At 38.6% G+C, this 111,767-nt stretch carries 92 protein-coding genes; 39 read left to right on the top strand and 53 right to left on the bottom strand.

Translation table 11 applies throughout. The features are described from left to right. Positions 1-247, bottom strand: a 247-nt coding sequence (locus CRJ00_RS16705) for an ISAon1 family transposase N-terminal region protein (protein ID WP_099367877.1), incomplete at its 3' end; no start/stop codon positions are given. Between the two features lie 37 nt (positions 248-284). Next, positions 285-998 (bottom strand): hypothetical protein, encoded by a 714-nt coding sequence (locus CRJ00_RS16710; protein ID WP_099367878.1) that lies wholly within the window; start codon positions 996-998, stop codon positions 285-287. A 368-nt stretch (positions 999-1,366) separates the two neighbouring features. Between CRJ00_RS16710 and CRJ00_RS16715 the strand changes: the two genes are divergently transcribed. The 3 genes from CRJ00_RS16715 to CRJ00_RS16725 all read left to right on the top strand — a co-directional run bounded on the left by CRJ00_RS16715 (position 1,367) and on the right by CRJ00_RS16725 (position 3,267). After that, positions 1,367-2,089 (top strand): hypothetical protein, encoded by a 723-nt coding sequence (locus tag CRJ00_RS16715; RefSeq protein WP_144038189.1) that lies wholly within the window; start codon positions 1,367-1,369, stop codon positions 2,087-2,089. A 63-nt stretch (positions 2,090-2,152) separates the two neighbouring features. Beyond that, complete coding sequence (locus CRJ00_RS16720; RefSeq protein WP_099367880.1) at positions 2,153-2,596, top strand: DinB family protein; 444 nt, start codon at positions 2,153-2,155, stop codon at positions 2,594-2,596. Positions 2,597-2,643: 47 nt separating this feature from the next. Further along, entirely contained in the window at positions 2,644-3,267 is a 624-nt protein-coding gene (locus CRJ00_RS16725; RefSeq protein ID WP_099367881.1) for an HD domain-containing protein, read from the top strand. A 31-nt stretch (positions 3,268-3,298) separates the two neighbouring features. Here the strand turns inward: CRJ00_RS16725 and CRJ00_RS16730 are convergent, their stop codons facing one another. Continuing rightward, positions 3,299-4,123 carry a hypothetical protein gene (locus tag CRJ00_RS16730; RefSeq protein WP_099367882.1) on the bottom strand — a complete coding sequence of 275 codons (825 nt, stop codon included), beginning with the start codon at positions 4,121-4,123 and terminating at the stop codon, positions 3,299-3,301. 189 nt (positions 4,124-4,312) lie between these two features. On the opposite strand from CRJ00_RS16730, the gene CRJ00_RS16735 reads away from it, so the two are divergent. Beyond that, entirely contained in the window at positions 4,313-5,065 is a 753-nt protein-coding gene (locus tag CRJ00_RS16735; protein ID WP_099367883.1) for a class I SAM-dependent methyltransferase, read from the top strand. Between the two features lie 295 nt (positions 5,066-5,360). Next, complete coding sequence (locus CRJ00_RS16740) at positions 5,361-6,029, top strand: hypothetical protein (RefSeq protein ID WP_099367884.1); 669 nt, start codon at positions 5,361-5,363, stop codon at positions 6,027-6,029. Positions 6,030-6,045: 16 nt separating this feature from the next. Here the strand turns inward: CRJ00_RS16740 and CRJ00_RS16745 are convergent, their stop codons facing one another. Together CRJ00_RS16745 and CRJ00_RS16750 are read right to left on the bottom strand one after the other, a co-directional pair. Beyond that, a complete protein-coding gene (locus CRJ00_RS16745; RefSeq protein ID WP_099367885.1) occupies positions 6,046-6,570 on the bottom strand; it encodes a hypothetical protein in 525 nt (174 codons plus the stop codon). 51 nt (positions 6,571-6,621) lie between these two features. Then, entirely contained in the window at positions 6,622-7,038 is a 417-nt protein-coding gene (locus tag CRJ00_RS16750) for a VOC family protein (protein ID WP_099367886.1), read from the bottom strand. A gap of 180 nt (positions 7,039-7,218) precedes the next feature. Here CRJ00_RS16750 and CRJ00_RS16755 point away from each other — a divergent pair, with 180 nt between their 5' ends. The 5 genes from CRJ00_RS16755 (at position 7,219) to CRJ00_RS16775 (ending at position 14,681) form a co-directional block, all read left to right on the top strand. Continuing rightward, a complete protein-coding gene (locus CRJ00_RS16755; RefSeq protein WP_099367887.1) occupies positions 7,219-8,133 on the top strand; it encodes an NADP-dependent oxidoreductase in 915 nt (304 codons plus the stop codon). Between the two features lie 227 nt (positions 8,134-8,360). After that, entirely contained in the window at positions 8,361-11,513 is a 3,153-nt protein-coding gene (locus CRJ00_RS16760) for a SusC/RagA family TonB-linked outer membrane protein (RefSeq protein ID WP_099367888.1), read from the top strand. Positions 11,514-11,525: 12 nt separating this feature from the next. Next, complete coding sequence (locus CRJ00_RS16765; protein WP_099367889.1) at positions 11,526-12,992, top strand: RagB/SusD family nutrient uptake outer membrane protein; 1,467 nt, start codon at positions 11,526-11,528, stop codon at positions 12,990-12,992. A gap of 4 nt (positions 12,993-12,996) precedes the next feature. Continuing rightward, positions 12,997-13,686: a fasciclin domain-containing protein gene (locus CRJ00_RS16770; RefSeq protein ID WP_099367890.1), complete on the top strand. Its 690-nt coding sequence runs from the start codon at positions 12,997-12,999 to the stop codon at positions 13,684-13,686. A 2-nt stretch (positions 13,687-13,688) separates the two neighbouring features. Beyond that, entirely contained in the window at positions 13,689-14,681 is a 993-nt protein-coding gene (locus tag CRJ00_RS16775) for a DUF5007 domain-containing protein (protein ID WP_099367891.1), read from the top strand. Positions 14,682-14,765: 84 nt separating this feature from the next. Here the strand turns inward: CRJ00_RS16775 and CRJ00_RS16780 are convergent, their stop codons facing one another. Continuing rightward, positions 14,766-15,647 carry a macrolide 2'-phosphotransferase gene (locus CRJ00_RS16780; RefSeq protein ID WP_099367892.1) on the bottom strand — a complete coding sequence of 294 codons (882 nt, stop codon included), beginning with the start codon at positions 15,645-15,647 and terminating at the stop codon, positions 14,766-14,768. Between the two features lie 448 nt (positions 15,648-16,095). On the opposite strand from CRJ00_RS16780, the gene CRJ00_RS16785 reads away from it, so the two are divergent. The 4 genes from CRJ00_RS16785 to CRJ00_RS16800 all read left to right on the top strand — a co-directional run bounded on the left by CRJ00_RS16785 (position 16,096) and on the right by CRJ00_RS16800 (position 19,264). Continuing rightward, entirely contained in the window at positions 16,096-16,752 is a 657-nt protein-coding gene (locus CRJ00_RS16785; protein ID WP_180268518.1) for a hypothetical protein, read from the top strand. 67 nt (positions 16,753-16,819) lie between these two features. Beyond that, entirely contained in the window at positions 16,820-17,803 is a 984-nt protein-coding gene (locus tag CRJ00_RS16790; RefSeq protein ID WP_099367894.1) for an alpha/beta hydrolase, read from the top strand. A 163-nt stretch (positions 17,804-17,966) separates the two neighbouring features. Next, positions 17,967-19,022 carry a 3-oxoacyl-ACP synthase III family protein gene (locus tag CRJ00_RS16795; RefSeq protein WP_099367895.1) on the top strand — a complete coding sequence of 352 codons (1,056 nt, stop codon included), beginning with the start codon at positions 17,967-17,969 and terminating at the stop codon, positions 19,020-19,022. 38 nt (positions 19,023-19,060) lie between these two features. Continuing rightward, positions 19,061-19,264 carry a YwbE family protein gene (locus tag CRJ00_RS16800; RefSeq protein WP_099367896.1) on the top strand — a complete coding sequence of 68 codons (204 nt, stop codon included), beginning with the start codon at positions 19,061-19,063 and terminating at the stop codon, positions 19,262-19,264. Between the two features lie 230 nt (positions 19,265-19,494). On the opposite strand, the gene CRJ00_RS16805 is transcribed toward CRJ00_RS16800, so the two are convergent. The 5 genes from CRJ00_RS16805 to CRJ00_RS16825 all read right to left on the bottom strand — a co-directional run bounded on the left by CRJ00_RS16805 (position 19,495) and on the right by CRJ00_RS16825 (position 26,614). Further along, positions 19,495-20,088, bottom strand: coding sequence for an HD domain-containing protein (locus CRJ00_RS16805; RefSeq protein ID WP_099367897.1), 594 nt, complete (start codon positions 20,086-20,088; stop codon positions 19,495-19,497). A gap of 47 nt (positions 20,089-20,135) precedes the next feature. Next, complete coding sequence (locus tag CRJ00_RS16810; protein WP_180268519.1) at positions 20,136-22,997, bottom strand: outer membrane beta-barrel protein; 2,862 nt, start codon at positions 22,995-22,997, stop codon at positions 20,136-20,138. A gap of 171 nt (positions 22,998-23,168) precedes the next feature. Beyond that, entirely contained in the window at positions 23,169-23,768 is a 600-nt protein-coding gene (locus CRJ00_RS16815; RefSeq protein WP_099367899.1) for a response regulator, read from the bottom strand. Further along, on the bottom strand, positions 23,761-25,650 hold the full coding sequence (locus CRJ00_RS16820) for an ATP-binding protein (RefSeq protein ID WP_099367900.1): 1,890 nt from the start codon (positions 25,648-25,650) through the stop codon (positions 23,761-23,763). Before CRJ00_RS16820 ends, CRJ00_RS16815 begins: the two co-directional genes overlap by 8 nt. A 67-nt stretch (positions 25,651-25,717) precedes the next feature. Beyond that, the gene (locus CRJ00_RS16825; RefSeq protein ID WP_099367901.1) at positions 25,718-26,614 is read right to left on the bottom strand and encodes a helix-turn-helix domain-containing protein; all 897 of its coding nucleotides are present in this window, start codon (positions 26,612-26,614) and stop codon (positions 25,718-25,720) included. Positions 26,615-26,761: 147 nt separating this feature from the next. Here CRJ00_RS16825 and CRJ00_RS16830 point away from each other — a divergent pair, with 147 nt between their 5' ends. Then, positions 26,762-27,163, top strand: coding sequence for a GlcG/HbpS family heme-binding protein (locus CRJ00_RS16830; RefSeq protein WP_099367902.1), 402 nt, complete (start codon positions 26,762-26,764; stop codon positions 27,161-27,163). Between the two features lie 104 nt (positions 27,164-27,267). Here CRJ00_RS16830 and CRJ00_RS16835 read toward each other — a convergent pair whose 3' ends face one another. Continuing rightward, complete coding sequence (locus tag CRJ00_RS16835; RefSeq protein WP_099367903.1) at positions 27,268-28,767, bottom strand: TlpA disulfide reductase family protein; 1,500 nt, start codon at positions 28,765-28,767, stop codon at positions 27,268-27,270. A 516-nt stretch (positions 28,768-29,283) separates the two neighbouring features. On the opposite strand from CRJ00_RS16835, the gene CRJ00_RS16840 reads away from it, so the two are divergent. Then, positions 29,284-31,320: an FUSC family protein gene (locus tag CRJ00_RS16840; protein ID WP_099367904.1), complete on the top strand. Its 2,037-nt coding sequence runs from the start codon at positions 29,284-29,286 to the stop codon at positions 31,318-31,320. Between the two features lie 2 nt (positions 31,321-31,322). On the opposite strand, the gene CRJ00_RS16845 is transcribed toward CRJ00_RS16840, so the two are convergent. From CRJ00_RS16845 to CRJ00_RS16925, 17 genes are all read right to left on the bottom strand, one after another. Continuing rightward, entirely contained in the window at positions 31,323-33,590 is a 2,268-nt protein-coding gene (locus CRJ00_RS16845) for a Gldg family protein (protein ID WP_180268520.1), read from the bottom strand. Position 33,591: 1 nt separating this feature from the next. After that, positions 33,592-34,527 carry an ABC transporter ATP-binding protein gene (locus tag CRJ00_RS16850; RefSeq protein WP_099367906.1) on the bottom strand — a complete coding sequence of 312 codons (936 nt, stop codon included), beginning with the start codon at positions 34,525-34,527 and terminating at the stop codon, positions 33,592-33,594. Positions 34,528-34,530: 3 nt separating this feature from the next. After that, positions 34,531-36,777 carry a Gldg family protein gene (locus CRJ00_RS16855; RefSeq protein WP_099367907.1) on the bottom strand — a complete coding sequence of 749 codons (2,247 nt, stop codon included), beginning with the start codon at positions 36,775-36,777 and terminating at the stop codon, positions 34,531-34,533. Between the two features lie 50 nt (positions 36,778-36,827). Further along, positions 36,828-38,366, bottom strand: coding sequence for a PKD-like family lipoprotein (locus tag CRJ00_RS16860; protein ID WP_099367908.1), 1,539 nt, complete (start codon positions 38,364-38,366; stop codon positions 36,828-36,830). A 31-nt stretch (positions 38,367-38,397) separates the two neighbouring features. Beyond that, complete coding sequence (locus CRJ00_RS16865) at positions 38,398-39,132, bottom strand: DUF4843 domain-containing protein (RefSeq protein ID WP_099367909.1); 735 nt, start codon at positions 39,130-39,132, stop codon at positions 38,398-38,400. A gap of 23 nt (positions 39,133-39,155) precedes the next feature. Further along, positions 39,156-40,628: a RagB/SusD family nutrient uptake outer membrane protein gene (locus CRJ00_RS16870; protein ID WP_099367964.1), complete on the bottom strand. Its 1,473-nt coding sequence runs from the start codon at positions 40,626-40,628 to the stop codon at positions 39,156-39,158. A 4-nt stretch (positions 40,629-40,632) separates the two neighbouring features. Further along, entirely contained in the window at positions 40,633-44,043 is a 3,411-nt protein-coding gene (locus CRJ00_RS16875; RefSeq protein ID WP_099367910.1) for a SusC/RagA family TonB-linked outer membrane protein, read from the bottom strand. A gap of 54 nt (positions 44,044-44,097) precedes the next feature. After that, positions 44,098-45,243, bottom strand: a complete 1,146-nt coding sequence (locus CRJ00_RS16880) for a FecR family protein (protein ID WP_144038191.1) — start codon at positions 45,241-45,243, stop codon at positions 44,098-44,100. Between the two features lie 78 nt (positions 45,244-45,321). Then, positions 45,322-45,900: an RNA polymerase sigma factor gene (locus CRJ00_RS16885; RefSeq protein WP_099367912.1), complete on the bottom strand. Its 579-nt coding sequence runs from the start codon at positions 45,898-45,900 to the stop codon at positions 45,322-45,324. 359 nt (positions 45,901-46,259) lie between these two features. Next, positions 46,260-47,372, bottom strand: a complete 1,113-nt coding sequence (locus tag CRJ00_RS16890; RefSeq protein WP_144038192.1) for a hypothetical protein — start codon at positions 47,370-47,372, stop codon at positions 46,260-46,262. Further along, positions 47,369-48,946 carry a TonB-dependent receptor gene (locus tag CRJ00_RS16895; protein WP_099367914.1) on the bottom strand — a complete coding sequence of 526 codons (1,578 nt, stop codon included), beginning with the start codon at positions 48,944-48,946 and terminating at the stop codon, positions 47,369-47,371. The genes CRJ00_RS16890 and CRJ00_RS16895 overlap by 4 nt, the downstream gene beginning before the upstream one ends. Positions 48,947-49,095: 149 nt before the next feature. Continuing rightward, on the bottom strand, positions 49,096-49,716 hold the full coding sequence (gene msrA, locus CRJ00_RS16900) for a peptide-methionine (S)-S-oxide reductase MsrA (RefSeq protein WP_099367915.1): 621 nt from the start codon (positions 49,714-49,716) through the stop codon (positions 49,096-49,098). A 58-nt stretch (positions 49,717-49,774) separates the two neighbouring features. Continuing rightward, positions 49,775-52,288, bottom strand: a complete 2,514-nt coding sequence (locus CRJ00_RS16905; protein WP_257213832.1) for a BamA/TamA family outer membrane protein — start codon at positions 52,286-52,288, stop codon at positions 49,775-49,777. Positions 52,289-52,352: 64 nt separating this feature from the next. Next, positions 52,353-54,674 carry a GAF domain-containing protein gene (locus tag CRJ00_RS16910; protein ID WP_099367917.1) on the bottom strand — a complete coding sequence of 774 codons (2,322 nt, stop codon included), beginning with the start codon at positions 54,672-54,674 and terminating at the stop codon, positions 52,353-52,355. A gap of 22 nt (positions 54,675-54,696) precedes the next feature. Beyond that, a complete protein-coding gene (locus tag CRJ00_RS16915; RefSeq protein WP_099367918.1) occupies positions 54,697-55,776 on the bottom strand; it encodes a metallophosphoesterase in 1,080 nt (359 codons plus the stop codon). A 3-nt stretch (positions 55,777-55,779) separates the two neighbouring features. After that, positions 55,780-56,646, bottom strand: coding sequence for an SdiA-regulated domain-containing protein (locus tag CRJ00_RS16920; RefSeq protein ID WP_099367919.1), 867 nt, complete (start codon positions 56,644-56,646; stop codon positions 55,780-55,782). Between the two features lie 7 nt (positions 56,647-56,653). After that, positions 56,654-57,820, bottom strand: a complete 1,167-nt coding sequence (locus tag CRJ00_RS16925; RefSeq protein ID WP_099367920.1) for a Pycsar system effector family protein — start codon at positions 57,818-57,820, stop codon at positions 56,654-56,656. A gap of 189 nt (positions 57,821-58,009) precedes the next feature. Here CRJ00_RS16925 and CRJ00_RS16930 point away from each other — a divergent pair, with 189 nt between their 5' ends. Next, entirely contained in the window at positions 58,010-60,367 is a 2,358-nt protein-coding gene (locus CRJ00_RS16930) for a hypothetical protein (protein ID WP_099367921.1), read from the top strand. Positions 60,368-60,436: 69 nt separating this feature from the next. Here the strand turns inward: CRJ00_RS16930 and CRJ00_RS16935 are convergent, their stop codons facing one another. Beyond that, positions 60,437-60,859, bottom strand: a complete 423-nt coding sequence (locus tag CRJ00_RS16935; protein ID WP_099367922.1) for a hypothetical protein — start codon at positions 60,857-60,859, stop codon at positions 60,437-60,439. 313 nt (positions 60,860-61,172) lie between these two features. On the opposite strand from CRJ00_RS16935, the gene CRJ00_RS16940 reads away from it, so the two are divergent. The 5 genes from CRJ00_RS16940 to CRJ00_RS16960 all read left to right on the top strand — a co-directional run bounded on the left by CRJ00_RS16940 (position 61,173) and on the right by CRJ00_RS16960 (position 65,486). Next, complete coding sequence (locus CRJ00_RS16940; protein WP_099367923.1) at positions 61,173-62,033, top strand: AraC family transcriptional regulator; 861 nt, start codon at positions 61,173-61,175, stop codon at positions 62,031-62,033. Between the two features lie 86 nt (positions 62,034-62,119). After that, positions 62,120-62,368: a DUF7218 family protein gene (locus CRJ00_RS16945; protein ID WP_099367924.1), complete on the top strand. Its 249-nt coding sequence runs from the start codon at positions 62,120-62,122 to the stop codon at positions 62,366-62,368. A 6-nt stretch (positions 62,369-62,374) separates the two neighbouring features. Next, on the top strand, positions 62,375-63,421 hold the full coding sequence (locus CRJ00_RS16950; RefSeq protein WP_099367925.1) for a DNA topoisomerase IB: 1,047 nt from the start codon (positions 62,375-62,377) through the stop codon (positions 63,419-63,421). 61 nt (positions 63,422-63,482) lie between these two features. Beyond that, entirely contained in the window at positions 63,483-63,941 is a 459-nt protein-coding gene (locus CRJ00_RS16955) for a PA2169 family four-helix-bundle protein (protein ID WP_099367926.1), read from the top strand. A 453-nt stretch (positions 63,942-64,394) separates the two neighbouring features. Beyond that, positions 64,395-65,486, top strand: a complete 1,092-nt coding sequence (locus tag CRJ00_RS16960) for a sensor histidine kinase (RefSeq protein ID WP_099367927.1) — start codon at positions 64,395-64,397, stop codon at positions 65,484-65,486. A gap of 15 nt (positions 65,487-65,501) precedes the next feature. Here CRJ00_RS16960 and CRJ00_RS16965 read toward each other — a convergent pair whose 3' ends face one another. Further along, positions 65,502-66,185, bottom strand: a complete 684-nt coding sequence (locus tag CRJ00_RS16965) for a DUF421 domain-containing protein (protein ID WP_099367928.1) — start codon at positions 66,183-66,185, stop codon at positions 65,502-65,504. Positions 66,186-66,334: 149 nt separating this feature from the next. Here CRJ00_RS16965 and CRJ00_RS16970 point away from each other — a divergent pair, with 149 nt between their 5' ends. Further along, on the top strand, positions 66,335-67,225 hold the full coding sequence (locus CRJ00_RS16970; protein ID WP_099367929.1) for an SDR family oxidoreductase: 891 nt from the start codon (positions 66,335-66,337) through the stop codon (positions 67,223-67,225). Here CRJ00_RS16970 and CRJ00_RS16975 read toward each other — a convergent pair. After that, positions 67,181-67,711, bottom strand: coding sequence for a CinA family protein (locus CRJ00_RS16975; protein ID WP_099367930.1), 531 nt, complete (start codon positions 67,709-67,711; stop codon positions 67,181-67,183). The two genes, CRJ00_RS16970 and CRJ00_RS16975, sit on opposite strands and share 45 nt — an antisense overlap. 64 nt (positions 67,712-67,775) lie before the next feature. Here CRJ00_RS16975 and ku point away from each other — a divergent pair, with 64 nt between their 5' ends. Beyond that, a complete protein-coding gene (gene ku, locus CRJ00_RS16980; protein ID WP_099367931.1) occupies positions 67,776-68,531 on the top strand; it encodes a non-homologous end joining protein Ku in 756 nt (251 codons plus the stop codon). A gap of 2 nt (positions 68,532-68,533) precedes the next feature. On the opposite strand, the gene ligD is transcribed toward ku, so the two are convergent. From ligD to CRJ00_RS16995, 3 genes are read right to left on the bottom strand one after another with little or no spacing between them, the layout of a single operon-like run. Next, positions 68,534-71,065, bottom strand: coding sequence for a DNA ligase D (ligD, locus tag CRJ00_RS16985; protein WP_099367932.1), 2,532 nt, complete (start codon positions 71,063-71,065; stop codon positions 68,534-68,536). Between the two features lie 46 nt (positions 71,066-71,111). Next, positions 71,112-71,771: a response regulator gene (locus tag CRJ00_RS16990; RefSeq protein ID WP_099367933.1), complete on the bottom strand. Its 660-nt coding sequence runs from the start codon at positions 71,769-71,771 to the stop codon at positions 71,112-71,114. A 2-nt stretch (positions 71,772-71,773) separates the two neighbouring features. Further along, positions 71,774-72,856: a sensor histidine kinase gene (locus CRJ00_RS16995; protein ID WP_099367934.1), complete on the bottom strand. Its 1,083-nt coding sequence runs from the start codon at positions 72,854-72,856 to the stop codon at positions 71,774-71,776. A gap of 380 nt (positions 72,857-73,236) precedes the next feature. Here CRJ00_RS16995 and CRJ00_RS17000 point away from each other — a divergent pair, with 380 nt between their 5' ends. The 3 genes from CRJ00_RS17000 to CRJ00_RS17010 all read left to right on the top strand — a co-directional run bounded on the left by CRJ00_RS17000 (position 73,237) and on the right by CRJ00_RS17010 (position 74,437). Next, on the top strand, positions 73,237-73,731 hold the full coding sequence (locus CRJ00_RS17000; protein WP_099367935.1) for an RNA polymerase sigma factor: 495 nt from the start codon (positions 73,237-73,239) through the stop codon (positions 73,729-73,731). A gap of 83 nt (positions 73,732-73,814) precedes the next feature. Next, positions 73,815-74,033, top strand: a complete 219-nt coding sequence (locus tag CRJ00_RS17005; RefSeq protein WP_099367936.1) for a hypothetical protein — start codon at positions 73,815-73,817, stop codon at positions 74,031-74,033. Between the two features lie 68 nt (positions 74,034-74,101). Beyond that, the gene (locus CRJ00_RS17010; protein WP_099367937.1) at positions 74,102-74,437 is read left to right on the top strand and encodes a HopJ type III effector protein; all 336 of its coding nucleotides are present in this window, start codon (positions 74,102-74,104) and stop codon (positions 74,435-74,437) included. 6 nt (positions 74,438-74,443) lie between these two features. On the opposite strand, the gene CRJ00_RS17015 is transcribed toward CRJ00_RS17010, so the two are convergent. From CRJ00_RS17015 to CRJ00_RS17030, 4 genes are all read right to left on the bottom strand, one after another. Beyond that, positions 74,444-75,751, bottom strand: a complete 1,308-nt coding sequence (locus CRJ00_RS17015) for a cryptochrome/photolyase family protein (RefSeq protein WP_099367938.1) — start codon at positions 75,749-75,751, stop codon at positions 74,444-74,446. Positions 75,752-75,765: 14 nt separating this feature from the next. Then, the gene (locus CRJ00_RS17020; RefSeq protein ID WP_099367939.1) at positions 75,766-76,719 is read right to left on the bottom strand and encodes a Dyp-type peroxidase; all 954 of its coding nucleotides are present in this window, start codon (positions 76,717-76,719) and stop codon (positions 75,766-75,768) included. 36 nt (positions 76,720-76,755) lie between these two features. After that, positions 76,756-77,547, bottom strand: a complete 792-nt coding sequence (locus tag CRJ00_RS17025) for a phosphatase PAP2 family protein (RefSeq protein WP_099367940.1) — start codon at positions 77,545-77,547, stop codon at positions 76,756-76,758. Between the two features lie 295 nt (positions 77,548-77,842). Beyond that, positions 77,843-79,015 (bottom strand): metallophosphoesterase, encoded by a 1,173-nt coding sequence (locus CRJ00_RS17030; protein WP_099367941.1) that lies wholly within the window; start codon positions 79,013-79,015, stop codon positions 77,843-77,845. Between the two features lie 174 nt (positions 79,016-79,189). On the opposite strand from CRJ00_RS17030, the gene CRJ00_RS17035 reads away from it, so the two are divergent. The 3 genes from CRJ00_RS17035 to CRJ00_RS18680 all read left to right on the top strand — a co-directional run bounded on the left by CRJ00_RS17035 (position 79,190) and on the right by CRJ00_RS18680 (position 80,943). Next, positions 79,190-80,002 carry a hypothetical protein gene (locus CRJ00_RS17035; protein WP_099367942.1) on the top strand — a complete coding sequence of 271 codons (813 nt, stop codon included), beginning with the start codon at positions 79,190-79,192 and terminating at the stop codon, positions 80,000-80,002. A gap of 54 nt (positions 80,003-80,056) precedes the next feature. Further along, positions 80,057-80,524, top strand: coding sequence for a hypothetical protein (locus CRJ00_RS17040; protein WP_099367943.1), 468 nt, complete (start codon positions 80,057-80,059; stop codon positions 80,522-80,524). 164 nt (positions 80,525-80,688) lie between these two features. Then, positions 80,689-80,943 (top strand): RagB/SusD family nutrient uptake outer membrane protein, encoded by a 255-nt coding sequence (locus CRJ00_RS18680; RefSeq protein WP_257213834.1) that lies wholly within the window; start codon positions 80,689-80,691, stop codon positions 80,941-80,943. An 84-nt stretch (positions 80,944-81,027) separates the two neighbouring features. Here CRJ00_RS18680 and CRJ00_RS17050 read toward each other — a convergent pair whose 3' ends face one another. From CRJ00_RS17050 to CRJ00_RS17080, 7 genes are all read right to left on the bottom strand, one after another. Beyond that, positions 81,028-83,331, bottom strand: a complete 2,304-nt coding sequence (locus CRJ00_RS17050; protein WP_099367945.1) for a GH92 family glycosyl hydrolase — start codon at positions 83,329-83,331, stop codon at positions 81,028-81,030. An 11-nt stretch (positions 83,332-83,342) separates the two neighbouring features. Then, the gene (locus CRJ00_RS17055) at positions 83,343-84,068 is read right to left on the bottom strand and encodes a basic secretory protein-like protein (protein WP_099367946.1); all 726 of its coding nucleotides are present in this window, start codon (positions 84,066-84,068) and stop codon (positions 83,343-83,345) included. A 158-nt stretch (positions 84,069-84,226) separates the two neighbouring features. Continuing rightward, positions 84,227-86,008: a DUF4091 domain-containing protein gene (locus CRJ00_RS17060; protein WP_099367947.1), complete on the bottom strand. Its 1,782-nt coding sequence runs from the start codon at positions 86,006-86,008 to the stop codon at positions 84,227-84,229. Between the two features lie 85 nt (positions 86,009-86,093). Continuing rightward, complete coding sequence (locus tag CRJ00_RS17065) at positions 86,094-86,897, bottom strand: sulfite exporter TauE/SafE family protein (RefSeq protein WP_218962242.1); 804 nt, start codon at positions 86,895-86,897, stop codon at positions 86,094-86,096. A gap of 89 nt (positions 86,898-86,986) precedes the next feature. Next, positions 86,987-88,216, bottom strand: a complete 1,230-nt coding sequence (locus CRJ00_RS17070; RefSeq protein ID WP_099367948.1) for a carboxypeptidase-like regulatory domain-containing protein — start codon at positions 88,214-88,216, stop codon at positions 86,987-86,989. Positions 88,217-88,305: 89 nt separating this feature from the next. Beyond that, the gene (locus CRJ00_RS17075) at positions 88,306-88,524 is read right to left on the bottom strand and encodes a hypothetical protein (RefSeq protein WP_099367949.1); all 219 of its coding nucleotides are present in this window, start codon (positions 88,522-88,524) and stop codon (positions 88,306-88,308) included. A gap of 124 nt (positions 88,525-88,648) precedes the next feature. Further along, entirely contained in the window at positions 88,649-89,968 is a 1,320-nt protein-coding gene (locus CRJ00_RS17080) for an ammonium transporter (protein ID WP_099367950.1), read from the bottom strand. A gap of 277 nt (positions 89,969-90,245) precedes the next feature. Between CRJ00_RS17080 and CRJ00_RS17085 the strand changes: the two genes are divergently transcribed. From CRJ00_RS17085 to CRJ00_RS17110, 6 genes are all read left to right on the top strand, one after another. Then, positions 90,246-91,076 (top strand): helix-turn-helix domain-containing protein, encoded by an 831-nt coding sequence (locus CRJ00_RS17085; RefSeq protein WP_099367951.1) that lies wholly within the window; start codon positions 90,246-90,248, stop codon positions 91,074-91,076. A 96-nt stretch (positions 91,077-91,172) separates the two neighbouring features. Further along, positions 91,173-92,057 (top strand): 4,5-DOPA dioxygenase extradiol, encoded by an 885-nt coding sequence (gene ygiD, locus CRJ00_RS17090; protein WP_099367966.1) that lies wholly within the window; start codon positions 91,173-91,175, stop codon positions 92,055-92,057. A gap of 174 nt (positions 92,058-92,231) precedes the next feature. After that, positions 92,232-92,669 carry a nuclear transport factor 2 family protein gene (locus CRJ00_RS17095; RefSeq protein WP_099367952.1) on the top strand — a complete coding sequence of 146 codons (438 nt, stop codon included), beginning with the start codon at positions 92,232-92,234 and terminating at the stop codon, positions 92,667-92,669. 135 nt (positions 92,670-92,804) lie between these two features. Continuing rightward, the gene (locus CRJ00_RS17100) at positions 92,805-93,764 is read left to right on the top strand and encodes a glycoside hydrolase family 43 protein (RefSeq protein WP_099367953.1); all 960 of its coding nucleotides are present in this window, start codon (positions 92,805-92,807) and stop codon (positions 93,762-93,764) included. Between the two features lie 115 nt (positions 93,765-93,879). Next, on the top strand, positions 93,880-96,054 hold the full coding sequence (locus CRJ00_RS17105; protein WP_180268521.1) for a S41 family peptidase: 2,175 nt from the start codon (positions 93,880-93,882) through the stop codon (positions 96,052-96,054). Positions 96,055-96,093: 39 nt separating this feature from the next. Beyond that, positions 96,094-96,984, top strand: a complete 891-nt coding sequence (locus tag CRJ00_RS17110) for a DUF72 domain-containing protein (RefSeq protein WP_099367955.1) — start codon at positions 96,094-96,096, stop codon at positions 96,982-96,984. On the opposite strand, the gene CRJ00_RS17115 is transcribed toward CRJ00_RS17110, so the two are convergent. The 5 genes from CRJ00_RS17115 to CRJ00_RS17135 all read right to left on the bottom strand — a co-directional run bounded on the left by CRJ00_RS17115 (position 96,968) and on the right by CRJ00_RS17135 (position 103,807). Then, the gene (locus tag CRJ00_RS17115) at positions 96,968-98,011 is read right to left on the bottom strand and encodes a ferredoxin--NADP reductase (RefSeq protein WP_099367956.1); all 1,044 of its coding nucleotides are present in this window, start codon (positions 98,009-98,011) and stop codon (positions 96,968-96,970) included. The genes CRJ00_RS17110 and CRJ00_RS17115 overlap by 17 nt on opposite strands. 68 nt (positions 98,012-98,079) lie before the next feature. After that, positions 98,080-101,139 (bottom strand): translation initiation factor IF-2, encoded by a 3,060-nt coding sequence (gene infB / locus CRJ00_RS17120; protein ID WP_099367957.1) that lies wholly within the window; start codon positions 101,137-101,139, stop codon positions 98,080-98,082. Positions 101,140-101,237: 98 nt separating this feature from the next. Continuing rightward, positions 101,238-102,476, bottom strand: coding sequence for a transcription termination factor NusA (nusA, locus tag CRJ00_RS17125; RefSeq protein ID WP_099367958.1), 1,239 nt, complete (start codon positions 102,474-102,476; stop codon positions 101,238-101,240). Positions 102,477-102,478: 2 nt separating this feature from the next. Further along, complete coding sequence (rimP, locus tag CRJ00_RS17130) at positions 102,479-102,943, bottom strand: ribosome assembly cofactor RimP (protein ID WP_099367959.1); 465 nt, start codon at positions 102,941-102,943, stop codon at positions 102,479-102,481. Between the two features lie 90 nt (positions 102,944-103,033). Further along, a complete protein-coding gene (locus CRJ00_RS17135) occupies positions 103,034-103,807 on the bottom strand; it encodes an XRE family transcriptional regulator (protein ID WP_099367960.1) in 774 nt (257 codons plus the stop codon). A gap of 106 nt (positions 103,808-103,913) precedes the next feature. On the opposite strand from CRJ00_RS17135, the gene CRJ00_RS17140 reads away from it, so the two are divergent. Beyond that, positions 103,914-104,186: a hypothetical protein gene (locus CRJ00_RS17140; protein ID WP_099367961.1), complete on the top strand. Its 273-nt coding sequence runs from the start codon at positions 103,914-103,916 to the stop codon at positions 104,184-104,186. A gap of 67 nt (positions 104,187-104,253) precedes the next feature. On the opposite strand, the gene CRJ00_RS17145 is transcribed toward CRJ00_RS17140, so the two are convergent. Continuing rightward, positions 104,254-107,379 (bottom strand): DPP IV N-terminal domain-containing protein, encoded by a 3,126-nt coding sequence (locus CRJ00_RS17145; protein WP_257213833.1) that lies wholly within the window; start codon positions 107,377-107,379, stop codon positions 104,254-104,256. 46 nt (positions 107,380-107,425) lie between these two features. Continuing rightward, on the bottom strand, positions 107,426-109,747 hold the full coding sequence (locus CRJ00_RS17150) for a transglycosylase domain-containing protein (RefSeq protein ID WP_099367962.1): 2,322 nt from the start codon (positions 109,745-109,747) through the stop codon (positions 107,426-107,428). Between the two features lie 226 nt (positions 109,748-109,973). On the opposite strand from CRJ00_RS17150, the gene rpoN reads away from it, so the two are divergent. Together rpoN and CRJ00_RS17160 are read left to right on the top strand one after the other, a co-directional pair. After that, a complete protein-coding gene (gene rpoN / locus CRJ00_RS17155) occupies positions 109,974-111,437 on the top strand; it encodes an RNA polymerase factor sigma-54 (protein ID WP_099367963.1) in 1,464 nt (487 codons plus the stop codon). 73 nt (positions 111,438-111,510) lie between these two features. Continuing rightward, a partial coding sequence (locus CRJ00_RS17160) for a hypothetical protein (protein WP_373560881.1) occupies positions 111,511-111,767 on the top strand: 257 nt, incomplete at its 3' end.

A 111,767-nucleotide genomic window follows, 5' to 3' on the forward strand; every position in this document is an offset into this window, starting at 1 on the left:
TCCAGCGACGACGACGGATATGTAGCGTAACTTTCTGGCCTCGAATGGGAAAGTCCGAGATCTCGGTGGAAGGCATGAAGCCCTTTGACTCCAACCTGTTGTTCTCATAGCCTGTCGGAGCAATATTAAGTTCATCTAAATAAATATGGAGCTGATTGTCGACCTGATCGACTTCTATGATCTGAAAGTATACCAAAAGCCCTTCGGGCATCAACAAGGATAGTAATTTACGTTCGGCTTCTTGCAAGGGATAACTGTTTTAAAGATGCTAAACTAAGAAATTTTTAGTATTCCCCCCCCAAGGATTCAGCTTGATCCATAGTCACCATTGGCTTACCTTCTTTACAAGATATAGTAGCTTGCTTATTACTCGACATTCCATCGCATTTAATATTCTCAAGTTGGTTCTTTCTATTGTTTAGTTGATAATAATTTAGAAGTAATTCTTGAAATTCTTTATTCCTTATTGTTTTATGAATAGCAAAACCTTCATAATTACAATTCACAATCAAAATCATAGAACCCCATTCAGATGGGTCTGTGCAGTTTACATCTTTATAGAAATCCATGATATTCTTTTTAAATTTAGGCAACTCCTCATTCACCTCTTGGATAGTCAGATCTTGGACAAAAAGCATAGTAGCTTTACCATCTCGACAAACTACTTTGATTGGAGGAATCGGGTATAAAAAGTCAAATATAATTCCTTCCCTTGCAGCAGCTTCCAACATTTTATTAAAATAGTTATCATACTCCGCCAATAAACGATCGAACTGTGCCTGAATAGAGGGATGGATTAAAAAATAATTGTGTTTATAAACTACTTTAAAAGTAGAAATATCCTGACATGGAACAGATTCGCTCAACAAATTGATCTCTCTTTTTTTTTCCTGCGCGCGCTTACCCCAATAGGAGGATGACTTTAATTCATCACTTTTAGAACAGGAAAAGAGTTGGAAAATCAACAATACAAGGAAAGAATAGGTGAAAATTTTCATAACAAATAATGGTTAGTTAAAAATACTAACGTAAGCAATATTGATTTTGCTACCAATCTTGGATAATAATCGAAAATAATTTTACAATAGAAGACTTAAACAATCGATATCGTTTACCATTATGCGGATGTGGAATTGCTATATGCTAAGGTATTAAACGAATGAATGGTCCTACAGCAGAAGCATATTCTTTTCTAAACGATTTTAGAACGGTAATTATAAATGTCTTTTAATCAAGAACCCCGTCAATATAAAATGGCGGGGTCTTTCTATTTTTGAGCGAAAATATATGTATATTAGTTTCATTAAACCAATTATTGAGTATTATAATGCTCATGTATATTTTTATCAATTATAATCCTTTAGACATGAAAAAAATCCTTTATTTAATATTTTCAACTTCTTTTCTGTTCTTGTTTTTAACGACAAAAGCACAAAATTCAATTATAACAGACCAAATAGAATTAGGGATTATCGCCAGTAATGAAAAGGATCCTAAATTGAGGAAAATTGCAATTGAAAAAATAACCGATCAAATAGAGTTAGGCATTATTGCCAGTAATGAAGAGGATCCTAAATTGAGGAAAATTGCAATTGAAAAAATAACCGATCAAATAGAGTTAGGTATTATCGCCAGTAATGAAGAGGATCCTAAATTGAGAAAAATTGCAATTGAAAAAATAACCGATCAAATAGAGTTAGGGAATATCGCCAGTAATGAAGAGGATCCTAAATTGAGAAAAATTGCAATTGAAAAAATAACAGACCAAATGGAGTTAGGGAATATCGCTAGTAATGAGGAAAATCCTAAATTGAGAAAAATTGCAATTAAAAAAATAAAAGACCAAATGGAGTTAGGGAATATTGCCAGTAATGAAGAGGATCCTAAGTTAAGAAAAATTGCAATTGAAAAAATAACAGACCAAATGGAGTTAGGGAATATCGCTAGCAATGAAGAAAATCGTAAATTGAGAAAAATTGCAATTGAAAAAATAACAGACCAAATGGAGTTAGGGAATATCGCTAATAATGAAGAGGATCCTAAATTGAGAAAAATTGCAATTAAAAAAATGGGAAAATCTAAAAATTAAATTTTCATCCTAGGATTTTCGGATAATCTAGACCTTCTCCTTATCTCGTATAATGCATCAAATATGAAAGATTTCTTTAAAGAACTCCTAGAATATGGCACATATTACAACCGACAATTAATTGATATTATAAATCAAAACCCTTCACATATCTCTGATAGAACGATGTCTTTAATGAGCCATATATTAAATGCACATCACATCTGGAATTGTAGAATAGCTGGAAAAAAAAACTTATATGCAGTTTGGCAGAATCAACCAAGGGAACACCTGCTTGAAATCGAGTTAACAAATTTCTGGTCGAGCGAAGATATTCTCGAAGGTTATGAGTTAGACCAAATAATTCTTTACGCAAATAGTCAAGGTCAACAGTTTGAGCGCAGTGTGCGAGATATATTATTTCACATCATCAACCATACAACTTACCACAGAGCACAAATAGCCAGCGATTTAAAGGTAAATGGTTTAACCCCTCTTCTAACCGATTACATTCACTACAAACGTTAATAATAATTTAAAGATCGTACTATAAAAGGACATTTAATCTCTCCAATATGATCAATAATTTAGAATTACATTTTATCGGATTGTATTCAAAATACGGAACGGATACTAACCTGGGAAAGGAGAATTGGATTGAACTAAAGGAACAATATCAGGCCAAAGGAAGATACTACCATAATCTGGATCACATTACAGCAATGCTGATGGAATTGGAATCTGTAAAGGAAATGCTGATAAATATTGATTTATTGTGGTTTGCAGTATACTATCATGATGTAATTTATCTCCCCCACTCTAGCTGTAATGAGGTAGATAGTGCCAATTTTGCACGAGAGCGATTGGTAAATACAAACCTAAATAATAAACAAATTGATCAAATTGCAGATTTGATTTTATCAACCAAAAAACACGAATTACACCAAGAATCTGATTTTAATTACCTAATTGATGCGGATCTTAGCATTTTAGGGAAACCATGGGAAATATACCTACAGTATATTAAAAATATACGGAAAGAATATGCCATGTTTTCTGACACAATTTATAATTCCGGACGTAGTAAATTTTTAAAGCATTTATTAGCTGAAGAACAGGTGTTTAAAACTGCTTGGTTTCAGAAAAAATACGAGGAACAAGCAAGAGCCAATCTAGCAAGAGAATTGGCTCTATTTTGATAATTAATTGAAAATCAGATTTAATAAATTCTTATTTCTTCTCTTCCTCTTTTACCACTGTTAATGGCTTCCTATATCTATTCTTCACAAAAACCTCCTGACCATCGGGAAAAGTCAAAATTAAATCGTTAAAACGTCCTCGTGCTCGGATAGAAACACTCTCTCCGCCTGCATCATTCAACCGAAAACTTTGTTGACTTTGAACGACCAATGTTTTTATCTCCTTACCCCCTTCAATCATTCTGAATACACCGGAACGATCAAATTTAATCTCCATTTTTCTACCTTCATTATCACTTAATTCATAACTTCCATTTAATTTTCCATTTACCGTAATTTCATAACCCTTCTCGTCTTTGACCGTCCTTTTTCCGGCAAAACTAAATTTCATGGTCATGGTATACTCTCTCCCCTTACCGGTGCTGAAATACCATTTATTAAATCGATTACTGCGGGATTTCACCCAATTATCGCTATTGGTTTCCAATGAATAATTATTATCGAGATCAGGCGCTACAGAAATATAATTGTTGTAATCATCATAGATTTCAAAACCTCCGGATTTATTGCTTTCTAACAATAGAAAATCACTATCACTGAAATTCATTAAGGAGTTCTCACTGAATACATTCAACCAAAGGATGGTATTTGCAATCTCCTCTCCGAATATGGCTTTATAAACCACCTCTAAAAGATGATTTTCCCCTACTCGATAGAATAATTCTGAATTATCGGAAATGGTGGAATCGGTTAAAGAAATTTTTGAACTGTTTGGAAGAATAGGTTCAGCTTTGACTTGTGCTGTAAACGAAAATACGAATGCAAAAAAGAAGCATACACGAAGGGCTAATTTCATAAAATTGGATTTGATTAATTAATTTAAAACTTAAAATAAAATCTTAACATAATTAATGACTTTCAATAAAGATTTAAGTTTAATCAAATTTCAGATTTATTTTCCCGATATAATAGAAGCATGATTTTTCCTTCAAAATAAATCCATAATAATTTTATATATTTAGAATTAATGAATTTTTTTCACTCTATGAAATGGAACCCAAATTTATACGATCAGAAACATGGATTTGTTTCCCAATATGGCGAAGACGTTATAAAACTCCTAGCTCCGCTCAAAAACGAACTTATCCTCGATTTAGGTTGTGGAACCGGTGATCTCACCAACCGAATACAACTTGAAGGGGCCACTGTAATGGGAACAGATTTTTCCGAAGAAATGATCAGGAAAGCGAAAGAAAAATACCCCTCCATCAAGTTCACTGTGGAGGATGCCCGAAACATTGATTACAAAGAAACCCTCGATGCTGTATTTTCTAATGCGGCCTTACACTGGATGCTGGAAAAAGAAGCTGTAATAAAGAGCGTTTATAAAAGTTTGAAAAAAGGAGGCCGATTTGTCGCCGAATTTGGCGGAAAAGGAAATGTGGAGAAAATCAGACTCGCCTTAAAAAATATATTGGCTGAAACAGGAAACCAAGAAATTGCTGAAAAAGAGATCTGGTATTTCCCTTCTATTTCAGAATATGCAACTTTACTGGAGAAAAATGGGTTCCAGGTTGTGTATGCTGTTCTATTTGAGCGAGAAACTTTATTAGCCGATAAAGACGGAGTGAAAAACTGGCTGAAGATGTTTGCTACTTCCTATTTAGAAAATTTAGATCCAGAAACCGCTGAAAATATATTAGACGAGGTTCAGGAAAAAATAAGACCTACCAATCTTAGGGATGATAACTGGTACGCTGATTATGTGAGGCTAAGGTTTATTGCCATTAAGGAGTGACGAATCTATTTTATTTCCAATAATCTGTATAGCTATAAAAGGACAAGACATATATTGTCTTCTTAATGCAAGCGCATTGCAAGTGAGGTGTAAGTGATATGTAAGTGCTAAAAGGCACTTAGAACCCACCTACATGCCACCTCCATCCAACTTCCACCTTGAACCAAATAGGTTTTGTTTATGCTTATTTAATACAAAACTCATAAACAATTAATTATAAAAGCCTTTTAATTGGCTATAATTCCCATTAATTTCATCCTGTAAATGATAGCAAGAAAAATAAATTTTAAATGGCATGGGAACAATAAATAAAAATGGAAATATCTCCGGTCTAGTTGGCAATTTGGTTTTCCGAGAATGGAATGGTTTACAAATTGTTCAATCAAAACCCAAGGGTAGAAAACCAGCACCTGGAACCATCAAAGCCGCTAAGATTTTAGGTTTAAAGAGTAAGCTTTCCGCTATTATACGAAAAAGACTAATTTCAAAACAGGAATTTCAAGATGCTGCCTGCCATACTCGTTTAATAAAAAAATTAACAAGATTTAGCTTGAGCTCTGATCAATCCCCAAATGAGTTATCGAATTTCTCGAATGTGGATATGAGTAGATTAGTTGGTTTTCCATACAATCCATCATCCCACTTGGAGGATAATATAGGCTTCAAGCCAACAATAAATTTGAATAAGGACCAACAAATAGAAATTCAAATGCCAGAAAGCATGGCCAAAGAGCAATTAAAAACTCCCCGAAATTGCTCTTTCCTGGAACTTCTATTTCAATGCCTACACATTTCCAAGGGATTAAAACTAATCCAATCTTTGGGTCAGGTTAAAGTGGATATAAATCTATCTTTAGCATTAAGTTCCCAGAATATTTTCAATAAACACGTTATTAATTTACCAAAAGATGATGAAGGGATGATAAGCTTTACAACACCAAAAAATTTCATCCCGGAGGAATAATCGCTGGATTTATAGTTTAATAATCCAAATTCGGGATCAGGTCATACTTCATTCCTGGCAAGCCCAAAAGCTTTCGCATGAGGCCCATCTGCCCACAAAGATAATCTGCACGGCCAATACACATGCCCACAAAGTTCAGTACATCCTCTTTTACAAAAGGGATACCCATTCCTATAGGGAAATCCCGTTCCAGTTCCTGATCGGTCACTTCCAATAAGCGCTGATAAACCAATGGCGATACCTCTTTAAAATTAACGATCAATTCCTCCAAGGTTGGGTAAGTGATTGTGTGATCTAAGGCCTTCGCTTGGAAAAAAAGATCATCAAAAGGATCCTTCATATCCAAACCCAGAACTTGCCCCATACCATAGCGTGTATTCACATAATTTCCAGCCATCCATACGACATGATTGGTTTTATTATCAATACGCTGTAAAGCAGCTTCTTCAGAGATACCGTCGAGTACATTGAGAAAATTTTGGGAATGCATCCTGTACGCGGGAATGATAATATCTAGTTTGTGTGATTTTGGAGTTTTCATAGCTTAAAATTTTATGTTGTTAGCATTTCATTAATTACCATTGGCAGCGGATTATTCCACTACGGTATTGTCTGGCATCTTGGAGAAATCCACATAGGTCAGGTTCCAACCAAATCCATTGATATCCCAAAAGGAATTTTGGTACATCCAACCATAATCCTGCGGTTCTTCATGCTGGGAAGCGCCATTTTCCAGGGCTAACCGAATAACCTCATCAATCTCTTCGCGGGAATTACAGCTCAATGCAACTACAACCTGACTGGTTCCTGGCATTGGAAGAGGTTTCTCGGTTTTAAAAAAATCCTCGATAATGAACATGGCATAAAGCTGGCTTTCTTTGAGTACCACCGTAACAGCCCTTTCATCTGTCATTTCCTCGTTGAAACTAAACCCTAATGCCTGCCAAAATTTCTTTGTTCTTTCAACATCCTTGATGGCAAAGTTGATATATGCTGTGTTGATTTCCATTTACTGTGTTTATTAGTTCTACCCTTAATGGTATAATCAAATTTAGGCAGCAATTAGTAAAGAAAACTTTTCCTATGGCAAGAAATAGAGTTACCTGGAATTCACTGATTACCTTTAAGTAAGTCATAGTAAACCAACCCTTTTCTCTGTTTATCTTTGTCTTATAAAAATAAAATTGACATGGAAAACAACAATACAATTTCAACCCTTTTAGTGGCCAATGCATACGGTCCTGCTGATGTATTAACTTTTCAGGATTTTGATCTTGGAGAATTGAGAAATGGCTATGCCCGCATCAAAACCAAAACTGCGGGTATCAATCCGATCGATGCCCGCCGGATGACCGGAGAATTCAAACATTCAAGTTTGCCGCAAACATTCGGAACCGAATTTTCCGGAGAGATTTTGGCGATTGGTGAAAACAGTCAAGGATTTAAGATCGGGGATGCTGTACTAGGTTCAGGAGATGGTTTCACCCACGCAAGCGTGATTGATGTACCTATTGGAAACCTTATCCGTAAGCCTGAGAACATCTCTTGGGAAGTGGCAGGGTCTGTTGCAGGAGTTTCCCAAACCGCCATGACCATATTGGATGAAATTGGAGATATCAAATCCTTGTTGATCCATGGTGCTTCAGGAGGTGTGGGTTCCATTACGGTTCAATTGGCGAAGGAACGTGGAATAACGGTTATCGGTACGGCTTCCAAAAGAAAGTTGGAATACATGGAGAGTTTAGGTGCGATTGCAGTGGAATATGGTGATGGCTTGATCGAAAGGATTAAGGCAGCACATCCGGAAGCTATCGATGCAGCAGTGGATATGATCGGTACGGAAGAGGCAACACAAGCTTCCCTTGCTACGGTAAAACCAGATGGGGTAATTGCTACGATTGCCGGGAAACCAGTTTCCTCGAAAAGAGTGATTCCAATCTGGGTAAAAAGAAACCCTAAGAACCTACAATTTGTAGTGGATGGGTTGGCTTCAGGGAAATTCCAATGGGAAATCGATAGTGTGTTCCCATTTGATAAAGCAAAAGATGCTTTTTCAAAAATATTGGAAGGACACACAAAAGGTAAACTTTTGTTACAATTCTAAGGCAATTCTTAAAATATATAGTTATTAAACGAGTTCTTTTGTAACAAAGTAAAAAAAAGGGCGACACTTTTTTAAAAAATTACACAAACGTTTGCGTCTTACCTGCGCAAACGTTTGCGATTTAAAAATAGACCCAAATATTGTATTATCGGGGTATTTAGTAAGTGTTAAGGGTTTGTTAATTCGCTGCTTTTATTGCAAAATTGCAGATAAAATAACAGCTAATTATGAACAGGAATCTATTAACTCTAGCATTTATGCTATTCTTTGCTTCCTTTCTCTATGCACAGGACATCACCTTAACGGGTACCGTCAAAAACAAAGACGGACAACCAGTTGAGAGTATCACTGTCAGAGAAAAGACCGGAAGCGCCGCGACCTCTACTTCAGCGGACGGATCCTTTACCCTTAACGTCAAAAGTTCTACCGGAACATTGGTCTTTACAGGTATTGGATATACGAGACTGGAAAGAGCTTACCAAGGTACGGGGCCAGTAAATGTGGTCATCCAAGCGGATGAAGGGAACTTGGAAGAAGTAATCATCGTTGGTTACCAAAGACAGTCCATGAAAAAGACCACCAGTGCGGTTCAGGTAATCTCTGGAGAACAGATCGAGAACCTAGCGGCACCAAGTTTTGAAAGTTTATTACAGGGACGTGTTTCCGGTGTGAACATCCAGAACTTCACCGGTGAGCCAGGTGCCAGAAACACCTTCACCGTACGTGGTAACACCACCATCTCCCCTGACCTGAATTCAGAAGTGGATTTGGCGAACACCATGAGTTCCCCATTGTACATTATCGATGGTATGCCTTTGTCCGTAAATGACTTGGCTACATCTTCTGCTACAGGAACGAACTACATCGCAGGCATCAACATCAATGACATCGAGAGCATCGTTGTTCAAAAGGATGCTTCTGCAACAGCGGTTTGGGGTTCTAGAGGTGCAAACGGCGTCATCATTATCAAAACCAAATCAGGTAGATCAGGAAAACCTCAAATCCGTTTATCGTATTACAAAGGGATCACAGAAAGACCTGAATTGCAAAAAACCTTATTAGGTTCTACAGAGCGTTGGGAAAAGATGAATATCCTAAGCCAATACTCCACACCAAGTAATTACGGAGGCGGATTTACACAAGCTTTGACCGATAGTTTGAACACAAGCTATAACAATGCAACGGATTGGCAAGATCTTTTTTATACTTCCGGTAACATCGACAACGTAGATGGAAGTATATCTGGAGGTACTGATATCGTAAATTACCGTCTATCCTTAGGTTATTATAATGAGGATGGTATTGTTAGAAATACGGGTTTCAAACGTTATTCATTAAGAGGTAATTTTGGTTTTAACCTAGCATCATTCCTTCGTAGTGACCTGATGTTCTCTACCACTAGAATGAGCAGAAAAAGAGGTTTGGGTCGTGGTATTAATGAGATCGTTCCGGTAAACCAAGCTGGTATGCCTTCTTCATTTGTTGGACTATCCGATGCAGATTATGATTTTTACCTAGGACAATATGACAAGTTATTGGACGATAACAAAACAGATGTTTTGAACATGTTCTCCAAAACCTATGTTGATATCATCCCAGGTCTGCAATATTCCTTCGAAGCTTCGGTTCAGGCAAATTTAGATCGTCGTGATCAATTTCAGCCAAGAGAGCTGAATGGTGGTACGAACTTCGCAGCTTCTAACAAGAATGATGCATTTACCTATAACTTAGCGAATGTCATCAACTATAACAAAACACTGGCTGAAGACCACAATATTACCTTTACCGGTATTCAGTCTTTTCAGTATGACGATTTCAAAAACCTTAACTTAACTGGATATAACCTACCTACAGATGATATCCACGTGGTACAAGGTGTTGCACAAAAAGATCTTTACGGTTCAAGCAACAGAAGAAATTCAGGACTGGTTTCCTATATGGGACAATTCGCTTACGATTATAAAGCAAAATATCTTTTCAATGCTTCATGGAGAGCTGATGCATCTTCCCGTTTTGGTAAAGATACCAAATGGGGTTACTTCCCTTCCCTATCATTAGGTTGGGTTGCATCTGATGAAGCATTCATGAAAAACCTGGAGTTTGTAAACTTCTTGAAGTTTAGAGGTAGCTGGGGTAGATCTGGGGTATTACCTGCCGATTTCTATGCACCTTTCAACGTTTGGGATCTATCAACAACCACTTATGATGGCGAAAATATTGCAACCCCATCTTTTGATAAACCATTAACTCTACCAAACCTAACTTGGAACAAATCAGAACAATCTAATATTGGTTTTGATTTGAACATGTTGGACAACAGGTTGAACATCGTATTCGATGCATACCGTAAGATTACAAAGGATCCTATCCTTTCCTTCCCTTATCCTTTTTATACGGGATACACTAGACTATCCTATAACGTCCCTATGACGATCTATAACGAAGGATTTGATCTATCTATCTCAACTAGAAATATGCCTTCTGGTAAGGATTTCCAATGGAATACAAATTTAAACCTTACCTATAATAAAAATAGAATCGGATCTCTTCCATATAATGATAAGAGTTTCTATGCGGAGACTTACGGGTACAATCAACAGTTATTATTCCGTGTAGGAAGTCCAATCTACCAATGGGCACAGATGATTTACCAAGGAGTATATAACCGTTTGGAAGATATTCCTGTAAACCCTATCACGGGTAGTAAATTGTCTTACTTCAAAACCTACAATCCGGTATTACCGGGTTATCCAAACTGGTTAGATGTGAATGGTGATTGGGATGTATGGAGTGATGAAGATAAAGGAGCTGCTGATGGTGACTTGGTTCCAACAGGTGATCCAAACCCTAAATTCACGGGAGGTCTATACAACGAATTCACTTATAAAAACTTCACTTTAGGGATTTTGGGTACATTTACCTTTGGACGTGATATCATCAATACCTTAAAGGCAAATCAGTTCAATAACATTGCAGGAAATGTTTACAATTTCACCAATCTTCGTCTTCCTGATTTGGAAGGATTAGATTATTGGACACCGGAGAAAGCAAAAGATCCTAATTTCCAAGCGAATTTCCCATCCATCCAACCGGGTAATTATTTTTACCAATTCTTACCTTTCAGTACCATGTGGAACGAACAAGGCGATTACTTCAAAATCAAAACCATTACGGTTGGTTATTTGTTGCCAGCTAACCTGACTAAAAAATTAGGTATCGGCATGAACCGCGTTAGATTCTACGGTATGATGGACAATGTATTGACCATTCAATCTGCAAACGTTCCAGATGCTGAATTAATCACACCTCAAGGTGAATATTCTGGTGGTGCCTATCCATTGCCAAGGAAATATACCCTTGGTCTTGAAGTTAACTTTTAACACCGAAACATCATGAAAATTAAATCATTAATAACATACATCTGCTGCGCATTCATCATCGTGAATTTCAGCGCTTGTAAGAAATATATCGATCTGGAACCAGAGAACAGCACCTATGATGAGGTTTTCTGGACGGATGCCAACAATATTCCGAAGGCCAATGCCGGAGCCTATTCCATGCTTAGGGATGCCTTAAGAGCAGATCGTTCCTTTTTTATTTTCGGCGATCTAGCTGGAGGTAACTTTGTTACTGGGGGAGATTACTGGAATTATAAGGACCTTTCTAAAGGCGGAAATTTCAAATTTGGATATGCTCCTTATTTAGAAGGAAGCCTTTGGAATTGGACAAGATTCTATGCAATTGTTAATCAATGTAATTTGATCATTGAAAAAACACCTGCGCTTCCTGCTGACGATTTCCCAAATGGAGAAACAGAGAAAAATCAATTGATTGCAGAAGCACGTTTCATCCGTGCCTATACCAATTTCTATATGCAACGTGTTTGGGGAGATATCCTTTTGATCAAGGAATCTTACAAAGATCCTCAGAACATCCCTCCTATTGCTAGAAGTCCATTGGAGGAAACCATGGCATTCTGTATAGATGACCTGTTATTTGGGATTGATAATTTGCCTACTACAGGTAGTAAAGCAAAAGCTTCCAAAGGTGCAGCACAAGCCCTATTGGCGCACGTATATGCTTGGAAACATGATTATGTAAATGCAGAAAAATATGCCAATGATGTACTTTCAGCAGGATATTCTCTAGAGTCAACGGCAGATTATCGCAAGATCTGGGCAGGAAACTCGAAAGAGTCTATCTGGGAATTGAGCATGTTATACAATACCAGTGGTGAAGAGCATTCGCAAGGATTCTTCAATGCGTTTTTAGCAGACCCTGCAGTTCCAGGAAAGTCGGTTGCCTCAGCATGGACTTTTGACCAGGATGTGTTGGAAGATGTATTTACCACATCAGAACGTGGTGCACGATTTGATTCCATCGCTACAAGAGGTGCAAATGATCAAACTTATTTCCTTCGTAAATACGATAATTTTGTTGAATATCCACCAAAAGTACCTGGAGGTTCTTACTACGCCATCAGTAATAACTTGGTATTATTACGCTTAGCGGATCTACGTCTTTTGCATGCAGAGGCTGCATTAAAGAACGGTAAACCTCAAGTAGCTTTAGCTGATTTAAACATTATCCGTAAGCGCGCTGGCATCAGTGAGTTGACTTCTGCTGGATCAGATCTTATGATTGAAATCTTTAAAGAGAGAAGACGCGAACTTATCGGTGAAGGATCTACCCAATTCGATTTGATCCGTATGGAAATGTTCAATAAAATCGCTGAATTCTCAGCCATTTATTCTGCAGACCGTCTTGCCAATCAAGGGTATTTCTGGCCATTGAACATGCGAGCTTTATTACCTCAGAATGAATTATTAACTCAAAATCCTTGGTGGATTAAACAATAGCACTATGAAAACCAATAACATATTATATTTTGTTTTAATCATTGGAACTTTTATCCTATCCCAAGGATGTAAGAAAGATGATTACCGTATAGGCGGCGATGTACATGATCCAAATATCAGAATGTCGACCTATGATTATTTAAAAAGCAACAAGTATGGGCTTTTCGATACCTTATTAATGTTGGTCGATAAAGCAGGCATAAAAGATAAGATCAACCAGCAAGGTGTTACCTTCTTTGCTCCTACTGATTTTGCCATTAAAAATTATGTGAATTCCAGAACTTTGGCTATCCAAAAGATCGACCCTTTCAAAAAATGGACAGTGGATTCGATCATGAAATATGAATTGCCGAGATTTGCAGATTCATTGGATGTGTATTTTGTAAAAGAAAGCCTTCCTAATGTAAATTTAACCATGGAAGGTAAGATCTATAAGAATCAGAAGAATAAAGAAGTGGTAGTTTCCTATGAGGAGACGAGAGATCCGAATTTAGGCTATAATCCAAATTCATCTATCATTCCTAGAGTGGTCTATTACACCTACTTATACCAGACCTTAAGTCCAGGATTTGATGTAAAGGAAATCGCATACCCTGTAGGCGTTCGTACGTTGGTTCAAACATCCAATGCACAGACAACCACCGGTACATTACATGTATTAAACAATTCGCATACCTTATTTTATTATAGATAGCCATGAAGAATAAATATATAATTGCTGCTCTCTTGTTAGGTACTTTAGCAACTGGAGCTTGTAAAAAGATTCCTGATGGAAACTTGAGTAATATTATCAGATATGAGGTTCAACCTTCTACCATTCAACAGGGAAGAGCCTACGTTTCCACTGCAATTAATCCAGAGGGATCTACAAAACCATTGAACATTAAATTGGTCAATGTATACAACCGCGAGACCGGTGAAAATGTGACTCCTTTGTTCGAGAAGACATATGCCCATAAGGTGTGGAAAGCGTTATATGATCCGAAAAAAGACACTACCTTAGAGCAGATCAATGCAAAACGTATTGATACCATGATCCATCCAATTGTGATCAACCCGGTATCTGGTCAGATCGAAGCAAATTATACGACTGTCAACCTTCCTTTAGGGAAGTATAAATTTGATTTGGAAATAAGTAATCCTACTGGTACCAAATTTTATAAAGACATCGGATCATTTGACTTAGTAGAAGCGCCTTTATTCGAAATACCAGCAGTACGTTCAACTGTAGCGATGAAAGTGGGTGCAGAAGGAACAACTAAGGTAATTACCAGTGGAGTAGAGCACATCCGCGTTACCCGTACTTCAGAAACTGGAGACAAGGTGATCGTGAAGATTGTGGATAAGAATGGAAATGCTTTCAATCCTAGCAAAGGTGAGATTGCAAGACGACCAAATAGTGGTAATACACCAGGTTTCTTGCAGACCATGCAGGATTATGCGATCTCGACTCAATTATTTGACGATCGTATGGAATTTGCTTTCGGTGTAGTACCTTTCCCATTGAACTCTTTGGGTAATGGTTTTAACTACTATTACCGTATACCAGCACAATATGTTAAGTATGATGATAGCCTTGGCCTTCCATACAATACTTATTCTTGTAATGCACGTTTTTCTTTTAGAACGTATGCACCTGGAACTTATTTGATCGAAGTCATTGTTCCACAAGTTACTCGCGTTCCTTAATCTTTTTTGGAATGGAATTGAAATGGCATCTAGAAAATTCTAGATGCCATTTTTTATTTTGTGAAAGTTTTGGTCGTTAAAAAATTATAAAACACCCAATAAGGATTTAGCTCCTTTGATGTGGGTATCATCCTGTGTCAGGATAGCAAAATATCCATTGGCAAGCGCGGATGCGGCTGCTCTTTCAACCGTTTGCTCAAATAGTTTGTCCCATGTCTTCCCTCCCAACCTTTCGTAAGTTTGGATCAACTCCTTAAGGCTTTCTTCACCAAAGACATTTAAGTGGCCACTGAAGTCAATGGATGGATCACCAAACTGAGCGGTCGTCCAATCGATAATACCTGTAATTTCTCCAGCTTGATTAGTTAAAATATGTCCTGCATATAAATCGCCATGGATGAAACTTGTGAAATCAGGCCACAATGCATCCTGTTGCAGCCAGGCTTTATATCTTGATTCCAATTCTTCCGAAATACCAAGCTCTGATTTGACCAGGGTTAAGCGGCTATCAATTTCAGGTCTGAGATCTCCGGCATCCATCATTTTTATGTGATTCTTTTTAGCATCCTCTGCAGGGATCTGGTGCAGGTCGTAGAGCGTATGGGCTAATGAAGGAACAAAATGCGGATTATGCTGGTCCATGTTCCATTTCACTGCATAAGAGGCGTCGTAGGTTAAAACGGGCTTTCCCTTTAAAGCAGGATAGGCAACCAACCTTTCTGTACTGATGACCCAATCAGGGATTTCTACCTTTAAAAAGGGTTGGACAAAACTTAGGATATTCTTTTCTTCCTGGATCTGTTTTAGCATCTCAGGGCGTCGAGGGATTCTTAATATCCATTCTTTTCCTTGGATATCCTTCGCCATTCCGACCCTAAAATCAATACCCATCTCACTGAAATGGATCTGATCGATTAAGGCTAAGCCATGTTCTTTTGCGAGGTGCTTGATCTCTTGGTCAATCATATTGGTTAGTCATTTGCTTGAGATCGCAAGACCCAAATATATCCGACGATAGGAATAAAAACCACCTTCAGAAAATCAAGGAAGCGTTCCGCGGGAGTGCGATCATGATAAATAATAATATTACCCACACAGTAACGCACTACAAAATAAACGTGGATAAATAGGATTATATAAATTACTGTTAACAATGGGTTTGCGGAATAATCGATAAATGCTAACATATGATTGAATTAGTCTATAATAAATTTATGATAATTTAATCAAATAATACCATTTATTTTAAATTATTTATTACCAAAGGATTAAGATAATTTAGTATTTCATAAATTTATCTTATAAAATCATTTTAAAAATTAAAATGATTTATTTTTATAACTATCATATTGTCCAATTATTAACCAATCAACATCTTATGGACAGGAATATAAAGCTCATTTTCAGCTTCTTCATGCTGATTATATTAATTTCCCTAGCTGGTTTTTATACTTCTTATATTAGCCACCTCCCCAATTTCTCACATTTCCCCTTACTGATCCACCTCCATTTCATTGGATTTGTAGGTTGGTTTGTGCTACTCATCATCCAGCCAATCCTGATAGCAAAAGGAAAAAGGAGATTGCATCGATCATTAGGTAAAACTGCCTACGTCCTCATCCCGCTTTTGATTATTAGTATCCTATTATTGGTTTTGCAACAAACAGAACGTGAATTTGAATATTCCATACAAAAAGCCTTGATGACCTCCTTTATCGGGTTTATTGATGCCCTATCTTTAGGGGTCTATTTTACCATTGCTATGATGAATTCAAGAAATCAGCGATGGCATGTTGCCTTTATTATTGCTTGTTCCCTGGTAATCCTAAACCCTGGAATGTCCAGATTACTTAATCAGATCCATCCAGGATCTGGATTACTCGCAGCTAGCCTACTCCCTATTCTAGTAAGCTTTTCAATACTTATTTTTGAAAAAATAAATTATCAAAAACCTATTTTAAAAAGCCCCTACCTCCTATTTTTAGGATGTTGGATAGCGGAGATCCTGTTGCTGATGATTATTCCCAGAACAGACTTTTGGAAAAACTTCGTACTTGCAATCCTCCAATAAAACCATCACCCCTACAGATTGTTACTAATAAAGAAACTATTGAAAAATAATCTTTAAAACAATCATTATGGCTGATACGATCAAAGCAGAAAAAGACCCCAACATTTTCAAAGAAATACGCGAATTTCTAGATGGATTGAACAATAGCGGTGATAAACCACTGGAAACATTGGCACCAGAAGATGCCAGAAAAGTATTGGAAGATGCCCAGAAATCCGTAAAGGTGGATTATTCCGGAATCACAGAAGAAGAAAAAACGATCGAACAGGACGGACTAACTGTTAAAACAATTATAGTAAAACCTGAAGGTACTACGGATAAAAAATTACCGGTGTTCATCTTTATTCATGGAGGAGGGTGGATATTGGGAGATTACCCAACACATAAAAGATTGGTTAGGGATCTTGTGGTTCAAAGTGGTGCCGCAGCCGTATTCGTTGATTATACCCGATCTCCGGAAGCGAAATACCCTACTGCCATCAATGAAATTTATGCCGCAACCAAATGGGTTTCAGCGCATGGTGATGAAATTGGTGTCGATGGCAAGAACCTCGCCGTGGCTGGGAATAGTGTAGGTGGAAATATGTCGGCAGTGACCTGTTTGATGGCAAAAGATAAATCAGGTCCCGAAATAAAATTCCAATTGTTGTTGTGGCCGGTTACTGATGCGAATTTCGAACGGGAATCCTGGAAGAAATATGCAGAAGGCCGATTCTTAACTGTTGGCATGATGAAATGGATGTGGGATAATTATTTGCCTGATGTAGCTAAAAGAAAAGAATACTACGCATCACCTTTCCAAGCAGATTTGGAAAAATTGAAAGATTTGCCACCAGCATTGATTCAATTGGCTGAAAATGACATCCTATTTGATGAAGGCTTGGATTACGGAAGGAAACTCGATGAAGCGGGCGTTCCAACAACCATCCAAACATACAACGGTTTTATCCATGATTATGGTTTATTAAATCCATTAAATCATATAGAAGCCGTCAAATGTTCGGTTGAGCAAGCTGCTCAAGCACTGAAAAAAGCATTATTCAAAAGCTAATTTCAATTCAAAAAATAGTAAAAATAGAGCTACTGGTAGACCATTTTAACAAACGGTTCACGACAAAAAGAATAATATTTTGTTTTTTATGCTTTCAATTGACTAAATTGTAATATATTTAGAATAAATAAAGGCTTTAACATTAAATTTACCTTTGCTGAACATGAACATCAAAATAGTCGGATCCGGTAGCTTTATACCTGATACCAAGATAAAAAATGCAGATTTCGAGAACCATATCTTTTTAGATGAAGCAGGCTCGCCAATCAAAAACCCAGAATCTATCATTCGTAAATTCAAGGATATTACCGGGATTGAAGAGCGTAGATATGCCTCCAAAGAATTGGTCAGTTCAGATCTTGCCTTCTTTGCATCCGAAAAAGCGATCGAAGACGCTGGAGTGGACAAGGAAACCCTGGATTATATCATTGTTGCCCATAATTATGGAGATGTGCCTTCTGGTACTATCCAATCCGATACAGTACCTAGCCTGGCCAGTCGGGTTAAGCAGAAATTAGGTATTGAAAATCCTAATTGTGTGGCCTATGATTTATTGTTCGGCTGTCCAGGTTGGATCGAAGGAATGTTACAAGCCAATGCCTTTATCCGTTCCGGAATGGCAAAAAGATGTTTGGTAATCGGTACGGAAACCTTATCCCGTTTAATAGACCCTTCCGATCGTGATTCGATGATCTATGCAGATGGAGCTGGTGCAGTAGTCGTTGAAGGAACTACAGCTGATGAGGGGATGTTATCCTATGCAAGTGCTACCTATGCCTTGAACGAAGCGGGCTATCTATTCTTTGGCCCTTCGTACAATAAAGAGGCAGAACAGGATACGCGTTATATTAAAATGAAAGGTCGCAAGATCTATGAATTTGCACTTACCAAAGTACCTTTGGCCATGCAGCAATGTTTGGAGAAAGGAAACATTGCCATTACCGACATCAAGAAAATCCTGATCCATCAGGCCAATGAAAAAATGGATGAAGCAATCGTTGAACGTTTCTATGGCCTGTATGATATGACTCCACCAGAACACATTATGCCGATGACGATCAATAAATTTGGGAACAGCAGTGTGGCGACTATCCCTACTTTATACGATTTGATCATCAAAGGATTGATGGAAAAACATGAATTAAACAAGGGTGATGTGATTTTATTTGCTTCAGTTGGAGCTGGTATGAACATCAATGCTTTTACTTACCGTTTATAATCTCGGAAATTGAGTTATTTTTGTAAAAAGAAATTATCATGAGCGATCCAAATAGCAGAAGCAATATCAAGCCAGGCATAGTCGTTAACATCATTCTCAAGAAGGATCAGCGATCTGGAAATTTAACAGAAGGTATTGTGAAAGACATATTAACCTCAGCCGCATACCATAGCCGAGGAATTAAAGTAAGATTAACCGATGGCCAGATTGGCCGAGTAGCAGAAATCATAGAGGAAGATTAGTCTTCCTCTTTTTTTGTCCAAAAAATATTAGTCATTCGCTATTTGAATTATATTCAAGATTAATTACCTTCGATATACCATATTAAAGACAAAAATTATGAATCTATCTTACATTGGCACAAACGAAATATTAATTATTCTTGTAGGTTTAATCTTATTGATAGCTGTTTTAACCTTAGCTGTCGTTTTGGTGAAAAAAATAAGAAATTAATGAGCTAAAGAAATCCTGTTTAGGATTTCTTTAAGATCCCTTTTTCAACCGCATCTTGAATCAGTCCTTCAGCATAATCCCAAATGCTGCTGAAACCATATTTCATGACGCTTTTCTTTGCATAGACCTTCTCGTAAGTAACCCCAGGCATATTCCAGGTACCGCCATTATTGGAGTAATTTTGGAGCAGGGGCTCCAATCTATCCATCGTACGTGCAAATTTTGCCTCCATACTTTCTCCAAGCTCAAATTCTTCCCAAATTGCTGTAAATTCTTCTGCTTGTTCCTTCGGTAATATTCCAAATATCCGTTTTGCCGCTAGACGCTCCTCCTCCGTATTATCATGGCTTTTTAGGCTGTCGTAGATAAAGGTATCGCCAGCGTCGATCTCCACGATATCGTGGATCAGAACCATTTTAACCACTTTAAGGACATCCACTTCTTCATTGGCATGCTGTTGCAATACGATAGCCATCATCGCCAAATGCCAACTATGTTCCGCATCATTCTCCCTCCTATTGCTGTTCAATAGTCGCGTCTGTCTTTCGATATATTTCAGTTTATCGATCTCTTTTATAAATGCTATCTGTTTGATCAGGTCTTCAGGAATCATAGTAATGTGAATGTTGGATTCAAATATACCGAAATAATAACAAGCTATTACAAATCAGGGTCTACCCGAATATGTACACCTCGTCCGCCAAATCTGGAAAGATCGTACCGAAGGTTCAAGGAAAATACCCGCGTGATCACATTCGTTCTGGAATCGATAATGGAGTTACCCATCACCTGTCTATTCAACATATTCCCTTGGTTCAGTAGATCACTCACCCGAGCTGATAAAAACAGGTTTTTGTTCTTCAGGAACATCTTGGTGATGCCCAATCCGATCAACAAAGGATTCTGATTCGCCAATGCATAGCCCGTATTGATCCGTTTACTCGTGTTGAATTCCGCCTGATAGGTCTTCAGGAATTCCACCCGACCATTTACTGCCATGTTGAGATTATGAAGCTTACGGATGGATTCCTGTAGGGATGGATTCTCATTCCGGCTAAAGGAGTAATTAACATTACTATTGATCTTTACCTTTGGAAGGTTCAATCGACCGTTCCAGGAAGCACCAAATGATTTGGTCGTGAAGAAGTTCTTTGCCGTCATCTGTCCAATATTGAACACCGGATCCATTCCCCCTCCAAAACCCATCATGTTCGAAAGTCCAACAATATTATTGTTGTTCACCTGATTATAATTTAATCGGGTAGTCAGGATTACCGTTTTCAAATTGATGTTCATGGAAAGGGCCTGCGAATAATTCAATCCTTCATTGGAATACCCTTCATTGTCAATATATTGGATCCTATTGGAAACGCCGATACTACCATCGTAAGTTAAGCGCCACTTCTTATCCTTCATCGGCAGAGTAAAAGTATAATTACCTCCCAGATTATAGTTTCCATTGGCATTGATATAGCGCGTTTCCCTTTTAAAACTACCCAGGGTATCCGGTAGGATGATGATATTCTCCACCACTTGATCCTGAATGGTACTGAAATTGGCAGATACCATCAAGCTTTTTCCCGTTTCCTGTTTGACGAAATTATAATTCGAACTGAAATTATGCGAAAAAAATGGTTTCAGATCAGGATTACCGATGATGATATTCTGCAAGTTCCGAGTATTTGGAATTGGCTGTAATTGGAATTGGGAGGGTGCCGAGTTTCTACCATTATAGCTCACAGCTATTGTTTTTCCAGGTTTTACCTGAGTGCTAAAATTCAGTACAGGTGAAAAGTTGAGGGAATAGTTCTCAATTTCTTGATCCAACTGCGCATAATAATTCTTCTGCAACAAGGGATTGAAATTGATTCCTGCAGAGAAATTGGTCTTTTGCTTTGAATAATTATAATTGACTCCGATGGTCTGCGCGATGACCTGGTTCCGCATGTAGGAGCTTAAGGAATCTACATAATAAAAATCCCTACTGGCTGTATCCAGTACCGAAGTGGCCAAATTGTTGGTCGATTTGGAGAAGTTAAACCGATAGTTCAAACTGATCGATCTACGCAATAAAGAATCCTTCTTACTTTTTCCGATGGAAAAATTATATCCGGTACTGAAATTTAACGACTCCGATTTATTATCGTTCGTAATATTCCGATGCAATAAGGAGTCCTTTAAAAGATCGCCAGAAGTTTGATCGTAATATAGGGTATTGCTCAAAATGGATTGCAGGGATTCTGAACTGCTACGATTGTAATGGAAATTACCCGAGATATATTTTTTACCTTCTTTCAATTTGCGGTTCAACATCAGGCTAACCCCTACATTCGGGGTTCTGGAAGTATTTTCGTTTTCATTCCGAAAACCCTGTTTCATCGCTCCGGTTTGATTGTTTGCCGAAATATTGGAATTGGTCATCTTACCAAAACCCAGATTGATGTCTGAATTGATAAACCATTTATCCGTTCTATTATTTAATCCTGCAGTAAGATTATGGTTCGATCCCCCATTATCTCCTTCACTATTCGAATTGTTATAATAGGTCCCTATGGTACTTACGGTTTCGACAAAGGATTCATTGGTAAATGCAGAAAGATTTCCACGCCCATTATATCCAAAATTATAATTCCCTTTTTCCTTGAATTTATTCCGATGATTGACAGACAGATTAAAGGATTGATTGATACCCGCACCATTATTCTCCGTCATCACGTTAAATCGAGCGCCATTTTGTTGCTTTTCTTTCCAAAAACTAAAATCTCCACCGATCTCTGCCTTATCGTTACTTGCGGTCTCGGCATTGGCATTTCCAAACTTGCCCTTGTTCATGCCCGGCTTCGTTTCAATATTGATCAGTTTACCAGGTTCTCCGGTCTTCACCCCCGTGAAATTAGCTTCATCACCATAATCCTCAATGATCTGGATCTTGGAAACTATTTCAGCCGGCAATTTCTTGATAAAATCATCCAGGTTATTGGTAAAAAAATCTTCCCCGTTCACACGTAGTTTCATGACCGGCTTCCCATTGGATTCCACCTTGTTGTTCTCATCCACCACCAGCCCAGGAAGTTGTTTGATGAGGTCGGCGAGATCATCCCCTTCCAAGACATCAAATGCCGCCGCATTGTATTCTACTGTATCCTTTTTGATCGTAATCGGATTGGGCTTTTTATTGATCACCAATTCCTCCAGTTGAATGGTTTTAATTTTGAGCACGATACGTACAGTGGTTGGCTTATCAGAGATTTCGACGCTGCGCACTTCCATTTCGGAAGATATGTTGGAAACCTGCAATTCCGCTGTTCCAATCTTCACCTTTTTAAAGCTGAATTCACCCTTCTTATTACTGGAAGTCTTAAGTGTATCTTTTCCGGATATCAGAAAAACCTTGGCACCTTCAACCGCATTTCGGGCACTATCGATCACTGTACCATTCAACTCCCCGAATTCCTGGGCATTCGCTTGAAAAGCAAGGAAAGAAATGCAGGAAACTAAAAATAATTTTAATAAATGCCTCATATAGTAAAGCATTTATTGTCATAATTGGTAGACATCAAAAACCTTTTTTTAAAATTTTCGTTAAATGTAAAAAAATAATCAGCCACTTTTCTGTAACATAAATGTTAATCAGAAAAAATAACATAAATTTAACTATTGGGTTTTGTTTAGTCCTTTTAGAACCTGCCTTGATCAATCGAACAAGCCATCATGATTGCGGATCCTTGATTTTAATTTCTGACGGATATTCTTTCGGTGGGTGCGAATCGTCATGACACTACGGTGCAAGATCTCTGCAATCTCCTGACTGGATTTTCCTTCTTTTATCAATTTATAAATTTCGAGTTCCCGATCGGTTAGTCCAAAATCATTTTTCATGATGGATTCGGAGGTACTATGCAATGTTTTTTCATCGCCATAGATGCTTTTCCCTTCAAATACCTTACGAATAACACTGATTAAATCCTCCGCATCCAATTCCTTGGAAATATAGCCCTCTACGCCGATAGCTTTCAATTCCGCGAAAAAAGCTTGGTTGACCTCCAGGGATAAAATAATGATTTTAGCCTGAGGTCGAATCTGTTTGATTTCCTTGGCAATACTGATCCCAGACCGCTCGTTCAAATACATATCCAATAAAATGATATCAGGTTCATGTTGATTTAACATCCCTCGGATATGATTTCCATCTGAATAGCGCTGTAAAAGGACCATATCAGTCTCCGACGCTAAAAGCGCGTGAAGACCATCAGAGAATAACCGGTGGTTATCAATATTGACCAATTTAATCATGCTGAATCCCTTTCTTTTTAAGTGGCAAAACGATATTTACCGAACAGCCCTCTTTGTTAATAATAAAATCAAAACTTCCATCATAATAATCAACTCTGGATCGGAGATTCGACATCCCCATCCCTATCCCCTTTCCTATCAAACCCATATCAATTTCTTCGGAGCGACCATTATCATGAACCATCAAACGGACTTCCGATTCATCCACGGCCAGATCAACTTCAAACAAGCTGGCATTTTTAGCATGCTTAACCGCATTGGTCAGCAATTCTTGATAGATTCTGAACACATGAACCTTCATGTCCCAGGGAATGTGATATTCATTCCCTATACAGGATAGATGGATTTCAAATTGATGGGCAAAAGCTTGTACATCTGATCGGATGGTTTCAAAAAGGCCATTCAATTCCAGATTTCTAGGAGCAATCTGATGTATCAGTCTTTTAAAGTCAAAATTTATCCCCTTTAGCATTTCTTGAACTTTACCTGATTGCTGTAGGTTTTCTTTCGAAAGAAGCAGACGAAGTCCTTGGATTGTTCCCCCAATACCATCGTGTACATCTTGGGCGATCCTTAGTCGTTCCTTTTCCTGGGTAATGATCAGTTCATGGGCCAACTGCCTTCTCTTCTCTTCACTCTGTTCAATACTTCGCTTGAAAAACTCAAAATCCTGTTTATACTTCACCGTAAATACGATCATCAAATAGATAACCTCTACTGCAAATGCGAATATGATGTTCCCAGGCCGTATAAATTGAGGAATATGAATATAATTAAGGGAGCTGAACAAGTACAGCAGTACGGATATAATAAGCAATGTATTCCCCAACAGGTAATGCATGATAAAAGGAGTTCTTTGTCGTATAGCGATCCAGATATTCATCAACAGTCCGAAAGTTTGCATCAACAGCACCGCAACAAAAAAGTATTGGAAATATTCCAGTATTTGGGAATGTTGAGGCAGCAGCAAATTCAACAATAAATAAAAAAAGACTGCTATGAGTGCTACCCGATTTAGCAGTTTCAAACGATGGCTATAATTGGGCAAAAACTTATCCTGTTGAACAAAAGCAATAAACACATGTACGTTGAAATATAAGGTCAAAGCCAGGAAGCTTAATTTTGGGATCCTAGCCCAGCCTTCATAAATATATGAAGGGATGAGGTAGACATCATGTAGGTACTCCACGGTATTAAAAGCCACAAGGCAACTGATGTAGCCTAACATCATGCCATAGAAGCGTTTCTTCAGAATGATGAAGAGGAATAAGTTAAAAAGCATGGCAAAAAAGAAAAAGCCATAATACCTTCCCAATAAAAAAGATAATCCTAACTCATAGGTTAAAATATCACTTTTGGTACTGATATCGGTGGGAAAATACAGGGTTTTCCGTCCAAACACTTCTGTTTTTAGCAAAAAACTTTTGGTCTCGCCTGCTTCCAGTGGTATTTCAAAACTTACCGACCTTAAGGGCACTTCTCGGTCCGCTAATTTCATAAAATGGGATTGGTCCCTTCTCGATATGAGGAAATTGGAGGAATCAGCCATCTCAAATAGGCTGAATTTAATACCATCATTGTAGAAACTCCACAAATAGTTCTCCCGGTATTTAGACTGGTTGGAAATGCTAATGGAAAACCAGTGGGTACAATCCGTGATTCCACGATTTACAACTGAACCTGCTGGCATAGGCTGAAATTTGCCTTGTTTCCATTTCTCAACAACCTGTATCGCCCTTTCCCTTCCACTACAATCTACATATTCTCCTAGATATTGAACAATACGAATGTCATTGGCTCCTGGAACTTTCAAGGTATCCTGCGAATAGGCAGTAACCTGAAAAACAAATATCATCCATAACAATAATGGAAGATTTTTCATTAACAATTAGTTAGGTTATACGAATATAGTCTTCTGGAATTAAATTATCAAAATTATATTTTTCCAGTTAACAGAATTTTTTAACGTATTCCCCTGGCGTGCACTGGTACATCGCCCTAAATTGTTTAACAAAATAACTGGATGAATTGAATCCCGACCTATATCCAACTTCTGCAATAGACAATTCTCCTTGCAGCAGCATATTGCAGGCCTTTGCCAATCTTTCCTGCATAATGTATTGCCCAGGTGTTTTACCTGTATAAGCATCAAAAATCCGAAACAAGGTACTTTTACTGCAATTAGCAATATCCATCAGTTGTTCGGTACTGATTGCAAGATGCAAGTGTTCCTTGATATAATTTTTGACATCTAGAAACTGTTGCTGGTATTTCCCTAATTCGTGTACCTGTATATGCTCCTGTTGAGCAGTGATCAACCTGACGAAAAGGGATTTAAGTATGAGATCAAAAAGCGGGTAATTATTCTTTTCTTGATTGATGGCCTGCAATAATTCATTAAAAGATCTGACAATACCTACATTGTTATTGAAATGAAAATGCCTGAAATCCAACTCCCAAGGGCCGTTTTCCTTATAGTTTTTATTCAGGTATTTCAATTGTTTCTCCAACGTAGCTTGCGGGATCAGGATGGTCGCACATTGCACCGGATTTTTAGCATCTGCCTCCGGAAAATCAGCGTAAATCGTCTCTCCTTCAGGAAGGACCAGCGAGGTGCCCGGCTGGAATTCAAAACGCTCACCTGCATTGGTATAGATCGTTTTCTTTCCCCTGATCATACTTGAAATGGTCAGTCCGGGATATACTATCTTCACTTTAAGGGAAGATTGGAAAGTCTCAAAAATATTGATCTCAAAATCACCACAGTCAAACCGGTTTTGATGCTCCTGTCCAGAACGAAGGTGTTCCGGAGTTTGTAAAGAAAGAAGTTCAACCGTGTAATTCATAGGGTATTATGGATAGATTCCGTGGATTTATCATACGAAGATATTCAAATATTTCTGAAACTATTGTCTTATTCTTTGAGACTATCCTTTTAGCGTGAGGTAAAATTATGTAATAACTTTAACTCATAAACTTAAAAAATTATATCTATGAGTAACATCACATTACAACAAGCTCGTCAAATCATTGATGCAGCCATTAAGAAATCGGAAGAATTAGGCGTGAAAATGAATATTGCAGTGGTGGATGCAGGAACCAATCTAGTGGCTTTTAACAAGATGGACGATGCTTGGTTAGGATCCATTGATATTTCTCAGAAAAAGGCTAGAACGGCCAGGTATTTCAATATGGATACCGGGGAGATAGGAAAATTATCACAACCAGGTGGAGCCCTTTACAATATCGAACATTCCAACCATGGACTGATTACCTTTCCAGGAGGTGTTGTCATCAAGGATAACAACGGCACTATCATTGGGGCAATCGGCGTGAGTGGAAGTACTGTGGAAGATGATCACGAGGTGGCTTCTGCAGGTGCAAAAGCTCTATAAAAACCATTCTTACAAAGAATATTCAAGGTATTTCATTCTACTATTGAAAAACAAAAGGAGCGTTGAAAATTCAACGCTCCTTTACTATGTCTTGAAATGATTGATTATTTCGCGTTTTTAGCTAATTCAATCTTTACAGTCATTTCTTTTACAATTTTGTCCACTTCTGGTGATGAACCTGAGGATTCAAAACGGATGAAGCCTTCTTTATCGATTACAGCTTTAAAAGGTATTCCTTTTACACCGTAGGCTGTAACAGCCGCTTTTTCTCTATCTTTCATCTCATCGAAAAGCACATGGAAGGTATAATTGTTCTTCTTGATAAAATCGTTTACTAAATCTTTATAATTATCTCCACGTTCCCAAGTATCAATAAACAAGAATACTACATCCTTATCGTCTTTATACTTGTTTACAGAAGCCTGCATGCCTGGGAATGAATTGATACATGGACCACACCAAGTTGCCCAGAAATCAAGGACTACCACTTTTCCTTTATAATCTGCCAAAGAAACTGTTTTGCCGTCGCGGTCCACCAAAGAGAACAAAGGTGCTTCTTTTTTGATCATTTCCCCTTTATATTTGGCAATCATGGCTTCTTCACCTTTTTTGTCAACAGAGGCTAGGTAATTATCGAAATTAGCATTCGCTCCATTCAATTTTTCATAAAGTTCTTTTTGAACCTTTATCAAACCATCATTTTTACCATTTTGGATCAACGCATTATCAATAAACAAAAAGGCATCCAGGTCTCTTCCTGTCTTACGGATACCATCTGCATAACCCAATACATAAACTGGAGCAGAAGAATAATAAGGATCAACCTTAAATAGACCTTCATACACCTGAAGACCTTTTTCTGCATTCCCTCCATTGATCAAAGCAGGTGCATAGTTTCCTGCAATCGTAGGATATGCTCTCGCTGTAGGACTAGATTTAACTTTATCATCAGCAGAGTTGTAAGCATCATAAGATGCTTGATAGATGTCTGCTAAAATTGGTTCAGCATTGGTATAATCCTTTTCCCTAACCAATCCACTGGCTACGGAACTCGCTAATTGCGCATACGCTGCTTCAGATTTTAACGATTGAAGAATTTCATTCCCTTTTGCAGCATTCTTTTCTTTAAAGTATAGACCTGCTAATCTGGATTTTCCTTGTGCATAGATAGCTCTATTTTCTTCTTTAAAGGATTTTGCTGGGAATTTCTTTTCCCAAGCAGTCAATTGTTTCTCCAATTCTACAGCTGTAATACCTTCTGTTTTGAAGATGGCATTGTAAGCATCTAGTCTTGCTTTAGAACCTTTAGGAAAACGCTTTATCAGGGATTTATCAGCCTCTTCTGCTTTATCAGCATTACCTATAAAGCGGAATAAAGAGCTAGCCATGCCAGCAAATTCTTCATTTTTACTAGCCATCATTGCTTCTGCTTCTTTTGTTAAAGCAGCATCACGAACTTTCGTATCCTTTTCTTTAGCAATTTCATTGATTTGTCTTACTAATTCCTCCTGGGTTATGCCCTTTTGTTTCACAATTTGAGCTTGCACTTGTGAAAATGATAGAGCCGCAGCTAAAATCCCAAGTGAGATAACACTTTTTTTCATATTAAATTGTACTGGTTTTATTAGATTAATAATTCATTTCTCAAATGTAATTAGGTTTTTTCTTATTTGATTGTAAGGTTTTCGATATATTTTACCTCTCCTAGCACATTCTGTTTATATAGACGTATAAAACAGAATATTGTCCCTCCTATCCGTAAAATTTTTCGATCCTTCCTTTTCGTTGAAAACAGCTAATATATTGAATGGTTAATGATTCAGTATAAAATTACGATTTTGAACTCTAAATTATCTTAAAAAAATGTTAATTTATTTTCATAGAAGAAGAGTATTTATTCTAAAACAATCTTACTATACTCATTCTAAAAATAGTCTATCTCACTCCGAACAAAATTCTTTAAACGAAGAGAAAACCTTAGCCTCGTGACCTAGAGGGCACCAATACCCCTCTCCATCAAAATAATATTTTATGATAAATATATTACACCGCATATAATTCCTGCTATTTTATTTTTTCGTATTTTTGCAGCCACAAAACAATAGATATCCTTATATAATTTGGCAACGAGCGTATTTTCTAAAATATCTTCTTTCTTAAAAACCGAATCGAGCTTTGATGCATTACGCAATATCTTGATTATCCTTATCCCTTCTTTATTTGTTTTTTACCTATTTGATGGGCATGTCGCCATTGCTTTTGCTGTTGGGGTTCTACTCGCCTGCTTAACCGATCTGCCAGGAACAAAAAAAGATAAGTGGACATCATTTGCTTACTGTATCCCGGTTTTTGCCATTACCTCGATCAGTATCTCCCTGGCATTGGCAAACCATTCTCCCATCATTGTTCTCTTGTTAGGAATTTTTGGTTTTGTTTACACTTTTATAGCTTTATTAGGGTTCCGGATCAATTTCATTGGGAATCTCGGATTGATCGTAGCCAGCTTTACCATTGGCTTACGGCCTGAAGATCCTCTAATATTCAGTCTTTCAGTTACTGCAGGAGCCATCTGTTTTTATATCCTGAGTTTACTGCAGGTCTATCTATTTCCTTATCGTTCCCTCAGATTTGCGGTGCAATCGGGTATCACGAGTTTATCCCAACTCATCAGGTTAAAAATTGACTGTTACAACGAAGAAATTCCACTTCCCAAAACCTATAAACAACTCAGTGCATTACAGATCAAGGTTTCTGATCAACTGGAAGCTGTACGGTCCTTATTGCTGAGGAACAAGAACCTCCATTCTGAAAAAGATCTTCGGACCAAAATATGGCTTGCCAAGCTCTATAAACTCATTGATCTCTACGAATTGTTAATGGCGGTAGATCAGGATTATGAAAGGATCCGGGAGCTTCTGAAATCAGGGAATACCTTATCCCTTATTCGTCGTGCCTTGGCCATCCTATCCAAGGAAACTGCAGAATTGAATTATTTAAAAAAATCAAAGTCTTCCAATCTGAAAAGGAAGAAAGAGTTTGAGAAAATCATGGTACAACTGGAAGTTGACCAATTCATTGCTGATTTTCACCGAAAAGAATTGATCATTTCCATTGCCAAGCAATTAGGACAGATCGCAAATATCCTTCATGACATCAAGGAGGAGGTTTTGGATGCGGATCATAGCTGGGTAGAAAGTAAGAATTTTAAGGATTTTGTGGCACCAGATAGTGATTTCAAAACGCTTGTTAACAATTTCAACTTCAAGTCGCCGATTTTTTCTTATGCAGTCCGGATGTCAATTTTATTGATGTTAGGTGGTGTTATCGGTTATGCGCTTCCAGAATACAGGTATGCTTCCTGGATCTTGCTGACCATTATTTTGGTGGCCAGACCTAGTTTTACCACTACCCAAAAAAGAAATTACCAACGGATAGTGGGTTCTTTGATCGGAATAGCCATCAGCCTTTTGATTTTGTTGATCATCAAGGATTTCACTATCCTAATGGGGATAGCGATCTTTTGCCTTTACCTGTTCTTATTGTTCAACAAACCAAATTATTTGGTCTGTGTTATTTTCATCACGATTACCATTCTGATCGGCCAACATACCTTTGAAGGAACCATTCAGGATATTCTGGGAAGTAGATTTGCCTTTACCTTAATGGGGTCCATATTTGCTGTACTGGGATGTCTTGCTATCCCGATCAATCATTATCGGTCGATTGAGCAACAGACCAACCGATTATTGGACCACTTCCGGAATTTCTTCCAAAAGATCAAGGAGAGTTATGAGGTTCAGGAACTGAGTTATTATGATTTGAGATTGGTGAGAAAGTTCACCCAATCTGCATTGGCCCTAAGTTATGATTCCTTGGAACAGTTTGCCAAAGATCCAATCCAAGGAAGACTCCATAAAAAGGAGATTGAGCATTTCCAGACCCTGGCTTATAGAATCAATGCCTTACTAGTTGGCTTGTCCATCAATAGGACCAAATTGGGTTTTGTGCTCCATCCGGAGCTGATGAATGAGCGGACAGCATATATCGATACATTGATAGCAGAAGCTGAAACGCTTTCTAAAAAGCTCCATAAGAACAAAGAAAGGCCCAACATTAAGAAGGACCTTTCCATACTAAACTCAAACAACAAACGTTAGTATTATTTTCTTTTTCGGCGCTTAAGCACGACAACTGCTGTCACAGCAATTAGCACTGGTATTATCAAAAGATAAATTAACTTTTGAGTATTGATAGATTTCCGTCTTGACTTAATGATCACATCCGGCGCTTTATCTTTCTCCGCACCAACTTGTGCTTTTCTATCTCTAATAGTATTGAAGATTCTTCCCGCAACTAGGGAATTAATAGAATTAATATTAAATCGGTTAAGTTCCGCGTTACTTATGAAATCAGCATCTCCGAATACAAAAACATGTTGATCTTTTCCATTCACCTTTCGCAAAAGTTTCATCGCAGTAGGAACAGAAACCCGAACATCTTTCCCTTCCATAAAAACCTCTTTCTTTAAATTCAGATCATAGGTTCCCAATTTATTCCAAGTATCCTTATCATCTGATCGCATCAATACTACCCTTGAAAAGCCCTTGTTGTCGGTTAATGGTTCAATTCCCATAGCTTTGTTCATCACCAACTTTGCGCCTTTATAATACAAAAATCCATTTTCCTCAGCTTCCGGCGTGAGATACAAACGCAGAAGATCCACATCATAATCTTCACTATCCTGCATTAAAGTGCCATCCATAAATTTCAGCCCCAATTTTTCTGCTATCGGTTGCAGATATTCCTTACTTCCCTGTGGATCAGCTAATAAATAAATATTGCCTCCTCGTTCTATATAACGAAAAATCGAATTTAATTCTTCGGTAGTATAGGGTTCTCTAGGGTCGGCTATAACAATGCCCACACCTTTAAAATCATCTAAGGAAGATGCATTCAACTTCTGGATTTCATATCCTCTATTGATCAATGAGCCTCTAACAGTCTGACCATTTAAAAGAATACTGTATTCCCCATTTCCATAATTATCAATTCCACGCTCGCCTTTCCCAGATAAAAGTCCAAGAACTGCAGGCCCATCCAATAATCTTACTAAGGAAGCATTGATTTCCCCTTCTTTTGGATACACAAACATATCATCAAACATGCGTAAGGGAACCCGCTTGCCTTTATATTCAAAAAATCTAACCAACGTATTATTTTCAAGAGCAACTTCGGGGAATTTTTTCATATCCTCCGGGGTCAATAATTTCTTGAAATTTATCCCTAGGGCATCCGCAGCCTTTTCAGATTTGCTAAGAAAAGTTTCATTTGAATCCAATTTTAAATATGGTATACTATTATAGTAAACGACATAATCCATCTCAAGCTGAGGAATAAACCTATTAATAGATTCAAAATTTGCTAAATCACTTATACGATTTTTTGGTGAAGCATATTCTGCTCTTCGATCTAAGACATTGATATAAGTAACTAACTTTATAGGCCCATCTATTCTTGAGGCAATTGATTGTCCATATGCTGATATGGTTCTATCCTTAATTTGAGTAGTATCATAATAACCCGTAAAACGAATAAGAGATGTTATATATCCAATTCCTAAAAGTACAACTGCTAAAGCCATGTATTGTAATGTCTTAATTATAGTTTTCGTACCTGATCTTTCCTGAACAATTCGCAGAATTGTGACCATGAGAAAGAATGAAATGATCAGCAAGAAAAAAGCAATCTCCCTAGTTGTTAACAATCCATTTACTATTTCCTCTGCCCTACCTCCTACGGATAACCAATTCGTAATCTCACGAAAGCCATCGTATTTCGCTCCAAGGATTTGAGCATAATTTAAAAACGCAAGCAAAGCTAAAGTACTAATGGCTGCTACAATCTGATAGGAAGTTAAACTGGACATAAACAGACCAATAGCAGAATACGTACATATTAAAAGAAAAAGAGCCAATAGTCCAAAAAGCACAAATTTAACATCCATATGCTCAATAGAAAAATAGGCTGAAACCGCATATAGACCCAGCATACCTACTGCAATAAAGGCATAGATAACAATGGAAAGATATTTACCTAAAACAATTTGTGTAGCTGTAACAGGCGAGGACTGCAACAATTTAATTGAACCACTAACATACTCCCTACTGAAGATACCCATGGTCAATAATGGAATATATAAATAAAGGTATTCTATCAGCGTGGAGAACATCCCCTTTTCTCCAGCAAACATGACGCGAGTCAAGACACTTAGATCCCTATCTAGTTGTTGCTGGGTTTCCTGACTATAAAGCATATCAAAATAGGCTAATCCTCCTTGCAAAAAAAGGATGACCAGAATTATCCATGCTATTGGCGAATAAAATAAAATGCTTAATTCTAAACGTGCAATTTTTATGATTTTTCGCATGCTATTCCCTTCCTTTAGTATTTGCCGACAATTGTGCAAAAACCCCATCCAACGAACTTTTTTCTAAATAGATTTCCGCTAACCCCCATCCCTTGTCGGCGCTTAGCTGAATTAATTTTTGAGTTACCTGGTTTGGATCGTTGAAAAACACACGATACTGTCCTATTTCTACTTCCTCAATGCGATCTATAAATGCCAAATCCTCCAATTCCTTTATATCTGGAGCATGGCTTAAATGGAGCATTAATGAATTGGGCTCAATATAATTGTTAAAGGCATTCATCGTATCCGCAAATACCACTTCTCCATGTTCAATCATGATGATCCTATCGCAGGTGGCTTGAACTTCACTAAGAATATGTGTAGAAAGAATGACCGAACGTTCTTCCCCTATTTCTTTTATCAACTTTCTTACCTCCAATATTTGATTTGGATCCAAACCATTAGTAGGCTCGTCCAACACCACCAATTTTGGATTATGAATGATTGCTTGGGCTATCCCCACACGTTGTTGATAACCTCCAGAAAGATTACTGATCAATCTATTACTAAAGTGGCTAATACCACATTTCTTTTTGGCTACTTCCACAGCTCCTGGGATATCTTGTGCAGGAATATCCCTCAGGTTGGCACAATAGGTTAAATATTCATTCACGGTCAATTCAAAATGGAGAGGTGCCTTTTGAGGTAAAAAACCGATTAAACGTTTCGCCGCCACCGGGTGCTGTCTAATATTTATTCCATCAATTAGGGCCTCTCCTTCCGTTTGGTTGATTACCCCACAAAGAATATTCATCGTGGTTGATTTACCTGCACCATTTGAACCCAATAGTCCAAGAATCCCTTTCTCAGTAACCTCAAAGTTAATATTACGAATTGCCCAATCTCTTGAATATCTATGGGACAATGATTTTATTGTTGCTATACTCGTACTCATTTTTTACTTTCTTTTTCTGCTAATTAATAAATAACCTCCTACCAAAGCGATAACGATTGGGAGAATGAATACCCAGATATATTTTATGCTGTTTAATGTTCCAGCTTTCACTAAAATTTTATTATCGATCGATTCTGGTCTTTTGGTATTTACTGGAAACTCTCCATCAGAGAACCATTTAAATAATTTAATGGTAAAACCACCATTGTCATTTCTTAGATTGAAGCGGCCTAATTCTGCATTGCTCATAAAGTCAGCATCTGCAAACAAAGCAATCTTCTGTACCTTATCGTTGACTTTTTTAGATAAAGCAGTAGCTAGGATATAAGGTATAGAATCAGATTTCTGGAAAACGGTATCTATCGCTAATCTACCTTTCCATACCTGACTTTTTCCACTCATAACCAATTCTTCATTTTTATAACCATTTAAGTTACTATCCATGCGGATAGCAGTGCTTCCTGCGAATGACAATACGGCGTTGGGATTATCATAAAAACTTTTACTTAACTCATTATTAGCTGCCCGCCCGACGAGAACATTTGCTTCCAAATCCTTTGTTTTTTGATATAATTGGAAAGATTCAAATTTTGCCGGAATGTTCTTTAGTATTGGATTAACTAAAGCTTCCTTGCCAGGCTCAATGGATAGTAACAGATTACCTCCTTGGTCAATATATCGATGGATAGCTGCGAGTTCAACATCAGAATAAGAAGTAAATGGGTCGGCAATAACTAACACCGCCAACTTTCCACCCAGACTATCGATTTGATTAGCTACTAATTCTTTAACATCAAATCCATTATTCACCAAGGCAGCTCTTTGGCCAATTTCAGTGGTAATGGTATTATATGCTTTATCACCTATCTTGGTTACGCTTCGTTCATCATGCCCCTTAAGTATACCAACAATCGGAACTTTAGTATATAATCGCTTTAAAGCAGAGGTGATTTCAGATTCGTTTGGATAACCAGTTGCATCCATGAACATTCTTAAAGCAACACTATCCTTACCATGATGGATGAATCTAACGTAAGCATTTCTTTCGGGAGATAAATCGATCTGTTTTTTGATTTCCTCCGGGGATAATAATTGGTCAAAATCGATTTCATGGGCAAGTGCTGCTTTTTGAGCCTTTTCCAATAAATTGATAGAACTATCCGCATATAAAGGCACATAATCATAGTAATAAATGTATTCCATTTCCATTTCTGGAATATACCGGGTATACATATCAAATTGCTTCAAATCAAATTTCCGCCATTTCGGTGTCCCCAATCTTCCATGTGGATGAAGAATATTTGCATAATTCTTCATTTTAATCTTTTGATTTAAATGGGAGATGACCTCTTTACTATTTGGGGTTAATGTATTCGCTTCAAATCTACTCAAATCCCAAAAATGCCAATTTGTAGGCCTAGAAGTAAAATATCCTACCGATAATATCAACGCTATTAATAAGATATAACGCACCGCTTTTTGCAATTCAGACCGGATAACACGACCATCATTCAATCGCATGATTGTAACACCTAAAAAGAGAGTAATTACCAAAACAAAATAACTTATATTTTGACTGGAAAGCATCCCATTTATAAAATGGTCAGTCCGTCCTTGCAAGGATAACCAATAAGTGATTTCTCTAACAAATTCATTTCCTTTCCCTATTTCACCAATAAAATTCAATCCAGCGAAAATAGCTAACGTACTGATCGCCGCAACGACCTGATAGGATGTTAAACTGGACATGAATAAACCAATCGCAGCATATGCAGCAATTAACAAATAGACTCCTACCATACCAGCCAAGAGGATCCCCCAATCAAAATTATCAATCAAACGGCTGGCTGTAAATCCAATTCCGAAAATAACCAGGATGAAAAACAAGCCGAAGCCAAGTAAGGCCAAATATTTACCAATCACGATTTGAAAGTTGGTAACAGGTGATGATTGTAGTAATTTTATAGAACCTGAACTTAATTCTCTACTTATTATACCCATAGTTAGTAAAGGGATATATAGGTAAGTGTATTTAAGAACAGAATGAAAAAACCCTTTATTACCTGAGAAAACATCAATCGTAACAGACTGTATTACTTTATCTAATTGTTGGTCACTTTCCTTCACTTGTATAAGATCCATAATGGATATTCCACATTGGATCAAAAAAATGATCATGACGACCCAGGCCACTGGCGAATAGAACAGAATGTTCAATTCTAATCGTGCGATCTTTAAAATTTTCCTCATAATATCAAAAATGAAAGCCCCAAAGATTTTTGCCTAAGGGGCTATCTGGTTTAAAGTTGTGTTATGGTAAATAATATTTTTCCGAAACCATTATATGTTTTAATGTTCGCCTGATCGATATTTGCCACTCCCTCATTAATCAGTGGAAGAACATGTACTTTACCTTCGGTACCATTATAAGTTCCTAAAATCAGTTGCTTGCCATTTCTTGAGAAATTCTCCCGATTAACCATTGGATAATCAGCTTGTAAATAGACACTTAAAGCAGTGATCTCTTCTCCGGATGATACCGTATATCGCAAGCTATAGGCAGGATTTAATGCAGAATACATGATTGCATAAATTTTGGTCTTAGTAGCATATAAAATCACTTGCTGATTATCTAATATCAAAAATTTTATGGCTTGGTCTATTTCTGGCGCATTGGACAGGTCCATAAATTTCTTTGGAACAGATGGGGTTGGAACCCAATTTTCACTATCATATCCTCCCGCACTTAATATATATAATCCATATTTCTGTGTAGATTTATCTTTAAGGATATGAATAAATTCACCTTGGTTACTTATTCCTGCCGCAATATTCTGTTTATTTGGAAGATCATTTGGATTGAAAGGTACAGTAGCAGCTGGAACTGGTCGCATACCACGATCACCATAGGTAGCAAAGGAATATTGATAGGCAAAATGACCCTTTTCCTCACTATAAAAGTTTAAGGAAATATTTGGATAATCATAGCGGTTATTTATTCCTAAAATAGTTGGGATATTGTAATTATTTGGGAAAGGCAACCCAAATTTTGAAATCTGCAACCAATTCGCATATAATTTTCCCTTATGGATCATAATCTCGTTCTGCACGAAATTTACTAGCTTTTCTGGCCCATAGCTATCTTGAGGTGCATAAAATAATTTCTCATTTTGATCGCCCAAGGAATAATCCAATGTTTTAATAGCAAAAAGAGAGTTAGAAGTTCCTCCTAATAATACATTACTGGATCCTAATTTTGTAAAAATCATAGAATTTACTAAACCAGGAATGCTAGTACCGTTAGCTGCTGAATAGATTTTAGTTCGTATTTTCTCCTGATTAAAATCAGGTGTCACTAAAGGAGACATAATTTGGCTCAAATCCGTATTTTGATTATCATAAGTTTCCACAATTACCAATCCTTCACCAATTCCATTCCGAATCATTAATGGCCAATCTTGAATATATGTAACCCCAGATTTTTCATCTTTAATCTTTAAAACGATCTGATGCAACCTGTCAAGGTTAGTAGGTACAAAACCTACTTCATAAGTCAGTTTTTTCTCTGTTCCTATGGTAATATATTCTGTAGACCATGGCTCCAAATTTATCGTCCATTCATAGGTCAACTGATCATTAGGACCAATTCCTAAAATTTTTGGATCTAGAACCAATTCATCAAATTGAAATACGGATAGCGTGCTTTGGCCTACAGTATCTACCTTAATATCCGACAATTTATTTGTATCTAAGCTACTTAGATCATCCTTGCAAGAAGCAAAAAACAGCAAAAAAACTAGGCTGATCAATAAGCTATATGTATATTTTATAGTTTTCATTTTCGTTTAATTATTGGTAAATAATTCGAAATTAATACCTAGGGACAATTGGATTTCCTTTTTGGGTGCCATCATCGTGTTTTAGGATATCATTAGGATTTGCTGCATTCCAGGCCCTGATATAATCACCGAATTTCTTACCTAACACTTCTGCTCCAGCCTGACCGTAAGGCCTAAAATCTGCTGCTGCAAAATTGGTCAACCCTGTGGTTTCAACAAAAATCCGATAGGCTTTAGTACTTCCTACAGAAGAGAAAAATGTTCTAAAATAAACTCCCCATGTAGGCATAATTGCTTGATTGCTCCAGGAAACTTCGATAAACTGACGTTCAATTATTCCTGCATCAAAATCGTTCGATTCCTTTACTTGAAGAAACAATCTTAAAACCTCTGTTTCCAGCTTTTCAGTTTTTGGAACCTTTATAATCAATGTGTCCCTAACTTTTCCAGCATGGACTATTCCCTGTTCAATCTGGTAATCCGCGCTTTCCGCATTGGTAATCGTATCAGTGATTACTTTAACTTCAAAAACCCTATCCTTGTCCTCCGGAAATCCATTAACAATGACAGGAATTCGGATTTCTCCAATTTGCTCAGGCTTTCCCAGAAAGGAAAAATTTATCTTGTTGGCCCCGACGGAATTTGAATAATCAAATATGATGGCCGCTTTGGAATTAAATGCGGTAGGTTCTGATTTTTCACAGCTCCAAAACGCTATTAATCCACCTAATAATAGACTATAGATTGATATTATTTTAGCTTTCATAATTATCTTGTTTAAAGGATGAATTATTGTTCCCTGTTTCCAAATTCAATTTCAGAAGGTGGAAATGGCAACATGTATATTTTATCATCAGCAATAATAGAAGCCGAATAGTTGGGTATGTGTTGCAAACCCAAGCGCTTATAATAGAAAAACAACTGTCCTTCGGCGACATACTCTTTACGATACTCCTTCAACAATTCCTGGGAAAATGTTTCCGAATTCAGATTAGCAGGCAAAGGTTGCACAATGCGTCTACTTTCTCTAACCTTTTCCAATAATTGAATAGCTTTGGAAAGATTATTTGATGCATAGTATTCCGATGCGATATAATACATTTCAGGGATTTTAATTAAGGGAATCACATTGAAATCCAAATCATTCATCGATCTATTAACTAATTTAGAACTCACATATCCTGCGTTTCCATTAATCAACAAGGTATTAAAACGAATATCTGCCGCTCCAATTTCTGGAATTTCTGTCTCGTAAACTTCAGCTACTGTCGCTCCCTGCATTCTTAATGCAAAAGGATTGGTTAATAGATCGCCATCAAAATAAAATTGGCTGTTTTGTAAATTATTAACCTTCAAACCAAATAATTGTTCTTGTACAATCGTTTTGTTTAGATTTACAGATTCATTTTGTCCTAATAATTTTGCGTAAGAATCCGCGATCACTTCTTCCGCTGCTTCAGCTGCATCCTTCATTTTTGCACCTCCTTGCCAGGAGAAAACACGTGCTTGCAATGCCTTGACAGCATAATAATTCATCCTATTTTGCCTTTTATCATAAAATCCATCTCGGTTAATATTCAACATTGCTTCATTTGATATCAGAGTTCCCTTCGAAATAGGATCAAATTTTAATAAGGTCAACGATTCTGCGATATCCTTTTCCATTAATTCAAATGTTTCGGAATAGGAATACTGGACAGGATAATCCTTACTATATTTTAAAGCATAAGGAATGGTTAGTCTAGCTTGTAGATCTGGTCTATTGGCATAATTTGATCGACCAAAAAAGCGTAATAAATCAAAATGAAGAAATGCACGCAATCCCAACAATTCTCCTTTGATGATCTCTTTCTCTCCTTGGTACCAAGCAAATTCACTCTTCTCGATATGTTCAAGTAAGCTATTTATATTGGCTATGGAAAAGTAATACTTATCCCACATGTTTTTTATATTTCTTTCACTAGACACATGGGTATAATTAAACTTCTGTATTTCACCAACTTCCGTGTTTCCTGCAATAAATGCAGCATATTGCTGACTCAAAACATCTACTAAATTATAGGAAGTGTTCAATCCATAAATTGCACCATTTCCCATGGACAAATACACGCCCATCAAAGCATCTTTAAACCCATCCACTGATGAGAATTGGTCCTCCGCTTTTATCTGGTTATTTGCTGTTACGTCAAACCACTTCTCACAAGATTGTAAGGAAAGCAGAATGACCAAACTCAAACCGTAAAATTTTAATGTTCTTTTCATGATCTTAAAAGGTTGCATTTAGTGAAAAAGAAACTGTTCTTGAAAATGGATAGGTTAAACCACGTTCGATCTCAATTGACGAAAATTTAACGACATCATTCATATTGAATGAAGCTCTCAGACGTTGTAATTTTAATTTGTTCAGCCAAGCATGTTGGTAAAAATCATAATACAAGTTAATGGATGCTATATCCAACTCTTTACGATCCTGAACAAAACGAGTCGTTGCCCTCGTCATTTCTTGTGCGGGTGTGAAAGATCCATTTTCCAAAGGGATACTATACTCTCCCAATCTCTTATATAATGCATTTTGACCTGGCTCTAACCAACGACCTGTAAGTACCCTGCGGTCAACATTATACATCATATCTACATTTTCTACACGATCAACCAAGGTTTGGTTATATAATTGTCCTCCACCTAAATAGCGAGCTGTAACCGAAAGACCAACTCCTTTGAACTCCCCTTGAATCCCAAAGGTTCCTTGATATTTCGGACGTGCAATACCTGCCACAATCATATCAGAAGCATTCCAACTGTACGTGGTATTTCCATCCTTTCTGATATAAATTTCATTACCAGTTGCTGGATCGATTCCTAACGAAGGCACTGCCCAAATCGCATCCATCGCCATACCATCCTGATATTTCTTAATAGGTACATTATTTCCACGATCTGCAGCCAAAGCATCCATACGGTCGTTATAGGCTTTCATAGAATTGGATAATTCTACAATTTTATTCTCATTGGTTTCTATTCCAAATTGTAAGGAGAGAAAATTTCTATCTCTTTGCCAAGCAGTATAATTCGCATATATTTCGAGACCATTATTTTTAATTTTTCCTAAATTATCCTTCACCAATTCAAAACCTGTAGAACTAGGAAGTGTAATATCTGCTAACAGGTTTTCGGTATACCTTACATAATAATCGGCTCTAATACCTACAGGTCCTACCTTCAAATCCAGACCAGCATTGTAATCCTTTGATGATTCCCATTGTAAACCTGGATTGACCATGTTGAATAATTCTGATCCAGGAAAACCATTGTAATAGGCTTCCAACGCATATTTATAAGTCGCAATAGAAGCATTGGAATTAAAATTTTGATTTCCTGTTTGTCCAGCCGATCCGCGAATACGGAATAAATCCACATAGCCTAATGATTTTAACCATTGCTCATTATGTAAGTTCCATCCTAAGCCCACAGACCAAAAAGAGGCCCATCGACGATCTGCCCCAAACTGAGAAGAGGCATTTGCCCTATAGGTAAAATCAGATATGAATCTATTATCCCACATATAAGAAAAAGCAGCCAAGAAACCCATATCTCGAGTAATTCCATCCAAGCCAGAAGGTCTTGTATCTATGGCATAGTTTCTAGCAAAAATGATATCCTGCAAACGGTCACTTGGAAAACCTTCTGCAAAATATACCCGCTCAGCAAATTTTTTTTCACTTACATTATAGCCTAAGTTCCCAAAGAAATAATTCTTTTCAACCTGCTTACTATAATTTATGTTTAAATCTCCAGATAGATAGGTGCTTTTACCATTATTTACTTGGTAAGAACCTTTCCTATTGATCGTGACTTCATCTGTATAAAGTGCAAATTTGGTGTGCTTTCCAGGATAGAATTCATCCGCATCCGAAGTCTTTGTATCAATCCCAATCCGTGCGGTCGACCTTAACCCCTCGATTGGCATCCATTCCAAGTATAAATTGTTCGTAAAATTTAAATAGCTGTCTGTATTTTTAATGTTCAATTGGGAATTGTACAGCGGATTCGTGATGTTCGAGGAATTGAATACTTCTGCATAAAATGGAATAGTTCCGTCTTCATTTACCGCACGCCAATATGGATTCATTTTTACATATTCTGAAAAATCACCATAAGGAGATTCATTCGATTTATTAGATGTAAAAGATGCTACATTTCTAAATAGAAATTTATTCAATCGGTAGGATGCAGAGATATTTCCACCTATATTCTTTCTTCCAGAGCCAATCATGGCTCCTGAAACATTATTGAAGGTAAAATCAGTTAATACTCGAAGATCCTCTAATCCTAATTCGGCACTCAAGGAATGTCTATTTCCTACACCATTTTGCAATGGTTTTGCCAACCAATAAGTATCTAATCCCTCCTCTACTAATTTCTTACGGGTATTATACAATTTTTGCATTTGAATATAATAATCGGCTTCATTATAAGTAGAATTAGGACTGTACATGCCATCAATAACCTCTGCCTGCAACTTTTCCCTTGAATTAGTCAAATTATAACTGGTCAAATCCGGAAGTTCCACATTCACACTCATGTTATAATTGATAATAGGTTTCGAACCAACCATTTTAGTGGTCTCAATAATGATGACCCCATTGGCTGCTTTCGACCCATAAATAGCCTTAGAAGCGGCATCCTTCAGAATCGTTACGCTTTCTATTCGATTGATATCCAAATCGAAAATTCGTTCAACTGAGGCTTCAAAACCATCCAAAATAAACAAAGGCTGCGATGGAGATTTCAAATAATTACCTTTCAATCCTGATGTTAAATCTTCGGTTATAGGCAGACTTCCATTACCACGGATTTGTAGATCGGGTAATGTATTAGGATTAGACCCCATGTCAAAATTATCCAAGAACATACTTGGCGATATATTTTTTAAAGATTGAAATACGTTTGTACTTCCCATCCTTTTGATATCCTCCTTTTTGATCGTCATGGAAGATCCTGTAAAGCTTTCGGCTTTACGTTCGTATATACCAGTAACAATTACGTCTTCCAGTTCCTGAACCTTTTGTTTCAACACCACTTCTAGCGTCTTCCGCCCATTGAGCGCAATTGTACGAGATTCATAACCCACACTTGAAAAAGTTAAGGTGTCTTGAAGATTCGAAACAGGAATTAAAAAGGATCCATCAGCTTTAGTCTGCGCCCCAATAGAGGTCGATTTCGTAGTTCGGTTTATCGCTGTAATAGAAACATTTGCAATCCCTTCGCCCTGCTGGTTGACCACTCGGCCGGTTATATTCTGCTGTTTAGATTCTTTGGGACTGAGAACAACGATACCATCTTTTATCGCATACGTTAAACCTGTGTTTTCCAAAAGTTTACTTAAGGCTGTTTCAAGACTTACATTGTTCAAATTTAAGTTTAGGGGATTTTCTTTAGATAAATCACCCTTATTATAAAAAAAGTCAATATTTGATTGCTTTCTCAATTCAATCAAAACTTCTTCAATCTTGGCATTTTTTTTATTAATGCGAATCTGTTGAACAGATGCAAAACTTAGCTCTGCCGTTGCTAATAAGGATAATAGGACACAATATTTAGGAATATTTCGCCATTGGTTTGGTAGGTTATTGTCCTGTTTACCCCTCTTTAATCGTAGGAATGTTTTCAAATCCATGAATTAATAAGGTTAGTTAAGTAATACGCTTAGGTTTAATATTTTTTAAGTAATTTATTTCAATCTTTTTTTAACGATGACCTCCTTTCCTTTGATTTCAAAATTTACATTTTCCTTATCTTCCAACAGTTTTAATACCGTTGATAATCTTTTGTTTCTGGATATGATACCGCCATATTCTGTATCTGGCGAAGGCTGATATTCATAAATTATTTTCACATTATACCACCGAGCAACCGTGCTCAATACCTCCTGTAGGTTTTCACCGTCAAAGAAAAATTCACCCTGTTCCCAAGCTTTTTCTTTGTTCGAATCACTTTTATCAACTATCAATTGTTTTCCTTTTCCATTTTTCACCAGTTCTCCAGGCTTTAGGATAAATTCATTAATATCATTCTTATTACTTGATCTCACCCTTAAACTTCCCGAGACTAAAGCTGTGGTTGTTTCATATTCTTCTGGGTAGGATTTAATATTAAATTGAGTCCCTAAAACTTCTATCTGTTGATATCCTGCATCAACAGTAAATTTTTTATTCTCATCCTTAGCCACTTCAAAAAACGCCTCTCCCACCATTTCGACATTTCGCTCTCGACCAAACTCAATAGGAAAACGAATAGAGGAATTGGAGTTTAATTTTACTTTACTACCATCAGGCAGGATGACCGTATATTGTCCAGCATATCCAGTTTTAATGGTGTGGTATTCTAATTTGGTTGTAAGTTTCTTTTTCGGATTCGAAAAGGATATGATCCCTAATTTTTCATCCACCTTTACTCCATACGTTGATTCTTCCTTGAGACCATTAGCATTCAACTCAATTTCCCTTCCATCTGCCAGCACCATAGTTGCTTCATCTTTACCTGGTAATACATCGTTCTCTAGAGTTTGCACCACGGGATCTTCAATTCTTTGATGATTAGTCCATTGGTACACTGTAAATGCGAAAATCATAATCGCCGCGGCGGCTATTGACCACCATATAGGCTTATATTTCCTTACCGGTGTTTCGGTTTCGGCAAGGCGAATCAAAATCCGTTGAAAAAGAACCTCTTTATCATAGTTGATTATTGCTTGATCTTGGTTTTCAAATTTGAAATCTGAAAACCAGCTTTTAATTAACTCTTCTTCCTCTAATGAGGACGTTCCATTCTGAAACCTCCTTAAAAGGTCTTCAGCTTTCTTAAAATTATCATCCATGATAGGTAGAGGATTTTTAGGTCTCTTTACATTAGGACACACATGGTATAAAGAGAGGGTACAGTAGATGTAAAAAAATTATAAATTAATAAGAATAGCCATAAAAACCAATATCTGAGTATGCTTACGGATAATTTTCAAGGCTCTTTTCATTTGTGTGGAAACCGTTTGAATAGATATATTCAATAAATCAGCAATTTCTTGATTACTCTTACCTTTATAATATCTTAATTCAAAAATAAGTCTCATTTTTTCAGGTAGTTCTTTTAAAGCGTTTTGCAAGGTTTTCTCTTGTTCCTCCTCCAAGCTAATTTCTTCAAGAGTAACCTGTTGGTTAGCCAAATAATCGCCAAGTGAGGCAATATATTTGGCTTCAATTTTACCTCTTCTAAAAATATTCAAACTTTTATTGATGGCTATTCTATATAAATAGGAGGATATGGAATTAATCAATGTGATCGCTTCTTTTTCACGCCATATTGTTACAAAAATTTCCTGTACAATATCTTTGCTTTCTTCTAAATCGTCCAATTTACCATGGACAAAATGAATCAAATTATCAACATAACGATTATAGAATTCATTAAAAGCTTGTAAATCGCCTTCAGCAATAGCATTTTGAAGTTCTTTTTCAGAATAAGTATTATAATTTTTCATGAAAACAGGCGAAATTTACTATTTAAATTACGTAACCAGCAAATAATTACAATTATTTTCTTTTTAATTAATTAAAATCAGATATGATAAAAATGTATAATTTATTTATACAATAAAAATATAGGTGTAATTAACGAATTTTTTATTAAATAAAAGGGTGTATCTTTAATTTGATACACCCTTTCTAATACAGGATTTTAATAATACATATTTAATAATCCACGTTTTTCCTCATGTTTTCCTATGTATTCGTCCTAAAACCACGGTTAAAGCATCCTTAAACCGTGTTTTAGCATGCTTAACATACTAAAAGCATACTTTTAGGTTACTTTCACCTTATTTTCACTCCGAAGCTAACCTTATTTCTTATCCCCTGTATTCAAAAACTTATAGACCATTCCTAACATAAAATATTGTCTAAGATTTACACTTGTCCTAAAACCATTCGAATTCCCACTCGCATAATAATTATTGTAAACACGTTGATTCAATAGATCAAATACGGATAACTTCAACTCCCCCTTTCCAAGAACTGGATAATATACAGAAGCATTTACCAAATGTCTATTTCCTCTTTTATTGTCGATTCCAGTAACGAGGTTACTTAAGGTATAGGAACCCTCTAACCTGAATTTCTTGATATTGTTCACTAAAATACTAGAACCAAAATTATGGGTGATATTATTTACCGACCTGAAGTTTGGAGAGTCATCCTTATATTCTACACCATTTCTCGAATAATTATAATTTGGACTTATGGTCAAATTATCTTTATAGCTGAAAGTGATATTTCCAGAAATATTTCCAAAACTATTTTTTCCCATATTCTCTTCGCCATTGATCCGAGCATAACGATCGCTCATCGAAAAGTACCCATTTATCGATGCCGCCAATCTCCAAGTTTTATTCTGTAGAAAAGTTTGGGATAGACTACCATTCCAAAAAAGACTTCCAATATCACTGGCCTGGATATTTTGTCGGCTGGAAGTCCCGTCAGCTACATTGTAATATTGGTCTGAAATAATACTATTGTCTGATACACCATAGCTTACACTAGCATTGATATACGTTTTGGATTTTGTGAAACTCTTATAATACCTTAATGAAAAATCATTCCTAATCACATTTTCAAAGTAAGGACTGGCATAAACCATTACCGTAGGGGTCATATCATTGTTCAGCACAATTATCTGACTAAAAGAAGGCGGATTTACAGATCGGGAATAACTGGCTGACAACCCCTTATATGCCAGGTTTACATTAGGTAAAAAATAGCCTTTTGCTTCATTTTTACTTGGTAATTTATCAAAATATTCAAATCTATTCGCTAAATTTTGATAGGTCAATGCAAAGGAAATCGGAAAGTCTTTTATCACTTTAATATTCCAGCTGGTTCCTAATACCATACGCGTATTCCGGATATTCTTATTATTGGCCACATCGTCCCTATTTACAAACTCCGTATTATTCACCGATTCAACAGTTCCTCCAGCTGTTCCTCTTCATCCACATTAAACTGCGCAAATACATCAAAATTAAAGCCTTTGTTCAATGGAACCTGTAGGCTGATCCTATTCTTTAGGTTTTGGGTATAAGATACGACATTCGATCGCTCTGTTTGGTCCACAATGCTATCGCCTAATAAATAGTATCTATTCCAGTTATCATTATTTCGGAATATATCTTGATTAATTCTGGAATATTGATGCTCTAAAGAAAGAAGCATTTTATTTTGCAACCGCTTTTCAGCATTTACCCGATAGTTAAAATTAATGTTTTTATTATTGGAAAGATTGGAGGTATTTACGTCCCTTACAGGATCATTCTCATTACGCCAGGTAACCGATTCATTTTGTCCAGTAAAATTATTACTTCCTGTATTCAGTCGAAGATCTAAGGAAACCTGGGCCGTAGTATCCACATGGTACCTGGCGAAAGCCCGCATTTCATGTCTGATCTGATGGGATTCTGAATTGCCTGAACTTCTAGAACGATCTGTAATCTCATCATAAAAACGGTTGTTCAAATCCGTTTGTTCAAAAAGGTGGTCATCTTTTGCGAAATTATAATATAAATTCGTCTTTAACTTTTTGGCAATATCATAATTCACATTTATACCCGAAGAAATCTGGTTCATTAGACCCGCAGATCCATACATCATAAAATTCGAATTCTCCCCCCGACCTAAGCCTCCGTATTGGCTCAATTCTGAATAATCAAAGCCTGATCGGCCAATATTATTGGCAAAGCCAATGAAACTGATCTGCAGGGTATCGCGGAAAGTATTGATCAAAGCGCCCGATTCATAGCGCTCTCTGGTGGCAGCACCTCCATAAAACTTTCCGAAATCCGCTTTAAGGAATTCTTTCTTCATCTTGAGGTTGATGACTATGGGAAGGTTGGTATCATCTAATATTTCTCGTTTAGATTCTCCTTTGTCTTTGATGACCTGGACCACATCAATCAGGGATGCATCCAAATTTTTGGTGGCAATCTTCATATCCTGCACAAAGAAATCCTTATTGTTCACTCGAATTCCCGATACTTCACGGCCTTGGTAAAATATGCTCCCGTCTGCATTCACTTGAATACCTGGTAATATTTGCAAGAGCTCTTCCACTGTGGCATTTGGTCTGGTTTTGAAATAATCGGCTTTATATTCTAAGGTATCCCCATTCAAGCGGATGGGTGGAACTGCCGTGATCAGGATCTCATCGATCATATTCCCGCCCATGATTATACTATCCAACTGCAGTTTTTCTCCAGCTTTTAATTGAAGCGGCTTTTGATAGGTGGGGTTATTGACATAGGAGACATAAAGAATAATCGGTTTTTGAGATGGGATCCTGACGAAATCAAAGTTCCCTTTATCATCTGTCAGGGAATAACTTAATACCAAGGAATCCTTTTCGGAAACAATGGATACGGTCGCCTTTTCTAATGGTTTTTTATTGCCATCAAAGACTCTTCCTTTGATTTCTGCATTGTTTTGGGCATGGACAAGGTTAGCTAGGGCAAATCCTACAAACAGGAGGAAATATCTCATAATACATTAAATAACAGGTTTTTGATTCCCACAAAAATTAATAGCAGTGGATTTTAACCAAAAATAGAACATCTTACGAAATCATCGTAACCATTCATCACATTTAACATATTTTAGCATTATTTCCCGTATTCGGGAGAAAAAAAAACCTATTTCTTGGCGTTTATTTTCTTTGCATATTCAAAAAGGGAAGGATCAATATGGCAATATCCACCTGGGTTTTTATCCAGATAATCTTGGTGATAATTCTCCGCATCGTAAAAATTCTCCAGTTTGGAACATTCGATCTGAATCTTATCCGTATAGTTTTTTGCCAGTGTATTCAATTTTTGTTGGATGATCTTTTCGTCAGCGGGATTGCTGAAATATATCCCCGTACGGTACTGTGTTCCAATATCGTTTCCTTGTTTGTTCAAACTGGTCGGGTCAACCGTTTTGAAATAAAGGTCTATAAGTAAATCCAAACTAACGATGGCTGGATCATAGATCACCTTTACGGTTTCGGTGAACCCCGTTCTGCCGGTGGTTACCTGCTGATAACTCGGCTTCCCTGTTTTTCCATTGGCATAGCCAACCTCAGTAGCTGTAACCCCGCGCACCTGTTTAAAAAAATGTTCGGTACCCCAGAAACAACCGCCTGCAAAATAGATTTCCTTTTTCCCTTTAGGAACAGGTTTCGAAACATAGGTCTCTTTTTCAGACCGATTTTGCGCATTCAGAAAAATAATCCCTCCTATGATAACAAGCACAACAATAACTGTATTTTTCATGATGATGTATTTTTAAATTATTGACTTTTACAAAATTACGAAGAATTTTGTAAAGCTTTTAAAATGACAGACCAAAACGGATGTATGGTAGGACCGCTTCCTTACTGATCCCAACCGTCGCTTGAATGGTCATTAAATCGCCTGGCATAAAATAGATGCCTGTTCCATAACCATGGTGCCAATTATTGGAGCTTTCCTTACTCATAAACACCCGGCCTACATCATAAAACCCAATCAATCCGAAAGTTCCAGGAAGCAGGTAAGAGCTAAAGCTTGCCAATTTCAATCGAGCATCCAAGTTATTATAAAGCGCGGTTTTCCCGGTAAATCGTTGCGAATTATATCCTCTCAAGCTGTTCTCGCCTCCTATTTGCGCATGCTGATAGAAATAGGGATCTCCCCATACCGCCTGCAGGCCTGTCCGATTGGCCAAGGTAAGGTAATCCTGGAACACCGTTTTATAAAAGCTGACATGCTGATCCAATGCCGTAAAATTCCTGCCCTGTCCTGCAAGTTCCGTTTGCCAATCCAATCGGGCATAAAGCTTCATTCCCTTTTTTGGATGCTGATGATGATCTCTCGTATCATAATCAAACCCGATTGCAGCTCCGGTAAATGATTTGTTATGGAAAACCTCTTCTACAGGATGACGCTCGGCGAATCCTTGTAAAAAACGATCCATATTCTTACCTGCCGAAGAAAAATAAAAGGAACTACTCGACCCATAGAAAAGTTTCAAATTCTGAAGTGGATGATAGGACAAAAACACATCGGCATTGATCAAATCGTATTTATTTCGGTAGTATGAAATTTCCTTATCTTCTGATTTATCAAAAACCGTTTGGTTCCCATAACCAAAAAAATTACTCTGATTGAATGGTCCCAAAGCATCCATTTTAAGGGACAAATCCTGCCCTGCCCATAATTCTTTGATATGGCCATGATAAGAAAACATAAAGGATTCCCTTCCTGTGAGATAACTAGCCAATAGTTCATGTTTATACGCATAAGGACTTTTTCGGAACCGATGATTTTCAATCAGATACCCTACCCCAATGATCAATCCTCGATCGACGCCGTAATTTAGGTTGACCAGGACACCTTTACGGTCATATACAAAATTATGATAATCGTAATGATGAACAGAACTATCATTTTTTAATCGATAATGTGCCGCCTTCAAACCGTCGAATTGATTATTGTTCTTTTCCTTAGTATCATAAAAATAGAGGTTGTCTGCATTTGCAAAATCTGGAGCAGCGGAATATTGATCATAATCCTTTCCTCCAACTATCCTCACCTTAATCGGCGATTTGTCATCACCTTGAAAGCGATACTCATCTTCTCCAGCTATTCCATAAATCCTGATTTCTTTGGTATCTTCAGGCTTAAATTTTCTTTTGAAGAGCTTTGCCCCTTCTGTTCCATCCTTTTTTTTGTTGAACACTTCTACCTGCAGGCCATCTTCTTCAAAAGTTACATGGATAAACTCCCTTTTCGCTGATAGAGAAATATCCACCACGTTCGCTAGGGAATGATAATAATCTATTCCAGTTTTCGTGAGTTCATCACGTCTGGATTTGATATTAAATTCCAACTCTTCGGAACTCAATTTTACAATACTATTAGGCATCTCCAACATCGCTTGTCGGATCAAGGAATCAGTAATTAAGAATTGAACACTATCAATCTCCTCTCGCCAATCCTTTTCGTTCAGATCGTTTAGAAAAAAACGATCGAAATGACGCGCATTGAAATTCCAATGGGCCACATTCCTGATATGCGGACTATAAGGTTGAAGGTGTGCTTTTAACCATTGCCGCGATAATAGTACAGGGAAAACTCCAGAGGTTTTGTAGTATACTTTATCCCTATCTCTTGGAACTGGACTGTATATTTTTTTCCCTTTCAGCTTTTCCGGATCCCAGCGCCAATTGTCTTCGTGCCTATCCCAATCTCCCAATACAAAATCCAACAATCTTGCCCGCAGCGTCAGTTTTTGGTCTACACTGACATCATTATCTTCCAATAATTTTTCAATGACCTTTGCTGAATTATCCGTTTTTTCATTTTCAAAAGGCATTCTTGGTTCAAACATATAGGCCCTATTCCTGAAAACGGATCTATATTCCCCTAATCGAGGATCATCCCCCACATAAACCAATTCAGGTACCGCATGAGGTATTCCTAAAGCTTCATGGAATGTCGGCGCCGTGAGAGCTCCAAAAGGATGTGCAATAGCAATTTGATCCTGTACGATATCCTTAGCTATGGTTTTTCGGAGACTTTCTGGTAAACTTCTTTCCGGGTATTTTTGAATAGAACGCAGCACCCATTCTCGACCTGATGAATCAACCAACCTCAAGGATTGCGTCTGCATTCCTCCACCTAATTTCACGATTGATAATCCGCCTTTCTCCGTGGATAGATCCAGAACACGCATCTTGACCGGCGTATTATAAAGTTTTCTATAACTATCGCCCAACCAGAACCGATGAACCAACCCCACTTGGTCATATTCTGCTGCAATAACGGTCTCCATACTATCCTGCTGTTGTGCAATAGCAGACATGCTGCACAAAAGGAATAAATGAACTAGGAGAAAAAATCTCTTGAACAATTTCATAGGTATAATCTTAATCAAGTTTAATTTTTACACGGAGTGCTTTCAAGTCACTAATTCCTTGAAGTTTTTCCAATCGGATTTCTTCGATATCAGATTCAATCAAACCCATTTCAGCTACTTCTTTTAAACAAGACTTTAAATCTCTCACCACCTGATTCCTATTGAATACAATAGCTATATAACCTGGTTTAACCAATCTTTCCTCACTATCCAATATTTTTACTTTATCTATCCTTTTTTTAATGATCTGATAGCGAATATTATAGGAACCTTCCACATCAAACCTTCGTTCATCATCTCTAAAGCTGATATCTATAGGATTCGGATGGATAAAAATCAATTGTGTTGTTTCTAAAGGGATTGGAAGTTCCTGCTTCATGCGGTCGGTAAATTGACCAATCCTGGCAATGTTTGCAATCTGTTCTTTCCTAATCTTTTTCAACATACTGGATTTGAAATCATTTCTAGGAGCTATGGATTGCCCAACATAGAGATCATACTCGATCCCATCTGTACGGAATGTTTCAAAATAAGATGGGATAATGGCTTGTACGCTTTGGTTAAAATTGTCCATCTCCATTTTCAAAAGCTGATTTATTTTCTGAAGTGATCGTTCAAAGGCTCCATTGCTGGAATGCACATCCTCGTAAGAATACTTTAGCTTTTGCCTACAAGCATACAATGGCTGTTCAAAATCCTTTTCTACATCGGAAAGGCTATCCAGAAAAGCAGGAATATCTTCTTGGAAAAAGGCCAGAATATCTAAAAGGTAATTATCCAAATCATATTCGTTGGTCCATTGTTCCACTTCTGCAAATCGATCTAAAAAGCTTTTTTTCAGGAGTGATGGATGCGTTTCCTGAAGACGGGCAATCAGACTTTTGACATAATTAACCCGTAGCTGGATATCATTGTGGTATGATTTGGTCCTCAATAGACTAGAGTCTTTAACGTCTACCGCAGCATAAAAAGGATACACATTCGGAAATACAATTTTTTCCAGCGTCGGGTTTTCAATTTGGTCCATCACATCACCCATATAAGCGGCAGCAACTTGATTAAATTTCCATTCTACAGCTGGCTGTAAGGCCGTATATTGATGAAGGATGACATCATTCAACTCCGATTTGAATGCGGAAAGGATATTATTTGCCAATTGCGTTAATAAACCATAATAATTTCTGATCTGCACCAGCATTTTTCGATTCAACTGAACACCGTTATAGCTATACAATTCCATAATGGCCACCAATCTTCCCTGTTGAAGTAAAGGGAAGCATACATACGAATGCAGACCTGTATTTTTAATACGTTCTAACAGTTTAGAAGATTCAGAATCCAGGTTATCGGCAATTCCGAATGCAAGGACCGTTGGTTTATCCAAATACGCTAGGAGTTCGCCGGTCTGCGCTTCTTCACTGTAAAAAACATCTTGGTGGAATAAGATGGAGTTCTGTGCCAGATCGGGCGATAATATGGGGATATCATTTAGTTTTAAAATTGGATAAAAGGATGATTTTACCCCTTTGAAGGCCATGATATCTCCTAAAATTGTGTTGAGTTTATCCAAACCATTTTTCCCGGTGTAAATGCTGATGTTATTCACCAGGTCTTGGAGCTGTTCAGACGTATAGGATTCCTGGCAATCCGAAAAAGTCAGGATGGTAAATCCTTCAAACAAAAAATTACGGAGGTCAAAACGCTGTATAATAGGCTCAATATCTTTAAACTCTATATTGTCTTTCCCTTTTAAAGAATGGAGATCAAGCTCTGGCAGCTTCCCGATCGGTTTAATCTTTACAAAGGTAAAGTCAAGATCCAATTCAAAATACCGATTGAATGCTAGATCCCTTTTCACATAGCGATCTTTATTTTTTAACGGAGGAACATCATAAAATCGTTCCAAGATAAGTAGCAATAATTGCTTATTGATGAATTCCAGTTCCAGAAAATGATGGCTCACCGGAGGCGATATTCTGGTGAAATCATCAGCGATCAATTCGTAAAAGGCTTCGGTTCCAAAGAATACGCGGTCCGGAATAGGATATCCTAAAGCCCAATTCATGTGGGTCTCTGTAGGCACCCCCTTAGCCAAATGGTAGATGACCTCAAAGACCTCTTGGTATTCCTTCAGGTTTTTATCGTTTAGATCCCCTAAAACGGCCATTTTACTTTGGATCAGTTCTTTGGCAAACTTTGGTAGCAACATGCCGGATGCATGTGCTGATTTATTATTTTCCAGATATTGTAGGAAAGGCCCTAATGACATTTTCTCTTCCAAGTCTCCGTTCTGAAGGAAATTATTATCAATATGGGCATTTTGTAGTAACATAAATTATTGGTTTGGTCGTAGACTAATTTACAGCCTGATGCTTTATCGTTATGTTAAAAGCTTGGAAAAGGGCATCGGAATCATTTACGATATAGAAAGACAACAGCATATCCTTATTATCTAAATAATCGATTACACAGAAGCCTTGATCTTCGTAACTATACTGTAGGTTTTTGGAAGGTTGAATGCTGGAATGCTTTGCTCCCGAACCGCTAACGACCTGCTTAATATTTTCCGTTTCAATATATTGTAATCCATGATCATGCCCGGCCACAAATAGTATATTGGGATGCTCAGCTACGGTGGAAGTTACCTTATCTACCATCTCCCTATATATAGGATGTTTCAGATCCTCTGCTGATTTAAAAGCTGTTGATCTCACCAATGGATATAAAGAACCTACTGCTGGCAAGGGGATGTATAAGGGTTTCCAGAGTCTGGTAAGTGGGAAAAGATGATCTTTCCAATTGTATTTTAGACTATGTTCGCCATAGGATTTCATCGGATGATGGGAAAAAATCAGAATGGTTTTGTCTTGATGTTTTTCCAAAATCGCGTTCAATTCTTGGATAAAACCTTCCTTATCCTGTTTTATATCCTTGCCATGATGTGGGAACAGCCAATATTCGCTATCAAAAGTAATGGCTATTACATCTTTTGCAAGTTGTATGGGTTCAGGCCCTAAAGTACCTGCTTGCGGTACAAACTTCAGATCTTTATCCTGGAATTGCGCGAGGTAATTGGCTTGGGCTTTTACTTTTTCCAAACCAAGTTTACCGGAATGGTCCCAATCATGATTACCTGCCAAAAAATAAACCGGCACGCCGGCCTTACGAAAGTCTTCAAACTGGCTTTTTAGAATATTCTCAGTTTTTTCTTTTTCCTTATCCTCCAATGCCATTCCATCAGGATAGATATTGTCGCCCACAAAAAAAGCAACCGTTTTATCTTTTAATAGGAGGTCTTGTGCTTTTTGGATTAAAAAATGCTGGGCAGGATTAATCTCTCCTGCATCCCCAAAAACAATCATGCGCTTTTCTATTTCCTGGGCTTGTACAAATCCTAGAAAAAGGCTTAAAATAAAAACAAAAAATGGTTTCATCTATTAATTCTTGAATTGAAAGAGCATTGCATTTTCAGCATTGTTTTTTTCACTACTGATATACATTTTCTGTTGTGCATCGAAGGTTATTCCTTCTGGTTGCTGAAACTGATTTTTATCTAAAAATATGGTCTCTATGGGTTTGAATTCAGTATCCAAAATGAGGATATTTTTATCGATCGAGGATAGTAGGAACCACTTTTTTTGTAGATTATTTTTAACTAAGGCTGAAGGTTTTAAATTCTTCACAGGTTTACCATTGGCCGAAGTAACCCCTTCAAGGGAAACGATAATGTTGTTTTTAAGGCTAAGATTTCCATTTTCCAATATAGAAAGACGATAAGCGGTCAGTTGCGGACTTCCCTTATCCTGTTTACATTCTTTACAAACAACCATTAAGCTTTCATCTTGAGGGTCATAGGCCATGGATTCATATTCTCCTTTTTGCAAAAGATCTATATGGATCTTGACTTTATTTTCGGAGTCTTTGAGGTCTACAGGAAAACTATAGATGGTTCCTTTACTTTCTAGAACATAGAAGGATTCTCCGTCGGTTGCTATTTCCTCAAAATCGCCCTTTCCAGCAAACTTATACTGCCCAATAATTTCAGTTTGGCTAAGCGAATAGGCGTATAAGATCCCCTCTTCATCTTGAACGGCATAAATAACATCCAAATTTCCAGGCAGGAAGGTTATTCCTGATATTTCATCAAGTTCTGTAGGCAATGCATACACGCGCTCATAGCCAAGGATATCCTGTTGTTCGTTTTTGTTGTTTTCTTTTTCTAATTTGGATTCTACCTTTCCAGCAGATTGGCTTTGACAGGAAATAAATCCCAAACCTAGGATCAGACTTAAAAATAATTTCATTTTATCCTTATTTAGTAATAAAAATAGCGATGCTAAAGGCAATCACCGATAATATCAAACCGAACATAAAAACACCATAAGCATATCTCAATAGACGATATTTTCTTCCTAGCACTACCCCTTGGGAGTGTACATCCTTAGTCAACATCCCATATAAAAATTCCTTATCATCCATGGCTTTCTTCATGGCCTCCTCATAATCCTTAAAGGATGTTTTATAGAAATTTCCAAAGAATAGTAGGTTTACGGATTTGGTCTTCACATCCTCTGGTTGGTATTTTCCGTTTGGTATTTTTGGAATGGTAGCCAATATGGCCAGTACCATGGTTACCACAGAACAGCTCATTAAAATAACAGTAGGAATGATCAAATGCGGATTATTGTCTAATGCCTTGACCAATACCGCAACGACAATGGAAAGGATAATGGAATTTACGGTCAACAGAATATTTGATTTGTTATCAGCCATATCACTCAATCTTTGGCTATTTGCCGAAGTGATTCGGAACATGGTTTCTATTCCACGCTCGGGCTTTTTCAGGCGCTCCGCTTCCAAGGCAGCTTCTTGCTTTTCCAAGGTCTTTTTCTGTTTCTTCATTAGGCCTTGAAGGTTATCTCTTTTTCCAAGTGCAAGCTTTTCTTGGGCATATTTTGTATGGTAAACATGCTTTTGAAGGAGCTCGATGGTCTGCTCCCTCCAGATGTTCCGATCAATTTTTTCCCCCTTTAACTGTTCTGCTTCTTGGAGCATCAGTTTATTGCGTTCATCAAATGATAATTTCCCTAAATGGAATAGATCAGCATCACAAACGATCTGTTCCAACAGGTTTCTAGGTGCCTGAGGCATTTTTGTGGCTAAAATACATCCTTTTACCTGATCTTGTTTTTCATTGGAAACCCCCAATCCTGCTAGAAATTCCATAGCTATTTCTGCACTTCGCGCCTCATGACCTTCAGAACCACCGGATTCATATCCTATATCATGAAAGTAGGCTGCAGCTAAAACCACAAACCGGTCTTGGTCATTTAACGCATAATGATTTGCTAATTCCTCGACAGCTTCGACCACATCTTGGGTATGCTGAAAGTTATGGAAACAAAATTCACAGGATCCGTTTTTTATCCGTTCCTGTAAATAGGTGTTTATTTGCAGAAGCAATGGGCCATATTCCATTTAAACTTTATTAAAATTTTACAATATTACTGACATTTTATAACAAAAAGTCAAAAAGACTAAAATATGACATCTAAAAGGTAATCGTAGATTTATTATTGGTAAACAAGTCTTTAATTTAATTAATTTACGTAAAATTGAATACAATTTTGCTCGCTAACCGATCATTTACTTATTATGCATACGTCCATGAATTGGAAGAGAACCATTTATTTACTTTTTCAAATTATTCTTCTTCCTTTTTTACATCCGCTCAGTGCCCAGGAAACTCCTAAAGAAATCCTTTATGTGACTACGGATAAGAACATATATACGCCTGGAGAAATCATTTGGTTTTCCTCCTATCTATTAAACACCAAAGAGTTGACAGATACCCTATCGCCCGATCTTTTAGCAGTAGGTCTATTACGTGAAGATAGCATCTCCTTTAGTGTGAAGCGGTATTACCTAATGGCCAATAAGATTTGTCCCGGAAGTCTGACCATTCCCGATTCTTTAGTCCCTGGAGATTATCGTTTGGTTGCCTTCAGCAATGTGACTGATACAGAACATAAGCCGATACATTTTTTCTCCTCCAAGATTATCATCAAATCCCCAACCTTGAATGCCTTCCATAGTACTTTCGAGCAATTGGATACCAAGGACAAGAATACGATTGAAATTCAGGTGAAAGCTTGGAACCTAGAACTGAGGGGCGAAAAAGCAAAAAACAACCGTATTGCCTATAAACTTTCCACAGGCTGGAAAGGCGAAGTACCCTTGGATATTTTTGGTCAGGCAATCATTAGCATACCAAAGGAGGAGTTTCAGCAATCGGATAAAAATCTCATGACGCAGATATTCTATCAGAACAACAAAAAGTACAGCAATTTTAAAATCGCAGAGGAGAACCCAATAATCAAATTATCCATTTCCAATCCAGATAAAACCTTACTTGCCGACAAGGAAAACTTCTTATATTGGCAGACGAGCCAAGAGAATGGTTCTCCGGCAGCGGTTGAAATTGCTATCCTTGAGAATGGTCAAGAGATTTTAACTTCCAAATCAGATGAACAAGGGATGGGATCTTTTAGCTTTGTACCGAAAGAAGACGCCTTATATACGATTAATTCAAAAACAGCTCCTTTTAAACTCGATTATACCCTCAATAAGGCTAAGAAAAACATCTTCCATCTATCCAATAAAAACCATGTACCAAAAGATACCTTACTGATCGACTTGGAAAATACGCAGGCAGGGCCTTTACAGATTCACTTCAGGGCTTTGCAGGAAAGTGCTGCAATGGTTTCCTCCCTCTCTGGTATTGATGAAAAGAGCAAACGAATTGTAGTCCCTTTAAAGGACTTTATAAAAGGAATATATGAATATACGATCACCGATGGGCAAAACAAGACCTTGGATCGATCTTATTTCCTAGCCAATTACCATAAAAAACCTGGAATTGAAATCGCTTTATCGAAAGACACCTTATCCACTAGAGATAGCCTCCGGATTAATCTGAAGACATCCGACTTCCAGGGAAAAGCCATTGAATCCATATTGACTTTATATTGTGTGCTGGAGGATCGAATCATCCCGGAATACAAACAACATATTGACAGCTATTATTATTGGGATTTTTGGTTAGGGCAAGCCTGGAAAACAGACCCTACCCTTGATCGTATTTCTCGGTTAAATCATCAATTGGCCTTTGCAAAACCTTATCAGCCTTCCAAGTTCTTTAGCAATGATCCTGCTTTGAAGAAGGATATTCAGGGTTACGCCAGCACAACAGCGTTGAAGCGAATAGAAGTACCTGTAGACCTGCTGTATAGGGTGGGAAACGGGCTTAAACAGCAGCTGACTGACAGTATGGGTAAATTTTATTTGAACCCGCGGCAAATTGCCATACAGGAACCTAATAAGTTATACTTATTTGCTTCTATCAATCAGAAGAAGAAAAAAGTGGGAAGTTCGGATGTAACGATCAAAATCTCGAATCCCTTAGAGCAACTCTTTACCAATATCCAACAAAATTCCTCGGAATTGACCCGTTATGGGATGATTTCACGAAAGAAAAACACTGCAGAATTCCAGATCAAAGATCCTAATGTGAACAAGATTGAGGAAGTGGTGGTCTATGCAAAACCAAGAGACCTAAGGAGTACATTTGGAAGAAATGAATGTGGCGATTATGTATGTCCATATAATATTTTAAACTGCCAGAATCATCCTTATAGTGGTCGACCTGCTGTTAAAGGTGAAAGTTATCTGGTTAATGGTATCCGCACGGTTTACAAAGGCTGTACAGATAGAGAAAGCACCATCGAACCCATCTACACTGGACGAACTTTTCAAGGGATGTCTAAAGCGGAACTATCGGATTTTAGTTCCAAAAATTACATTTCTACCTTGTTCTGGATGCCTTATATCCTAGTGGATAATGTCAATGATAATCAGATTCAGTTTTATAGCTCGGATCAGACTGGAAAATATAAACTCATCATAGAAGGGGTAACTAATACCGGGGAGTTGATATATGCCGAAAAAGAGATCATCGTAAAATGAAAAAGCCCCTTTCGGGGCTCTCCAACTTAATAAATAAACTTGTTTTACTTGATATAATGGTTTAAAAAATCATTTCTTTTGTTCAAAAAACTGGTTCAGCGATATTATAAAATCTGTATAGAGTTCGCCATCTGTTAAAATTTTCCAATCAATATAAACATCCTTAGAAACGTGTATCGGATCTTGTTTTATCTGAAGGTCAATCTTAGAATCCTTTTCATTCAATGGAGAGACAAATAGATTAATGGTATACCGTTCTTCTTTAGTAAAAATAAATTCCTTCCATTCCTTAAAGAATTGCCACTGTGCCATCCCTTCTTTTCTGTTCAATTTCTGAATGAAGCAATCATTTTCAATTGCATAAAATTTTAATTTAGAAAACACTTCGTCTTTAGAAACTCCTTTGACAATCAACGATTTATCCTGAGCTTTCAAATGAAAGAACGGTAAGACTAAGACCGTAAAAAGAAAAATACGAAGACATGAGGTCATAATTATATTGGTTTTCTATTATGACTTCTGACCGCTAATAAGGTTTAATGGAAAAAAATAAAAAAATGAATTAAATTGCCCTAAAAAGAAAAACTGGCATACGAGTCTGAATGCCAGTTTTCTAATAGTTAGTGAATTTTAGTTTTTTCTCCTAGTTCTTGGAAAAATGTTTTTATAAGGAAACAAACCTTTTATTTTACCCAAATAATTTATTATATAAATAAATTAAGTTTTTAACATTATTCCACAAAATTAAGGCATGATTTTCTATATTAACTGGTAAAAATCCAACCTAATTAAGTAAAATTGTAATATGCGATCAAAATACATCATACAATCCATTGGGGTTCAACTTATCAGTTTGGATGATATTACTTCAGCCTTTCATAAACATCCCTACTATCAATTGGTGTATATACTATCGGGAAAAGGAACCCACAAGATCAATCAGAGCGTATTTGAGTTCAGCAAAGGAAATCTATTTTTGATAAAACCTGGGGATGTGCATGGTTTTGATTCTGATCATAATGTAGAATTATGCCTGATCAATTTCAATGAAGAATTTTTCTCGGAAACCCATACCTCTAAAATCGATTCCTTGGACTTCAGTAAGGAATTTCGGCAATTGGAGTTTATTCTGAACAACTATAGTGAGTTTCAGGGAAGTCTAATTGGTAAGGATGACTCTACCCTATTCCATAGCTTGATCAAGCAACTTATTCTGGAGACAAAATATAATCGGATTTGGCACAAGATGATCACCAAAAACATTGTTCTCCTGTTACTTAATCTATTGTCCAGAAATATCCAGGAGTCCTTTATCTCTACATCCAAAATGGAAAATACCAATTCCAGATTCTTAGATGTACTGGACTATATCCGGCATCATATATTTGACAATAATCTGCTGCGGGTAGAAAACCTCGCCAATCAATTCAATCTTTCTGTCGGACATTTTAGCCGTTATTTCAAGCAGGAATCCAACATGAGTATTAAGGAATACATCCTGTATTATAAACTCGAATTAGCCAAGGCAAGATTGATCTATAGTGAAATGACCATTGCCCAAATTGCCAGTGAGCTTAAATTTGTGGATGAAAGCCATTTAAATAAACTCTTCAAAAAGAATTTTGGACTGACCGCCAAAGCGTATAAACAGGCCGCAAAAAAGTAATTATTTTTATTATCAGGTATTTAGTTCCGAACCAAAACACCTGCCGACTGTTCCTTCTACACAATCAACGTAGAAAGGAGAATATCATGGTAAAAGATCACGGAAAAAGCATCAAAAATGATGAAAAATATGAGGCTTTGCGCGATAAGGGGATGAGTAAGGAAAGGGCTGCCCGAATTTCAAATGATCCAAATTCCAGTAAAAAAGGTGGAAAAGCCAGCGACTTGGACGAGCGATCTAAAACAGAACTCTTGCAGGAGGCCAAAAAGATAGGAATATCCGGAAGGCACAAAATGACGAAGGATAAATTAATTGATGCTATTCGAAATCATTAATTGTGCATGTTCAAAGCTATTAATCAACTTACGCTGTTAAAAGAGAATGGTCTAAAATATGTTGACTGCAATACTGGAGGATATAAACGACAGAAAAAAGGTCAGTCATTTATCTATTTGGATAAAGGCCATAACAGAATAACCAACGAAAAAGTCCTGGAAAGAATCAATTCGTTGGTTATTCCACCTAATTGGAAAAAGGTTTGGATCTGTCTCGAGGTAAAAGGCCATATTCAAGCCACTGGTTTGGATGATAAAGGGAGAAAACAGTACCTGTACCATCCTCAATGGTCGCAGCTGCAAAAATCACTGAATTTCCATAAATTGATCGCCTTCGGAAAAGCTTTACCTTTATTAAAAAAGAAAATCAAGAAAGACCTTAATCAGGAGGGATTTACATTAGAAAAAACCAGTGCCATCGGACTCCGGATCATGGATCTTACTTCCATCCGAGTAGGTAATTCTTTATATACCAAAACCAATGGTTCCTATGGATTGACCACCCTAAAGAAGAAGCATGTTAATCTAAGCACTTCAAATAACATCAAATTTTCTTATGTAGGTAAAAAGGCCGTTAAACAGGAAAAAATAATCGTTAATAAACAGTTATATTCCTTACTAACTGAATTAAAAGCAATAAAAGGTGGTAACCTTTTAAAATACAGAACCAGCGCTGGTGATTTCAGGTCATTGACCCCATCGGATTTGAACCAATACTTGAAAGAAATTTCACAGAAAGAGATTACCTGCAAGACTTTTAGAACTTGGAATGCCTGTTTTGATTTTCTCTTATTTCTTAGTCAACTGGAACCACCTAAAACAAAAAAAGAAAGAAATTCCAATCTTCAATTAGCTTATGATTATGTAGCCGTACGATTGGGAAATTCAAAGAATATTTCTAAAAAACATTATATCTGCCCCTTATTGATTGAAAAGTACGATCAAGAGGTTTTGGATGATTTTTTAAAGAAAACAAAAAGGATGAACAAAAATGCCAAGGAAGAATATTTAAGGAAAGTGATGATAAAAATACTCAATCGTATTTATACCTAAATAGAAAAAAGATTGAACTATTCCCACTTCCAAATAGTTCATTTTTAAAATCTTACATCCTATGGAAACTATAGATAAAAAAATAGACATCGTCAATGCGGCGATTGAGATCAATAACGATCGTATAGCGGGCTATGAAAAAGCTATGGAACTTTGCAATGAGTCTGAGGAACAAGATCTGACCTTATTGTTTCAAAAATATAAGGAACAGTCTGAAAACTTTAAGGATGAGCTTCTACCCTATGTGCAACAATTTGGGGCAGAACCTGAGGAAGGCACCATGGTAAGCGGTAAGTTGTTCCGTCTTTGGATGGATATAAAATCTTTGGTAGCTCCTTATACTTCGAAAGCGGTATTGGAAAGCTGTGAAAAAGGAGAAGATGAATTCCGAGATGCCTACAAGAAAATTCTTAACGATGCCTTGGAAGATTATCCAGGCATTGTAGATTTACTTCAAGCTCAGGTAGCTGATCAACAAATAGCCCATCAACATATAAAAGAGCTTAGAGACCGCACCTAGCTGTTTTTTTACAGGGTAAAGCACGCTATTTATACTTGCTTCAAAAAAAATAATACTTAAAAATTAAATCTCGTTTTAGAGAAACATTTGCAGAAATTTTAAAAATTAAAGATTTATGTGGTTATCAGTAATATTTGGAATTGTGATTATTTTAATTATTAGTATTATAGTTTACAATTCGAGAGCAAACAGAAATAAAAACAGAAAGTCAGGTTATTTAAATGATATAAAATAACTTAAAGAAAAATCAGCATTTTTTTATACAACCTGCATCATAGAATCCTTGGCATTTTTGCTGAGGATTCTTACTTTTTAATCTCTAAGGGCATTTTTTTATATTTATTCAGAAAAGTAAAAATCAATTTAACAACTGCTATGGCATGATAAATGTAGCGTTTTAGCTACATTAATTTTGCTCCCTAATAGTACTGAAATTGTATCGGAAAAACATTTATGTCAAATAATATAAATTATCAATTGATAATTAAAGCATTGGATCATGCTCCACTTGCTACTGCAATCTACGCTACACCTGAACTACATATCGCATTTGCTAATAAAGAAATGTTAAAAATGTGGTGTTCCAATGAATCCATAATTGGTAAAACCTTTAGCGATGCATTCCCTAATTTTGACGAAGATGGTTTCACCAGTATTCTAATGAAAGTTTGGAAAACCGGCACAACCTACATTGCCACCGATACGCCTGCAGAGATTAAAGAAGGTAACACCTTTCATAAACGTTATTTTGATTTTGAATACCGCGCCTTATTGGATGAAAACCAAAACACCTATGCTATTTTACATACATCCATAGATGTTACTGAGCGTAATTTATCCAGGATATTGATTAGAGACCAAGAACAGAAACTCAACTTGAATCAAGACCTGGAAATCTTGACGCATACGTTGGCACATGATGCAAAAAACCCATTATCTATAGCTAAGTTAGGATTGGAAACCTTAAGGAAAAAAGAAAATCTAAGTGCAGAAAGAAAGGAAAATTGGTTTGAAATAATTGATGGTGCCATCGGAAGCTTAAACAATATCATCGATAAGACCGTAAAGCTAAGTGAAGCGAGAACTTATGTGCTGGAAAAGGAAGAAATCCATCTCGATCAAATATTGCCTAGCTGGGTCGAAGAAGCTGTTATCCTAAATAACGCAAAGGATATGATTATTGAAATAGCAGCAATTCATCCTATCATGGCGGATAAAGGAGGACTGTACCAGATCTTTTCAAATATTATTGGAAATGCCATTAAATATTCCATTCATAACATCAGGCCATCACTTAGTATCTACAGTGAAAAGACCCATAAAGGGATAGCCTATTACATTAAAGACAATGGCATCGGAATCCCTGAAAATGAAATCAACAACATATTCCTGAATTTAAAAAGGGGCTCTAATGCGTTGTCTTTCCAAGGTAAAGGGATAGGCCTTTTTATTGTAAAAAGAATTATGGAAAGACTGGATGGCCAAATAAATATTACCAGCAAATTGGGTAAAGGAACAGAAGTAAGGTTATTTTTCCCTAATTAACATAGCTTCTTTTTCTCAACAATATTTTTTATTCATCGCTTTGGCAAATTTGCGATGGTTACATGTCGGGCATTCTAATGGCTTCTCATCGAAAATTACATGCCCACAGTACATACAAGCAATGGGAGTTCCCGCAGTAGGTTGTTGTTCGAACTCCTTATAATCATCCGGGAAAATCGGAAGCCCATATTTCACCTCGGAATCAGCGTATCTGAGCACACTTAAGGAGCCGTCAGTCTCCAATACAGCTATTCTTACCTGGCCCAAATGCTCAATAGAGGCATTCCTCAATTCAGAGAAAAACTCCGTTTTGGAAAATGTACTCTTATTTTCCTCGGTTACAGCAAACTCTCCATCTCTTACAATCACCAGGGCTTTACCTTCCAGCATCCGCGTAAAAAAATCATATTTGGCTACTAACCAGGTGAGAAGTTTATAGAGGGTGATCACGATTATGAATACAATGATTGCATGGACCAAGGGAAAGTCATCCTGAAACATGGGATCGCCTGCCGCTGAACCCAATCCTAAGATAATGGCTACTTCAAATAAAGTTAATTGCCGAACACCCCTTCTGCCTGATACCCGTAACATCATTACGATTAACAAAAACATAAAAAGTGTCCGAAAACCAATTTCCCATAAGAAACTAGGTTCTACACCGTCAAAAAGAATTTCGTATAAGCTTTTACCTTCCATAACATCAATTTTTAATGAGGCTTTACCAATTTATCAAGGATTGAATAGGCATTTCATATTTATCTGAACCAATCATTTAAAGAATTGTTCATTACTTATAGGCCTATTCGCCTATTCATCATACTTATATAATAATTAATCAAAAGAATATGGAAACTAGAACAGAAGGCAATCCTGAAGATTTATACCCTACCCCCCCTTTCAAGAAACAAGATCAAAAACCTCCCGGTGAGACAAAACTCATGGATCCAAAACCTGACCATGGCGAACAGAGCTATGAGGGTAATGGGTTATTAACAGGGAAAGTAGCGGTTATAACCGGTGGTGATTCGGGTATTGGCAAAGCTACGGCAATTGCTATGGCACGTGAAGGAGCTGATATTGTTATTGCCTATAAGGATGATGTGGAGGATGAAGATGCTGAAGACTGTAAATATTGGGTTGAAAAGGCAGGAAAAAGAGCCTTACTTTTTAAAGGAGACATTCGAGAGGAAGAAACCTGTAAGAAATTAATCGACGCCGCAGTAGATGAGTTTAAGATGATCGATATTTTGGTCAACAACGCCGCCTATCAGATGTCTTATAAAACGCTTGAAGAAATCTCTGCCGAAGAGTGGGATAAGACTTTCGAAACCAACTTGAGCGCCATGTTCTACTTGGTAAAACACGCTTTAAAACATATCAGACCTGGAGGGAGCATCATCAACACCACTTCAGTTAATGCCTATGATCCCAATCCTACGTTGATTCCTTATGCAGCGAGCAAAGCTGCCATACAGAATTTCACATCCAATCTTGCGCAGAAATTCTTAGAGGATGGAAATGGTATTCGGGTAAATGCCGTAGCACCAGGTCCTGTATGGACGCCTTTGATTCCAAGTACCATTCCTGACCATGAACACTTTGGAGATAATACACCGATCGGAAGACCGGGGCAACCAGCAGAAATAGCCCCTGTGTTTGTATTCTTAGCAACCGCAGCTGCATCCTATGTTTCAGGAGCCACTATCCCTGTTACAGGTGGTAGGATCACTATTTAAACCAAGAAGTTCTCCAATCATTTCCATGCCGGCATTGAAGCTTTGGATATATATATCCCCTGCATTTCTGGCATGAAATTTCAATTTCCGTTGGAGCAACTTGTTTTCAAAACTCACCGCCAAAAAGACATCCCCCGGTTCAGCTGTAGGGTGCTTTTCTTTTCCTTGATAAGCCAAACCCGTAATGGCACAATACACATCGGCCTTAAATAATTTCTTCAATCCGACCAACATGGCTTCGGTCACTTCCATCGATTCAGCCGTAAATTGGTCAATCAGTTCTTGAGGAACCCCAAGTACGTCGACTTTAACAGCTATATTAAAACAGACCAAATTACCCATCAAATAATCCCCTGCCTCGGTCTGTAAACTCCAAACAGAAGACATAAATCCTCCGGTCATACTTTCTGTCAAGGCAAGTTTGAGCTTTCGAGCCTGAAGTTCTTCAGCAATCGTATTTAATTTTCCATGGTCAATTTTGAACATCTGTTTTGTTTTTTAGGGAGAACAACCAAAATGGGGTTTCGTTTGTTAATAAAAAAAAGAAGATATGAGAGCAATTTGGACAGGAGCCATCGGTTTTGGACTGGTAAACATTCCGATCAAGATTTATAGTGCAACCCAAACCAGTAGTTTGGATTTCGATATGCTGGATCGAAAAGACCATGCTAATATTAAATATAAACGCGTCAATGAGCAGACAGGCAAGGAAGTGAAATGGGAAAATATAGTGAAGGGCTTTATGCTGAAAGACAAATATATCGTGTTGGAGGATGCAGATTTTGAAGAAGCCATGCCCGAAAAAAACAAGATGATAAACCTTCAATCGTTTGTTAAACTCCAAGAAGTAGACAGCATCTATTTTGATACACCTTATTACCTAGAGCCCCAAAAATCAGGTGAGAAAGCTTATCAATTATTATTGAAAGCCCTTGAGAAAAGTAAAACCGCCGGATTAGGAAGCTTTGTGATGCGAAATGTAGAAAATTTGGCGATCATCAAAGCTTTTGATAATGTCCTGGTTTTAAATAAAATCCGCTTTGAAGAGGAGATTCGCAATCCAGAGGAATTGAAGATACCTTCATCTGCCCGAATCAGCAAGGCTGAGATGGACATGGCCATGCAGCTGATCAAAATGAACAGCAAAGAATTCGACATCAAAGACTTCAAAAACGAATACAGCAAGGAATTGATGAAGATCATCCAGCAAAAGAGCAAAGGAAAAAGAGCCACTATTCGAAAGATCAATGTGGAAAATACCAAGGCTTCAGATCTACTCGAAAAACTTAAAGCGAGTTTGGCCTAAGATTAGAATTTCTTGATTGCAGCTTTGAGATCCACCGTATCCTTCCAGATGTTTTCCCAAGGGTCTGCTAGGTCTTTCAAGCGCTTTGGCATACTGAAGATATCGAAATCCTTAATGGATAATTCGTCATTAACTTCTTCCCAATGTAAAGGGGCACTGACCGTTGCACCAGGCTTTGGCCGTACAGAATAAGGGGCGGCGATGGTTTGCCCCTGCTTGTTCTGCAGATAATCAAGATAGATCAGGTTTTTTCGTTTTTTAGGATCCCTAATGATACTAGTGGTGTCAGGGTGCGCGGATTGCAGCATTTCTGCCAATAATTGAACAAAATCCCGCACCAATTCGTAATCATACTTCTGATCCATATTCATATAAATATGCAATCCACTTGATCCGGAAGTTTTGATATAATGTGGAACCTCTGCATTGTTTAATATATGATGACAGCTCAAGGCCACTTGAACCACCTCCTTAAAATCTGCTCCATTGGGATCCAGATCTAAAACAGCAAATTGGGGCTTTTCTGGTTTTTTATAGGTCGATAACCAAGGATTGATTTCAATCGAACCTAGGTTTGCTATAAATAACAAACTGGCCACATCATTACAAAGCAGATAATCTATGGTCTTCTCTGTGCTCTTGGAGTAGATTTCTGTCGTCTTAACCCAACTCGGTAATTGTTTGGGTTCCACATCCTTCTGAAAGAAGCCCGGTTTGTCGATCCCATTCGGATACCGGTTCAAGGATATGGGCTTATCTTTCAGATAAGGCAATATAAAATCAGCGATCTGCTCATAATAACTTAACATCTCCCCTTTACTGATCTGCTCTTTTGGCCAGTAAATTTTATTCAGATTTGTCAAGGAAACCTTTTTCTTTCCAAAAACCAATTCCTTTTCGTTAGCTAATTTCTCCTTTTCTATAGCACTACCCTTCTCTGTTTCTTGTGGTTCAATAACTTCCAGCTTTGTTTCTTCAGCTGATTTATCTGCTCGCAATCCTTTATAAACCGGATGTCTAAGATGTCTATCCATTGTCCATTCTGAATAATAAACGTCACAGACCAATTTTGGTGATAACCAGGTCACTTCCCTTGCCTTAGCTATTTTTACAGCAGCTGGAAAAGGTTTAGTTTTCCGAATGAGCTTACTAAAGCTACCATGTAATTCTTTTAAAGAATCATCATTGAAACCCGTACCACAATTTCCGATGTAAAGGAGCTCCCCCTTTTCCATAACTCCCAATACCAATGCTCCAAAATATTTCCGCCCACCTTGAGGAACCGTGTAACCACAGATAATGGCTTCTTGTGTATTCCGTAACTTTATCTTCAGCCAGGAAGAACTTCTTTTCCCCGAAAGATAGGTACTGGTTTTATCCTTGGCAATCACCCCCTCCCACTTATTTTCTTCCGCATGAACCAGCATATTATCCACTTGCAAGTCCAAACTGGGCACAAAATGGATTTGTTTTGCTTTGACCTTTTCCAGAAATAATCTCAACAATTCTTTCCGGTTTTCCAATTCAAAGTCGCGGAGATCATTCCCATCCAAACTCAACATATCAAAAACATAGTAATTAAGGCTTAGCCCGGCGGCAATAGGTTCGCCAGATTTCAATAATTGAAATTGGGATTGGTTCTGTTTGTTCTCAATGACCAGTTCGCCATCTAAAACAAAATCCTTGTCAATTTCTGCTAAAGCTTTTACGATACTGGGATATTGTTTATTCAACAGATTGCCGTTTCTAGAATAAAGATTGGTTTTCTCTCCATTTTTTTCGGCTAAAATTCGAAATCCATCAAACTTTTTTTCGTAGATCCATTCCGCTCCATCTGGTAGATCAGGCGATAATTTGGTTAACATTGGAGCTGGAACAGCTTCAGCCTTCTTTTTTGATTGCTTTTCGGAAGTTTCAGGAGTTGCCTCTTCTGTCTTTAGGACTTTTTTTTTAATAGATGTACCTTCTTTCTTAAAGGTTTTCCCTTCTTTTTTAACCGATGCCGCTATAAAATCCTCTGCATCATACTCTTTTTCTACGGCATATTCATCCTTATGCTTGATCAATAACCAGTTAGTTGGGTCATCCCCTTTCATCCGAACCAAGGCAAATTCCCCTTTCAATTTTTCCCCATGCAATTCGAACTTAATGGATCCTTCTTTCCATTGTTTTAAGAATTCTTTTTCATTCTTTGCTGCAACCAGATCATAGGTTCCTGAATCAAAAACCACGACCGTTCCTGCTCCATAGTTCCCTTTGGGAATACTGCCTTCAAAATCAGCATAACTTAAGGGATGATCTTCCACTTCAACAGCAAGTCTTCGATCTTTGGGATTTAACGAGGGACCTTTGGGTACAGCCCAACTTTTCAGAACCCCATCGATCTCTAATCTAAAATCATAGTGCAATCTCGACGCATGATGTCGTTGCACCGTAAAGATCAACTTCGAAGATGAATCTTTCAATCCATTTTCTGAAGGTTCGGCAGTTTTCGAAAAATCTCTTTTCTTTTGGTATAGATCAAGCTTTCCCATGTTCTTTTTTTTAAAAGAACACGGGCTTAAGCTAATGGTTTTCTTTTTATTGAATAAGGCCGTTTTGAATAGCAAACTTAATCAATGCAGGGGTATTTTTTGATTTGGTCTTATCGATCAGGTTTTGACGATGTCCTTCCACAGTCCGTTTACTTAAAAATAATTTCTTTGAAATCTCTAGGTTGGTATAACCTTCGCCCAACAGTTCCAACACTTCCATTTCTCTTGATGTCAAATCAAGTTCTGTTGGGTCGATCTGTAGCGATTTATGATTATTTTTATCAATCATTTTCTGTAGGAGCTGCATGGATATTTCCTCACATAGATAGCGGCCACCTTTAGCAATATGATTGATGCAGAACACCAGCTCATCTGAAGCGACATTCTTCACCAAGTATCCTTTGGCACCTAATTCGAAAGATTTGGTGACATGCTGTTCACAGTTCAGCATGGTCAGTACAACCACTTTAATATCCGGAAACTTCTCGTTCACCTCAGCAATCAACTGAATCCCATCCATATCATTCATACTTAGGTCCGTAAGAATAATATGGGTATCCAAACCTGCATATAATAAATCCAACACTTCCTTTCCATTGTTCACATCAGCCACCACCTCAAAATTAGGTTGGGAGTCTAACAACAATTTTATTCCATTCCTCACCACAAGATGATCTTCTGCTAATAATATTTTCACTTCTGCCATTTCTAATCCTTATTTAACGTTACTAACACCGACGATCCTTTGTCTGAACTTATAACTGATAATTTTCCCTTATATAAATCTGTTCTGTTTTCTATCGTGCGAAGGCCGCTACCCATCCGCTTACTCTCTTTGAGATCTGAAGGAAAGCCTTGCCCGTTATCCTTAACTTCAATTTCCAATTGATCCTGTCCATTTCGAATAATAATCTGTACCCTATTTGCTGAAGAATGTTTCAGGGTATTATTCAAAAGCTCTTGAACTATGCGGTAAATAACCAGCTTCATATCTTTATCCAGTTCCTCCACACCAATTGGAAGACTCGTTTCTACCGTAAAATCAGGCATGGAAATGCGCTCCGTCATGGCAGTTATCGCTGCTTTCAGTCCAAATGCATGCAATACCGAGGGTACCAGATCAATCGATACATTCCTAACTTCATGAATGGCATCATTCAACATCTTCTTTATAGGACGAATGATGGCAGCATGTTCATGGTTTTCTTGGGCGAAATGCTCTAAGTTTAACCTTGTTGCATATAATAATTGGGCCACACTATCGTGCAATTGATGCCCAATCCGCTTCCTCTCCTGTTCTTGGGTATCAACAATGGATTTATAGACCTCTTGTTTCACATCCATCCAATCCGGATCCGGACAGAATTCCTGATCGAACATCAATAAACAATACATCACCTCATCCAAGCGATTTGTATATTTTTTGACGTAAGTATCCATCTTGAAAAAGCCATTTCCCTTCCTATTGATAAAATGAAGATGAAGAAGTAAGGGCGATTTGATGGAATCCCGATTCTCGAATATGGATTTTAATTTGAGTGCATCCTCTGAATGTAAAAACTCGTAGATACTCCTACCGTACGACTGTGCACTGGATTGAGAAAAGATCTCTGTAAACTTTTCATTAACCTTATTAACTTGGAAAAAACGATCTAAAATGATGATAGCGAATGGACCATCCTTAAAAAAGATATCAAAACATAATTCATCTCGCTCAGATTCATCTTCAAACAAGGAATATTGACCCTTGTTTGCATTTTCATTCGTAAATTCGTTTTCCGAGGTTTGCATGATTTTCTTATTAATAATTATTGAAAAGATTCAAATAATTAACATATAGGTTAGATGTAGTGAATTTGATTACCCCATCTGGATGAATTTTAAGAATAGGTTATTCTCAAAAAACCATTAAATTTAAGCAATAATATTCTTTTCTCCTTAACCCCATGATTATGAATAGGTATTTACCGTATATAAAAACATATTTCAGGTATTTTGCTCCTATATTTTATTGAAATACGTAAATATTAAGGAACAATCTTATTCAAAAAAGGTTGTATAACTTTTTTCTATCGTATAAGTACCCATTTTACAGAGGGAACCCGTTTTAGCAAAACATACTCAATTTCAATACGTTATATTAAGTACAATTGAACTTAAAATCGCTCATCATGAAAACGCAAATTGAACATGTTATCCTCGAAAACTCTCCCGTATTAAAAAGGCTCGCCAATAACTTCACAAAGGATCCTTCCGAAAAAGACGACCTGGTACAGGAAACTTTTATCCGATCTCTTAAATCTTTGGAAAAGTTCATTAACCATCCGAAACTCGTTTCTTGGTTATATGTCATTATGAAAAACATTTATTTGAATAGGTACCGACGTGATAACATACATCGAATTGCGGAAAAAGAAATCTCCTATACACAAAATATGTCCAGCAGCACCAAGAATCAAGCGGAATCAAAATTTGTGGTCAATGATATCCATAATTCAATGAAAACCTTATCAGATGAAAATTATAAAATTTTCAGTATGTACCTAGAAGGCTTCAAATACCACGAGATTGCTAGTTATATGGCTATAAAAGAGGGAACTATAAAAACGAGGATTCATAGTATCCGTAAGGTGCTAAAGAAAAAATTAGGTGTTTACACGCCATAATTTTCCCAGGGAAGGCTGAAAAACAAACCATTTTTCAATTTAGATGTTTAATACTCAATCTATAAATTATTAATATTTCGAGTATGAAAAATATGTTGATTTTAAAAACGCGCGCATTAGCATTAATTATGTTTGTTTTGATGTCTGTTCAGGCATTTGCGCAAGAAAAAGGTCTAGACATCAACGTTGATGTAGACAAAGGCGACAGTAATATGTTCGCACAACCTTGGGTTTGGATAGTTGGAGGAGCAGTATTTATTTTATTATTAGTTGCGCTACTAAGAGGTGGCAGCAAAAAATAATACCCATAAATGTTCAGATTTATATGAGAGAGGTGTCCGAAAGGGCGCCTCTTTTCTTATATTTGAAAATGTCTACATCAAATCTACTACAACAATTGGAGAACAAATCCATACAATTCAAGGATGTTATAAACTATATAGAACAGCATTACGAATATAGAGCGTCTTCCTTTATCAATGGCAACCAGGACAATGCAGCTGATCAGAACCAAGGTTCTGCCAAAGTACTTTCCTATGCTAAATTGAACAACCTTTCTAAGGAAGATACCTTAAAATTGTTTGCCGAACACTATGAAGAAGTCTTGGCAAATCCTCAAGGCACCGACCACCAGAATATCCGTCAATTCATGGAACACGGTTGGGATAAACTTTCCTTCGAAATTGAAGTTCTGAAACCCCTATAACCACAATTACTTTGCGGCTGTTAAGCCCTTTTTATAGGTAGCGATTGCTCTTTCTCGTGCAAAACCATGTTCTACCATGGGGCTAACAGTTGTATAGGCTTTTTCGTCTAACCACTTATGGATATACTCGGCCTGCTTATCGAATTTCTGTTGTTGAATACTGGGGTTAAAAATCCGAAAATAGGGCGCGGCATCACAACCGCATCCAGCCGCCCATTGCCAGTTACCGTTATTGGATGCTAATTCATAATCATTAAGTTTACTCGCAAAATAGGCTTCCCCCCATCGCCAATCGATCAACAGATGTTTTGTCAGAAAGCTAGCCACCAACATCCTCACTCTATTGTGCATAAAACCTGTACTGTTCAGTTCTCGCATTCCTGCATCAACTAAGGGATAGCCCGTTTCGCCGGCACACCATAAAGCAAATTCTGCAGGATTATTTCGCCACGAGATCTGATCATATTCTCGTTTGAAACTTTCATGGACCACCCTGGGAAAATGATAGAGGATCTGCATAAAAAACTCCCGCCAAATCAATTCCGAAAGCCAAGTCGCATTATTTTCCAAAGCAACCTTAACACATTCCCGAATGCTGATGGTTCCAAACCGAAGATGTATCCCGATTTTTGTGCTGCCATCCTGAGCCGGATAATCCCGAAGCTTATCGTATTGCTGGATCTGCTCCAAATCTATAATAGGTTCGGAATACTCCATATCGGTTTTTTGGAAACCCAATTCCTCTAGGCTGATATAACGTTCATCTTCAAATGTCAAGAGATTTTCCAGTTTTGCTTGATGGAAATCCAATCCTTCCTGATCCAACTTCATGCGCCATCTTTTCGCATAGGGAGTATAGACCGTATAAGGGTGGCCATTGGATTTCAACACCTCATTGCCTTCAAAAATAACCTGGTCTTTAAAGGATTTCCATTTGATCTGATCGTTTTCCAACAATGAAATTATTTCCTGATCCCTCTTCAGGGCATCCGGTTCATAGTCCCGATTCCAATACACCTTTTCTACTCGATATTCAGCTATCAAATCTTTGAATATCGCTAAGGGATTTCCGTGAAAGACCTTCAGACTGGAACCCGATTTTTGAAATGAAGCTTTTAAAGCAGCAACTGCTTGATGTATAAAATCCACTCGACGATCATAGGGATCTTCCAACCGTGATAATATATCCGTATCAAAAATAAAGATGGGTAATACAGGTAAGCCGTCTTTTAGGGCTTCAGATAAACCTACGTTATCTGCTATTCTTAAATCTCTCCGAAACCAAAAAATATGAATAGGTGATGCTGAATCCATGAATGCAAGTTAACTTATCCGGAGAATTTATCCAACATATCCATCGATGGAACAAAGAACAGAGCACCGGTTACAGCTGTACTAAAATCCAATATCCGGTCATAATTTCCTGCTGGGTTTCCAATGAACATCTGGTTCAACATTTTCTCCACCGTACTGAAGGTGCTTGCATAACAGATAAAGAAGGTTCCCATTTCATTGCTTGCGACATTCCCAAAAGGCATATTATCCCGAACCACTTTCAGATCATCCCCAACATTTGCCAATGCACTATGGGAATTCTTCGGTTTTTCAGCATCGGTCATTTCGATATCATTGGCCTTTGAACGTCCAATTACCTTTTCCTGATCATGGATTGGAAGATCATTCCAGGCTTTTAGGTTATGGATATATTTCTGAACAAAAAGGTAGCTCCCACCCTTGCAGGTCGGATCTTGTTCATCAATAACAGCAAAATATTCCCTTGCATCACCATGTGGATTCTCCGTACCATCCACAAAACCCAAGATCGATCGGCTGTCCCAATATCGAAATCCCTGGACTTCCACAGTACAATCTGCAATGGGTGCCATAAAACTGGAAATCTCTGCCGCCATATCATAGGCATAGCTCTTTTCATCCGAACGGATATGAAATTGAATATCTCCGCCTGTGGCAACAGCGGTATGCTTATTTCCCTTAATTTCTTGGAAAGTTTTCAGCTCTTTGGGTAAGGGATTCGGTAGGTTCAAATACTTCCAGGCATCATATCCTATTCCCATGACGCAACTTGCTTTGCGATCTGGAAACCTATTCTGGGAAGAATGATTCAGATTGATAACCAAGGCACAGATCCGCTTGAATCCATCGATTATATGAGATTTTTCTACATCAGTTTTGAATACCCAAGTAAGGAAGAAGGTGTTATTGTTAGGATAGTCTGTGACATTCTGGGCATTATTTTTAATAGCTTGTGATTTTTGTATCATAATTAGTGAAAATTATGATGGAATGTACAAAAATTTTTAGAGGTTTACCAATAGGGAAATGCCCGAATGTTTTCCATCATAGGTTGGAACTAATAAGTAATTTCCTGGAATTATCCGTTTTTGCTTATCTAACATGGGTAGCATCCAATAGGCTATCTTCGTACTCATGATACCAATTCCCGCTCCCATGGCCACATCACTCAACCAGTGTTTATTATTGTACATTCTAAAAAATCCGGTTCCTGCAGCTACTGCATAACCTGCCACGCCATACCATAGCGAACGATCATGGTATTCCTGCCACAACAATTCTGCCCCTACAAATGCAGTTGCCGTATGGCCAGAGGGAAAAGAATTCTGTGCGGAACCATCGGGCCGCATGACCGGCATGGTCTGTTTCATTAAGTTAACCACGGAACCCATAATAATATGTGAAACAGACCCTGTGAACAATCGCTGTTTAAGATTATGTTTTGCCGGGATACCTGCATATTCTAAACCCAAAAAAGCGGCAGTCGCCATATATTGTGAATAGTCATCCACGGGAAACTTTTTAGGATGATTCCTTTGAAGTTCCAACTTTATATTCATCACTTGCGATCTAACAACGGGATTCTTAATGGACATCAGTCCATAGGTCATAAAAACGGTTGGAGCTACATATTCAATTCGGAATACCTTATGATGAAATCCATACCTTGGTTGGGAATAGTTTTCAGATAAAGAATCTATTTGAGCGACTGCAACAGGCAAATCGATACAACATAATCCTAAAGCTATAAAAGCTTGCTTAATGATAATAGAAGATTTCTTTAACAGCCTATTCATATTTATTAAACACGACTAATTAAACTATAAATCAAATATAATATCATTTAACATAAAACGTATGTCTTTACATGCTAAATATTTAAAAAAGTTGGTAGCTAAATGCGCTTTCTTGGTTCTTTGCCCCCACTGTGTAAGTACTATGCAAGTACTATGTAAGTGAGTTGTAAGTGCCTTTATACACTTACAACTCACTTACATGTCACTTACACCTCACTTCGACCAAGAACCTAATTGGACAAAAAAAAGGCCGTATCTTTTTTTTGATACAGCCTCCTGTTTGTTCTTTATACGATCAATTCAAGGGATTGATCTTTAATTCTTCGATAAATTTTCCGCTCTGATCGTAAACACGGAATCTACCCTCCTTCTCGTCCATTTGCGCCTTGATCACATGCACATTTGAATTGATCAAAATAGGAAAATTAGCGTATTGATCTGGTTTTTGAATCCGATGGGTATGCAAGTGGCCACTCAACATGATCTGAGCGCCCGCTTTATTTAATATAGGCAGGAATTTATCCCTTAAATCTTCCATGCCATGCCACCCTCCTGTTGCAGGCATGTGGCAAATGATTATTTTATACTTGGCATTTTTGAATGATGGATTTTCAACCGCCTTGGCCAACCACTTGGCTTGTTCCGTCCGATAAGCATCCATATCCACTATTCCGCTGTATTCGATATCACTATCCGGTTTGTCTTCCCCACAGTCCAATACGATAAAAGCTGCTGGCCCTTGGTTGAACTGATAATATAATTCGCCCGAATTCGTAGGGAAATATTTAGGATATGCTACGGCAAAAGGACCCCTTGTTTCATGGTTCCCACGGGAATAATACATGGGCTTTTCACTGGCAAATAACCGGATAGCGGTGTCCATAAATCCGCCAAACATCTGTTCTTCACTTAACATGTTATCTAACATATCTCCATTGAAAACCACAAAGTCCGTTTGCTTTAAATCGACCTGATTGATCAGGTTTTTCAACAGCTCATTTTTACCATGAATATCATTGATCACAGCAAAAGAAACTGAAGATTTAGGGCTTGGCGTAGAAAATGTCAAGGGCTTCTGCCGATAAACATTGGTAGCCACTACATCACCATATTGCACTTTGGTACCTTCGTGTTTCAAAACCTCCTGGTTATACACCCTATACCGATAGGTAGTACCTGGGGTCAGAGCTTTGAGATTTACTTGGTGAACCGACCCAACATGTTTGAAACCATATTTACCGGCAAAAAATTTCGGTCTCTCCTGCTGATAAAAATGCGAACCATCATTCGGAGCAAGCTCTACCCATCCGATGGCATCCTTATTACTGGTCCAGATAATGGATACCGTAGAATCCGTGAGTGCTTGGATGTACGGCATATGACTGATCTTTATCTTCTCTTGGGCGAAACTGGAATTCGCCAGTAGGATCAGAAAAACAAAACATAGGAAATGGAGATTAAACTTCATTTTTTTAGGGTTTAGGATAAATGTTTTTAAAACATAAGCAATTTAAGAAGACTAATAGGATTTTCATAGCCAAATTATATAATTCAACAAGGCAGAAAGAGGAGAAGGACAATATTTTTAAATGGCAAACGCTATCTTAGAAGTGGAAAAATAAAGTCTTTGAATCAAGAAATTATGAAAAACCCTATGATCCTCCTTATTTTTTTAAGCTTGTTTGGTTGTGATGCTGCTTCACAGGACGAAGTGAATACAAAGGCCATTTTGCAAAAACTTGGTGTCTTGGAACAATTCCAACAAGCGGTCAAGGACATCAATCCTACTGCACTTAAGGAAAAATACAAAAGCATAAACCAACAGGATTTACAGGCTTACGAGGAAAAATTCTTCAAACCCTCTATGGATAGTTTATTGATCAATAAATTTGAATCGATCTTTTCTGAAAAGGAAATCAGCAAAATGCAGCATCAGACTTCAGAGGAAATCATGTCCAAACATTCCAAAAAATATGAATTATTCGAGTATGAATTGGAAATCATGTATGATGAACGATATCTGGATGCCCAACGATTAATATCCGGAGTTAAGGAAATTGGAAAGCCTGATCAGGCAAATCCATTTGCCTTTTTCACCATAGAAAAACCAAATGGCGTTTATCATGTTGAAGTATATGATAGCCAGATGCCACAGAACAGCAAATTCAATCCTGAGCCTTTGCTACCGGCTCATCACCTATCGCAAGTCGAATTTGTTGAAGTGGCGCCCTATTCCTTTGGTATATCCTTTCAATTGGCCGATGGAGACATCAAAAAGATCGACCAGTTAAAATCGGAGGATCCCAAGACCGTTTTGGCATTGATCGTAGATCAGCATCTGGTGAGTATAAGACAAATCGAACTTATCCAGGCAGGAAAGGCCTACCATTGGTATTCTCCTTGGCCAGAAAAAAACATAAAAGAATTTGCATTTGCATTGAAGAACGATTTATAAATAAAAACTATAGATACAATAGAAATAAAATACGGAAAAGGGGGGCAGAACAAAATGGCAAATATGTTCCTACTGTTAGGGGTTCTCGGAATTGCCATGGTGATCTTCATCTGGTTCATTGAAACCAGGGTGTGGCTCGTTGGTCGTGTGGTATCTATATTTGTCAGTTTGTTGGGTATTGGGGGGTGGTTAAAATTAAAGTTGGCACCCAAGAATCCCGATGAAACAGCTATTCGCATTTCCACCGAAGGGATTGAGGCACAGACCACACCGATTGCAAAAGCAGCCGGATTTATCCATTCAGAAGATATTGCGGATATCTTCTTGAACAAAAATTATATGGAGATTTTAGTAAGTGATCCCGACAAATATGCCGCAAGAATGAAGAATTTCTTTGTCAGGGACACGTTTGTTAAAGCAAAAAATGGAATAATCCCTATTTCCATTGCAGAGGTCGATGTGACAGAAGAAGAAATGAGATCCTACATCATCAAAATTGTACCAAAATTTAAAAATAATTAAAAAACAAATTATATCCTCTAAATATTAATTTTTAAAAATTAACTATTTTTAATCCACAATCTCCTGTTATAAACACATTTTATTCTTTATATGAAATAATTATAACTCATTAATGCAATCGTTTCCGTTGATTTCGTTTGATTAAACAATTCTTATCGTCTACATTGGATGCAAATTATAGCACTAAAGCAAATTCTAAATTTTCATCCAAAAAAAATTATTGTAATCAAACACCAACAATGAACAATTTACGATTCAGAAAACCAATTAAACCAAATAGGCTAAATTGGAAAATTGTTCTGTTTTCCTCAAATGGAAGAACTTTCAACGAAAGAATGTACTTCTTCCCTATCCCTATCGAGGATTTGGTATTAAATAAAAACCTGGAACAGAATCCAGGTTGGGAAAAAGCTAAATAAAAATATTCGGGTAAAATATTTTTGTTAAGTAAATGGGAAGCCGTATCGTGGAAAACCGATACGGCTTCTTCTTTGGAATATTTTTTATTTTTTAGGTTTAGATCCCATCAAAAAGCTGAGCTCTCCTCCTTTTATGATATCCTCATGGTTGATCAAGAAATCCTTAATCTCTGTACCATTCCACAGGACTTTCTGCACATATACATTCTTCTCCGACTGGTTCTTGGCCAGGACTTTCAAAACTTTTCCATCGGATAATTTTACTTCGGCTGATTTCACCAATGGACTACCGATCCAGTAAGCTGTTGAACCTGGAGATACCGGATAAAAACCTAAGGAAGTAAACAGATACCAAGCACTCATCTGTCCACAATCGTCATTTCCACCCAATCCTGCAGCTCCATTATGGTACTGATTTCGAATAATCTGCCTTACACGTTCTTGCGTTTTCCAAGGGCTTTTGGTGATATTATAAAGGTAGGATACATGGTGCGAAGGTTCATTTCCATGCACGTAATTTCCGATGATGCCTTCTCGAGTAATATCCTCGGTATGCTCAAAGTACTTATCTGGAAGGTGCATAGTAAACAAGGAATCAAGATAGGTTTCAAAACGTTTCTGTCCGCCCATAACCTCCATCATTTCCTTTGGCTGATGGGGCACATACAGCGAATAATTCCATGTATTCCCCTCGATGAAGCCTTGACCATGGGTCTCCAGTACATCGAATTTCTCCCTGAAATTCCCCTTACTATCCTTTGGACGCATAAATCCAATCCGCTTATCGTATAGGTTCTTCCAATTTTCTGCTCGTTTAGAAAATTCGGCTTCAATATCCGCTTTTCCTAATTTCTTCGCCAACTGCGCGATACACCAATCATCATAGGCATATTCCAGGGTATTGGAAACCGATGTCCCATTTACATCATCCGGAACATAGCCCAGATCCATATATTCACCGATTCCTTCATACCTTCTGGCCTTCGCAGTCTGTACGCAAGCAGCCAAAGCAGCTTCTGCATCGCCTTGGTAAACACCTTTCATGATGGCATCCACGATCACAGAAACCGAATGATAGCCACTCATACACCAGTTATCATTGGCATAATGCGACCAGATCGGAAGCATCTTCAGCACCGATTGATCATAATGTGCCATCATCGATGAAACGATGTCTGCATTCCTTTTTGGATCCACTAAATTCAACCAAGGATGGAAAGCCCTAAAAGTATCCCAAAGCGAGAAAGAAGTGTAGTTTACAAATCCTTCTGCCTTATGGATTTCTTGATCCAACCCTTTGTACTCACCATTACTGTCCATATAAACCGTAGGCATCAGGTTAGCATGATAAACCGAGGTGTAGAAATTGATCAGATCTTCCTTATTCAACATATCCACCTTGAATTTCCCCAATTCCGCTTCCCAGGCCTGCTTTCCTTTCGTTACTACTTGGTCAAAGTTCCAGTTTGGGGTTTCCAATTCCATATTGGTCAATGCATTCTTCATGCTTACGGGGCTCAGAGCCACTTTCATCATGATCTGCTCGCCTGCTTCGGTATCAAAATCCAAATGCATTTTGATGTTATGGGCAGCTAGATCAGGGAAATTATCCTGTTGATTGAATTTACGCCAAAAGCCTTTGTACTGCACGTTGCTATCAAAATATTTGGCACCATAGTTCTTAAAAGCCTTCGAAGTTTTTATCGCGAAATAAACGGTCCTCGTTCTTGCCCATCCGTTGGTTTGGCGAAAACCGGTGATGGTTGAATCGTTCAATACCCGAACGACTGTCCACACGTTTTTCCCATCGTAATTGTAGATTCCGGATGTAAGATCCAATACCAGATGGGATTGCTTATTGGAAGGGAAAGTATAACGATGCATGCCTACCCTGGTACTCGTTGTCAACTCGGCCAAAATATTATGTTTATCCAAGCGTACTTTATAATAGTTGGTTTCCGCCACTTCATTGTCGTGGCTGTATGGCGAGCGGTATCCATCCTGAGGTCTATCGGCCGTACCAGGGTTCAGCAAAACCTTACCTTGGCTCGGCATCACCAGGATATCCCCCAGATCCGAATGTCCGGTGCCACTGAAATGGGTATGGCTAAAGCCAACGATTGTAGGGTCATCGTACTGATAACCTGCACAATAACGGTAGACATCTCCCGTATATTTGCCGTCGACGGAGTAAGGAATGGTATCGGTATCTGGGCTCAATTGAACCGCCCCAAAGGGCACCGTGGCGCCGGGGAAAGTATGCCCCATCTTTGCTGTCCCGATCAAAGGCTTCACATATTGACCTAAATTCGCTTCCTGGGCGGAAGAAAAAGCAGGTAGCATCAGCACGGCAAATAGAAATCTCGATATTCTTCTGTGTATGTTCATAATAAATTGCTTTAAATAGCAGGATTAGCAGCATATGCCTCCCATAATTGATCAATGGTCTTACCTGTCTGTTTTACCCAAAAATCTGGAGTATAACTTTTTGAGCGCATTGCCAAATCAAGGTTTTTCATGGTGTTCTTTTTTACTTTCGTTTCAATCCAATTAAAAAAACGTGCCGTGATTCGGTAGGAATCGGTGTATTTGTGCTTTGGGTTATATTCCGGCAACCGCCAATTCCCTTCCTCATTGGCAACACCATATTTAAAGCGCACGTAGTCGGCAATACCTTCGGTTATCCACCACGGCCCGGCATTATTTGGATAAGCCTGCACAATATGCATCACTTCATGGGTTACGACGTCGATATCCTTCGGATTCTTGGCAAACCAACCTGGACTATAGCGAACAATCCCTCCTGCCGTAGCCGCCACCCCTTTGTAGTCCGGATCAATAATAAAAGTAACTTCTTTGCGTGTATTCTTGTTAAATGTTTTGGCCAATTTCGGATAATTGGTAAAATAGGTGTCAATCAGTTGTTTTTTCAAGGCTGGATCAAAATTCTTTTCCTTATTGATCCAAATTAAGGTAAATCCCTTTTTCTTCAGGGTATCCACCTCAACTGCCACTGCACGATCTTCATCGGTACGATGCCAGTTCTGTGCTTTCAAAGGCAAACTGGATACTCCACAAAGTAATCCCAAGATCAAAATCTTGCTAAATGTTGTCGTTATTTTCATATTGTTTTTAGGTGTTGATTAGGGTTTATATCGTAAGAAAAGCTCGTTTTAAAGCTACTAAAACGTTAATTGTATTCTCAAATATATTAAAATTATCCTAAAAACAAAATAGGGAAAGACCCTTGGCCTTTCCCTATTTATTTACGGTCTATTGGTATTTAAAGCTTTCTCGACAGCTCGTTCAGCAATGATTTGGCTTTATTCAGGTCGGAATTCCATCCCTCAAATCGCTTTGGATTATTCAGTTTGGCGATAGCATTTGCCAAGGCTTCCATGGCTTCATGATCGCCCTTCTTTTGTAAGGCTTGTTGAAGCAGCAATACTTTTTCATAATCCTGGATCCCTTCCAGCATCCGCTCAAAACGGATCGAACTTCGGCCCTTCGGGTAGATGATATAGGTATCTCCAGCCGGCCAGGTCCGGAACCTGGAATCCTGCAAAGGGTTTTCGACCCAAGAATTATAGGCCCATCTTAAGAGGCCATCAAATCCAGAGGCCAATGCATACCAGCCCAAATAGGTGGATTCTGCCGGATCTGAAAAGGTAAATTGATTTGGAAAAGCATCCGAGCAACAGATGTAAAAAGTGGAATTCAATCCTCTGTTCCTACGATCGATCAGGTCCTCCAGGGAGGAGGGATGTCCTACTGCGATACTGATATCCTCGCTATCCGGATACCGTTGATAGGTTTTCTGGTTATCGGCATAGGAAATCCCCAATTCTGGAGCGACCCTTTTCATTAGGCTAAAGGCTGCATCCATTTGCGCACGCTCGCGTTCATCGATCGCAATATTGGTTCGCTCCAACCAGCCCTTACCTTGAAGATGTTTTACAAAATCTTTTAAGAAAGGTGTCCATAATTCTTCGAAAATAGGCGTTCCAGGCTTAGCAACTACATTGACTAGTTTACCGGAAGATTGATCCTGATAGTGAATCTCATTGTTCCAAGGAATAATGGAATAGCAATTGATCATCTTATTCACGCCCATATCCATCATAAACTGCACCCAACGATCAAAAATCTGATAATCATAGCTCCAAGAGCCATCCTTTTGTTTTGTCCACAGGATCATATCCTCATAAGGATCATAGGTCTGCACATTCCAAGGATCCTTATTCAGGGTTGCCGTAATCACCTTTTGTCCCGCTTCGGCCAAGGGCTTATAAATAGGTTTCATGGCTTCAAAATGTTCATCGCTCCACACCTTAAGCCCTTCTACCCTAGCCACTGCAGAAGGATGTTGCCATTGGTCTAGGTGGAAGGTCCAATCCGCCACCTTGGGCATCTGTACATTCAAGACCTCCAGGGATAAGCTTAATTGCTGGGTTTTCTGATTAGCTGAAGAAACGCTTACCCTTGCTTCATATTTCCCTGGCTTGGCGTTGGTCGGAATATTCACCGTAATCCAAACGGGCCTTACTGTTTTTGCATCCAGATCCATTTTGCTGAGGTTATCCAGCATATCAGGCGAAAGGGAGGAGGCGAAGTCTTCCGGTTTCCGATGGCCACATCCTGAAGCAAATTCATCCGTCATCACATAACGTATGAACCTTGCCGAAAACTGGTTGGAGGGTATCCTGGAATTGTTCTGGCCTTTAAAATCCGACACCTCTACTTTTAAATCCTTTTGGGAATGGGCAGACCAGATCAGAACCTGTGCCGACACACGCTCGCCTTTCCATCCGATAAGCGTTTGATCTTTATCTACGGAAATTTGAGGAGCTACCGATTTGGGATAACGCTTATCTATACTCACAAAAGAAGAATGCAATCCAGATTTGACGGCTGACCAATCGGAACGAACATCCGAAGTCGGATCAGGCAATTCCTGGAAAGTGGCAGGTACAACAGGTCGCTGCTGTGCTAAAGCAGGCTGTAACTGGCAGCTCAAAACAGCTATGGAAAACAGGGTAATCCATTTATTTCTAGCTTGAAACATAAGATTAGGTTTTAGATGTACATCAAGATACAGATTTCTTTTCTGAAACGCTACATGCAAACGATTGTCTATTTTTGATTGGATGCTAGGCCAACAGGGTTTCCCTGACCAAGATGTAAGCTCCGATCAACAGGATCATATAGCCGAAGCTGATCTTTAGGGATTTATTGGATACCTTATCGGCAAAGGCAAAGCCTATGAAAATTCCTAATACGGTTCCAGCGGTATAAAAGCCCAATAATTTCCAATCAAATTCCGCAAATTTCTCGATATCCCCTAAGACTCCGAAGAAGGAATTGATGGTGATGATGATCAAGGAAGTCGCTACAGCCTTCCGCATGGGTAAAAAGTAAAAATTCACCAAGGCAGGGATAATCAAGAATCCCCCTCCTGCTCCAACCAATCCGGTAATAAGCCCTACAAAAGCACCTTGTAAAATAATGATTTCCAAAGGAACCACATGAGCTACTTTAGGAGTCTCGATTCCTTTTTGGGCTGTCCGGATCATACTGATCGATGATGCCAGCATCACGAAGGAAAACACAATCATTAAAGCTACATTCTGTTGAATGGCATATGGACCAATATGTATAACCTCTGGAACCAAGGGAAGGATAAAGGATCGGGTAAGGAAGACAACGATAAGGGATGGCAGCCCAAAGCTGAACACCTTTTTGATATCGGCTTCTTTTTTAATAATCCCTCTTGTCCCGCCAATAAAAGAAGTGATGCCTATGGCAAATAAGGAATAGGTAGTCGCTAATACCGGGTCTACCCCCATGATGTATACCAGGATCGGTACGGTAAGAATGGTACCCCCACTTCCGATCATCCCGAGAGTGACCCCTACGATGATAGCCAATATACATCCTATAATTAACATCCCCATGGGCAGCCTGTTCTATGCGAATTATTTCGTGATTTTATCCAATAAAGCTAAGCATAAATCCATGGATTTCCATAGAAATTGGGCTTGGATTATTTATTACGGGATTTTTCGGGCTCTTCATAATCATAGGGTAATAAGAAGCCCAATTTGGCATATGCTACCCCGTACCCTATCATCACCAAATTGTTGGTTGGGAAATACCCTCCATAGACATCCAGCAATATCCCTTCTTTATTCGGAAGAAATACTTCAGTTACCTGCGAAGCGGCTTTCTTTAGCATAGGATTTTTGGATTTGGCAAAGCGTTCAGGATAGATGATATAGAGATAGTCAGGAAAATCTATCTGGACTAATCCCAAGGCGGTATCCCTTCCTGAAATGATCTGATGGGGCTTCATGATCCCCATCAGGTAGGTAATGGATTCGTGCTGTCGGGATTGCGCCCGTAAGGCTTCTACATGGCTGGGCAAAACTTCTTTTTGGGAAGCATAATAGAGGTTAAAGTTAAAATTGTATTTCTCAAAAACCTCCTTATTGATGGCTTTCAATTTTTCATCCGCCTGCTTTTTAACCTCATTTTCCTTATGTACCGATTTTCGAACCACATAACCTTCTTTCTCCCAATCGCCTTTTAAGGTTTCTCTTAGGAACTTTTTGAAAGAGAGATCATACACATCTCTTCGTGCTTGGATATATTTTTTCTTACCCTTCCCGATGTCCCGGAAAAAGGAATTTCCGGCGTAGGAAAAGAATTTGGTCGTAAAGTTGGAGCTGTACCTAACCAATTCGTAGACAATCTCATACCCAAGGCCTTCATTCCGGATGATTAAAGGAGCTGTACAGGAAGCGGTTAAGATTTTCTCTTTCTGATTGTACCTGAACCGGACCACTTCGGGATTTAGGATCTTGGTCTGATCGGCATAATATCCCAGTCCAACCAATGTTTCTGTAAAATAACGCCCCCACTTCGACCATCCATCTTTGACATAATTCGTGACCACCACTTCCTCAATCTGGGTCGCTCGCTCTTTCATGGAGATTTCCAATTTCCCTTCTTGAGGAACTTGCTCTTGAACCGTTGTGGCATGATAACCCATTGCCGATACGGCCAATTCATAAACAGAAGCCTGAGCGAGATGCAAACTGAAATTACCGGATTTATCGGTGCTCGTCCCAATGGAAGAGTTATTGATATAAACGGAAGCGCCGGCAATTGGCTTCTTGGTATCGCCATGGATAACCGTTCCTACCAAGCGGTGCTGCCCCATTGCTGCAGGTAATTGAAGAATAAGCAAGAGGAGCAGGAGAAAGCGGTTCATATCTACTAATTTTCCGTAAATATAAATAAAAAAGCCTGATGGGCATGACACCTTCAGGCTTGACTAACAAAAATATAAAAGAATGATTTTTACTGAGCAGAATCTATAATGGTGGAATCCATTTTGGAGGAATCCAATTCTATCAAATCCTTATCGGGTTCATTAAGATTATAGCGGGTTGGATCATTTCCTTCAACAGGTGTCAGATCCGTACCTTCACCATCTGTTTTCTGGTTGGAATTACAACTAGTAGCAAACAGTACAGCGGCTGAAAATAGCCCAATTAAGGTTGATTTTTTAAAATGCATATTTTTTTCCTATTGATCTTAATATTAGAACACTAAATAATCCATATGGTTTTGTTTAATTGAAAAAACCCTAACGATTTTGATCATTAGGGTCTAATTTAGGAAAATTGGATAGGAAAGAATCTTATAGTTTTTCGCCGTGTTGAGAAACGTCCAGGCCGACTTCTTCTTCGGCATCTGTTACCCTTAGTGGTGAAATCATATCTGTAATTTTTAATAACAAAAATGCCATAACGAGTGTAAAAACAGCCGCTCCAAGTAGGCCTATCACATGGGCGTTGAATAATTTCCACTCACCAAAGAAAAGGCCATCATCCGGTATGGCCGGATTGATGTGCTTACTGGCAAATACACCGGTCAATAGCATACCGACCATCCCTCCCACGCCATGGCTGGGAAAAACATCCAGGGTATCATCAATTCTGGATTTTGTCCGCCATTCGATCACAAACTTACTGACCGCCGCGGCTACCGAACCGATAACTAGGGAATGTCCGAAGGTAACAAATCCTGCTGCTGGCGTGATGGCGACCAAACCGACCACTGCACCAATGCATACCCCCATTGCTGAAGGTTTTATGCCTTTGGCTGCATCCAAAAATATATAGGTCAAAGCGGCTGCTCCCGAAGCGGTGGAAGTGGTTATCAATGCGGTAGCAGCTAGGGCATTCGCTCCAAAAGCAGATCCGGCATTGAAACCTATCCAACCAAACCAGAGCATGCCTGTTCCTAATAACACATAGGTAATTCGCGCAGGGTTATGTTGTTGATAGTCTTTGCCCCGCTTTAGATAAATTGCCGATGCCAAGGCGGTAAGTCCTGCAGACATGTGTACCACCGTTCCGCCCGCAAAATCAAGCACACCCATTTTGAAGAGAATCCCGGAAGGATGCCAGGTGGCATGTGCCAATGGTGCATAGATGAAAATGAAAAAGAGGCAAATGAAGAGCACATAGGAAGTGAACCTGATGCGTTCTGCAAAAGCTCCCGTGATCAAAGCGGGGGTTATAATCGCAAATTTCAATTGATAGATGGCGAATAAGGCAAAAGGTATGCTTGCGGCAGCCTCCCAAGGTTCATGTTCCAATACCTGATTGAACATGAAAAAACTAAATGGATTCCCGATGATCCCTCCGAGTGATTCTCCAAACACGAGACTAAATCCGAATACCACCCAAATTACCGCAACGACCGCCATACAGATAAAACTCTGCAGCATGGTAGAAATAACATTCTTTTTTTTGACCATTCCACCATAAAAGTAGGCTAAACCAGGTGTCATGATCAAAACTAATGCTGTAGAGGTAAGCATCCAAGCAATATCTGCATAATTATAGCTTGATGTATCATTTATTTTGGGTGTTTTGGTGAAAAACAAGGAGATTATAACCACCAAACCCATTAAAAGAGAAGGAATAATTGACTTTTTACCTGATAAAACCATAAAATTTAAATTAATTACATCAAAAATAGTTTTTAAATATTAAAAATGAAATAAAATTTGAATTTTATTGAGAATATTTTTGTTAAAAAAGGATTTTATTGACAAAAACTCATTAAATTTTATATTTCATGAATCCGAAAAAGCTTTGAACCATCATTTTTTGGTAAGTGATAAAAATACCCATTACAGAAATGGGCCTCTTCAAATAAAAAATATAGATTTTAAGCTTTGATTTATTAAAATTTTATGCAATTTTAAGATAGAAGGGATAAATCACATGGAAAATCTATTTAAAATCTACCAAGTTGACGAAAAAGAAGTGGAAAAAATTCATTCTTCCCTAAATGAAGCCCACCAGCACGATTTTGAAGAACTAATTATCGGTGTAAAAGGAAAGATTGAGCATTTTATTGATTTTAAGACCCATCAATATGAAGCTCCCTTCGTTTGTTTTGTTACCCGCGGAAAAATCCACCGTGTATCTCCTGAGCTCCTTGATGGCGAATGTTTTTACTGGGTTTTGCGTTTCAAGAGTGAATTTATACCCGAAACTACCTTTAACCTATACAGCAATTACCATGAGAATGCTAACCTCCAATTTAAGGAAGGCAGATGTTTTGATAGGTTGATCATAATCTGTAATCTGATCGCTGATGAAATGAGACAGGAAAAGCCATCGCTTTCCATCGTTAGAGAATTATTGAGCAGCTTATTTATCATGATTGAAGATGAACGGCAGAAACAGGAGCCGAACAGCTTGCAACTCTACAAAAACCAGGATACAACGTTTAAAAACTTCCTAAGCATTTTGGAGGAGAATTTCAGAAGACCAGAAGGAGTAGCGTATTATGCGGAGAAATTATTCATGAGCGCTCGAAACCTGAACACTATCACCCAAAATATCCTCCAACAATCGGTGTCCGAAATCATCGAAACCAGAAAGTTGATCGAGGCCAAAAACCTATTGCTCAGCACAGACAAAACCGTAGCAGAGATTGGCTTTGAGTTGGGATATACCGATAAAGCTTACTTCACGAGCGTATTCAAGAAGAAAGCCGGACAGACCCCATCGGAATTCCGAGAGGAAATGCGCCGACTGATTTCTTAATTATCATATCTTTTTTCCGAATATTCATACCACCCACCATCCAATTCTTGCGACCTTTGTATTATTAGAATAGAAAGGACAAAGAAAATGGATGATATGAACAGAAAACAATTCCTTGCCGCAGCTGCCGCCCTTCCCCTTACCGGATTGGCTGTTAAGTTAAATAGCTTAAATAAATTCGTTGATGAGCTGAATCATACGGCGAAGATGCCGGTGTTGTTCCTGGGCCACGGTAGCCCGATGAATGCCATCGAGGAAAACGAATTTGTGCAGGGATTTAGGAAGATAAGTCATGAAATCGAAAAACCAACCGCTATATTGGTTGTTTCTGCCCACTGGGAAACTAGAGGCACCTTTGTAACCGCTATGGAAAACCCAACCACCATCCATGATTTTGGTGGATTCCCTCAAGCGCTCTTCGATGTACAATATCCTGCGCCGGGATCTCCTGAACTTGCTCAGGCCGTCAAAGAGATCGTAGGCAGTAAAGAGGTTCATCTGGATGAGAAATGGGGCTTGGACCATGGTTCCTGGTCGGTCGTTAAACACCTCTACCCTAATGCGGATGTTCCGATTATTCAAATGAGCATCGATTATACCCAACCCGCATCGCATCATTATGCGCTGGCCAAAGAATTGGCGGCCTTAAGAAGGAAAGGGGTATTGATCATCGGTTCTGGAAATATCGTACATAACCTGGGCTTGGTTTCCTGGAAAAACCTGAACACGGTAGGCTATGCTTTTGATTGGGCACAGACAGCCAATGAAAAAATGAAGGAATATATCAATTCCGGAAACCATGCACCTTTAATAGATTTCCATAAACAGGGAAAAGAGTTCCAATTGGCCATTCCTACTCCTGAACATTATATACCAATGCTGTATGCTTTGGCTCTTCAGGAGAAAAATGAGGAGTTGACCATCTTTAATGATGCTGCAGTTGCTGGTGCTTTGACGATGACCTCCTTTAAAATTGGGTAGAAAGGCATTCTTTCATCGATTCTTCTTAAATGCAAAATAATTTCGCCGAAATTTTTCGGGGATTCACCGAAAATTAATGTGATTACGCCTAAACGCTATGTTTGGGCGTTGCTTTTCCATATACCTTTGAATCAAATAATTAGAACAATTAACCACAAAAAAAAATAAAAAGATATGAAAAAGCTAATCACTTTAATCGTAACCACCGTAATGACTTTTTTATCAAGTACATTATTTGCAAATGAAATGGAAGGACCAGTTAAATTTGCCAAAGTAGAAACCATTGTAGACCACTATATCGATGCTACCCTAAGAGGAAATATCGAATTGGTAGACCACATGTTCACCAACGATTTCTATTACTCTACGCCAAACAGCCGCAGCTCGGAGAACATCAAGAAAAAAGCTATGATAAAGTATTTGAAATCCTTGAAAAATGTAAAAATGGAATGTGAATCCGATTACAAATTCATTGAGAAGAATGAAGATTGTAGCATCGTGCAGATCACCACGACCTTTGAAAACTTTACCAGAAACGATTACGTTACGTTATGTAATTCGAAAGATGGATGGAAAATCAGCAATGTCGTAGTGACTTACCCTATCAAATAATAATTCTTTAAATCCAAATTGTAATTTCTTTATACAAATTGTAATTTCTTTATATATAATCCAAAATCAGTTGTTTTGAGCTAACCTAAGGTTAGCTCTTTTTTGTATATTTAAACCAACTAAAACCTTTAATCAATGAAATCTACCTATTTCAAATCGTTACTTTTTGCCTGTTTATTTTCTTCAACGGCGCTCGCTCAACAGAACCCTGTTATTCCTGGATGGTATGCCGATCCGGAAGGGATGATCCTCAACAAAGAATATTGGATTTTCCCTACTTACTCTGCTCCCTACGAAAAACAGATTTTTTTCGACGCCTTCTCCTCCAAGGATCTGGTGAACTGGAAGAAACATGAAAAGGTGTTGACAAACAGTAATGTAAGTTGGGCGCATAAAGCCATGTGGGCGCCAAGTGTGGTCCATCATAAGGGTAAATATTATTTTTTCTTTGGGGCCAATGATGTTCATCAAGGGGAAGTAGGTGGAATTGGCGTAGCAGTTGCCGATAAACCCGAGGGACCTTACAAAGACTTGATCGGTAAACCGCTTATTAGCGACATCGTAAATGGCGCCCAACCGATAGATCAGTTTGTTTTTAAGGATAAGGATGGACAACATTACATGTACTATGGCGGATGGAGACATTGCAATGTGGTGAAATTGAGTGATGATTTCAAAAGCATTGTTCCCTTCCCAGATGGAACCATCTATAAGGAAATTACCCCGGAAAACTATGTGGAGGGACCATTTATGTTCATCAAAAATGGTAAATATTATTTTATGTGGTCAGAAGGTGGCTGGGGATTGCCAAATTACAAGGTTGCTTACGCGATTTCAGACTCGCCATTTGGCCCTTTTAAACGCATAGGAACCATATTGGAATCTGATCCAGAGGTTGCTACCAGTGCCGGACATCATTCGGTGATTAAGATCCCGAAAAAGGATAAATACTATATCGTCTACCATCGTCGTCCATTGGGCAAAAAAGCGGCGAATGAACGAGAAACCTGTATTGATGAAATGAAATTTGATAAGGATGGATTGATCATTCCGGTAAAAATGACGTTTACAGGGGTAAAACATAAATTGAAATAAGCCAGCCCTAGAAAAGGATTATTCGTTAAAAAAACATAAATAAATCGGTTGTATTTTGATGTCTATCAAGAAATTAAGACTTTCGAAGGTAGATACTTTATACAACCGATTTATTATGATGAACAGATTCTTAGCCTTTATAGCATTTACCTGCCTTACTTCTTTACAACTACCTGCACAGGCACAGCAGCACCAAGAGGAGATTGATCGATTAACTGCCTTTGCCAAAGTTGCAGGGGCCATTCGACATTTTTCACCGACCGATATGGTGGATAGCATTTTAATCTCACCTGGATGGGATGCCGTGATGGTCGAGGGCGTTCGGTTAAGCCGTGCTGCTCCATCAGAAAAAGCCTTAGCAGATTCTCTTCTTAAATTTTTTCTTCCACTTGAACCCTCCTTGAAAATGACCTATGGGAATACGATTCTTGCTTTACCTCCAGCAAGAGAAATTAAAAATAGGGTTGTTAGTAAGCAGCAAAGGGGGATGGACCTCTATAGTAATATCAACGGTGCTTTCAAAAGTATTAGGTTGAACAGAAGGTCCTTGTTATCCGATTTCTGGCTAAACTATTTTAATTTTGTAAACATTCGAATTCCGGATGGCCTTCAAGGCAAGCCTTTCCAACTCAAATTCTCTTATGCTACCGATAAAGATAGGTTGATCCAAACCTTCCAAAAAATGGATTTGAGAGCCAGCCATCATCTAAAGGAAGAAAATGGGGTCTTTTACCTAAGCGACACCCTCCCGCAAGGGGCAACTCATTTGCAGATTGAAATGGGGATTATGGATGATATCGGAAAATTAAACCTCTCATCAGACAGCATAAGCATTGAAGGCAAGAGCTTTAGTATAAAAGAGTTGACCGATACGATGAATATGGCTAAACCACAATTCACCATGCGGATCATTGAAAACGACCAAAAAATATTCGAAGAAGAGAATCAGATTGGAGATTCTGTATCCCTTCAACTATCAGATCGATTGAAGATCAGTTTTCCATTGGCCGTTTATGCCGATGAAAAACACACCTACCCAAGACCTGTTTCCAATTTTTGGAATGGACCATATGTAAAGAAATTACCTTACCCTTTATTCAGTCCCGAGAACCAAAAAGACATGAATGTAAGGTTAGCTAATGTAATCAGTATTTGGAATATTTTTCAAACCGCCTATGTTTACAATACGTTATCTGAAAAAGAAGCCGAAGAACTCTTAAGAAACACCCTTGCGGAGGTACTAGCCTCTAAAGATCTATTGGAATATGATCTTAGCCTTCGAAAAATACTACATACCTACCAGGATGCGCATATCTTATTCACCAATCTCATCACGGAAGATCTGTATACCCATACTGTACCCATTACCATCATCCATGTCGATGGAAATTATTATATTCAGAATATCCATAACGACAACCTAAAAGATAAGATCCAAATTGGCGACCAACTGCTGAGCATCGATGGAAAAACCATCCCAGAACTATGGAAAACCCAAAAGTATTTTGGATCAGGCTCAGAAGCTAATCTCATCGTTAGAGCGGGAGAATTCCATTTATTGTACGGCCCAAAAAACTCGCTGGCTAAGTTGGTCTTTATGGATCCCATATCCAAGAAAAAGAAAAAAATCGAAAGCATAAGGGATCACCAACAGCAAGATAGATTTCTGTACACCTCCTTCCTGGAAAGCACAGACAATAAATTGTTAAATGATAGCACCTACTATTTCAACTTTTCCAAGAATCCAGTGAATGATACGCTATTGAGGTATATTGATGATCCCCAGATGCATATTATATTCGATCTTCGAGGGTATTCAAACATCGATGTGGAGGAAAAAAATCTATTGGGAAGACTAGTGAAAGACACCCTCGTTTCTGACCATTTCTTAAGCTACCACATTCTTTCTCCAACGAATAAAAAGTTTGTGGTCAGAAAAGATTACCTCTTTCCTGAAGAAAACCACCCGCAAGCAAAATTCTATTTTCTTGCCGCCCAAGCTACCCAAAGTTCTCCAGAAAGCATTCTGGATTGGGTAAAGTTTGGAAAGATTGGCCCCATCATCGGAAAACCCACAGCTGGTGCCAATGGCAATATCAACATACTACATCTTCCAGGCGGAATACAGGTTTCCTTTTCAGGTATAAAGGTTGTCAATTCTGATGGAACTAAGCACCACCTGTTAGGTGTCCAGCCTGATGTGGAAGTAGGTTATTCTTGGGAAGATGTTAAAAATCGTAATGATCCCTTTATTGAAAAAGCCTTGGAAATGATTTCCAAAGGAAGATAATATCCGTTAAATTGCAAGCTATTAAAGAGGGGGTTTAGTATGAAGTTTGGACGAGTTGATGATCCATCATCCATTGATTTTAGTTTGCCGGAAATTGATCAGGAAAGTCAAGACTTTCTAAAGCAGATCAAAAATAAAGAATCTTTTCAGCTGTATTTGGGTTATCCGAAATGGTCAAAGGCGGATCTAAAAGGTTTCTATCCAAGGGGCACGAAGGATGAATTGCCTTACTACTCCAGCTATTTCAATGCATTGGAATTCAACGGTCCATTTTATAGGATGCCTACAAAAGAACAGGTCATCAAATGGAAGAACAGAACGCAGGAGAATTTCAAATTCTGTCCGAAGATAACGAATAGTATTTCCCATTATTCCAGATTGATCAATACCGACGAGAAGGTTTTGAGTTTTGTAGATGCAACGGTTTTCTTTGAGGAGAACCTGGGCATGGCCTTTTTGCAGATGCCGGAGAACTTTCGTCCAAAGAACATCGATCGCTTGGAGGACTTTCTAACTCGGTTTCCAAAAGGTTATCCCTTGGCCGTGGAAGTAAGGCATGAAGAATGGTTTTCTGATGCCCAGATCCTTAATCAACTCACAGAAATATATAGAAAGACCAAGAAAACCGGAATCATTGTGGATACACCCGGAAGGCGTGATTTATTGAAGATGCCCCTCACCTCGCCCACCGCTTTTATCCGATTTGTTTCCACCAATCCCATTCTCGATAAAGCAAGATTGGACGCATGGGTCATCCGGCTTAAGGAATGGAAGAACCTCGGTCTTCAAGAAGTTTATTTCTTCATCCACCAGAAAATAGACCAAGACACTACATTCCTATCCCAACAATTTGCCAAAGATCTCAATAAGGCATTAGGCTGCCAGCTCCCGGTTATTGAACCTCGGATCCCGCTTATTGAACCTCGATAGTAGTCCCTTCCTCCAAAGGATGGGAAACACAGATCAAACAACGCCCCCTAGCCACTTCATTGTCCGTCAATACCTCGTTATAATCCATCCGCACAGAACCTGCTGTAACCTGTGAAATGCAGGTACTGCACATACCGGATTTACAGGAATAGGGAAGTTTTAATTTATGTTCCAACCCAACATCCAGAACCGTCTTATTATACGGGATGGTCAACTCATGTTCCTGACCTTGGAATTTCAAAATAACCTGATAACTTGTCGTATCAACCGGCTCTTCTTCTTTCTCATCTTCATCCTCTTCTTCCTCCGGAAAAAAGAAGATTTCTTTGCGGATGTCTTCATCAGGTATGCCCATTCCCAATAAGGTAAAACGAACCAAGTCCATATAGAAGAGTGGTCCACACATGTAAGCAAGGATTTTCTCCCCAGCAAGCACATGGGTTTTAACCAGTTCTAAGATATATTCCCTGTTCAATCGCGCCTTGAGAAGGTTCTTCACATTCGACCAGATAAATTCAATGTGCAAACGATCCGGATATTTGGCTTGCCATTCCAACAGCTCCTCGTAAAATATGGTCTGCTCTTTAGAGCTGTTACTGTACACCAATACAATCTTACTTTTGGATTCAGCAGTCAAAGCAGTTTTCAATATAGAAAACAAGGGTGTAATCCCCACTCCAGCAGCAAATAGAAACAAGGTATAATCGTTGGATTCAGAGGGTTCATAGGTAAACAGCCCTTGAGGCTCCATCACGTCGATCTGATCCCCTACAGCTAATTTATGGTGCAATAGTCGCGATATCTCGCCATTCTCAACCCGTTTAACCGTGATTTCATAAGGCTCATCCAAAACAGGGGAACTACTGAAGGAATAGGATCTCCGTACCTCCCTTTCACCAAATTGAAAAGATAAGGTCAGGAACTGACCGGCCTTGTAGCTTGGAAATTCTCCGGATAGATCGTTAAACCGTATAGACACATTTTGGTTTGGCTGTTGTATGATCTCGGAAACACTGAATTTGTACATGTGCCAAAGATAATAAAAAAAAATCCTGACCATTGCTGGTCAGGATTGCTTTATTGTTGTCAAGCTGATTAAAGCTTACGTTTTACTTCTACTTGCTCGAATGCCTCTACAATATCGCCTACTTGGATATCATTGAAACGATCGATGTTCAGACCACATTCGTAACCTTGAGCAACCTCTTTCACATCGTCTTTGAAACGTTTCAAGGAAGCCAATCTACCTGTATGGATCACGACGCCTTCACGAATGATTCGGATGTCGTTGTTTCTGTTGATCTTTCCTTCCAAGACCATACATCCGGCGATGGTACCCACTTTCGAAATCTTGAAGGTTTCGCGGATCTCCACCTCAGCAACGATTTTCTCCTCAAGTTTCGGTGCCAACATACCTTCCATCGCCGATTTGATCTCTTCGATCGCATCGTAGATGATGGAGTATAAACGGATATCGATCTGCTCATTCTCTGCCAACTTACGTGCTCCTTGCGTAGGACGTACTTGGAAACCGATGATGATCGCATCAGAAGCTGATGCCAATAATACATCGGATTCAGAAATCGCACCCACCGATTTGTGGATAATATTTACTTGGATCTCATCCGTAGATAATTTCAACAAGGAGTCAGATAATGCCTCAATCGAACCATCCACATCACCTTTAACAATGATGTTAAGTTCCTTAAAGTTACCGATTGCCAAACGACGACCGATTTCATCCAAGGTAATATGTTTCGTAGCACGCATACCTTGCTCACGTTGCAATTGTAGACGTTTGTTTGCCACTTGGCGAGCTTCCGATTCAGATTCTAACACATAAAGTTTATCACCTGCAGTCGGCGCACCAGACATACCTAAGATCTGTACCGGAATCGATGGTCCAGCTTCTTTAACTCGTTCTCCACGTTCGTTGGTCAATGCCTTCACCTTACCGGAATAAGAACCGGCAAGAATAGGATCTCCCACACGTAAAGTACCGCCTTGTACCAATACCGTAGTCACAATACCTCTACCTTTATCCAAAGCAGCTTCGATTACAGAACCAACCGCACGTTTCTTAGGATCGGCTTTCAGTTCCAACATCTCCGCTTCTAATAGTACTTTCTCTAATAGTAGGTCAACATTCTCACCTGTCTTCGCAGAGATCTCTTGAGCCTGGTATTTACCACCCCAATCCTCTACCAAGATATTCATCGCAGATAATTGCTCACGGATCCGATCTGCATTTGCTCCTGGTTTATCTACCTTGGTAAAGGCAAAGATGATAGGAACTCCTGCTGCCATCGCGTGGTTGATGGCCTCTTTTGTTTGAGGCATTACCGCGTCATCCGCTGCAATAACGATGATTACAATATCTGTTACCTTCGCACCACGAGCACGCATCGCCGTAAAGGCTTCGTGACCCGGTGTATCTAAGAAGGTTAATTTCTTACCATCTTCCAATTGAACCGCATAGGCACCAATGTGCTGGGTAATACCCCCCGCTTCTCCTTTGGTTACATTTGCTTTACGGATAAAGTCCAATAACGATGTTTTACCGTGGTCAACGTGTCCCATAACCGTAACGATCGGGGCACGAGGAACCAAACGTGATTCTGTATCTGGTTCTTCCAACTCAGCTACTTCCTCATCCTCTGGTTTGATAAATTCAATTTGGTATCCGAATTCTTCCGCAACAATGGATAAGGTCTCCGCATCCAAACGTTGGTTGATGGACACGAACATACCCAGGCTCATACAGGTTGCAATAACCTGCGTTACTGGAACATCCATTAAGTTTGCCAATTCGTTTGCCGTTACGAACTCCGTAACGCGCAATACCTTCGACATCATTTCTTGTTCCAATGCTGCCTCTTCCGCAGAAGTCGCTATATCATCACGTTTCTGACGACGTAACTTCGCACGTTGTGCAAATTTACCAGACTTACCAGCACCGCTCAAACGAGCCAATGTTGCCTTGATTTGATCTTGGATCTCTTTTTCCGATGGCTCTTCTTTCGCTACCTCCGGTTTTCTAGGACCTCTGTTATCATGGCGACCTTTGTTTCCATGGCGATCGTTCGGATGGTTTCCACCTCTATTGTGTGGTCTGTTACCACCTTGGTTTTGGTTTTGACCTCCTTGGTGTGGCGGACGGTTGTTTCCATCCTGTCTGTTGTTATTGTTGTTGTTATTGTTCTGTTGATTCCCGTCTGAACCCGCTCCTAATGGCTTGTTCGTACGCTTGCGCTTACGCTTGTTGTCGTTATTGTTTCCAGCATTGTTGGAAGATGACGCAACAGGTTTGTTTGGTCTTGCAGCCGGTAATTGAATCTTACCAACCACTTTAGGGCCACTCAATGTTTCTGAACGCGCACGAATCACATCGTCCTGACCTTGTGGACGATTAGGTTTTGCTTCTGTAGGTTTTACAGCAGGTTCTTCTTTTTTCACAGGTGTTTCAACTGGAGCTTTCACATGCTCCTCTTTTTTAGCTTCTATTTTTGGTTTTTCTTCTACCTTAGGAGGTTCAGGTTTTTTGACCTCTTCTTGAACCGGAGCTTTTTCCACAGGCTTCTCTTCTACCTTCTCTTTCACCTCTTCTTTCGCTACCTCTTTTACCGGTTCCTTCACAGGTTCTGGTTTTGGCTGCTCTTGCTTCGGCTGCTCAGGCTTTGGTTCTTCCGCTTTAGGCTGCTCTGCTTTCGGCTCCTCTTTCGGAGCAGGCTTAGCGCCACGCTTCAAACTATCCAGATCAATCTTTCCAACCACCTTCAAAGCAGATTGAGATTCCTCTTCTTTCTTCTCCTCCTTCGCAGGGGTATCAGTAGAAGTATTCTTGATCAAAATCTCCTTCACATCAGAAGGGGTTTCCTTCTCTTCAGTAGACTCATTTGCAGGTGTTGCGTTGCCTACCACAGGACCTTCTTCACGGCGGATCTTGCCAATAACAATTTGTTTTGCCTCGTCTTTAACAATCTTATCACCTTGAAACTCCTTCAAAAGAACCCCATACATCTCCGGGCTCAGTTTTGTATTTGGCTTAGATTCTACTTCGAATCCTTTCTTCACCAAATGTTCCACCGCGGTCCCGATACCAATGTTGAGTTCTTTTGCTGCTTTTAGCAAGTTTATGCTTTTACCTTCTGACATCTACTATCTATAAAATGTGTTTATTATACAAAAATATGTTTTTTTACATGGATTCAACAATTTATTAAAAATTGTTAAATCCATTATTTTCGATATTTCTATTCAAATTCCGCTTGAAGAACACGTACGATTTCACGAATCGTATCTTCTTCAAGGTCGGTCCTACGAATCAACTCTTCTTCTGTAAGAGCTAATACCGATTTTGCTGTATCTAAACCAACGCGTTTAAACTCGTCGATGATCCAGCTTTCAATTTCATCTGCGAATTCTTCGATATCCACATCCTCCTCTTCTTCATCGGTTTCACGGTAAACATCGATTTCGTAGCCAGTTAATTTACCAGCCAATTTAATATTGTGACCACCACGACCGATCGCTAAAGAAACCTGATCCGGTTTCAAATAAACTGCCGCCGTTTTTCCATCTTCATCAATCTTGATGGAAGTGATTCTTGCCGGGCTTAATGCACGGGTAATGTATAGAGAGTGGTTGGTCGTGAAGTTGATCACGTCAATGTTCTCATTGCGCAATTCACGAACAATACCATGGATACGAGAACCTTTCATACCCACACAAGCTCCAACTGGATCGATACGGTCATCGTAAGATTCTACTGCTACTTTCGCACGCTCTCCTGGTTCACGAACAATTTTCTTGATCGTAATCAAACCATCGAAAATCTCTGGAACTTCCAGTTCGAACAAACGTTGTAAGAACTCCGGTGCTGTACGAGAGATAATAATCTTCGGATTATTGTTCATCATATCCACCTTGTGAACAACCGCACGGATGCTATCTCCTTTTTTGAAATAATCCGCAGGGATCTGTTCTGTTTTTGGTAGGATCAACTCGTTACCATCTTCATCAAGAACAAGGATTTCCTTTTTCCAGATCTGGTACACTTCACCGATCACCAATTCGCCTTCGCGATCTTTATATTTTTTGAAAACTTCGTCTTTCTCTAATTCTAAAATCTTGGACACCAATGTTTGGCGTGCTGCCAAGATCGCACGACGACCAAAGCTTTCTAATGTAATCTGCTCGATATAATCATCACCAACCTCTAGGTCAGGATCGTAGCGATGAGCCTCAGCCAATTCGATCTCCAAATCATCATCTTCAGAGAATCCATCTTCCATCACCACACGCGTACGCCAAATCTCCAAGTCACCATTATCTGGGTTCACAATGACATCGACATTCTCGTCTGTACCGAAACGCTTACGGATCATACTACGGAATACTTCTTCTAATACCGTAATGACTGTAGGACGGTCGATGTTCTTGAAATCTTTGAACTCCTGAAAAGAGTCAATCAAGTTTATATTACTACTCATTTCTATTTGAATGAAATTAACACCTTAGTTTCCTTTATTTGATCTAATGGAAGTTCTGTCTGTACATCGACAGCTTTCTTTCCTTTTTCTTTTACTTTTTCTTCAATTACGATTGCCGAGTCAGAAACTGAAACCAATTTACCTTCTCTTTTGTTTCCGTCTGCTAGTTTTACCTTCACATTTCTGCCCACATTCTTCTGATATTGCCTAGGCAGTTCCAGTGGAGAATCGATTCCTGGGGAAGACACTTCCAAGCGATAGGCTGTTTCGATCACATTCTCTTCTTCCAAGTGGAAACCAACATGGCGACTTACCTTCACACAATCGTCAATGGAAATCCCTTGATCTCCATCCAACAAAATCTCCAGTACGCCATTTTTCAGAAATTTTACACTAACGATGAATAAATCATCTCTGTCTGCGATTTTCTCTTCTACTAACTCGATTACGCGATCTTCAACCTGCATATTTTAATAATTGAATTAAAAAAGGGGGCATACCATGCCCCCTTCCTTTCAGATGAAACAAAGGTAAGAAAAATTTTTCTAAATAAAGAACTAGTTTTTATCCACAACCGAATTGATGGTTTTCTGCATCTGTGCCATCATCGCCGAAAGACCTTCCAAAGTAGGCTCTGGGCTAGGCTCTGGAAACTCGGTACTAATAAAGGCCTTCGCCTTCCATACTTCAAGGATATCCGATGCATCCACCCAATAAGGTTCATAGGTCTTGTTGTCGGAAACCAATTTCAACCCTTTATCCTCTTTATATTTTTGTCCTATACGTTTGTATACTACCCCATCATTGGCTGAAACGATCACATAGGTACTTCCCGATTTGATATCGTGCCAATTCTCCACGTATTCCGCTACGATGATAGAACCCGTAGGCAGAGGAAGCATAGAATCCCCTTTGATTTCAAAGGCACGGTAACTACCCTGCTTCATAAACGGAAGCGAGAATTTTGGCAATTCCTTAACAAATTCCGGATCCGCATAGCCATTCAAATAACCAGCACTCGCCTTTACCGGAACCAATTCAATATTTTCGCGATCTTCCGAATCCACCGTTACAGATAATACCCGAAGGTTAGATGCATTACTTTTAGGCGTTGGTTTCCATTTCTCATCGATCTCTTCATTCGCCAATTCATCCATCGTCAACTCATAATATTCCGCTATTTTTTTTAGCAATTCATACTTTGGTTCCGCACGATCTTCCTCATAAGCTCCAACAGAAGCCCTTTTAATTTCCATTAAATCAGCAAATTGCTGTTGGGTTAAGCCTTTTTTCTTACGTAAAAACTTAAGATTCGATGAGATGTTCGACATAAAATATTTTCAATTAATTTTTGAATTACTAATATTATTAGTATTATTGTGCCAATAAAATTAGCAAAACATATTCAATTAACCAAATATTTTAGTTAAAAGCATCATGAATACCTATTATATCTACATCAGCACCGACGCGAACAGACAATTTCTTCAAGCAGGAATGACAACCGACATCCAACAAATCGCCTTGTTGAACAGAGTGGTATTTTTAGAGATGTACAGCAACCAAGCTGATGCAGAAAAGAAACTGAATGAACTTAGCTTTGGTCGCATCGTAAGGGAACGACTGGTTAGAAAACAGAACCCTAATTGGTTGAGCCTGCCTCTCCCCCAAAACTTGTGTCGCAACAAAAAAGCCGCTGTTTATGCATAAGCAGTAAACAACGGCCTTAATAACCTTACCTTAACCTCTTAACCTACTCATCGGTCAATCAATTTGACTACCATCCCGGTGCAAAGTTTAATCCGAAGGTTCCGAATTTAGAACGTGTTGGATTATTCAGCTGGATGGCATAGTAAGGCTCTAATATCATAGCGCCGAATAGATTAACACGAAGGGAAACCCCCGCACTAAATACCGGCATCGTTAAATTCTCTGGATATACCTGATAGGATGTTCCATCAGAAGTTTGTCTGGTCACCTTATCGGCATCTGTTTTTTGCCATACGATCTTCGAATCATCACTCCAAGCCAAACCTGCGTCCACAAAGAAGTTCAGATCCGAGAACAAGAATCCCGAAGGCAGTACCGCCAACTTTTCAGGACCGGTAAACGGCAGACGAACCTCAAAGTTACCTACCACCATTTTCGAGCCCGACAGATCATTGAATCCAATTTTAGAGTCCGCACCGAAGGAATTCCCCTCAAAACCACGAATCAAATATGGATATCCAATGTAGATATTGTACAAACGATCCGCACCTTCACCTATACGCATGTAGGAATACACACGGGCAGCCAGGGTAATCGGTTTGATACGGTGGTATTTTCTTAAATCCACGTTCACAGCCGTGAATTTATAGGTTCCGAAATATTGCTCTGCTCCTAAACGGTATCTAAAGCCCTGCAGCGGTGCTGCAATTCCGAAATCCGCTTTATCGCCTACAAATCCAGCGTTCACTTGCATCAAGGTAAAAGGATCTAGATCCCTTACCCCTAATGCCATGGCCGCTGTATCGTTTGGAACCCTTTCCCTGGTTCCATAATAACTGTATAAACTCTGCGTAAAACGATCTACACGATAAGAGTTATAGGAAGCTGCCCCACCCATCTCGAAACGATGGTTACGATTAAATGGATAGGCAATAAAAGCATCCGCCTGCGTCTGGAAAGAACGAACCAAATATTGATCGATTACGGGCTCTTCACCATTCCCTAAATTACGGTATGCATAATCATAAAAACCGAAACGATAAGGAATATGTGATAAAGAACCACCCCAATTCCAGCGGCTTCTTTGGTTGATATAGGCAACCTGCCCTCCAAAATCATAGATCTCTCCGTTGATATTGGCTGCTGCGAAGATCTGGTTATAACCCAGGATATCCGAGAACATCCCTTGAATACCTGAAGCAATACCCGCACCATAGCGTGATCCCACGGACATCCCTACGCCACTATTGGCCAGATAATCCAATTTGAATTTTGGACGATAAGGAATCTCCTTGATCTGGGAGTCTGAAATCCTGGCATACGCATTAAAATTGCGAAGGTTGGTGTTCACTACATTCACGCCTCTGCTTGCACTTGGAGGCAACATGGCCGCTTCGAAATCAACTGTCCCAGCATCTACGCGCAAAGGTTCAAATTCGGATGCATTCGCCCGATAAACCGTATAGGAATTATCTTTGAAATAAGAATAAACGATTTCATCATTTGCCGAAATACTCATGGCCGGAGAATATTCGGTAATACCCGAAATACCTGTAAAGAAATCCGTCATCCTATCCACCGCCTGGGTTTCGATATTATAACGGAACATATTCCGGAAACCATCACTGTTGGATAAGAAATAGATGTCCTTGCTGTTGGCCGCAAAATGCGGGTTCAGGTTATTTGCCCCAGGAAATACAGGAAGGTTTTCAACTGCCTTTGTCTGTAGATTGATCAGTGCCAGACTCATTGGGATATCCACACTACGTGAAGAAGATTCTAAGGTTACACGATCTGTACTGAAGACAATGTATTTTCCATCTCTGGAAAAACTTGGCTGAAAATCCGAATATTTATCATTGGTCAACTGAACCAATTCTTTTGTGCTGAGGTTATAGGTATAGATATCAGAATAACCATTCTTCAGACCGGAGAAAGCTACCAGATCACCCTGCGGCGCCCAGGTAATATTAGTGAACTCAGTAGTCTCCCCCATGGCGGTCAGATCGACCGTACGCCCGGTCTCCACATCCAAAATCATCAGCTTGTTCTTCCCTTCACTGAACACCGAAAAAGCAAATTTCTTACTATCCGGGGAAAAGGTTCCTGCGGATTCTATAAAACTAAATTCATCAATATCAGCACTTGTTGACCGTGAGCCGAGCTTTCGGATGATCTTTCCCGTCTGCGCATCCGCAAGAAACAAGTCGATCCCGAAGAGATCCAATTCGGATAGGAAGGCCACATATTTTCCATCAGGCGAAATGGCCGGCGCCACATTCATCCGTCCAGCATTCTTTTTGGATAACAATAATTGTCCGATTGGCCTAGAAGTGGTATCCTTGCCCAATCCACGGAAGGTATTTTCCATGGTGCTCCGCCATAAGGTAGACATCGTTTGGGCATCGTAGCCAAAAACACGACGAATGGCATGTTCATAACCATATTTTGCCGTCTCGATGAACAAAGGCATAATCACCGTATCCCCATAGGTAGAACCTACATAGGACCAAAAAGCTTGGCCATAACGATATGGAAAATATTTGTTCATATTTTCCGTCATCTGCCCTAAACTAGGGATATCATTTCTTGCATAGGCATCACGCATCCACATGGATGTAAAAGCATCCTTCTTTCCGATCGAAAAATACTCCGCCATACCTTCTACCATCCATAAGGGGATATTGGCCACACTTTCCAAACGGGTGGAATCATTTCCTTCCATCAATACCCGGTATTGGAAAGCATGCACCATCTCGTGGCCCAATACATGTCTTGTCTGTTGGTTGATCTGCATCACCGGCATCACAACCCGCTGTTTAAAAGCTTCTGTCACACCCCCCGTACCCACAGAGATTTCACCAGAAATAGCAGTGGTCTGTTGGAATTCAGGATGGTTGTTATAAAGAATTATAGGATTTTTTCTGGAAAAGGTATCTTGGAAGACCTGTTGGTGCAATTCGTACCATACTTCGGATTCTTTTGCCAGCCAATTCATCATGGAATCGTTCTGCAGGTAATAGTAGATATTGAAGTGAGGCGTATCAAAAACTTTGAAATCCAACTTCTTATACCTCATTTTATTCTGCCCAAAATACTGGGCATTTCCTTGCTGGGGTACTATGGCCATTAAAATTACCAGTATAGCCTGCAGCCCCAAAAACTTCCATAGATAAGTATCTTTTAATCTCATAACCAATAATTAGTACTTAAAAATAAAAAATCCGAACGACTTATTTTTAATTGTTTTCAGTCTCTTCTTCCCTTATTACCTCAGGCAGGGTTAACGTAGGGATTTCTGATGATTCCTCATTTGCTGTGGAATCCGATCCGGAACCACGGCTTTCCACACGTATCCGCGGACCAGGACAGTTATACGATTTGGAAATTTCCACCGTTGGCTCCGGGAATTTCCCCAAAGTAACGCCCAACTCGGGATGCTTATAAAGCTCTTCCATAAACACCGCGTAGATCGGTAATGCTGTCTTCGATCCTTCCCCATTCACGGAACTGTTGAAATGTATACTTTGTTCATCACAACCTACCCAAACTCCTGTGATCAAGTCTTTTGTAACACCCATATACCATCCATCCACGTAATCGGATGAAGTACCGGTCTTACCCCCGATTTGGTTTTCATCATCGAAAAGATCCCACTCCCAAAGAGCTTGTGAGGTACCTCCTGACTCTTCCATCGTTCCCCTAAGCATATAGGTCATCAACCAGGCATTCTCCGGACTCATCACCTGCTTCTGCTCAGTCTTGAATTCCGCGATCACCTTCCCATCCTTATCCTCAATTCGCGAAACCAAAATCGGTTCTGTTTTTTTCCCTTGGTTCATAAATGTCCCATAAGCACGCACCATTTCGAAAACGGTCACTTCATTAGACCCCAATCCTACCGAAGGAACAGATTCCAATTTGCTCTCGATCCCTACTTTATGGGCCATCTCGACTACTTTATCCCAACCCACTTCTTCCGTGATCTGTGCCGTTACGCTGTTCAATGAACGAGCCATGGCATGTCTTAGCGACAATTGCCTATGAGAAAAGGTCCAATCGGCGTTCTTTGGCTCCCAAATTTCATGCTCCCCTTTATTGTTAACAAATTCTATCTTAACTGGTTTGTCCTCATATTTATCACATGGCGCTTTTCCAGCATCCAACGCTGCCGCATAGGCAAATGGCTTAAAGGTAGACCCTGGCTGTCTCTTCGCTTGGTTGACATGATCAAACTTGTAGAAATCGTGGTTGATACCTCCTACCCAAACTTTGATCTCGCCATTATAAGGATTCATCGCCATAACACCCGTATTCAACATACTGATGTAATGTCTTAAGGAATCCATGCTGGAATAATTCACTTTTTCCATCCCATCCCAAGTGAAAACTTCCATCTCTTTTTTCACGTTCAGCTCCTCGAACACCTTGGCCTCATCCTTGTACTTTTCCATGTGATAGGTAAAAACAGGCAGTTTTTTGGCTTGGTCTTCCAAGAAGTTTGGAATGACATTCCCCTCCTTATCGCGCCAAGGATCTTGATTGCGCCATACATTATCCAATCTCCGCTGTAATTCATTCATTTTGGAATTCACCGCATCTTCTGCTATCTTCTGCATCCTGGAATCGATGGTCGTATAGATCTTTAAACCACTGGTATAGATATCAATTTCATTTTCCTCTGCCCATTTTTCCAACCATTTCTCTACCGCAGTACGCAAATAGGAATCGTTGGAGTTTCGTTGCTCCTGGTTGTTCAGATCCAGCCCCAAGGAATCTGCAGCGAATTTCTTATTCTCTTCTGCACTGATGTAGCCTTCCTTCTGCATCTGCCCTAAAACGGTATTTCTACGTTGCAAAGCATTTTTCGGATTACGGATCGGATTATAGAGGGTTGTCCCTTTCAACATCCCTACCAATACGGCCGCCTCATTGACCGTTAAAGCGCTCGGCATTTTATCGAAATACCGTACAGATGCCGATTTGATCCCATAAGCATTATTGCTGAAGGACACCGTATTCAAATACATGGTCAGAATTTCTTCCTTACTGTATTTGCTTTCCAGTTTGAAAGCGGTCATCCACTCTTTATATTTTGTAACAACGATACCCACTCCAGGAATTTTCCCTAGCAATCCTTGAGAATCCTTATAGCGGGTTCTGTAGAGGTTTTTTGCCAATTGTTGGGTGATGGTACTTGCCCCTCGGTCATCGCCTTTCAAGGTGGAAACCACCCCAGCAAATAAACCAATAAAATCCACCCCTTGATGTTTGAAGAATCGAACATCCTCGGTAGCGATTAAAGCATTGATTACATTTTTGGAAATACTATCGTAGGGAACGGGGTCGCGGTCTTGCTTATAATATCGGCCGATCAATACAGAATCTGCCGTAAACAGTTCAGAAGATACATTTAGGCTAGGTAATAGGATTTCTTTCTTGGTGGGTGAAGAACCAAATAATCCTAAAAAGTTAATCTGAACCGCACAAGTAAATAAAATAACGAAATATATAAGAATCAGCGTAATACGCAGAAATCTGTTTCTGACCCGTTTAAACATAGGGTAAATATGAATAAAACTTTGGAAATATCTACAGCAAAAATCTCAAAAACTTTACATGTTTGAAAAATTAACGAAATTTAACAAAACCAATTTTTGCATGAAGGGTTGTTGGGAATCAGTTCAATATCTCCACAAAAACTATACCTAAATACGGTAATTATTTCAATACTCCTATTTCATTCAATTTAAATACCTATTTTTACCATGAATATTAATCGGGGACATGTTAAAACAAACCTTACAACAGAAATTACTTCAGAAATTATCACCTCAGCAAATCCAGTTCATCAAATTGCTCCAGGTACCTACGGTATCTTTGGATGCAAGGATCAAAGAGGAGCTTGAAGAAAACCCTGCCCTTGAAGATGGTAGCTTAGCTAACATGAACGATCCTGTTGAAGAATATCCGGACAAAGACCCGGATGATGACTACAACATGGAAGAAAGCAACTATGAAGAAGAATTCAGCGTAGACGAATATATACAAGAAGATGATTACCGCGATTACGGTGGTGGGTATGACAACGATGATGATGAGAACCGCAAGGAAATCCCTGTCGCCATCCAAACGTCTTTCTTTGAAAACCTACAGAGCCAATTGGATCTCTTGGCACTTAACGATAAAGACTTTTTAATTGGTCAACAGATCATCGGATCTTTGGACGATGATGGCTACCTACGTAGACCCATCCCTTCCCTGATCGACGATTTAGCGTTTTCCCAAAACGTGATCGTCGAAGAAAAAGAAGTGGAAGATATGCTCAAGATCATCCAGGAATTCGACCCTCCAGGCATTGGGGCAAGAAACCTGCAGGAATGTTTAGCGATCCAGTTGCGAAAAAAAGACCAGGAGAATGCCATTATCCGCAAAGCCATGCAGGTGGTGGAAGACTACTTGGATGAATTCACCAAGAAACATTACGATAAGATCGAAAGGCAATTGGGTGTAAATTCCGAGGAGCTTAAAGAGATCGTCAATGAAATATTGAAGCTAAATCCTAAACCAGGTGATTCTGGAGCAGCAGCTGGGAAGCAACTGCACATTATCCCTGATTTTCACATCAGCAATAACGATGGGGTCTTACATTTGACCTTGAACAGCAGAAATGCGCCAGAGTTACGTGTTTCCCGTTCTTACCAAGATATGTTTGAACACTATGAGAAGGCGGAGAAGAACGACAAGAAAATGAAGGAGGCCGTTCAATTTGTGAAACAGAAACTGGACTCTGCGAAATGGTTCATCGATGCCATAAAACAACGTCAACAAACCTTACTGAAAACCATGAATGCCATCATGGAATACCAGTACGAATATTTCCTTACGGGTGATGATCGGATGCTGAAACCGATGATCTTAAAGGATATTGCCGATAAGATCGAAATGGATATTTCAACCGTTTCCCGTGTAGCGAACTCCAAATATGTGCAGACCGAATTTGGAACCTTTTTATTAAAATCCTTCTTCTCCGAAGCCATCCAAACAGAATCTGGAGAAGAGGTATCCAACAAGGAAGTGAAAAAGATCTTGGAGGAATGTATTGCCAATGAGGACAAACGAAAACCATTAGCGGACGAGAAATTGACGGAAATCCTCAAGGAAAAAGGCTATTCCATAGCGAGAAGAACCGTTGCCAAATATCGGGAGGCCATGAATATTCCAGTGGCCAGACTTCGAAAAGAACTTTAGAAAAATACAACGGTCATCCTGTAGGGTGACCGTTTGTCCAATCCTAAAAAAGCTATACACAAAAACAAAGTGTATGGAAACAATAGAAAGAGAGTTTGAGTTCGCGGAGCGGACCAGTAAGAAGCAGCCATTCGACAAGCGTCTGATCCTCCACATGCTGGATCAGATCGAACTTGGGGTCCCTCGCCGGGACCTGATGGAACAGTACGGCGTGTCCGAACTGAGCCTTATCCGCTGGATGAAGAAGTTCGGGCGACAGCCCATTGGGCCAAAGCGGTATACCACCGAGCTGAAGCGTTCAGTGATCAGGGCGGTCCAGGACGGGATGAG

Origin of the sequence: Sphingobacterium sp. 1.A.4 (assembly GCF_002734245.1) — a bacterium.
In the GTDB taxonomy this organism is placed as follows: domain Bacteria; phylum Bacteroidota; class Bacteroidia; order Sphingobacteriales; family Sphingobacteriaceae; genus Sphingobacterium; species Sphingobacterium tenebrionis.

Coding starts and splice junctions, on each gene's coding strand:
- CRJ00_RS16710 (WP_099367878.1), bottom strand. CDS start 998: ATGAAAATTTTCACCTATTCTTTCCTTGTATTGTTGATTTTCCAACTC.
- CRJ00_RS16715 (WP_144038189.1), top strand. CDS start 1,367: ATGAAAAAAATCCTTTATTTAATATTTTCAACTTCTTTTCTGTTCTTG.
- CRJ00_RS16720 (WP_099367880.1), top strand. CDS start 2,153: ATGAAAGATTTCTTTAAAGAACTCCTAGAATATGGCACATATTACAAC.
- CRJ00_RS16725 (WP_099367881.1), top strand. CDS start 2,644: ATGATCAATAATTTAGAATTACATTTTATCGGATTGTATTCAAAATAC.
- CRJ00_RS16730 (WP_099367882.1), bottom strand. CDS start 4,123: ATGAAATTAGCCCTTCGTGTATGCTTCTTTTTTGCATTCGTATTTTCG.
- CRJ00_RS16735 (WP_099367883.1), top strand. CDS start 4,313: ATGAAATGGAACCCAAATTTATACGATCAGAAACATGGATTTGTTTCC.
- CRJ00_RS16740 (WP_099367884.1), top strand. CDS start 5,361: ATGGGAACAATAAATAAAAATGGAAATATCTCCGGTCTAGTTGGCAAT.
- CRJ00_RS16745 (WP_099367885.1), bottom strand. CDS start 6,570: ATGAAAACTCCAAAATCACACAAACTAGATATTATCATTCCCGCGTAC.
- CRJ00_RS16750 (WP_099367886.1), bottom strand. CDS start 7,038: ATGGAAATCAACACAGCATATATCAACTTTGCCATCAAGGATGTTGAA.
- CRJ00_RS16755 (WP_099367887.1), top strand. CDS start 7,219: ATGGAAAACAACAATACAATTTCAACCCTTTTAGTGGCCAATGCATAC.
- CRJ00_RS16760 (WP_099367888.1), top strand. CDS start 8,361: ATGAACAGGAATCTATTAACTCTAGCATTTATGCTATTCTTTGCTTCC.
- CRJ00_RS16765 (WP_099367889.1), top strand. CDS start 11,526: ATGAAAATTAAATCATTAATAACATACATCTGCTGCGCATTCATCATC.
- CRJ00_RS16770 (WP_099367890.1), top strand. CDS start 12,997: ATGAAAACCAATAACATATTATATTTTGTTTTAATCATTGGAACTTTT.
- CRJ00_RS16775 (WP_099367891.1), top strand. CDS start 13,689: ATGAAGAATAAATATATAATTGCTGCTCTCTTGTTAGGTACTTTAGCA.
- CRJ00_RS16780 (WP_099367892.1), bottom strand. CDS start 15,647: ATGATTGACCAAGAGATCAAGCACCTCGCAAAAGAACATGGCTTAGCC.
- CRJ00_RS16785 (WP_180268518.1), top strand. CDS start 16,096: ATGCTGATTATATTAATTTCCCTAGCTGGTTTTTATACTTCTTATATT.
- CRJ00_RS16790 (WP_099367894.1), top strand. CDS start 16,820: ATGGCTGATACGATCAAAGCAGAAAAAGACCCCAACATTTTCAAAGAA.
- CRJ00_RS16795 (WP_099367895.1), top strand. CDS start 17,967: ATGAACATCAAAATAGTCGGATCCGGTAGCTTTATACCTGATACCAAG.
- CRJ00_RS16800 (WP_099367896.1), top strand. CDS start 19,061: ATGAGCGATCCAAATAGCAGAAGCAATATCAAGCCAGGCATAGTCGTT.
- CRJ00_RS16805 (WP_099367897.1), bottom strand. CDS start 20,088: ATGATTCCTGAAGACCTGATCAAACAGATAGCATTTATAAAAGAGATC.
- CRJ00_RS16810 (WP_180268519.1), bottom strand. CDS start 22,997: ATGAGGCATTTATTAAAATTATTTTTAGTTTCCTGCATTTCTTTCCTT.
- CRJ00_RS16815 (WP_099367899.1), bottom strand. CDS start 23,768: ATGATTAAATTGGTCAATATTGATAACCACCGGTTATTCTCTGATGGT.
- CRJ00_RS16820 (WP_099367900.1), bottom strand. CDS start 25,650: ATGAAAAATCTTCCATTATTGTTATGGATGATATTTGTTTTTCAGGTT.
- CRJ00_RS16825 (WP_099367901.1), bottom strand. CDS start 26,614: ATGAATTACACGGTTGAACTTCTTTCTTTACAAACTCCGGAACACCTT.
- CRJ00_RS16830 (WP_099367902.1), top strand. CDS start 26,762: ATGAGTAACATCACATTACAACAAGCTCGTCAAATCATTGATGCAGCC.
- CRJ00_RS16835 (WP_099367903.1), bottom strand. CDS start 28,767: ATGAAAAAAAGTGTTATCTCACTTGGGATTTTAGCTGCGGCTCTATCA.
- CRJ00_RS16845 (WP_180268520.1), bottom strand. CDS start 33,590: ATGCGAAAAATCATAAAAATTGCACGTTTAGAATTAAGCATTTTATTT.
- CRJ00_RS16850 (WP_099367906.1), bottom strand. CDS start 34,527: ATGAGTACGAGTATAGCAACAATAAAATCATTGTCCCATAGATATTCA.
- CRJ00_RS16855 (WP_099367907.1), bottom strand. CDS start 36,777: ATGAGGAAAATTTTAAAGATCGCACGATTAGAATTGAACATTCTGTTC.
- CRJ00_RS16860 (WP_099367908.1), bottom strand. CDS start 38,366: ATGAAAACTATAAAATATACATATAGCTTATTGATCAGCCTAGTTTTT.
- CRJ00_RS16865 (WP_099367909.1), bottom strand. CDS start 39,132: ATGAAAGCTAAAATAATATCAATCTATAGTCTATTATTAGGTGGATTA.
- CRJ00_RS16870 (WP_099367964.1), bottom strand. CDS start 40,628: ATGAAAAGAACATTAAAATTTTACGGTTTGAGTTTGGTCATTCTGCTT.
- CRJ00_RS16875 (WP_099367910.1), bottom strand. CDS start 44,043: ATGGATTTGAAAACATTCCTACGATTAAAGAGGGGTAAACAGGACAAT.
- CRJ00_RS16880 (WP_144038191.1), bottom strand. CDS start 45,243: ATGGATGATAATTTTAAGAAAGCTGAAGACCTTTTAAGGAGGTTTCAG.
- CRJ00_RS16885 (WP_099367912.1), bottom strand. CDS start 45,900: ATGAAAAATTATAATACTTATTCTGAAAAAGAACTTCAAAATGCTATT.
- CRJ00_RS16895 (WP_099367914.1), bottom strand. CDS start 48,946: ATGAGATATTTCCTCCTGTTTGTAGGATTTGCCCTAGCTAACCTTGTC.
- msrA (WP_099367915.1), bottom strand. CDS start 49,716: ATGAAAAATACAGTTATTGTTGTGCTTGTTATCATAGGAGGGATTATT.
- CRJ00_RS16905 (WP_257213832.1), bottom strand. CDS start 52,288: ATGTCTGCTATTGCACAACAGCAGGATAGTATGGAGACCGTTATTGCA.
- CRJ00_RS16910 (WP_099367917.1), bottom strand. CDS start 54,674: ATGTTACTACAAAATGCCCATATTGATAATAATTTCCTTCAGAACGGA.
- CRJ00_RS16915 (WP_099367918.1), bottom strand. CDS start 55,776: ATGAAACCATTTTTTGTTTTTATTTTAAGCCTTTTTCTAGGATTTGTA.
- CRJ00_RS16920 (WP_099367919.1), bottom strand. CDS start 56,646: ATGAAATTATTTTTAAGTCTGATCCTAGGTTTGGGATTTATTTCCTGT.
- CRJ00_RS16925 (WP_099367920.1), bottom strand. CDS start 57,820: ATGGAATATGGCCCATTGCTTCTGCAAATAAACACCTATTTACAGGAA.
- CRJ00_RS16930 (WP_099367921.1), top strand. CDS start 58,010: ATGAATTGGAAGAGAACCATTTATTTACTTTTTCAAATTATTCTTCTT.
- CRJ00_RS16935 (WP_099367922.1), bottom strand. CDS start 60,859: ATGACCTCATGTCTTCGTATTTTTCTTTTTACGGTCTTAGTCTTACCG.
- CRJ00_RS16940 (WP_099367923.1), top strand. CDS start 61,173: ATGCGATCAAAATACATCATACAATCCATTGGGGTTCAACTTATCAGT.
- CRJ00_RS16945 (WP_099367924.1), top strand. CDS start 62,120: ATGGTAAAAGATCACGGAAAAAGCATCAAAAATGATGAAAAATATGAG.
- CRJ00_RS16950 (WP_099367925.1), top strand. CDS start 62,375: ATGTTCAAAGCTATTAATCAACTTACGCTGTTAAAAGAGAATGGTCTA.
- CRJ00_RS16955 (WP_099367926.1), top strand. CDS start 63,483: ATGGAAACTATAGATAAAAAAATAGACATCGTCAATGCGGCGATTGAG.
- CRJ00_RS16960 (WP_099367927.1), top strand. CDS start 64,395: ATGTCAAATAATATAAATTATCAATTGATAATTAAAGCATTGGATCAT.
- CRJ00_RS16965 (WP_099367928.1), bottom strand. CDS start 66,185: ATGGAAGGTAAAAGCTTATACGAAATTCTTTTTGACGGTGTAGAACCT.
- CRJ00_RS16970 (WP_099367929.1), top strand. CDS start 66,335: ATGGAAACTAGAACAGAAGGCAATCCTGAAGATTTATACCCTACCCCC.
- CRJ00_RS16975 (WP_099367930.1), bottom strand. CDS start 67,711: ATGTTCAAAATTGACCATGGAAAATTAAATACGATTGCTGAAGAACTT.
- ku (WP_099367931.1), top strand. CDS start 67,776: ATGAGAGCAATTTGGACAGGAGCCATCGGTTTTGGACTGGTAAACATT.
- ligD (WP_099367932.1), bottom strand. CDS start 71,065: ATGGGAAAGCTTGATCTATACCAAAAGAAAAGAGATTTTTCGAAAACT.
- CRJ00_RS16990 (WP_099367933.1), bottom strand. CDS start 71,771: ATGGCAGAAGTGAAAATATTATTAGCAGAAGATCATCTTGTGGTGAGG.
- CRJ00_RS16995 (WP_099367934.1), bottom strand. CDS start 72,856: ATGCAAACCTCGGAAAACGAATTTACGAATGAAAATGCAAACAAGGGT.
- CRJ00_RS17000 (WP_099367935.1), top strand. CDS start 73,237: ATGAAAACGCAAATTGAACATGTTATCCTCGAAAACTCTCCCGTATTA.
- CRJ00_RS17005 (WP_099367936.1), top strand. CDS start 73,815: ATGAAAAATATGTTGATTTTAAAAACGCGCGCATTAGCATTAATTATG.
- CRJ00_RS17010 (WP_099367937.1), top strand. CDS start 74,102: ATGTCTACATCAAATCTACTACAACAATTGGAGAACAAATCCATACAA.
- CRJ00_RS17015 (WP_099367938.1), bottom strand. CDS start 75,751: ATGGATTCAGCATCACCTATTCATATTTTTTGGTTTCGGAGAGATTTA.
- CRJ00_RS17020 (WP_099367939.1), bottom strand. CDS start 76,719: ATGATACAAAAATCACAAGCTATTAAAAATAATGCCCAGAATGTCACA.
- CRJ00_RS17025 (WP_099367940.1), bottom strand. CDS start 77,547: ATGAATAGGCTGTTAAAGAAATCTTCTATTATCATTAAGCAAGCTTTT.
- CRJ00_RS17030 (WP_099367941.1), bottom strand. CDS start 79,015: ATGAAGTTTAATCTCCATTTCCTATGTTTTGTTTTTCTGATCCTACTG.
- CRJ00_RS17035 (WP_099367942.1), top strand. CDS start 79,190: ATGAAAAACCCTATGATCCTCCTTATTTTTTTAAGCTTGTTTGGTTGT.
- CRJ00_RS17040 (WP_099367943.1), top strand. CDS start 80,057: ATGGCAAATATGTTCCTACTGTTAGGGGTTCTCGGAATTGCCATGGTG.
- CRJ00_RS17050 (WP_099367945.1), bottom strand. CDS start 83,331: ATGAACATACACAGAAGAATATCGAGATTTCTATTTGCCGTGCTGATG.
- CRJ00_RS17055 (WP_099367946.1), bottom strand. CDS start 84,068: ATGAAAATAACGACAACATTTAGCAAGATTTTGATCTTGGGATTACTT.
- CRJ00_RS17060 (WP_099367947.1), bottom strand. CDS start 86,008: ATGTTTCAAGCTAGAAATAAATGGATTACCCTGTTTTCCATAGCTGTT.
- CRJ00_RS17065 (WP_218962242.1), bottom strand. CDS start 86,897: ATGGGGATGTTAATTATAGGATGTATATTGGCTATCATCGTAGGGGTC.
- CRJ00_RS17070 (WP_099367948.1), bottom strand. CDS start 88,216: ATGAACCGCTTTCTCCTGCTCCTCTTGCTTATTCTTCAATTACCTGCA.
- CRJ00_RS17075 (WP_099367949.1), bottom strand. CDS start 88,524: ATGCATTTTAAAAAATCAACCTTAATTGGGCTATTTTCAGCCGCTGTA.
- CRJ00_RS17080 (WP_099367950.1), bottom strand. CDS start 89,968: ATGGTTTTATCAGGTAAAAAGTCAATTATTCCTTCTCTTTTAATGGGT.
- CRJ00_RS17085 (WP_099367951.1), top strand. CDS start 90,246: ATGGAAAATCTATTTAAAATCTACCAAGTTGACGAAAAAGAAGTGGAA.
- ygiD (WP_099367966.1), top strand. CDS start 91,173: ATGAACAGAAAACAATTCCTTGCCGCAGCTGCCGCCCTTCCCCTTACC.
- CRJ00_RS17095 (WP_099367952.1), top strand. CDS start 92,232: ATGAAAAAGCTAATCACTTTAATCGTAACCACCGTAATGACTTTTTTA.
- CRJ00_RS17100 (WP_099367953.1), top strand. CDS start 92,805: ATGAAATCTACCTATTTCAAATCGTTACTTTTTGCCTGTTTATTTTCT.
- CRJ00_RS17105 (WP_180268521.1), top strand. CDS start 93,880: ATGATGAACAGATTCTTAGCCTTTATAGCATTTACCTGCCTTACTTCT.
- CRJ00_RS17110 (WP_099367955.1), top strand. CDS start 96,094: ATGAAGTTTGGACGAGTTGATGATCCATCATCCATTGATTTTAGTTTG.
- CRJ00_RS17115 (WP_099367956.1), bottom strand. CDS start 98,011: ATGTACAAATTCAGTGTTTCCGAGATCATACAACAGCCAAACCAAAAT.
- infB (WP_099367957.1), bottom strand. CDS start 101,139: ATGTCAGAAGGTAAAAGCATAAACTTGCTAAAAGCAGCAAAAGAACTC.
- nusA (WP_099367958.1), bottom strand. CDS start 102,476: ATGAGTAGTAATATAAACTTGATTGACTCTTTTCAGGAGTTCAAAGAT.
- rimP (WP_099367959.1), bottom strand. CDS start 102,943: ATGCAGGTTGAAGATCGCGTAATCGAGTTAGTAGAAGAGAAAATCGCA.
- CRJ00_RS17135 (WP_099367960.1), bottom strand. CDS start 103,807: ATGTCGAACATCTCATCGAATCTTAAGTTTTTACGTAAGAAAAAAGGC.
- CRJ00_RS17140 (WP_099367961.1), top strand. CDS start 103,914: ATGAATACCTATTATATCTACATCAGCACCGACGCGAACAGACAATTT.
- CRJ00_RS17145 (WP_257213833.1), bottom strand. CDS start 107,379: ATGAGATTAAAAGATACTTATCTATGGAAGTTTTTGGGGCTGCAGGCT.
- CRJ00_RS17150 (WP_099367962.1), bottom strand. CDS start 109,747: ATGTTTAAACGGGTCAGAAACAGATTTCTGCGTATTACGCTGATTCTT.
- rpoN (WP_099367963.1), top strand. CDS start 109,974: ATGTTAAAACAAACCTTACAACAGAAATTACTTCAGAAATTATCACCT.